Genomic DNA, 115,343 nt, shown 5'->3' with positions numbered 1-115,343 from the left:
ATCACCAGCCATAATTGCTCGTTGAATAGGCGCAGCACCACGCCAACGTGGTAAGAGTGAAGCGTGGGCATTAAAACAACCAAAACGCGGCGTTTCGAGAATAGCTTTAGGTAAAAGGAGTCCATAAGCCACGACAATAGCAGCATCAACAGAAAGTGCTGCAAATTGCTCCTGTTGTTCGGCTGTTTTAAGTGTTTGAGGCGTGAAGACAGGAATGGATTTTTCTTGCGCTGCAATTTGAACAGCGGAAGGGATTAATTTAAGCCCTCGACGTCCTGCTGGGCGAGGGGGTTGACTATAAACAGCAACAACATCATGACCAGCATCTAATAAAGCATGTAAAATAGGAACAGAAAAATCTGATGTTCCCATAAAACTTAATCGTAAAGCCATTACAAAACTGCTTCCTGCATGTTTTTTTCTTTTGCGCGTTTTTTAAATTTTCGTATCACCATATCGCGTTTGATCTTTGAAATGTAATCAATAAAAAGGCGCCCATCTAAATGATCAATTTCATGCTGCAAGCAAGTTGCTAAGAGATCGTCTGCTTCAATTTCTGTTTGTTTTCCTTCACGGTTCTGATAGCGAACACGAAGGCGTTTAGGACGTTCAACCTCTGCAAAATAATCAGGAATAGAAAGACAACCTTCTTTGTAAATATTACGCTCATCTGAAAGCCATAAAATTTCAGGGTTGATAATAACAAGTGGTTTTTTCTGCTCATCTTCAGAATTTCCAGAGACATCTATAACCAACATACGTAGCGGTATACCAATTTGAATAGCAGCAAGACCAACGCCCTTAGCATTATACATGGTTTCCAACATGTTATCCGCAAGTTTTTGGAGAGCTGAATCGACCTGCTCAACAGGTTTGGACACTTCCCGTAAAATCGGATCAGGTAAAGTAACTAAAGATCTCATTGGCATAAGTAGAGATTAATCAATGGTTTGTTATTGGTCAATATTGAATAACGGATTCTTGCGTTTTTTTACAATAAGAGCGTTATATTACAATTTATGTTTGATTCGTTTTTTTCCATACTCGCTGGTGATTTTTTTTCTAAACTAATGCTTTTGCTTTTATTTATACTTGTCTGTTTGGCATTTTTTATGTTGATACATTCTCATCGAAAAAAAGCATTTTTGGAAAATGAAATTGCTGAACGCGCACGTGAGGCACAAATGCAGATGGCTACTTTGCTGAAAACACAAGCTGAAATGCAAGGACGAATGCAAACGATGGCGGAAATTTTTGGTCAACGGCAGGCTGAATTGAATAAATCACTCAGTGAGCAACTCAATGGGATGACAACAAGCTTAGGCCAAACACTTCAGGTACAAACCAAATCCACTTATGAAAATTTGAATCGTTTGCAAGAGCGTTTAGCAGTGATTGATGCAGCACAAAATAATATTCAATCGCTTACGGGACAAGTTGTTCAGTTGCAGTCCATTTTAAGCAATAAGCAGACGCGTGGTACTTTCGGTCAAGGGCGGATGGAAGCAATTATTGCCGATGCCTTACCAACAAACGCTTATGCTTTTCAGGCTGTTCTTTCCAATGGAAAGCGCCCAGATTGTCTCATTCATATGCCCAATAAAGCTCCTTCTCTTGTTGTTGATGCTAAATTTCCTCTGGAAGCTTGGAATGCTATGCGTAAGGCAGAATCAGCGCAAGAGCGTCAAGAGGCAGAACGCCAATTTCGTACCGATATGGAAGTTCATATTCGTGATATTGCACAAAAATATTTGATTCCTGGAGAAACCCATGACACTGCTTTCCTTTTTGTGCCATCTGAATCGATTTTCGCAACAATTTATGAGGACTTTGAGGCATTGGTACAAAAATCCAATAGAGCCCATGTGATTATTGTTTCACCATCTTTGTTGATGCTCTCTGTCCAAGTGGTACAAACCATTATGAAAGATGCGCGGATGCGTGAACAAGCGCATTTAATTCAATCAGAAGTAGCAAAATTGATGGAAGATTTTGGACGAATGGATACGCGTGTTCGCGCACTACAGAAGCACTTTCATAAAGCAGGTGAAGATATAGAGGGAATTTTGATATCGTCCTCCAAAATCATGAAACGGGCAAATCGCATTGAAACTGTTGAATTAAAAGAAAATTACTCTGAACCAACAAAAATGACAACATTGGCTCAGTCGCAAACATTGCGTTTTGCTGATGAGGAATAAAGCAAAGCAAGCTTCTTAAATATTACAAGTTAGATCATGTTCTTTATTGATTGGTAATCATTTTTTAGTATCTCTATCTTGTTTTATTTCTTAAACGAGAGGAATAGGAATATGCGACACCTTTTGTTTTTAGGGGCACTGGTGTTTTTGCTAGAGGGATGTGCAACAACCACTCCCATCCACACAAATAATGCTTGTGCTATTTTAGCACAAAAAAATGGTTTTTTTGACAATTGGGGTAAGGTGTCTCAAAGAGCGGAAATGCGCTATGGAATTCCTATGCCTATTATTCTTGCAACCATTAAGATGGAATCGAGCTTTCGTCACAATGCACGTCCTCCACGCAAAAAACTACTTGGTTTTATACCATGGAAGCGTCGGTCGACAGCTTATGGTTATGCTCAAGCGCTTGATAGTACATGGGCAATGTATCTTCGCTCTACAGGAAAGTCTTTTGCATGGCGTACGAATTTCGCAGATGCTGCTGATTTTGTTGCTTGGTATCATCGCCAAAGTGTTCAACGCAATGGGGTGAGGTTTGATGATGCATATAGCCTTTATTTAAATTATCATATGGGGCATGGTGCTTATGCACGTAGTGGTGGGCATGTCAGTGCTGCGCTTTCACAGACAGCACAGCGCATGGCAAGGATATCGAGGCTCTATGAACAGCAATTAAAAAGATGTGGATGGCATTAGGGAAGATTTTTGAAAATCTCAATCAGGGAATTGATGGGATAAAATTATTCGAAAGCAAAACTCCGCATGATATGATAAAATAGTGTCGTTTTTCCGATCGTTCAATGAAATAAATTGTTATTTTTTAGAATAAACTCAAGCAACAGAAAGTTTTTGCAATACACAATATATTTGAAGATACTCTCGACATTTTTACCTCCTTTGTTAAAAGAATTTATAATAGAAACTATCTTCTATTTAGCGCTGGCATTTCGCATTGGGCTAAGTGCCAGAGATTATTGAAGAAAAATTTTAAAATATAATATCATTTTTTATTTTCATTATGCGTATTACTGGCTGATTATTATATGAATATTTTCTTTGTTAAGCGTATAAAATAGCAATTAAAACAAAAGCAGTTCGGGCCTCATAAAAAGGGTAAAATATTCAATATAAAAAAACGAGAAATGCATTAAACGAAAAAACGTTATTTTTTATAAAGAGGGCGCTACAGTCTTCAAAAGAACTAGGTGTATTTAGTATTGTATGAAATAAAACATACTTGTCTATTCAGTCCATCTTAATTGAAAGAAGTTATCTTATTGTATTGTAAAAACACTCCCGTTTATAGGATGATAAAGTATATGCAACTTTACACACAATGAATACTCAGGGTAGGGAGTATTCAGAGAAAGATTTGTAGCGCCTATGAAGTAACAAGTCAGTCTCCAATGTTGTGATAGCTTTTGCATTTGAGAATATTTATGAGAAGCGTTTTTATTCTTTTTCTTAAATGGTTTAAGCATATTGATTTATAAAGATAATATATCGTTATTCATATTAAAGTAAGAATCTCGAATGGCGTAGGGTTTTATCGTTTCAGATCTCTTGAGGTTGAATCAATAAAACCATTGGCTTGCACATAACAAGCACAATGGGTATGTGGATAAAAACTGTGAAAGAAAAGACTAAAAATGTTTTTTTATGAACATACATTCTCAAATGTAAGAATTATCCGTAACATTGGGAATTAGCACATATAATGATGGCACCACTTTGCTCTTACTCCTCGACCTTGTTTATGACGTGCAAGGAAAAAATTAATTGATTCAATATATTATTTAAGTGTTAATATACCTTAGTATTGAGCAGGTATACGCTACTCAAGGTGGATAATTTTTAATTGGCAGAACATCTGATCAGGCTAAAAATACTCGAAAAAAGTTCTGATTCGCAATAATTGAGAAGTATATTTTAATATTTTATTCTCTACTCTTTGTTTAAGTACTTCATATTTTTTAAAAAGATACCGGTAACCAACATATTATGATATTTGTGGAAATATTGTGGTAAAGGAAATTCAAATTTTGTCCTTTAAGACAAGGCGCAGGTTAAACAGCTCATTTTCTATTTCTGTGCAAAGCATAAAAAAATTATCTACTTTCACGGTTGCGACAGTAAATTTTATAATCCAACAAATGATTAAAAATGTATTATAATATCATTAAGATGCAAGGAACAGGCGCTATTGGAATGATAATTAAATAGCACATAAACCTTTTAAATTGATGCACACATCTTTTATTATAATTGATTCCCTTGATAGAACAGTTGGTCCTTTTGGTGGAGCTAAGCGGGATCGAACCGCTGACCTCTTGCATGCCATGCAAGCGCTCTCCCAGCTGAGCTATAGCCCCTATAAAAACAAATTGTCCCAAAAAGACAGTATACAATTCCAGCTTTTCTAGAACGATCAAAATTGAAGATCAAGAAGAATTTACATTCAATGGAAAAGATGTCCTCTTTTACTTCTTTTAAGCATCGTCATCATTAGAAACACCGCCTCCGAGAATATCAGTAACGTCATCATCTTCATCGTCACCATCATGAGACAAAAATGTATCATCATCATCACCAAGATCTACATCACTATCTTCTAAATCAGGAAGATCGTCATCTTTAGAATCCACATCATCATCTTCAAGAAGCATAAAAGCAGATTTTTCAAGTGCTGTATCAAGCTCTTCAGTATCAACTTCTTCCTCATTATTTGCTTCAGCTGCTGCAACTTCAAAGTAAGAACGCGGATAAGAAATTCCTGTATAGGGCGACACAATAGGATCGCGATTTAGATCGTAAAATTTTTTTCCTGTTTCTGGATCAACACGTTTAGTTCCAAGTTCTTGTTTTGCCATAAACCGTGCCTCTTTGATTAACTATTATTCCATTAAAAGATAAATTTTATGGTGCTTAATCGAAAAATAATACCTTTGTCAAAGATAAATACACTGTTCCACAGTGATTTTTTCATGACGTCTTTTAAAGCATGTGCTAAAGGATGCACAATTTGATAAAAGTTAGATAGAATTAAATAGAATTTCCATGCAAAAAGCAATCCCTATAACCACCTATAAATCGAGTAGTCTCTCTGGAAAAATTCAAATACCAGGAGATAAATCAATCTCTCATCGCTCTCTTATATTGGGAGGATTAGCAAGTGGTGAGACATATATTCATGGATTACTTGAAAGCGCTGATGTACTCAATACAGCTGCTGCTATGCAAGCTATGGGTGCCTGTATTATTAAAAAAGAAGACTTCTGGATCATACGAGGGACAGGGAATGGTTGCCTTTTAGCTGCACAAAAACCTTTAGATTTTGGAAACGCTGGAACAGGTGCTCGTTTGGTTATGGGAATGGTTGGTCCGTATCATATGAAAACAACCTTTATTGGTGATGCTTCGCTCTCTAAACGTCCAATGGGACGTATCCTTGATCCACTGCGTCTTATGGGGGTTGAAATTGAGGCAACGCGCGACGATCACCTTCCTTTAACGCTTTATGGTCCGAAAATGGCTAATCCGATTCGTTACCGTGTTCCAATAGCTTCCTCCCAAATTAAATCAGCAATCCTGCTTGCTGGACTCAATACCGCCGGCACTACAACTGTTATTGAACCAGTTCTGACACGAGATCATACGGAAAAAATGTTAAAAGCATTCGGTGCGCAACTTGAAATAGAAAAAGATAACGAAGGTGTGCGTTTGATTCATCTTAATGGTCAACCCCATCTTACTGGACAAACGATTCATATTCCGGGTGATCCTTCTTCTGCTGCTTTTCCAATTATCGCAGCCCTTCTTGTAGAAGACTCTGATATCACCATTGAAAATGTTTTGATAAATAACTCTCGAATAGGACTTATCGAAACATTGTGGGAAATGGGTGCTCAAATTGAATTTTTGAACCGACGTCAAACAGGTGGAGAGGATGTTGCTGATCTACGGATAAAATCATCGGTCCTTAGAGGCGTTACGGTGCCCAAAGAACGTGCTCCATCGATGATAGATGAATATCCTGCTTTGGCAGTAGCAGCAGCCTTTGCAGAAGGCAAAACAGTTATGCTAGGAATTGAAGAATTGCGTGTAAAAGAATCAGATCGATTGTCTGCTGTTGCTCAAGGATTAAAAATTAATTGCGTAGACTGTGAAGAAGGTCAAGATTTTCTTGTTGTTTATGGAAAAGGTTCTGCCAAAGGTTTGGGGGGTGGGTATGTTGCAACACATCTTGATCATCGAATTGCTATGTGTTTTCTCATTTTTGGGCTTGTGTCAGAAAAACCTGTTACCATTGATGATAAACGAATGATCGCTACGAGCTTTCCAGAATTTATTCCTTTTATAAAAAAACTTGGGGGGAAAATCGCTTGAAGCCTTTTGTTATTGCCATTGATGGACCTGCAGCCTCAGGCAAAGGAACCTTAGCACGCAAAATTGCTGCACATTATCGCCTTCGTCATCTCGATACTGGTCTTACTTATCGTAGTGTTGCTCATACGCTTTTACAACAAAATTTAGCTCTTAATGATGAAAAAAATGCTATTATTTATGCTAAAGAACTTGATTTTAATACCTTAAATCCTTCTCTTCTTTCTTCTCATGAACTTGGTGAAGCGGCTTCAAAAATAGCAATTAACCCTGCTGTACGCAAAATTCTTGTCGAAAAACAACGCAACTTTGCTAAAGTTTTGCCCGGCTGTGTGCTTGATGGGCGTGATATCGGAACGATTGTTTGTCCTGATGCCGATATCAAGTTTTATATTCTAGCCAATGTTCAAACACGCGCCAAACGCCGCTACCAAGAGATTTTAAAAAAAGGTGTTCAAGCAAATTATCATGAAATCCTAGCTCAACTTGAACAGCGCGACAGTCGCGATATAACGCGCAAACAAAGTCCACTAAAACCAGCAAAAAACGCCCACTTGCTTGATACGTCAGAATTGAGTATAGAAGCAACATTTGAAGTTGCATGCAGTTTTATTGATCCAATCATAAAAATGCATATAATTGGATAAATTCGTTAAGGTAACTTCCAGCCTAGCGCTAACTTTTTTCCTTTATTCAAGGAAAACGGCTAGGGAGTTACTTATGTTAACACTAACCTAGCGCTCATACCTTATAATACAAGGTATATATTAGGAGTTCTTATGTCACAATACAATCCCACAACAGCGGATTTTGAAGCCCTTTTAACAGAATCTTTTCAAACTAATGATCTTAATGAAGGATCTGTTGTTAAAGGTCGTGTTATTGCAATCGAAAAAGACATGGCCATTATTGATGCTGGTCTTAAAGTCGAAGGACGTATTCCTCTCAAAGAATTTGGAGCTAAAGCAAAAGATGGTTCTTTGCAAGTTGGCGATGAAGTTGAGGTTTACATTGAACGCATTGAAAATGCGATGGGTGAAGCTGTTTTATCGCGTGAAAAAGCACGGCGCGAAGAAAGTTGGGTCCGTTTGGAGGAAAAATTCAATGCTGGTGCACGCGTTGATGGAGTGATCTTTAGCCAAGTAAAAGGTGGTTTTACAGTCGATCTTGATGGTGCCGTTGCTTTCTTGCCTCGCAGCCAAGTTGATATTCGTCCCATTCGTGATGTTTCACCCCTCATGCATAATTCACAGTCCTTTGAAATTTTGAAGATGGATCGTCGTCGTGGCAATATTGTGGTCTCACGCCGCACTGTTTTAGAAGAAAGTCGCGCTGAGCAACGTTCAGAAATCGTACAAAATCTTGAAGAAAACCAAATCGTTGAAGGTGTGGTGAAAAATATTACAGATTATGGTGCCTTTGTTGATCTTGGTGGGATTGATGGTCTCTTGCACGTTACAGATATGGCATGGCGGCGTGTTAATCACCCATCTGAAGTGCTCACAATTGGCCAAACGATTAAAGTTCAGATTATTCGCATTAATCAAGATACGCACCGTATTTCTCTTGGAATGAAACAGCTTGAAAGTGATCCTTGGGAAAGCATCAGTGTCCGGTATCCGATTGGTAAAAAAATTACGGGTGCTGTTACCAACATTACTGATTACGGTGGTTTTGTTGAAATTGAACCAGGAATTGAAGGGCTGATCCATGTTTCTGAAATGAGCTGGACAAAGAAAAATGTTCATCCTGGAAAAATTCTGTCTACATCACAAGAAGTAGAAGTGGTTGTTCTTGAGATTGATCCTTCTAAACGGCGTATTTCTCTTGGCTTAAAGCAAACATTTGAAAATCCATGGGAAGCTTTTGCCAATAAATTTCCTGTCAATTCGCAAATTGAAGGAGAGGTCAAAAATAAAACAGAATTTGGTCTGTTTATTGGGCTTGAAGGCGATGTTGACGGTATGGTTCATTTGTCTGATCTTGATTGGAACCGTCCTGGTGAACAAGTTATTGATACTTATAATAAAGGCGATATCGTTAAGGCTGTGGTCCTTGATGTTGACATTGAAAAAGAGCGCATTTCTCTTGGAATTAAGCAGCTTTCCAGCGATAAAGTTGGAGAAGCAGCTGCTTCTGGCGAATTGCGAAAAGGTGCAGTTGTAACATGCGAAGTGATTGCTGTTAACGACAATGATATTGGTGTGAAATTGATTGACCACAACCTTGAGACAACCATTCGGCGTGCTGATCTTGCGCGTGATCGTGATGAGCAACGTCCTGAGCGTTTCGCAATTGGGCAAAAGGTTGATGCTCGCATCACAGCATTTGATAAAAAAACACGTAAAATTTCAGTATCGATTAAAGCTTTAGAAATTGCAGAAGAAAAAGAAGCTGTTGCACAATATGGTTCTACAGATTCAGGTGCTTCTCTTGGTGATATTTTGGGTGCAGCTTTGAAAAAACAAGAACAAGATTAATCATCGATCATTAAAGTTGGTTTTATTATTAAGGTCACTCATTAGGAGTGACCTTTTTATTTTCTAAAAAAATTGTCTGCTTATTTTTAAATTATTGAAACAAAAATTATAAATGCTTGCAAATAAAAACAAAAAGTTTGTTTTTTGTCTAACAACGGTTCACTATTCAGATAAAATGCTTAAAATTTAAATAAAAAACGATGTAATTGAATAACAATGGGACACTATGACGTGCATAATACCTTTCATAAAGTGCTTTTTTTCTCAAAAAGAGAAAAAAGATCATTTTATTAATACGGATTTTCCTCTTCGTGCAATTTATAAGGTACAGGAAGATCTTTATAACTTAGGGCATGATATAGCTTCTGGTAAAGAAATTTTACTCCCTGAATATGAAGGAGTAGGAGATTTTCGCAAGAGATTGAATGAAAATGCTAAACTTATTCTTCATGCCTTTCATACCAGTGATTTTGCTGCTCGAAATGATGAAACCATCGCACCATCTGCTCAATGGCTCATTGATAATCATTACACCATTGATAAAACCATACAAAAGCTACGTCGTAATCTACCCAAGTCCTTCATAAAGCAACTTCCTCTTTCTACACACAAAGCCGGAATACCACGAATTTTTGCTTTAACTTGGCTTTATATTGCGCATACCGATAGCAGCTTTTCACAAGAAACACTCACTGCTATGACCAACGGATTTCAAGAAGTTTGTGCGCTCACAATTGGTGAATTGTGGGCTCTTCCTTCAGTTATGCAAATGCTGCTTATTGAAAATGTCCGTCGTCTTTCAGTACGTATCGAAAAAGCGCGACATATGCGCCATCTTGCTAGTCAAGTGGCAGATAAAATTTCTCTTGTAAAAAATAAAACAAATCTACACTCTCTTTTTACGCAGTATAAATCATTTATTGTTGATCCAACTTTTTCAGCACATTTATTCTATCGCCTGCGCAGTGCATCTGTCGATTCAACCGTAGCATTAACTTGGCTTGAAAAGCAATTGAAAAGCCAAGGCAGTAGCTTAGAGATTGCAACAGCCGATGAACATACCCGACAAGCAGCAGATGGTGTGACCATGGGTAATATTATCCGTGCTCTTAAAGCTATAGATGATGTTGATTGGACAGCATGGTTTGAAACAGTGAGTTGTGTCGATTCTATTTTGCGTAAAAATAGTGATTTTTCTGAAATTGATGTTCACTCACGCAATATTTATCGACAAGTCATTGAAAAAGTTTCTCGCTTTTCGCCTCTTAGTGAACTGGAAGTTGCACATAAAGTTGTAGAAATGGCAAATTCCACTTCTAAAGATATGCCTCATCATTCTTGTGTGGGGTGGTACCTTGTTGATGATGGTTGTGGTATATTTGAAAAGGCTTGTGGATATATTCCGCCCTTTCTCATAAAATGGACACGCGCTTCCTGTTGCTCAAAATTGAGAGTCATCGCCATTCCTGTCTCTTTTCTGACGCTTGCTCTTTTGCTTGTAATTTACGCCCTTTTACAGCTATCTGGCATGACACAATGGATGTCTTTTTGCTTTACTGTATTGGCGATTTTTCCTGCTATCGATGCTGCTTTTGCTTTATTTAATACTGTTGTTTCGTGGTTTGTCCCATCAAGACAACTCATTGGTTATGAATATAAAGAAGGTATTCCAAAACATGCACGGACAATGGTTGTTGTACCTACTTTTATGACATCACGCGATGATATTGATGAACAAGTGCGCAATCTTGAAGTGCACTATCTTTCCAATCCTAAAGGTGCCATTCATTTTGCACTCATTACAGATTGGGTGGATGCTCCATTGAGAGAAACGCAAGATGATCTTGATTTATTGCACTATGCGCAAAAGAATATTGATAAACTCAATAATCGTTATCATCGTGATGAACTTCCGCTTTTTTTCCTTTTACATCGCCGACGCCTTTATAATACAAGCGAAAAATGTTGGATGGGATGGGAACGAAAGCGAGGAAAACTTCATGAACTTAATCGACTCTTAAGAGGCGATAAAAATACAAGCTTTTATCCTCCCAATCCACGTCTTCCTATGGATTGCCGTTTTGTTATGACGCTGGATTGTGATACACGTCTTACTCCAGAGAGCGTCGCGAAACTTGTTGGAAAGCTTAACCATCCACTCAATCATCCCGTTTTTGATCTACAAAGTGGAAAGGTTGTAAAGGGCTATAGCATTTTACAACCACGCATTATTCCTTCTCTTACAACAGGAAAAAAAACATCAATTCTCCAACGGGTTTTTTCTATAAACCGTGGCATTGATCCTTATGTTTTTGCTGTTTCTGATACTTATCAAGATCTTTTAGGAGAAGGCACCTTTATCGGTAAAGGTCTTTATAATATTGATGCATTTGAACAAGCGCTTGATGGCAAAATTAAAGAAAATACTACTCTTAGTCATGATCTCTTAGAAGGAGGTTATGCTCGTACTGCTCTGGTAAGTAGCATAGAAATCATTGAAGACTATCCAACCGCTTACAATATTGATGTTATGCGTTATCATCGTTGGGTCCGCGGTGATTGGCAGCTTTTGCCTTATCTTTTTTCCCACCGTCAAATAAGTTCCGTGACGCGTTGGAAAATGCAGGATAATTTACGTCGTTCTCTCACTCCACTTATGTGGTTAATCGCAGCATTTGCAGGATGGGCTTTTTTGTCTTTAAAGAGTGCAATCGTCTGGCAACTATTCTTGTTGTTTAGCTCCTTCATTTCACCCATTCTATGTGTATTAAAAACGCTTGTCTCATCCAATATAGATCATTCTTTGCGTGGACATTTTCAATTAATTTGGAACAAAATTGCTCTTACAAGCGCTGATATATTTCTTAAAACGACGTTTCTTGCTCATTCGGCGTATTTTATGACCGATGCGATTATTCGTACACTCTATCGTATGACGATTTCAAAACAGCATCTTCTTGAATGGAAAACTTCTGCCGCAACAAAATCAATGCCCAATAGTTTGCGTGTCTATGTTTTTACAATGGCACCAGCATCGCTTATTGGTATTCTTACTATAGCACTCCCTCTTTTTTCTGATAGTTTTGCAAGCTTGGTTGCTTTGCCTTTTGGGATAGCATGGTTTTTTTCACCCTTTATTGCTTGGATTGTGAGTCAACCTTCAACCTTTCAAGATAGCCTTGATCTTTCTTCAAAAGATGAAAAAAAACTTCGCTCTATTGCACGGCGGACATGGCTTTATTATACAACCTTTGTCAATGCACAAAACAACCATCTGCCTCCCGATAATTTTCAAGAAGATCCTGAACCTCTTGTTGCTCAACGTACATCGCCTACGAATATTGGCGTTTATCTCCTTTCTATTATTGCAGCACGTGATTTTGGCTGGATTGGTTTTGAAGAGACCATCACCCGTATTGAATGTACATTACGCTCTCTTACAAAAATGGAAAAGTTTCGTGGTCATCTCTATAATTGGTATGAAACGGAGACACTCAGGCCTCTTTTGCCTACTTATGTATCAACCGTTGATTCAGGAAATCTTGCCGGTCATTTGGTAACACTCTCTTCTGCTTTAAGTGAATGGGCTGAAAAACCGCCTCTTTTTTTCCAAAGTGATCGAGAAGGCTTATCGGATGTTCTTGCTATTCTTGAAGAAACTGTCAGAGAAGTTCCAGATCATCAACCCAGTTTACGCTCTTTACGCCAAAAAATCGAAGAAAACATCACTCGTTTTCATGACTCTGTCTTCACTTTTTTAGAACAAGAAAATACGGTCCCTTCTCACATCATAGATCTTTCACTTGCAGCCCACGATATTGTGCACTTAGTCGGTGAACTTGACCACAAAATTCAAACGATAGAATCTGCTCGTGCGCTTTCTTGGGCTAAATGCCTTATCGACACCTGTAACGCTCATCATCATGATGCGACTGCTCATTGTGATACTGAAAAATTACGTAAAAACCTAAACAGGCTGGCTATAATAGCACGGCAAATAGCCTTTGATATGAAATTTGACTTTTTAGAACAGCCTAAACGGCATCTCTTATCCATTGGATATCGTGTTCAAGAAAACAAACTCGATGAAAATTGTTATGACCTACTTGCTTCAGAAGCACGTCTTGCAAGCTTTTTTGCCATCGCAAAAGGAGATATAAAACTTAAACATTGGTTTCGTCTTGGTCGACTTCTCGTACCCATAGGTGGGAAAGGTGCACTCCTATCATGGTCTGGATCAATGTTCGAATATCTTATGCCATCTCTCGTAATGCATGAACCTTTAGGGTCTCTCTTAGATCAAACAAATCGATTGATTATTCGTTGTCAAATACAATATGCCCATAAACGGGAATTGCCATGGGGTATTTCAGAAGCCGCATTTAATGCTCGCGATCATTTAATGAATTACCAATACGCTCATTTTGGTGTTCCAAACCTCGGACTCCAACGTGGTCTTTCACGCAATGCTGTCATTGCTCCCTATGCCAGCCTTCTAGCGGCACAATATGCTCCTGCTTGCGCTGTCGCTAATTTAAAACGACTCCGTGATCTTGGAGCTTTAGGAACGTATGGTTATTATGACTCTGTTGATTTTACTCCAACACGCGTGAAAACAGGGGAAAAATACGCCATTGTACGCAATTATTATGCGCACCATCATGGTATGTCTATTCTTGCTCTTAACAATGTTATTTTTCAAGGGCGAATGCGTGATCGTTTTCACCGTGATCCCGTTATTGAAGCAACACAATTGCTCTTACAGGAAAGAGCGCCTCATCTCATTCCTATTATTCATACCAAAGCTGTTAATCGTATGCGCAATAAGTCTCAAGCATTTGACGCAGCCCCTTTGCGCATTATTACAAACCCGTTACTCAAACCACGAGCAACTTTACTTTTGTCTAATGGCTTTTATTCTACCATGTTAACAGCGAATGGTTCTGGTTACAGCCGTTGGCACGATTATGCGATTACGCGCTTTATTCCTGATGCAACAGAAGATCAACAAGGTACTTTATTCTTCTTACGTGATACGCATAGTGGACGGTGGTGGTCTGTTACTGGTGAGCCAACACGTGTTATTGAAGAAGAAGCTGTCAGCATTTTTACAGATGAAAAGGCTGAATATACAAAAATGGTTGATGGTATTAAATCAACACTTGAATGTCTTATTACATCTGAAGGATGTGGCGAAGGGAGACGTATTCAATTGATGAATACGACAAATAAAGACCGACTCATTGAAGTGACTTCTTATGGTGAATTAGCGCTTGCAACGATGGATACAGACCAAGTTCATCCTGTTTTTTCCCGTATGTTTATAGAGACAGAAATTACTGAAGAAGGTAAAACAATTTTTGCCAAAAGGCGCAAACGCTCGCCTAGTGATCCTGAAATCTATGTTGCCCATTTTGTTTCTAGTACAACAGATATTCTCCAAGAGACAGAAGCTGAAACAGATCGCTCTCTGTTTATTGGTCGGGGGCGATCCATTCATCGGCCCACTGCATTTGACCAAAATGCTCGTTTCAGTAATAGTCAAGGTTGTGTTCTTGACCCTGTTATGTCATTGCGATGCCGTATAAAAATTTCAGCCCATGAAAAAGCAGAACTTATTTTTTGGACTTTTGCTGCTCATACAAAAGAAGCGCTAAATAATCATATTAAACATTATCGACAACCTGATATGTTTCAAAAAGAACTTTCAATGGCATGGACGCGCTCACAAGTCGCACTGTATCAGAGCGGAACCCAGCTTAAAGAAGCTATTATCTATCAAAAATATGCAACACCGCTTATTTATCCAGAAAGAACGTGGCGTCTTCCTTCTGAAATATTAGCAAAAACGATAGGAAAACAGTCTAATCTTTGGCCTATGTCTATCTCAGGAGACAATCCACTCTGTCTTCTTAGATTAAATAACGAGGGAAATATAACTGTACTGCGCGAGCTCCTTAAAGCACATGAATATTGGCGTATGCGCGGACTCATTGTTGATTTGGTCATTCTTAATGAACAAACATTTTCCTACATACAAAATACACAACGCGCTCTTGAGTGGGTCTGTGAATCTTATTATCACCACACGCAAAAAGCAGATGAACGCCAACATATTTTCATGCTTCGACGCGATCAAATGAGTGAAAATAGTTTTAAAACGCTTCTTGCATCAGCGCGTATCGTTCTTGATGCCCAAAATGGCTCTTTATCTGAACAACTTAAACGACTTGATGAGAATGATTTTAATCTCACAGTTCGTAAAAATTATCAAGAATCTTATGATCAATTAAACTTGCCAAGATATAACGAAGGACAGCAATTTACAACACAAACTGAACAAAATCTTTTTTCTTCCATTGGTCTTATTAGCCAACAAAAACCATCCTCTTTTCTCCCAAATGGAGAAGATCTAAGATATTGGAATGGTTACGGTGGTTTTAATCAGCACAATCATTATGTAATACGTCTTCATGGACGTACCACTACACCGCATCCGTGGATTAATGTCATTGCTAATCACAGATTTGGTTTTCATGTCTCTGCTGAAGGTGCAATTTTTACTTGGGCTAACAATAGCCGCGATTATCAACTAACTCTTTGGGCGAATGATCCAACGTCTAACCGACCAGGAGAAGCTCTTTATCTGGTTGATCGCCAGTCTTTAAAACGTTTCTCACCCGTTTCTACTGTTGAATGTGACGAAAATATTGTCTATGAGGCTTGTCATGGGTTTGGATTCTCAACTTTTAAATCAACACATTCAGAAATCGCATTAGAACTGACTCATACACTTGATCCCGAAAAACCTATTCGCTTTTCACGTCTTATCCTTACGAATGAAGGGAAAAAACCACGCAGTTTACGCCTTTATAATTATGTTGAATGGGTTTTGGGAAATGTCCGTACAAAATATGCCCCCTTTATTGTTTCCTCTTATGAGGACAGATGGGGTGCACATTTTATTCAAAATCCCTATCACATCGAGAAATCTCAACAAGTTACATTTTTATCAGCATCCGAAATGCCAACCAGCACTACGACCAATCGCGCTGAATTTATTGGTGCAACGGGAACCGTAACACGTCCAAATGCGATCCGTAAAGCCGGTGCTCTTTCGAATACCATTGAAGCAGGATGTGATCCTTGTTCAGCATTCGCTTATGATATTGATCTTCAACCAGGGCAAACAAAAGAAATCATATTCTATCTTGGTAGTGCTGAAAATAGGCAAGAAGCTGAAAAATTACTCAATCAAGTACGTGCAAGTGATTTTGAAATTCAGCTCACAAAACAAAAACAGCAATGGAGTGATTTTGTTTCTCCTTTCCAAGTCAAAACACCTGATGCTTCTTTTAATCTTATGGTCAACCATTGGCTTCCTTATCAAATCTACGCATGCCGCATCATGGCACGCGCAGGCTTTTACCAAGCGAGTGGTGCATTTGGTTTTCGTGACCAGTTACAAGATAGCTTGTCTTTGTTATTGCTGGAACCACAATTAGCACGTGAACAATTGTTAAATGCAGCAGCGCACCAATTTCTTGAAGGTGATGTGCAACATTGGTGGTTGCCTGACACAAATGCTGGTGTTCGTACATACATTTCTGATGATATCGTTTGGCTTGCATATGCAACAGCTCTTTATGTCACTACCACTGGTGATGACGCTTTTCTTGATACGCTCATTCCTTTTATTGAAGGTGATGTTCTCAAAAGTGGGCAACAGGATGCTTATTTTCAACCCACCCAATCCTCAAAGGTTGCAACAGTTTATGAACATTGTGCTTTAGCTTTAGACCTTGCCATTAAACGCTGCGGACCACATGGTCTCCCTCTTATTTTAGGTGGGGATTGGAATGATGGTATGAATTTGGTTGGTGTGGAAGGAAAAGGCGAAAGCATTTGGTTAGGATGGTTTCTTGGGTACACATTACAAGCATTTATCTCTTTAGCCCAAAAACGTGGTGATAATAGCCATATGCAAATATGGAGTACGTACCTTGAACATTTAACAAAATCCCTAGAGAAAAACGGTTGGGATGGTGCTTGGTATCGACGTGGTTATTTTGATGATGGAACACCTCTTGGCTCTAAAATCAATGATGAATGTCAAATTGATACCATTGCTCAATCTTGGGCTGTCATTTCTCAAATGGCATCGCCTGAACGTCAAAAACAAGCGATGAAATCAATGTTGGAACAGCTCTATGATAAAAAAGGCGGACTCATTCGCCTTTTTTGGCCGCCTTTTGATAAAAGTACGCTCGAGCCTGGTTATATAAAAGGTTATCCTCCAGGAATTCGAGAAAATGGTGGTCAATACACGCATGGTGCCATTTGGAGTATTTTTGCGTTGGCTGAAATGGAACAAAACGATAAAGCTTATGCTTTATTTTCTATGATAAACCCAATTACCCATGGACAAGATCCTGAAATTTATCGTGTTGAACCTTATGTGATGGCCGCAGATATTTATGCTGTTGAACCACGATGTGGTCAAGGCGGTTGGACTTGGTATACAGGTTCAGCCGGTTGGTTTTATCGCGCCGCAACACAAGCTATTCTTGGAATACAGCGTCAGGGAGACCTATTGTTTTTGCAGCCACATTTACCCTCTATTTGGCCAAAATATGAAGCAACAATGAAGTTTTATGATGCCGTTTATCGCATTAAAGTAAAATGGGGACCTAAAAATATGCTCTATGTTAATAGCAAAGAATATACCGAAGTTCATATAGGGATAAAGTTACAAAAAACAGGTCAGCATGAAATTATGCGTATTGTCAAATCTTAAAGATGAAAAAAGAGAGCAGGCTTTTTATTCTTGCCCAAAACTGTAGAGTTGTTATATTGCACCGTCTATATTAGCCGTGTTGGTGCATAATATTTTAGATTTTATGAAAATGAAAGAAAAAGGTTATGAATCATCCGGATATTGCTAGACGTGTTTACAATCACACTTGGAAGCTTGATCCCATTATTCGGTCACTTCTTGATACGGATTTTTATAAGCTTCTTATGGTGCAGATGATTTGGGGGTTATACCCTAATGTTAATGTTACTTTTTCCCTCATAAGTCGCTCTAAAACAATACGTCTTGCCGATGATATTGATGAGAGTGAATTACGTGCTCAACTTGATCATGCTCTTAGTTTGCGCTTTACAAAAAAAGAAATGATCTGGCTTGCTGGTAATACATTTTATGGACGCAAACAAATTTTTGAACCGGATTTTCTTCAGTGGCTTGAGAATTTTCAACTCCCAGAATATGAACTCACCCGCAAAGATGGCCAATATATCCTTCATTTTCATGGACCCTGGGCCCATAGTTCCATGTGGGAAATTCCTGCCCTTGCTATTATTAGTGAATTACGTTCACGTGCTGCTCTCAAAAAACTAGATCGTTTTGCTCTTGATGTACTTTATGCGCGTGCTAAAGCAAAAATGTGGAGTAAAGTTGAACGTCTCAAAAAATTGCCTGATATTAAAATATCTGACTTTGGGACAAGGCGCCGCCATTCTTTTTTATGGCAGCGCTGGTGTGTGGAAGCATTAAAAGAAGGCATTGGTCATTCTTTTACTGGAACTTCTAATGTTCTTCTTGCCATGGATACGGATTTAGAAGCTCTTGGAACCAATGCACACGAATTGCCTATGGTTATTGCGGCTCTCAGCAACAACGATGATGAATTACGCAGAGCTCCGTATCAAGTCTTGCAAGATTGGAATCGTTATTATGGTGGAAATCTTCTCATTGTTTTACCTGATACCTTTGGTACAGAAGAATTTTTACGCAATGCACCAGATTGGGTTGCTGATTGGACGGGTTTCAGACCCGATAGTGCGCCCCCTATTGAAGGTGGCGAACGTATTATTCAATGGTGGAAAGAAAAAGGAAAAGATCCACGCAAAAAACTTTTAATTTTTTCTGATGCTCTTGATGTCAATACAATTGAAAAAACCTATCATCATTTCCATGGTAGAGTGCGCATGAGTTTTGGATGGGGCACGGATCTTACCAATGATTTTACAGGCTGTGCACCTCAGGAAATCAAAACTCTTGATGCTCTTTCCCTTGTTTGTAAGGTGACCTATGCCAATGGTCGACCAGCCGTAAAACTTTCAGATAATCCTGAAAAAACGATTGGTGATTCAAAAGAAGTACAACGTTATCTCAATTTTTTTGGTAATAAAAAGCGAATTGCTAGACCTATAAAGACATAGTTTCCGGTTCTTTAAAACAAGTATATTGACTCATCATATTGTTTATAAGATTGATTTTTGTTCTACCCTAAGGATGAGGATTCTTAACCTTTGCTGGTCTGTAAACAGTTCGGCTGTTTTTGAGCAGATTCTACTTGGCCTACCATGCATACGCTTCACTTACATAAGGCGCGATAGATAAGACTTAAAAGTATTTACGACGCATTAAAAAAACACTTAACGTGCCAAGGAAGTTTAGCCAAGGAGATTTTCTCATTTTAACCCTGTTAAATCAAGCACACTCATCTCCTTGCATGTATGAAGGTTTTCAAGTTCTAAGGGTTATTGTTGTAGTTTGACAGTAGGTTTTATACTAAGTAGGAAGAGGTTGGATTAAGTAGGAATACGTGGTAATTTGTTGTTTTTATGTACAATTTTGACCATTAAATGCGCGTTTTATCAAAATAGATTTTGACACCTAAAATTGCAAAAATTACCGAAAATCAGAAAAAAGTGCGTTTCCATAAGTAAAAATGAGAAAAGGCTTTCAAAACCCTTTGAGAACATCTTTAAACTCTTTGAAAAAAATAAATTGGTACAAAATTTAGTGTCAAAATATACAAAACCAGATGACAAGCTATAATTGTAGCATTAGGAATTACTAAGGCAACATTGGAGGATGACAAATAGCATGGTGACTGTCGGTGTGTATTTTGCAAGGCAAGGATGATGGTGCTCAAATAGATTTTATACATGTTACAGGAGATTTTACTTTATCCATGTATAGTCTGCTATTATGAAATGAGTAAAGCGTTGAGAAATGTTTCATTAAAAATAAATGTGTAAATAACATGATTTGGGAGACCTTTTGTTTTACTTGAGGGGCATGACTTCATTAAAAAACAAAGAATGCAATAATATTTTTATTTCGAATAAGCTTTATACAAAGACAGAAAAATTATTTATTCGCATATTATAATAAGAATGCGTGTATATATAAAACCATTTGAAAAACTCTGTTGTTTCTTATGAATTATTCTTAAGTTAATAACAGATGTAACATTAAAGATTGATATAATAGACCGGCTTCTTAACTGTATAAGTATAAAAATGATGGTGTTTAGTAAGCTTTGTATTATATCCTCATTAAGAAATATGAAAAAAACGAAATGTCTTTTAGAAAGAAATGACTATCATATCAATGACTTTTTAATGATGTATATGTAGAGATTCATACAAACATGCTTTACAGAAATAAAGACTCTCTTCCATGAATGTGATTTATCATTGTTTACCAAGAGAGAACATTTTGAGTGTTCATAAACAATTTTCTTTGTTCATAAAAATTATTTCACAAACATATTATTAATTAATTGCGTTCAAAAAGCTTGCTATTTCATATGCATTTTGGAAATGGAGAGCTTATATTCAAAACTTAAAAGTTCTCATAGTTTTTACAAATAAGCCGAAGCTAAAAAGAGTATCCCATAAAGCCTTTTTTATCATTAGGAAGATGGACGTGTTACAATATAAATGGCAATCAGCAATAATATAACCGCAACAAGTAAAGAAATCCACAAAGGAGGGTGTAGCATTACAAAAAAGGATAAAAATCCTCCTGTCATACTCATCATTGCAAAAACTTTAACAAATGGAGAGATTGCTTTTTTTTCTTCCCATCGCTTAATAGGGGGACCCAAAATACGATGATTATTCAACCATTGATGAAAACGTGGAGAAGAACGCGTAAAACACCATGAGGCAACCAATAAAAAAGGCACAGTTGGCATAATAGGTAATACGACACCGATAATACCTAATATAACCATCGCCCACCCTGCTATATAATAGCAGATACGTAAAGGGTGCGATATCTTCAAATCTTTTTTCATTTTCTCGTACTATTTTCCTCTACGCAAAACCCTATACAAAAACATTGTATCTGTTTTTTTCTGTTTACATGTCTGAGTGCACAATTACGCTCTACCCCTTCATGTGTAAGTGTCTTTGCTGTTATAAGTTCCTTGAAAATACCGAATAGCTTACACAATATTATAATCATTTTAAATGATTTCAAGAAAAGAGGAGAGATTTTAGAAAAACAAAAAAATAAAAAGGCTGCAGAAGAAATCAATGCAGCCTCTTAATTAAGAATGCAGTTTTGGGGGGGAGAAAATTTACTGCATTCACCTGCTAGATATTAGGAGGAAAAATAACCTAGCACCCCGGACTCTAATTAAAATAAAAATGAGAAACAATATATAAAAATGCATGGCTGATATGCATGAATTTTAACACTTTCAAGTCTCTTGAACTGTGTTTCGACGAAAGAAAATCATCATGAAAATAGCCATAAAAATCAACGTCAAGATCAACACAATTGTGGAAGCAGAATCAGAGCCGATAAATAAGCTGAGATAAATCCCTAAAAAACCAGAAAAAGCTGCAACAAGTATCGCGATCATTAACATAAAAGAAAACCGCTTTGTGACAAGATAGGCAATTGCTCCTGGTGCTATCAGTAAAGAAATAACGAGTACGATACCTACAGCTTTCAAAGCTGCAACAATTGTAAGAGAAATCATCGTTAGCAGGGTATAGTGGAGTAGAGATATTGGTAACCCCATTGCACGTCCTTGAACTGTGTCAAAAATATACAGCATAAAGTCGCGCCATTTTGCTGCTAAAATAAAAGTGACAACAGCGGAAATGATTGCCGTCTGCGTTATATCAAGCCAGTTAACACCCAAGAGATTACCAAATAGAATATGATTCAAATCTAAGCTACTATAAATAGACGTGGCTAAAACAAGCCCCAAACCAAACATTGAAGAAAAGACCACACCCATCACCGTGTCCTGTTTGATACGGCTATTGCTCCCTAAAAAACCCGTTAATAGTGCACACACCATTCCTGCAACAAAAGCACCGCAAGTAATCAAAGTCATTGTAATATTCTCTGGACGCATATGCTGAAACCAAGCAAATGGCAAAGAAGTTAAAAATGCGATTACCCATGGTGTTGTCATATAACCAACAACAACACCTGGAAAAACTGCATGAGAAATGGCATCGCCTAACAGCGCCCATCCTTTCAAAATAAGAAAACAGGAAAGCATCGCCATGGGAATAGAAAGAATCATGACAATAAGCATACCCTTAAGCATAAAAGAAAACTGAAACGGAAGCAGTAATTGATCAATCATGATAATATTACACCCTTTTTTGCCGCATTTATGCGTAAGCGCGCAGCAATAAACCCATGTTTAGGAGCAAAAATAAAAGCCAAAACAAATAAAGATGCTTGAAAAAGCACTACAACCCCCCCTGTTTGTGCATTCAAAAAATAACTCACATAAACACCCAAGACACTTGTGAAGGTTCCAATTACAACTGCAATAACCAAGATGTTCACGAAACGATCACTTAAAAGATAGGCCGTTGCCCCAGGTGTCACAACAAGACAAATGACTAAGAATGCTCCAACGGTTTGCATCGCAGCAACAGTACAAGCGGCAAGCAATGTGAAAAAGAGAATCTTTAAAAATTTTACGTTTAATCCAATGGCATGCGCATGCGTTTCATCAAATAATGACACAAGAAGATCTTTCCATTTCAAAAGCAATATAAGCAACGAAACAAAGCCGATAAAAGCCAATTGTAGAATATCTGTTGAACTCACTGCTAAAATATTTCCCAAAACAATCGTATCAATATTAACAGCCATTGGTTTTAATGATTTGAGAAACAACCCAAAGGCAAAAAAGGAAGAAAAAATGAGCCCAATAATGGTATCTTCTTTAAGCTTTGTCCGGTGGTTAAAAAAGAGCATTGCTGCTGCTGCAAGACCACCAGAAAAAAAAGCGCCGAGTGAAAAAGGTAACCCTAAAAGGTAAGCTCCTGCTACACCAGGAACAATCGAATGGGAAAGTGCATCACCAATCAATGACCAACCTTTTAACATCAAAAAAGCTGAAAGAAAGGCACAAACACACCCAACTAACCCAGAAACCCACATTGCATTCACCATATATTGATAGCTCAGTGGCTCAAGCAACCAAGAAATCATGCAACGTGCTCCACTCTTTCAATATCTTCACAAACTGCAGACTGCTTTCTTCCCATGAAAACATCATTTTTTTTTGTGGTTTGAAGATCAAAAATATGGTGGTGCAAAGACCCTCCAAAAGTTTTCTCCAGATTTTCCTTTGTAAAGATTTTTTCTGTTAACCCAGAAGCTAAAACAGTACCTTTTATTAAAACTGTATGATCACAAAATTCGCGAACAGAACCCAAATTGTGAGTTGAAACCAAGATCACTGCTCCTTCTTTACGGAGATCTTGTAACAAAGCAATGATTTTATCTTCTGTTGTAACGTCAACCCCTGTAAACGGCTCATCTAATAAAATAGCTTTTGCTTTCTGTGCAAGAGCGCGCGCTAGAAAAACACGCTTTTTCTGTCCACCAGAAAGTTCTCCAATTTGGCGCTTGGCAAAAGCCAACATATCAACGCGTTCTAAGGCAATACGAACGGCTTCATAATCTTGTGTACGGGCATAGCGAAAGAAATTCATATGACCGTACCGCCCCATCAATACAACATCTTCAACCAAGACAGGAAAATTCCAATCAACATCTTCACTTTGAGGAACATAAGCAATAAGATTTTTTTTCAAAGCTATATCAACGGGCAAATCAAACATACGAATTTTTCCCTTTGAGGGGCGTACAAACCCCATAATCGCTTTAAATAACGTTGACTTACCGGATCCATTAACACCAACCAATGCCGTAATAGAACCCTTTGGACTTTCAAAATTCACTTCGCGTAAAGCTGTATGTCCATTACGATATGTTACCGTTACTCCTTGGGCAAAAATTCCACATTCCGTCATTGGTTTTTTACTCCCTCTACTAAAGCATTGCTAATACGTCCACTCGTGACACGTAATAAATCAATATAAGTGGGTACCTCACCATTTTTCTCACTTAAAGAATCAACATAAAGAACACCACCGTATTTAGCCCCTGTTTCTCTGGCAACCTGCTTGGCAGGCGCAGGGGAAATAGTGCTTTCAGAAAAAACTGCATGAATATTGTATTTGCGAACCATATCGATAACATGCTTGACCTGCTGTGGTGTTCCTTGTTGGTCAGCATTGATGGGCCATAAATAAAGTTCTTTTAGATCAAAATCACGCGCCAAATAGCTAAAAGCCCCCTCACTGGTCACAAGCCAACGTTTATCTTGCGGTACAGCTTCTAATTCAGCCCTAATTGGATCAATCGTTGCACGAATTTTCTGTTTATAAATTTCAGCATTCTGTTTATAAATTTCAGCATGTTCAGGATCATATTTTACAAAAGCATCGCGAATATTATCAACGTAAATCAAAGCAGAGGTCGGTGACATCCACGCATGAGGATTGGGTTTACCGCTAAAGGGTCCCTCACCAATTTTAATGGGTATAATACCTTTTGAAACAACAACACTTGGAACATCCTTGATATTTTGAAAAAACTTTTCAAACCAAAGCTCTAACTCTAAACCATTCCACAATACAAGGTTAGCTCCCTGAGCACGCATAAGATCGCGTGGGGTAGGTTGGTATTCATGAATTTCCGCACCTGGTTTTGTAATGGATTCAACATCAGCGGCATCACCTGCTACATTGCGTGCCATATCAGCAATGATAGTGAATGTCGTAACAGCTTTAAATTTACCAGCACACAAAGCAAAATTGGGTGTAAAAAAAATAACACTTCCAAAAACTATGGTGAAAAACGTTCTTACGTTCATTGATTCTCTCTTTCCTTTATATGCCTTCTTTTTATTGCAAATAATTTGCATTATCATTTAGCAATAGCAGTTATCTTTTACATTTGCAATGAAGGATTAAGAGAAAAAATAACTTTTCAAGATGTTTAAAAACAGTTTTTTCATATTGAAAAAATTGATGATTTAAGCAGCTTGTTTTGGTAAGGAGGTTCCCTTTCAAGAAGTTCTATAGCTCTTGAATGCCAAACAAAAAGGGAGCACTCAAAAATGCTCCCACTTCATGTAAAATATCTCATAAAAAATGAGAATACTCAGTAGCGTAAATATGCACCTGTCATTTTGGTAACATTATCCACGATCTTTGAGGCAAGCTTTTCTAAATCTTCATCTGTTAGAGTCCGTTCTATGGGCTGAATAGTTACTTCAATTGCAACAGATTTTTTATCTTCACCAAAGCTTAAATCTTCAAAAATATCAAAAACCTGCACTGAATGAATAAGTTTTTTATCGGCTCCACTTGCCGCCCGAATAATAAGAGAAGAGGCAACAGTTTTATCCGCTATAAAGGCAAAATCACGCCGCACCATTTGAAAAGGTGAGAGTTTCAAAGGAGGGCGGCTTTTGGTCGTTTTTTTCTTTGATTCTGGAATTCGATCTAGAAAAATTTCAAAGCCGCATAAAGGTCCACTGACATCTAACTTTTCTAATGTAGCAGGATGAAAAACACCAAAAAAACCAAGAATAATCTTTGATCCAAGTTTTATGACACCTGAACGACCAGGGTGATACCAATCAGGTGCTCCAACTTCAATCTGCACTTTCCCAACATCCATATCGCATGCTTCTAAAATAGCTAAAGCATCTGCTTTGGCATCAAAAACATCAACGACGGTTGCATTTCCATTCCAAAAACGCCCAGCCCCTTTAAATTGCTCTGTTCCGCGACGAATTCCACTAACAACACGGTGTTGTTTATCAGGGGTGTCGCCCTCATAAATACTTGAAACTTCAAACAAAGCAAGATCGGAAAAACCACGATCAGCATTTCTTTGTGCCGCTATAATCAAACCAGGTAAAAGGGAAGGACGCATCATTGACATATCAGCAGCAATAGGATTAACTAATTTAAGCTCTTCTTGACCTCCTCCAAAAGCAAGAGCTTGATTTTCAGAAATAAAAGACCATGTCACCGCTTCTTTCATACCACGTTGCACTAGAGCCAAACGTGTAGCACGTGAACGAATTTGTGCGCATGTTAAAATTTGATCTTTTCCTTCTGCAAAGTTTTCCAAAGGAATAGGTTTAATTTTATCTAACCCATAAATTCTCATAACCTCTTCCACCAAATCGGCTTTACCCATAATATCAGGGCGCCATGATGGTACTTTTACCGTAATAACATCTCCTTTTCCTTCAACAAAAAATCCAAGTTTTGTTAAAATAGAGATGACTTTTTCAGGCTCTATTTCCAAATTTGTTAAACGTTTAATTTCAGAAAAAGGAAAAGCGATCTGTTTGATTTCTTGTTGCTGATAGCCAACGATCCTCTTTTTAGATACTTCACCACTACAAAGACGTAAGACCAATTCTGTTGCAATCTCAAGTCCTGTTTCTATAAAAGCCGGGTCAACACCTCGTTCAAATCGATAACGTGCATCACTGATAAGACCTAATGCTCTTCCTGTTTGTGCAATGCTTCGCGCATCCCAAAGCGCCGATTCAATAATAACGCGATGTGTTGTTTCATCACAACTTGTTCTTTCACCGCCCATGATACCGGCAATCGAAACAATCCCCTCATCATCTGCAATGACACAATTCTTAGCGCCCAGATGATAGATTTTTCCGTTCAGTGCTTGAAGCTGCTCTCCCTCACGCGCGCAACGTACACACAAATTACCTTTAATTTTATCTGCATCAAAAACATGGAGTGGACGACCAAGGTCAAAACTGATGTAATTGGTCATATCAACAAGCGCATTAATCGGTCTCAAACCAATTGCATTCAAACGCTGTTGCATCCACTGTGGTGATTCGCCATTTTGAACATTGCGTACTTCACGCCAAGCGAAACCTAAACATAATGATGAACCTTGCGAAAAATCTAATGAAACATCGAGAGGTGTTTCAAAAGAAGGCTCAAATTTTGACAAAGATAATTCTTTTAATTTTCCCATTCCAGCGGCAGAAAGATCACGAGCAATACCGCGAACACCTGTACAATCGGAACGATTGGGGGTCAAACCAATATCAATAACCGGATCATCTAAACCAGCATAAGCTGCAAATGAATCTCCAATAGGTGCATCTTCTGGAAGTTCGATAATTCCCTCATGTTCATTTGATAATTCAAGCTCCGCTTGCGAACACATCATCCCAAAACTTTCAACCCCGCGGATTTTTCCTACAGATAATGTCACATCAAGTCCTGGGATATAAGTGCCTGGTAGTGCCAGAACACCTACAAGACCTGCTCGTGCATTTGGTGCTCCACAGACAACTTGAACAGGTGTAGCAGTTCCTGTATCCACTGATAAAATTTGAAGTTTATCGGCATCAGGATGTTTTATTGCTATTAAAACTTTTGCAATCATAAAACCTTTTAAAGAAGACCGATCATCAACGTGATCAACCTCAAGACCGATAGCGGTTAATTTTTCACAAATTTCATTCAAAGATGCATTTGTTTCTAAGTGATCTTTTAACCACGACAATGTAAACTTCATTTTAAAACCTCACATGAAAGCGATGACTAAGATCACACGTTTTTATTAGGAAAAAAAGCAGGCATATCAAAGCAACGAAAGCCATAATGGTCTAACCAACGCAGGTCAGCATCAAAAAAAGCCCGCAAATCAGGCATACCGTATTTCAACATGGCAATACGATCAATGCCCATGCCCCATGCAAAACCTTGATATTCATCGGGATCTAAACCAACATTTTTCAACACCTGGGGATGCACCATTCCGCATCCTAAAATTTCCAACCAATCCTGTCCTTCTCCGAACTTTACTTCTGAACCAGAACGATCACATTGAATATCCACTTCCATAGATGGTTCGGTAAAAGGGAAAAAAGAGGGACGAAAACGCATTTTTACAGAGGGAACTTCAAAAAATTCTTTACAAAAGGTTTCATGTAGCCACATCATATGGGCAATGGTGGAGGTTTTATCGATGACAAGACCTTCTACCTGATGGAACATGGGAGAATGTGTTGCATCCGAATCCATGCGGTAAGTTTTTCCAGGAATAATGATTCGTATCGGTGCTTTTTGTTTTTCTAGTGTACGAATTTGTACGGGTGATGTATGGGTTCGCAATAATTTTCGTTCTCCCATTTTATCAACATCAAAAAAGAAGGTATCATGCATTTCACGCGCTGGATGCCCTTCAGGAAAATTCAATGCCGTAAAATTATAATAATCTGTTTCAATATCAGGTCCCTCTGCAAGAGAAAAACCCAACTTTGTATAAATGGCAATAATTTCCTCAATCACTTGTGAAATAGGATGAATGCGTCCCCGTTCTATAGGTGAAGAGCGAACAGGCAAGGTAACATCAACTGTTTCACGAGAAAGACGGGCATCCATTGCCTGTCTTTTCAGAAGATCACGCTTTTGTGCCCATAATTCTAAAATGCGATTTTTTAATCCATTAAGAACTGGTCCAACTTTATGGCGCTCGCCAGCATCCATTTTTCCTAATTCTTTTAATTTTTCAGAGATACTACCTTTTTTACCCAATGCTGCAATACGCACTTCTTCAAGTGCTTGTTCATCACCTGCTGCCTCTAAGGCTAAACAAATTTCTTGTTCCAGACGCTCAATATCATTCATATTTTTGCCTATTTTTTAATAAAGAAAAACCCGCACTCGCAATAGCCAGCACGGGACCTCGAATAAATGAATGCTTTAAGAGAACACGACTGGCTTATTTGACAGCGCCTTCGAAAGCATTAGGTGTCGTATCTTTTAAATATTCTAAAGCTTTTTTTGCCGAAGCTACTAAAGCAGAAAATGCTTCTGCCTCATGGATTGCTATATCTGAAAGAACCTTACGATCAACCTCAATACCGGCTTTTGATAAGCCATCAATAAAACGTCCATAAGTTAAACCTTCTGCGCGAACAGCCGCATTAATTCTCTGAATCCACAAAGCACGGAAAGTACGTTTCCTATTTTTGCGATCACGATAAGCGTATTGCTTTGAACGATCAACCGCTGCTTTAGCTGCACGAATGGTATTTTTACGACGACCGTAAAAACCTTCAGCCTGTTTAAGAACTTTTTTGTGCTTAGCGTGTGCTGTCACACCTCTTTTCACACGAGCCATATTATAATCTCCTCAAAATCAAAAGCGTAAGGTTTAAATACCATTCGGCAAATAATGCTGAATGACTTTTTTAGCATCTTGTTCACACAAAACCATTGTTCCACGTGCATCGCGAATAAATTTATTCGAACGCTTAATCATGCCGTGGCGCTTACCGGCAGCTGCTACTTTAATTTTGCCTGACGCAGTGATTTTAAACCGCTTTTTAGCGGATGATTTGGTCTTCATCTTGGGCATTTTGCTACTCCGTACATTAATTTATTCAATCAAACATTTTATTCACTCAAGCGGACCAACGCTTGAACAAGCACTTAAACAGCCACGGCATGCCCTGCCGGGCGGCTCTTAAAGACGTTTTCATAAGCTAGTATACACAAAATAGCAAGACCGTATTACAAAAAAATCGGCGCTCCATTGCCTTGAAGCTCAACCAAAGGTGCTGGAATTGCATTTGTTTTGATGGCTGCTTTACATAAATCGGCAATAATGCATTGCGTACATTGTGGTTTACGGGCTTGACAAATATAGCGACCATGTAAAATTAGCCAATGATGCGCATGGCGAATATAATGAACCGGTATAATCTTTAATAATTTTTTCTCAACAATTTCTGGTGTTTTGCCAGGCGCCAAACCAAGACGATTGCTTAAGCGAAAAATATGTGTATCTACTGCCAATGTAGGCTGACCAAAAGCAACATTCAAGACCACATTAGCCGTTTTGCGCCCCACTCCAGGAAGGGCCATGAGTGCTTCACGCGTATCGGGTACTTGACCGCCATAATAATCAATTAAACAGTTGCAAAGCGCATAAACATTACGTGCTTTTGCACGCCAAAGGCCAATTGAACGGATATGATTTGCTATTTCTTCTTCCCCTAATGCAACCATTTTTTCCGGTTGATCAGCAAGGCAAAATAATTCTTTTGTCGCTTTATTAACGCTTACATCTGTCGCTTGAGCCGAAAGCACAACGGCAACTAAAAGTGTAAAAGTATTTATATAGTTAAGATCACTCTTAGGTGTTGGGCGTTGCACAGAAAAACGGCGAAATATTTCCGCAATTTCATCTTTATTATACAATATACTAGATAAATTTCGCACCTTTGATAATTTTATGTTACTTTGAGGCATTGAACTCTCTTAAATCTTCTCTCTTGAAGTTATCATTCACGCTCGCCATATGAGAGGAGTGCAGCGAACACTTTTATAGAGTTTGGTCAAGTAAAGCCGTTTTAAAGAGGATACTCATGAATGACACATGTGACGCCTTTCTCCAATCCTTTTCTTTTAGGGTTTGAAACCGTAGAAAAAATATTGCAACGTATCGGTAAAGCTGATGAGGCTTACCCAGCCTATAATATTGAACGTTTGCATAAAAGTGATGATGCAAATCATATCCGGATAACTTTGGCTGTTGCTGGATTTAAGATTAACCATCTTAATATTTTACTCGATGATAATCAATTGGTTATTCATGGTAAACAAACAGACAACCAAAATCATCAATATTTATATCGCGGTATAGCTGCGCGACAATTCCAGCGAACCTTTGTTCTCGCGGAAGGGATGCATGTTACAAATGCAGAGTTGAAAAATGGTCTTTTATCAATTAATCTGTATCAACCAAAATTAAAAAAAGAAATAAAACAGATTCCAATTAAAGTCAGTAGTGGTGAGTCATAAAAGTTAAGGCGTAAAGGAACAGTGAAATGGGAGAACACAAACAAAACTTGTCGTTTCAGAACACATCCTACTCTGATGCGGGACAGATTGCCTATTTAAAAAAAGTTTGTACAGATGATCTGGCTAAAAACTTTCCAGATCTTCCACCGATGACCCCAGGCATTACGATATGGGCTCTCTTTGGTGAAACAGGTTATCCTATCATTTTATCCGATGAGCGTTCTATCGCTCTTGCTGGAGCCAATGAGCATGAACTACAAATTGTAACTCTGCACTAGATTACCTTACGAGAAAACGCTGTACTCTTTGTGAATTCTATCTGTTTTTTCGTAAAGGGTGTAATGTGAGTTATAATGAGATAAGTATTGGTTTATATTCATAATTAATTTTTTACAACTGGAATGAGAGTCCCGAATATCATAAGGTTCTCTCATTTTAGATCCTCTTGTATTAAAACAATTAAAGTCACTTGCTTGTATGTCACACGCAGGGAAAGCCGTGTAGATAAAAACGCTTGAAGGAAGGAATAAAAATATCTCTTGTTAATTGTCTTAATTACCAAGGATGTTCGCAATATTGGGGATGAGAAAAATGTATGATGGTGTCAGTTATCTTCTTCATAAGTGTGAAGATGTCCCTTATAGATTTATATTATTCACGGGGGCTGTTATACCATTCATAGGCGCTATCGTGAAATGGGCTCGAGTGCATTGAAAGATGTCTCTTTAAAATGAGTACATAAAGGCTATACAAGTGTATTTTGTTTGGTGTGTTTTGTTCTTCCTGAGGGGAGTAGCTCTATTGAAGAGTGTAAAAACAAAAGCATGAGATAATGCGTCATCATTATTTAAAAGATATTTTTATGAATGCGTTTGAAAGGTGTAAAGCTGAATTGTAAGGAGATAATAGATTTTTACCACGATTTCTTTATATTCTTTCCAATTCCAGAGATTACGCAAACAGATAGATGCAATATACTAACCAAATCTGGCATACAAAAATCTGGAACTGTTCATGTCACACTGAAGCGTTTTGATATTTGTCTCAAACGTGGACTTGCACAAGGATTAGATGTTGATTAACAGGTAATAAAAAACAAAGGCTTTATGAAAAAGTTTATGCAGAGCTTTTAATTTTGTGCTTCAAATGCCGCAGTACAAGGTATTTTTCTCTTTTGAATATTAAAGCTCTTGTTTTTATAATGAAGTTACAGCACAAAAAGCAAAATGGAATTATTTGAGGGGAAAAAAATAATGCCTTCTTACCGTTCAAGAATATCAACCCACGGGCGTAATATGGCAGGAGCCCGCGGACTTTGGCGTGCAACAGGGATGAAAGATACTGATTTTGGTAAACCCATTATTGCGATTGCGAATTCTTTTACACAATTTGTACCAGGGCATGTCCATTTAAAAGATCTTGGGCAATTAGTCGCGCAACAGATAGCAGTTGCCGGTGGTGTTGCGAAAGAATTTAATACCATTGCTGTAGATGATGGAATTGCAATGGGGCACGATGGAATGCTCTATTCGTTGCCCTCACGTGAAATCATTGCTGATTCTGTAGAGTATATGGTTAATGCACATTGTGCAGATGCACTTGTCTGTATTTCTAATTGTGACAAAATTACGCCTGGTATGTTAATGGCTGCTTTACGGTTGAATATTCCGACAATCTTTGTTTCAGGCGGTCCTATGGAAGCAGGTAAGATTAAATGGAAGGATCAAGATCTAACGGTTGATTTGGTCGATGCCATGGTTGCAGCAGCTTCAGAACAAAATTCAGAAGAAGAAGTGGCTGAAATGGAGCGTGCTGCTTGTCCTACATGTGGTTCTTGTTCAGGAATGTTTACGGCCAATTCTATGAATTGCTTAACGGAAGCATTGGGGCTTTCTCTTCCCGGAAATGGATCAATGTTAGCAACACATGCAGATCGACGAATGCTTTTTGAAGAAGCTGGAAAACAAATTGTTGCATTGGTTAAACGTTATTATGAAAAAGATGATGAAACAGTCTTGCCGCGCTCTATTGCTTCACGCAAGGCTTTTGAAAATGCAATGACCGTTGATATTGCTATGGGGGGATCAACCAATACAGTACTGCATCTTTTAGCCGCGGCGCAAGAAGGTGAGGTGGATTTTACCATGACGGATATTGATCATCTTTCACGTCGTGTTCCTGTTTTATGTAAGGTTGCTCCTGCTGTCGCGAATGTACATATGGAAGATGTTCATCGCGCTGGTGGTATTATGGGGCTTTTAGGTGAACTGGATGCGGCGGGACTCATTGATACGTCAACTTATACGGTTCACGCAAAAACAATGAAAGAAGCTCTTTACCGTTGGGATGTGAAACAAACTAATGAACCAACAGTTCGTACATTTTATCGTGCTGCTCCTGGTGGCATTCCAACACAGACAGCTTTTAGCCAATCTTGTCGCTATGAGAGCCTTGATCTTGATCGTGAAAAAGGTGTGATTCGCAATAGGGAACATGCATATTCACAAGATGGAGGATTGGCAGTTCTTTATGGAAATCTTGCAAAAGATGGCTGCATTGTAAAAACAGCAGGCGTTGATCAATCAATTTTAACTTTTAAAGGTCCGGCAAGAATTTTTGAAAGCCAAGATTCAGCTGTTTCAGCTATATTAACTGATAAGATTAAAATAGGTGAAATTGTTTTAATCCGTTATGAAGGTCCACGTGGTGGACCTGGAATGCAAGAAATGCTTTATCCAACAAGTTATCTCAAATCTAAAGGATTGGGCAAGGTTTGTGCACTTGTTACGGATGGACGTTTTTCAGGGGGAAGTTCAGGGCTCTCGATAGGACATATTTCACCAGAAGCTGCTGAAGGAGGAGAAATTGCGTTGGTGGAGGAGGGGGATATCATAGAAATTGATATTCCAAATCGTAAAATTCATATGTTGGTGGATGACGTTGAGATGAAGCAGCGCCGTGCTAAGATGGAAGCAAAAGGAAAAGGTGCTTGGCAACCGATAGAGAAGCGTCAGCGTAAAGTTTCAAAGGCTCTCAAAGCCTATGCAGCGATGACCACATCTGCTGCAAAGGGTGCAGTACGTAATATTTGATGAGATGAATGACGCGTCTTATAAAAGAGAGATAGTATTCTGATTTTTTGCATCTTTTACACGATATTCTAAGCTAATTATTTTATGAGCTTATCAGAATATTTCGAGTCATGATCAGTATGATTAAAAAGCTATCAATACAACTAAAAGCTGCTGCGGATTGCTTATTTTAGCAGCTATGTAAGACAGATAAAGATAGATATGGTATGATTACGTTTCATATCATATTTCAATTTTATACGAAATTACGATTTCCTGTTCTTATATTTATGAAAGATATTTATTGTACTGGTGGCATTATCTTGTTGTACCGTAAAAACACTGTCATTTAGAGCTGTGATATACGGCATCCTACTTAATATATTTAGTGTGTGGTGAATATTCTTAGACTTGTTTATCAAACTTTGAGTTTAAGTGAATTACATGACTAGGAAGTCAAGGTAAATCCCTTAGAATCTGGACTGTTTGCAGACTTGATTCGAATGAAAATCCTTATCCTTTGAGGTGCGGGAAGGAGTTCAAAGATGTTTATGAAAATAAAGTACTGCTGTGATATATCTGATTATATGTTTCATATGAAAACAGTAAAAGAGCTCTTTATAACTTAAAATGTGAAGCATAACTTAAAATGTGAAGAAAATGCGAGATCCATTATCCATGAATTTATTATGAAAAATGGGGAGGCATCCCAACACCGACAGCTTTAAACTAAAACTGTTGCTATGATAACAATAATATTGATTGTGAAAAAGCATAATTCATTAAATGTTGCGTATTTGCAAGGTGGAGGAGATTTCATGACAATCTTTGCAAAAAACGACTATCTTGTAAAAATAGTCGATATTGACCAATTTTTTGTATACGGGCCAATGTTGATCTAAGGAAATATGAAATATAATGCATAGGATTTTGCTTCTATAGGCAATTACACTTATCAAAATATATTATGTAGAAAAGCGATGGGAATACGGTAAATAACTGTTTGTGCTGTGGTACATCAAAAAGGGTTCTTTATCTCCTATTAAGAAGGTTTTTTAATAAAAAATAACATCTGTTTTCTATAAAGGGTTTCTCTTTTCAAGCTGTTTGAGGTGGTAAATTGTTTCTAAAGCTTGTTTAGGAGAGAGTTCATCGGGATGGATATTTTTTAAAGCTTCGTGAAGTACACAATGTTTGTTTCTTGCTTCATTGACGGGAGATGTTGCTTTAAGAGAAAAGAGTGGTAAATCATCAATGAGTTTATGTCCTTTTCCAGCCATTTCACCTTGTTCTAATTGATGGAGTACATCTGTTGCTCGTGTAATAACGGCTGGGGGAAGTCCAGCAAGCTTTGCGACTTGTACACCATAGGAACGGTCAGCAGCTCCTGGTGTGACCTCATGAAGAAAAACTACATCACCATCCCAATTTTTGACTTTCATGGTTACATTATGCAGTCTGTCAAGTTTTTCGGTAAGTGCGGTCATTTCATGAAAATGGGTAGCGAGAATAGCACGACAATGGTTAACCTCATGGAGATATTCAACGGCAGCCCAAGCAATAGAAAGTCCATCAAAAGTTGATGTCCCACGCCCTATTTCATCAAGAATAACAAGGGAATGGTGGCTAGCATGATTGAGAATCGTTGCTGTTTCAACCATTTCCATCATAAAGGTTGAGCGCCCCCGTGCAAGATCATCGGAAGCCCCGACACGACTAAACAGGCGATCAACGACACCAATATGTGCTGAAGTCGCTGGAACGAAGGACCCCATTTGCGCCATAATAGCAATGAGAGCATTTTGCCGCAAAAAAGTTGATTTTCCTCCCATATTAGGCCCTGTCAACAGCCAGATTGCTGCATATTGCTGATTTTCTTGCACAGAGAGATCACAATTATTGGCAATAAAAGGTTCTGCTGCTTGTTTGCGGAGTGCTTGCTCGACGACAGGATGGCGTCCTGCTGTGATATGAAAGGTAAGTGAAAGATCAATTTTAGGGCGGCAATAGCCTTGTTCTTCAGCAAGATATGCTAAGGCGACAGAGACATCTAAAATAGCAAGTGCTTCAGAGGCTTTACGAATAAAATCAACTTGTTCGGTAATTTCCTGAACGAGAATATCAAAAATCTCTAGTTCAAGTGTCAATGCGTGATTGGCAGCATGGGCAATACGGCTTTCAAGGTCAGCAAGCTCTGTTGTCGTAAAACGCATAGCGTTTGCCATTGTTTGCCGATGAATAAAACGTGCTTTAGCTTGTGGATTATTTGTAAGGGCAGATGCTTGTGTACTGGTTACTTCAATGAAATAACCTAGAATATTATTATGCTTTATTTTAAGAGTCTTAATATCTGTTTCTTGGGCATATTGCGCTTGAAGTTCAGCAATGACACGGCGCGATTCATCACGTAAAGCACGCATTTCATCGAGCTCTTTATGATAATTTGAACGAATAAAACCACCATCACGTTTAAGGAGTGGGAGATCATCAGCTAATGTTTGTTCTAAATGAAAGTACAACGCTGTGGGTAAGTTTGAGAACACCTGTTGTACATCACTTATTTCTTGAGGCAGAAGCTCATTATTAAGAAGTTGATGCAATTCACGAATGATTTCAAAGCCGCGCTGGATTGTCGCCATATCACGGGGACCTCCTCGTCCAAGAGCCAAACGTGAAACGGCGCGGGGCATATCTGGTCCCCCCTTTAAAATAAGTTTTATCGCTTCCGCAAGAGAAGGATTATGTAGAAAAAAATCGATAGAATCCAAACGCGTATCAATAGCTGAAGGAGTTGTGAGGGGAGCAATAAGGCGGTCAATAAGAAGGCGTGATCCTCCTCCTGTTACAGTGCGATCAATAGCTTTTAATAAACTTCCATCCCGTTGACCTGATGTCGTTCGAATAAGTTCAAGGCTTAGTCTGGTTGCAGCATCAATAAAAAGAGTTGCACTTTCATTTTGGCGCTCAGGCTGCATGAGGGGAGGGCGATGCGTGATTTGTGTTTTTTCGATATAACGAATAGCAGCTACAATTGCAGAGAGTTCACAGCGTGAATAATCGGCAACGCCTTCAAGAGTTGAGAGTTTAAAATAATTGCAAATATCGCGTTCAGCGGTGAGTGCATCAAAGAGACAAGCAGGTTGAGGTGAAACGATACGATCAAGAACACTAAAAAGTGACTTGTGAGATTTATCATGAAAAAATGAATCAGAAACAATGATTTCTTGTGGATCCACACGCATAATATCTGCTAAAAGTTTTTCTTGGCGGCTCTCTGTTACACGAAATATGCCTGTTGAGATATCAATCCAAGAAAGAGCAAATTCCTCTCCATCGCTAGTTTTTATACGGGAAAGTGTCATAAAATAATTTGCGCGTGTTGGATCAAGGAGTTTTTCTTCTGTTATCGTTCCAGGGGTTACAAGGCGAACAACATCACGCCGAACAACAGATTTTGAGCCACGTTTTTTTGCTTCAGCAGGATCTTCTATTTGTTCACAAACAGCAACTCGGTAACCACAAGCAATCAGTTTTTGTAAATAATCATCTGCTGCATGAACGGGAACACCGCACATAGGAATATCTTGTCCTAAATGTTTTCCGCGTGCTGTGAGTGTGATTCCTAAAGCCTGAGCAGCTTCAATCGCATCATTAAAAAATAATTCATAAAAATCCCCCATTCGGTAAAAGAGAAGGGAATCATGATGGACGGCTTTGATTTCTATGTACTGCTCCATCATAGGTGTAAGACGTTCTTGAGAGGAAGCAGATGGGGAGGCAGGCTGTGGAATTAAATTATTTTTATGATTGTTTTTTTTATCCATTTGTACGAGGCCTGTTTCCTTTAAGTGAAGTTTTTACTCTTTTTTGTTTACTTCAATATCTATTTATCTCTAAATTGCAACGCATCATCAGATTTGCTAAGGCAAGAATAGCGATTTCTAATATATGAATCAAATTTAATGACTATACGCATTATCAAGCAAAATTTACACTGTTTTTGGAGAAAATAAAGTGAGATGAAAAAGAGCGAGCAGGATCAGAAAATGTCTCAAACTGTTTACAGTGCGAGCGAAAGAGAAGCTCTAGATTTTCATAGTCGTGGTCGACCAGGAAAGCTTGAGATTATTGCAACAAAGTCTATGGCAACACAGCATGATTTAGCACTTGCTTATTCACCAGGTGTTGCAGTTCCAGTTAAGGCAATTGCTCAAAATCCAGCGCTAGCTTATGATTATACAGCAAAAGGTAATCTTGTTGCTGTTATTTCAAATGGAACCGCTATTTTAGGGTTAGGCAACTTAGGGGCACTTGCCTCTAAGCCGGTCATGGAAGGCAAAGCAGTGTTGTTTAAGCGTTTTGCGGATATTGATTCCATTGATTTAGAAATTGATATAAACGATACAGAAAATTTTATCAATTTGGTGCGCCATTTAGAACCTTCTTTTGGTGGAATTAATCTTGAAGACATTAAGGCGCCAGAGTGCTTTATGATTGAAAGCCGCCTACGCGAGGTGATGAATATACCTGTTTTTCACGATGATCAACACGGTACAGCGATTATTGTTGCTGCGGGTGTTCTCAATGCTTTGACTTTAACAGGGCGCGATATGCAAAATACGCGGTTAGTCTGTAATGGTGCTGGTTCTGCAGGGATTGCTTGTATTGAATTGATTAAAGCGATGGGCTTTCGTTCCGAAAATATCATATTATGTGACACAAAGGGTGTGGTCTATGAAGGCCGCAAAGAGGGAATGAATCAGTGGAAATCTGCGCATGCTATTCAAACAGATAAACGTACGCTTATGGAAGCAATGGAAGGTGCAGATATATTTTTTGGGGTTTCTGCTAAAGGTGCTCTTACTCCTGAAATGGTAAGATCCATGGCACCCCAGCCGATCATTTTTGCTATGGCTAATCCCGATCCAGAAATTACGCCGGAAGAGGTTATGCAAGTGCGTCATGATGCCATTGTCGCAACAGGACGTTCCGATTATCCAAATCAGATTAATAATGTTCTTTGTTTTCCTTATATATTTCGTGGTGCGCTTGATGTGCGTGCAAGAGTTATTAATGAAGACATGAAGATTGCTGCGGCAAAGGCTCTTGCTAATTTAGCGCATGAAGAAGTGCCTGACAGCGTTGCAGAAGCTTATCATGGAAAGCGATTAAAGTTTGGTCCTAACTATATCATCCCTGTTCCTTTTGATCCGCGTTTATTTACGGTTGTTTCAATAGCGGTAGCAAAAGCAGCAATGGAAAGCGGTGTTGCGCAAAAGAACATAGATGATTTAGAGGCCTATGAGCGCGATTTGAATGCGAGACGTGATCCTACTTCCTCGATGATGCGTGGGGTTTATAACCATGTTCGTCAAGCGCCAAAACAAATTGTCTTTGCAGAAGGTGAAGAAGAGCAAGTTATGCGGGCAGCCGTTTCCTATGTTCATCAAAAATTGGGACAAGCGATTTTGGTTGGTCGTGAAGAGCAAGTAAGAGAAGCGGCTGTTATCGCTGGAATTGATCTGGAGCGTGAAGGTATTTCTATTATGAATGCTAAGCTTTCTTGCCGTACAGATGCTTATGCGAATTATCTTTATAAAAAAATGCAGCGTCAAGGTTGGCTGTTGCGTGATTGTCATCGTCGTATCAATAATGATCGCAATTATTTTGCTGCGTGTATGGTGGCACTAGGAGATGCTGATGCAATGGTTACAGGGGTGACACGCAATTATGAAACAGCGTTGATCGATATACGTCGTGCAATCGATGAAAAACCAAAAGAACGATTGATTGGTATTTCAATGGCTATTTGCCGTGGACGAATTGTGTTTATTACGGATACAGCCGTTTATGAAAATCCTAATGCTGAAGAACTTGCAGATATAGCGGAACAAGCAGCTTCATTTGTGCGAGGATTTGGATATCAACCACGGGTAGCATTTTTAGCATTTTCTACATTTGGTTATATGAAAGGGAAGACGACGCAGCAAATTCAGGATGCGATTAATATTTTGCATGAACGCAAAGTTGATTTTGAGTTTGATGGAGAAATGAGTGCTGATGTGGCACTCAATTCCAAATTGATGCAGCAATATCCATTTATGGGATTAACGGAGCCTGCTAACATTTTGGTTATGCCTGGATATCACGCATCTTCCATTGCAAGCAAAATGTTACAAGAACTCGGTGAAGCAACCATCATTGGTCCTATTTTAATTGGATTGGAAAAATCTGTCCAAATTGTACCGTTTAGTGGAAGCGATACAGATGTTGTCAATATTGCAATGCTTGCGGCTTATCATGCCGCAAAAGTCGTCTAAAGGAAAAAAGCCCCTAATATACCAATAATATATCAAGGGGCTTTTTGATAGCAAAAAAAATAAATTTTTAAGAGGGCTGTATTTGATTGTCTTTTTGTTCTTCAGAAAGACGCTTTTGGAAGAGTGCTGCAAAATCAATAGGATCAATCCACAAAGGTGGAAAACCACCACTTTGAGTAGCATCAGATATAATTTGGCGAGCAAATGGAAATAAAAGACGGGGACATTCAATAAAGACCAGTGGCATAACATGTTCTTGTGGAATGTTTTTAAGGTGGAAAACACCACCGTAAATAAGTTCTACATGAAACAAGGTTTCAGTTTCATCATTGGCTTTGACGGAGAGAGACAAAACGACATCGTAATTGTCATCACCAATTGGGTTAGCATTGACGTTAATATTGATATCAATTTGTGGTGATTTTTCACGTGCACGCAATGAACGAGGAGCACCAGGGTTTTCGAATGATAAATCTTTTAAATATTGAGTTAATACAGCAAAAACCGGCTCTCCACCACTGTTATTCATTTCACCTTCGTCCATACGACAAACCTCTCTCATTATAATATGTATATTTATTTTAGATCTAAAGACCAGATTGGTTATCACGCCTTGCAAAAGGTTGCAAGAAATGCGCTCTTTATCTTGAATATTTTTTTAGTTTGTTACAGATTTTTTAGGCATTTCAATGGTTATCATCATTTTTGCGCCATGGAGATTCTGTCGTATCATGAATTGTGTAATCTTCTGCTTTAAGATCAATTATTTTTTCAGAGTTATTTTTTCTTCTAGTATTGGGATTCATTTTGTTTTTTAATGATGCAAAGAAATGCCAAGCAACAGAGCGAATTGGTTTAATAAGAAGTAATATTCCCAAGAGATCAGTGACAAAGCCGGGAAGAATAAGTAAAATTGCACTAAACATGATGAAAGCATCATTAATAATATTATTCTCTAATGTACGTCCTTGGATAAGTTCATTTTGTATATTTTTTAAAAGGCTAATCCCTTGAATTCGCAATAAAACAACCCCAGCTATGGTTGTGAGAATAACCAAACTCAAGGTTGCCAAAATACCAATTTCTTGACCAACAAAGATAAAACCAGCAATCTCGATTAAAAGAATGCAAAGAAAGATAACAACAAAAAAACGAGGATTTATAGAATAAAGTTTTATCACATGAAAGTTTCCTTCTGGATGAGTAGGGGGAGAAATTCTTAAGAGAACTCCGTTTAAATACAAAATCTATAAAAATATTTGAATGATAAGATTCCTTATTTTACATATTTATTGATAAATGGTATTGACTGCAATGTTTATTAGAGACTTAAGCTTTGGAGATTGACAGCGCCTATGGAATTTGACGTTATACTTGTCATAGCTCTTGTTGTTATGGTTGTTATTTTTGTGCAACTCCGTAATGTATTAGGGAAACGAATTGGGTTTGAAAAGCCACCCTTTGATCCTTATTCACGACGTTCTAAAAAACAAGTTGAAGCAGAAACGGCTGATAATATTGTTTCGTTCCCTCATCAGAAAAATTCACAAAAAGACGACTTTAGTGAAATTGATAAAATTTCACCGGAGGGGAGTGTTTTGAATAAAAATTTGCGGGAATTGCATAGAATTGATCCTCATTTTTCTCCTCAACTTTTTATAAAAGGTGCACAAATTGCGTATGAAATGATTGTAATAGCTTTTGCCAAAGGTGATCGCAATCAACTTAAAAGCTTGCTTTGTCAGGATGTTTTTGAGAGCTTTTGTACGGCTATTGAGCAACGAGAAAAAAATAAAGAAAGAATAGAATTCACTTTTGTTGGAATTAATAAGATCGAATTTGTTGCGGCGGCAATACAAGAAAAAGATGAACTTTTAACGATACGTATTGTCAGTGAGATGATTTCTGTTACTTATAATGAACAGGGCGAGCGTATAGACGGTGATCCTGATGCTATTGTAGAAATCAGGGATATTTGGACTTTTGTTCGCAATAGTTTATCGTCAGATCCCAACTGGAAGCTTTTTGCTACAGAAAATGAAAATTAAAATACTTTTTGTTTTTCTTCCATAAGCATTCAATGATTTATGAGAAATTAAAATGTCCTCAAGTAAATGGAGACAAAAAATAGATTTATTGGCTCCACAAGATCGTTTTTTATGGGAGATGGTTTGTCGTACGATAACACCGCTTCACGGTAAGATGCTCTCTTCTGCTTCAGAAACTATTGCAAATATTAACGATAAAAAACAGCCTGTAACTCAAATCTCCTCATTGTCTCAGGAAAATCAACAATCCTCGACAATTATTAAAAGAGAAAAGAGGTCAGTTACACAAGCACAAAAGATTCATTTCTTTGATCATGTTGCATATCGTAAAATTTCCCAAGGTCGTTGTCCTCTTGAGGCGCGTCTTGATCTCCATGGTTATATGCAGGAAGAAGCTTATTTTTTATTAAAAAAATTTCTACAGTCCTCTCAGCAGAGAGGATTGCGTTATGTCCTTGTGATTACAGGAAAAGGACGATCCGTTGGGAGCGATGGAGCTTTGTATAGATTTGTTCCGTATTGGTTATCAACACCAGCTTTTCGATATTATGTCCACGCGTTTGAGCAAGCAGCGCGTCAGCATGGCGGAGAAGGTGCGCTTTATGTTTGGTTGCGCCGTTTTGTGTCGGGAGAAGGAAAGTGATGTTATTGTGGTCGCTCTAGATTTTATATTTATTTATACTTATAATTTATTGTTTTTGTATATTTCGTAAGAGCCTTGAATACAATATTCCCTTCTTTATAATTTTTTATAAAAAATTATAAAGATATTATTTTACATTCTACGTATTGCTTCACGCTTTTGTTTTTCGCATTCTTTAACGGGGCACATCCCTCACGCAAAACAGAATGACATTGAATTGCATATATTCACAGGCTTGTTTTAAAGAAACATCTCTCAACGCTCCCAAGCCTATTTTGCGACGGCATTCGTGAAGAGTATAACGATAAATCCATGAAGCACCCCTATCTTTATACTTAATAAAAGAGCAAGCTGGCATCATCATACACTTTGCCATCTCCCAATGTTGCAACAACCCTTTAAGTCCTTGGCACTTGAAAGCATTTATAAGAGGCATGCTTTTCTTTAAGTGTTTTTAACTCTCCACAGTTCTCATCTCGCTCGTGACGCCCAAACGAAAGATTTTGATTGATTCAATATAATAGGACTTAAAATGAGAGAGATATAGATGGATCTCATTCAGGTTGCAAAGCAATAAATTATTTTTATAAACCACAGCATTACTCTATTAAATACACGAAGAATAAAAACATGAGAAATTGAGAAACGATCTTATTCAAAAGATGTCGCTATGGATAGTGTTAAAAGCAGTACAACTAAATTAAAGAAAATTATGAAAATAAACAGTAATATAACTTTACAACACACAGCTGCGCAATAGCACCAAAAGATACAGTTTCGTTGAATAGTTTCATGAAGAAATTTTTTCATTCATTAAAAGCTCCATCAAATTTCTTTCTCATAATAATTCGATAATTAAAATTTAATAACGAAGCGCAGAAGGCGTAGAATATGAGATTCTACCGTGGGTATTATACTCTTATCCGACGTCTTTCAGATATTGGTTGAAATGCTAGCTTAGCATGAAAGGCACAATAGGGGCTATTTTCATCAGAATCTGCACCACAAAAATGAAAATCTGCTGATAATGGATCACCAACCGGCCATCTACATGTATTTTCACTCAATTGTAGAAGATTAAGTTGACGTGATATAGGCACAACGACATTGGATTTTGTGGACATATCAACTTCTTTTACATCTTCCACTACAAATTCTGTCTTTAAAGCTGTTTCTTCAATACTTACAGATGATGTGTTTATTGGCGATACCGTGGATGTGTTACGACGCACACGTGGAGATGATGGACTGCTGCTTCCCACGGGAGTTTTTTGCGCACGCGTGCTTCCTTGTGCTGTCTTACCACGTCCTGGTAACTTTAATCGATGTACTTTGCCGATGACTGCATTTCTACTGACCCCACCTAATTGAGCAGCAATTTGACTTGCACTTAACCCTTCACTCCAAAGCTTTTTAAGAAGCTCAACGCGTTCACATGTCCAACCCATACCAGCACTCCATTCCGATTACGTCACTAAGATGCTCTCCCCCGTTGCATCTTCAAATGTTTAAATAATGTTTCATTACGCTGAATGAAAGAACTTTACACTCTACGTGAGCATAAAAAAATCATCCAACCTGTGGATTTACAAATCAAAACACATCATCTTGCTTATTATATTGTAAATTACAATATGCACTCACTCTATGACAAGAGTCTTTACCTCTTGAAGAGTTTATTTAGAATGTTTTCCCCAACTTGCAAATCAATCATAGGTTAAACTTTCACTTTTGTTTAAGGCTTTTTCCCAAAATGCTTATTTGTAGAACCCTCATTGACTTTTTTTCAATTGGTGTAATGATCTATTCTATAGGTGTAATCACTAATCGTAATGAAATGTTGAAAGCACCGTAACGAAATATACCATGCTGTTTTATTTGTAGTGTTGCTTTGTATATATATTGAAAAGACTAAAATATAAAGGGAATTATGATGGATGTCGTCTCTATACAACCACTTTATGAATGCTTCGCACGACGAAATTTGCATTTTGAACAAGGGCATGGTGTATGGCTTATTTCCGATAAAGGAGAACATTATCTTGATTTCACATCTGGTATTGCTGTTAACGCATTAGGGTATTCACATCCAAAATTAGTTGATACGCTCAAAATACAAGCTGAAAAACTTTGGCATGTTTCTAATATTTTTCAATCTCCTGAACAAGCATCTTTTGCCACGCGGCTTTGTGCAAATAGTTTTGCGGATAAGGTTTTTTTCTGCAATTCAGGTACTGAAGCATTGGAGTGCGCATTCAAAACTGCACGCCATTATTACTATGCTGCTGGTCATTCAGAACGCATTGAAATAATTACTTTTGAAGGGGCATTTCATGGACGTACACTTGCTGCACTTGCTGCGACTGGGTATGAAAAATATCTTGAAGGCTTTGGACCTAAAGCTGGTGGATTTATTCAAGTACCTTTTTGTGATGAAGTCGCTTTGCGTAACACTATTAATAAAAATACCGCCGCTATTCTTATTGAACCTATTCAAGGAGAAGGAGGAATACGAACGGTTCCTCATGAATATTTAAGATTTTTGCGCAAAATATGCGATGATAATGGTCTGTTATTGATTTTAGATGAAGTCCAAACGGGTATAGGACGAACAGGAAAGCTTTTTGCTTATGAATGGAGTGATATCACGCCTGATATTCTTACCCTCGCAAAAGGATTAGGAGGGGGATTTCCATTAGGTGCTTGCCTTGCAACGGATAAAGTTGCAAAAAGCATGACACTTGGGACACATGGCTCAACCTTTGGAGGAAATCTTCTTGGAATGGCTGTAGGAAATAGTATTCTTGATGTTTTGTTAGAGCCAAGTTTTCTCAACCATGTTCAGCGTATGGGGGATAAACTAAAAAGTGGACTTTTGCACATTCTCAATATCTATCCTGATATTATCTGCGCAGTTCAGGGGATGGGGCTTATGTTGGGTATTCAGTGTATTGTACCTTCAAATCTTGTCGTTAATGCTTTGGAAAATGAATATCTCTTAAGCGTTGCAGCCAACAACAACGTTGTGCGCTTATTGCCTCCTCTTATCATTAGGGAAGAAGAAATAGATGAAAGTTTACATCGTATTGAAAAAGCAATAGCTTATCTTTCGCAAGTAAACAAAGAAAGACAAATATTACACACATGACAAATGCTCTTCGTCATTTCACGGACTTATCCATTTTAACGCCAGCAATAGCACGTGCACTGATCGATTATGCAAAGATCCTTAAAGCATCTTTTAAAGCAGGAAAAGATTCAAAACCTTTTATAGGTAAAACACTTGCGATGATTTTTGAAAAACCATCCACACGAACCCGTATTTCATTCGATATCAGTATGCGCCAGCTTGGCGGAGATACAATCATGCTCACGGGTTCAGAGATGCAACTTGGTCATAGTGAAACCATAGCTGATACGGCGCGCGTTTTATCCCGTTTTGTGGATATAGTGATATTACGAACAACGAAACACCAACGTATGCTCGAATTGGCACAATATGCACAAATTCCTGTCATTAATGCTCTTACAGATGATACACATCCTTGCCAAATTCTAGCAGATATCTTAACCTATGAGGAGCATCGGGGGCCTATTTCTGGTAAAATATTTGCGTGGATGGGGGATGGTAATAATGTGCTCCATTCCTTAATTGAAGCCGCAGCTCTTTTTGATTTTCATTTGCGTATTGCTACTCCAAAGGGCAGTGAACCACAGGAGAAATTTATACATTGGGCACGTGAACGAGGAACGCATCTTACACTAACCCATGATCCCCAAAAAGCGGCTCAAGATGCTGATTGTATTATGACCGATACATGGGTCTCCATGGGACAAGAATTTCGTGCTCGCAGTCATTCTATTTTTCAGCCTTATCAAGTCAATGAATCTCTCATGAAATTAGCAAAATCTGATGCTCTTTTTATGCATTGTCTTCCTGCTCATCGTGGTGAAGAAGTGGTTGATTCTGTGATTGATGGACCGCACTCCGTTGTTTTCGATGAGGCTGAAAATCGTCTTCATGCTCAAAAAGCAATTCTTTCTTGGTGTTTACAAGATGCGTTTTTCTCTCCACAATAGCCTCCCTACAACAAATTATATAAAAAAGGCAAAGCTATGAGTGAACAAGCTAAAGATGAAGCTTCTCTCAACAACAACTTCTTGCATGAAGATGATGGTGTTATTCCCTTTCAAGTTGAAGAACTTGATATCCGTGGACGTACCGTACAACTTGGGGAAACTTTAAATTCTATTCTCACAAGACATCAATACCCTGAACCGGTTTCTTATCTTCTAGCAGAAGCTTTACTTTTAACGGTTCTGCTTGGAACTTCTCTAAAACTTACGGGAAAATTTATTTTACAAACTCATTCCGATGGACCAGTTAATATGTTGGTGTGCGATTTTTTGCCTCCTTCCAGTTTACGTGGATACGCTTGTTTTGATAAAGAACAGCTTAAACAAGCCATAGACAATGGTCAAACCTCTTCAGAAACACTTTTAGGAAAAGGCACTTTAGCTTTCACAATTGATCAAGGTCCCCATATGCAACCCTATCAAGGGATAGTTGCATTAGATGGATCAAATTTACAAGAAGCTTCTCGTATTTATTTTGATCAATCAGAACAAATTCCTACCGATATCCGTCTGGCTGTTGCTATATTAATTAATCGTGACCAACAAGGAAAACAGCAGAAAAGCTGGCGAGCTGGAGGTATTTTGATCCAACTTTTACCCCAAGAATCGTCTCATCATAAAATAGATGCCCCTCATCAAAAGCGAGAAGAAACGAAAACTCATACCCAATTGGATAACCAATGGCAGGAAGCTAAAATACTCATGGCAACGATTGAAAGTTCAGAATTAACAGATCCCCAAGTCGGTAGTAAACAGCTCTTGTTCCGTCTTTTTCATGAACAAGGTATTAGAGTTTTTAACCCTTTTTCTCTTGTCGATCAATGTTCTTGTTCACACGAAAAAATTAAAGGAATCCTAGAAGGCTTTTCTATTGATGAACGCAATAAAATGGTTAAAAATAAATATATTTCAGTCACATGTGAATTTTGCTCAAAAACATATTGTTTTACACCGCAAGAATTTTTAGAAGAAAAAACATAATCAAATATTTTTCATAAAAAATGATGATTGCAACAAAAGCCTATTTTATTTGCGTCATAAAAGTTTACGCATAATCTCATATGAACTTCTAGAATATTTCTTGTCTTAGAGTTTTTTTAATGTATACGAGTGATCGTTCTGTTGAGATCAGTAATTACGTCATAGAGTGCTTAAAAAAGAGTTCTCTGTAAAATATATTTTCTCCTCTCGAAAAAGCTTCTTTTGTACTTTTTACATCTCAAAAGTTTATTTCTTACAATGAATTCTTTTATAATGTTCATTGATAAATTGATTATGCACTCATAACTTATCTTCTCTGTTAAATGAGACTTTTTGATTGTAGTCATATTTTCTTACTCGAATTTATCTTATTAAGACTCAATAAAGCTTATTAGTTATAATCATAAGGGAAATTATCGAGAGAATAAGAATTTATAGATTCAATATAGACTTTATGGAGTCTATTACGAACAGATAAGTGTAATGGGAATAAATATAAAAATGACGCTGCAAAAGAGCAGATTTATTATTTTATAAAGATGAGAATAGTGGTGAAGTCCTCTCATAACAATGTGTATTTCAGATAAAAAAGCGGAGAAAAAATACTATATGATTTTGAAAACAATAGTTGGTTGCTGTCACTAAGCTAACGATGGTTCTATAGCAATATTGTTTTGTCCAAATAATCAAAAATAAAGCTCCCAAACAGATATTTAATCGCTAAAGAAAAATGAAAACTACTTAAAATTTTTGTCATATTTTGGAGGTTTGTTCTACAGATATTTCTTTACACATGTTTTTGAATCAACAATGATAATACTCTTGTCAAATCTTTCTAAGAAGAATAAGTGGCCGTATAAATAAAATAGCATACATAGCATGATAAAACGTTATGTTTTTATACACCTGCATTATTTTTCTTCTGTCATAATCGCTTGTTCAATTTTTGGTAGAATTTTTTTTTGATAAATTTGCCATGTTAAGGGACCAACATGTTTGGCAATAATGATGCTCTCTTTATTCAAGAGAAAGGTTTCTGGGGGGCCATATATTCCCCAATCAATGGCTGTATATCCTGAAATATCAAAGCCAATAAATTTAAAAGGATTACCAAAACTGTTTAAAAAGCGCAGGGCGTTTGTTTTATTATCTTTATAATTAATACCAATCAGATCAAAACGTTTATCTTGTGCAATTTGCATAAGAATAGGATGCTCTTCGCGACAGGGCAAACACCAAGAGCCCCAAAAAATGACCAATGTGACACGTCCTTTAAACTGTTTTGAATTGAGATAACTTTCTTTATCAAGAAGAGGAAGATGAATATTGGGAGCAGGTTTTTCAGCCAATGCGTTTGGGAGAAGAGAAGAATCTTGAAGGTGTTTTTTATCCATAAAGTTGAAAAAAAACATCATGAGAAGAAGAAAAAGCACAAATGGTCCCAAAAAAACAAGCAGAACAGGTAAAGATATATTTTTTTTAAGTTTTGGAGGGATGTTTTTCATTATACTTTATCTTTTTGTGACAGCTCTTTTTTGTTTAGATGTTGGAGAATTTTTTTTTGGTATAGGGCTTTGCAAAGAATATATCCAATAAGACATAAGAGGGATATTGCAGAAAGCACATAGCTTAAAACAACAATTTGCTCGTGTTTAAGGGTGCTCAGGAAAAAATCAATTTTCTGAGATAGATTTCCTAAAAGTCCGCCGTGGATGCCATTTAGGTCGAGCATGATGAAGCGTCCTGTTGTTGTACACGACGGGATTTTTTAATCTGAAGTATTCGGATATAATGACTATTGATTTCATTTCGCATAGCCATCAAATAAAGAGCAATAAACATAAAGATAAAACAAAAGAGCATTGTTATAAGGGGCCATAACATAGCATTGTCGATTGTTGATCCTCCAGCACGTAACAATGATGCTGGTTGATGCAATGTATTCCACCAATTAACGGAAAATTTAATAACAGGGATATTAACAAATCCAACAAGTGTAAGAATTGCAGTAGCGCGAGCGGCTTTTACTTGGTTGTCAAAAGCACGCCCAAGCAGGATAATGGAGAGATAGATAAAAAGCAGAATTAAAACTGATGTTAATCGTGCATCCCAAACCCACCATGTTCCCCATGTAGGTCGCCCCCAAAGCGCTCCTGTCATGAGAGCCAAGGCGGTAAAAATTGCCCCAATAGGCGCTCCACATTTAAGTGCTACATCAGCAAGATGATATTTCCAAATCAGATTTCCTAATGCCGCTGCACTCATCGTTACATAGCAGAATGTAGACAACCACGCAAAGGGTACATGAAGGTACATAATCTTAACAGTAATGCCTTGTTGATAGTCATCAGGGGAATGCATCACTAGAATAAGCCCTAAGATAAGGAAACACAATGTTATGCCGGACAACCAAGGTAAGACGACTCTGCTTATTTTCATGAAAAGGGTGAAACTTGCAGGGAGTAACCTGATTTTATATGTACGAGATAGTTTATTCATAAAATTCATAATAGGCAGAGTTTTGCTATGCGGCAATCATCTTTTATTATTCTGATAAAAGTTTAAGCGTTATCGCAGCAACAAAAGAGCTAAAGAGACTCAAAAGAAGTGAAAAAGCGCTGAGAAGAGCTAGAGAAGTGAGAAAAGAGGTATTTGGGTTTATTGGGGCTGTAGCAGCGGAAACACCAAAAATCATAATTGGAATGATCCACGGCAAGATAATGATAAAAATAAGCAAAGTACTGTGCAACAATGAGGTTGCGAGTGCAGCGCCTATAGCACCAATAAAAATAATAGCTGGTGTTCCGCATAAAAGGGTAAGTATTGTTGTAAAAGTTATTGTTATATCTAAATGGAGCATGAGGGCTAAAATAGGTGTGGCAAAAATAAGAGGAAGCATTGTTCCTACCCAATGGGCAAGACATTTTGTAAAGACAATTAGTGTAAAACTTTGTCTTTTTCCTGAAAGGATAAATTGGTCGAGATTACCATCATCACGATCGATTTGGAAAAGTTTGTTCAGATTGAGGAGTCCTGCAAGAAGGGCTCCAAACCACAATATACCTGGTCCTATTTGTGCAAGAATTTTGGGATCTGGTCCAATGGTAAAGGGGGTTATGACAACAACAGCGATAAAAAACAATAATCCTGTTAGTGAAGTGGCTTGTAGCGCTAATAATAGTTTAAGATCACGCCAGAACAGTGCTTTCATTTTATTCTCTCCTAGAGAGGTAAAAATTTTTCCAGAGCGATGTTATGGTTTTCTGGAATGCCTATGGAATTATGAGTTGCAGCGATAATCATACCACCTTGATTGAGATGACGTTGGAAAATACGGGCAAGGAGTTTTTGGGCATGGTTATCAAGCCCAGATATTGGTTCATCTAAAATCCAAAGAGGACGATAGGAGAGCAAAAGGCGAGCAATAGCTACGCGTCTTTGTTGTCCAGTTGATAGAGCGTTAAAGGGTAAATGTTCAAGGTTAGAAAGACCAATATCGGCAAGAGCTTCATGCGCAAAACGTAAATGTTGACCGTAAAAATCTGCCCAAAATTGCAAATTATCAATGACAGATAAGAGAGGTTTCATAGCATTTTGAGGACCAAGATAATGACAAGCAGTTGCAACAGGGTATATTTGATCATGGTCTTTAAGTATTATATGACCTTCAGCAGCTTCAAGAAGACCGACAATGATTCGGAGTAATGTAGACTTTCCGATACCATTAGGACCGGTGATTGTCATAAGTTGCTGTGAAAATAAACAAAAAGAAAGACCTTTAAACAGAATTTCCTCGTTTCTGTAAGCGGCTAAATCTTTGCCTGATAACACCATGTGATTGCCTATTTTGTTTTTATTTTCATATTCTTTATTGCATTATAGAATAAAAAACACATTTTTTATGCAATTGTACCTAGAATAGTTCTAGAAATAGTTCTATAAGGGATACCTTACATCAATATCTGGTGTAAAATGGTTTCTGGCGCTGATTTCCGCATTATGCCTAGAGGGTGGAGGGGGAAATGGATGGCGGAGGTAATTGCGTCTGCGCTCAAGCTGCGACCTTGACTCGTAGTTTGTGTTGTTCATTCCTGGAAATTGGGTGGTTATAGTATGAGGGTGGACAGTCATGACTCAAATTGATAGCTTTAATTGTCGTAGAGTATTAAATGTTGGTGGCAAAGAATATATTTATTATAGCTTGATTGAAGCGGAGAAGAACGGACTTGAAGGTGTTTCTCGTTTACCGTTTTCGATGAAAGTTATTCTCGAAAATTTATTGCGATTCGAAGATGGTCGCACAGTTAAAAAAGAGGATATCTTCAATGTTGCTAAGTGGTTAAACGACAAAGGGAGCGCTGGGGCAGAAATTGCTTACCGTCCTGCACGTGTTCTTATGCAGGATTTTACAGGTGTTCCAGCAGTTGTTGATCTTTCTGCAATGCGTGATGCTATGGTTAAACTTGGCGGTAACGCTGAAAAAATCAATCCTCTCATTCCCGTTGATCTCATCATTGATCACTCAGTTATTGTTGATGCTTTTGGCAATTCCATGGCTTTTAAGGAAAACGTTGAGCATGAATATGAACGCAATGGTGAACGTTATCGTTTCCTTAAATGGGGGCAACAAGCCTTTCAAAATTTTCGCGTTGTTCCTCCAGGAACAGGGATTTGTCATCAGGTTAACTTAGAATATTTAGCACAATGTGTATGGATGAAGAATGAAGAGGGCTGTGAGACGATTTATCCTGACACCTGTGTGGGAACTGATTCGCATACGACTATGGTAAATGGTTTAGGGGTTTTAGGTTGGGGTGTTGGTGGTATTGAAGCAGAAGCAGCAATGTTAGGCCAACCTGTTTCTATGTTGTTACCTGAAGTGATTGGTTTTCGTCTAACAGGTAAACTTAAGGAAGGTGTAACAGCCACCGATCTCGTATTAACGGTGACCCAAATGCTACGTCGGAAGGGTGTTGTCGGTAAATTTGTTGAGTTTTTTGGTCCTGGTTTGGAGCATATGACGCTTGCTGATCGGGCAACGATTGGAAATATGGCACCTGAATATGGAGCAACGTGTGGTTTTTTCCCAATTGATAAGGAGACAGTGCGTTATCTCAATATGACAGGGCGTGATGAAAGTCGGATTGCCTTAGTGGAGGCTTATACCAAAGCACAAGGGATGTGGCATGATGAAATGGTGGCTCATCCCATTTTTAGTGATACAATTGAATTAGATATGGGAACCGTTGTCCCTTCTATGGCTGGTCCTAAACGTCCTGAAGGACGTATTGCGTTGGAAAATGTTGGGCAGGGTTTTGAGAAGGCATTGGTCGAAGACTATAAGAAGACTTCTGGACAAGATAAGCGTTATCAGGTTGAGGGTGAAGAATATACGCTTGGTCACGGTGATGTGGTGATCGCTGCGATTACGTCGTGTACGAATACATCGAATCCAAGTGTTCTTATTGCAGCGGGTCTTTTGGCACGAAATGCTGTGGCAAAGGGTCTTAAGAGTAAACCATGGGTAAAAACTTCTCTTGCACCTGGTTCACAAGTCGTTGAAGCTTACCTTCAAAATTCGGGTCTGCAAAAAGATTTAGATGCATTAGGATTTAACTTAGTAGGATTTGGGTGCACAACATGTATTGGGAATTCTGGTCCTTTGCATCCAGCTATTTCCAAAACGATTAATGACAATGGTATAATTGCATCTGCGGTTCTTTCAGGAAATCGTAATTTTGAAGGGCGTGTTTCCCCTGATGTGCAAGCGAATTATTTAGCTTCACCACCGTTAGTTGTTGCACATGCGCTCATCGGGACGGTGTGTAAAGATTTAACCAAGGAGCCTCTAGGTGAAGATTCAAATGGCCACCCCATTTATTTGAGAGATATTTGGCCAACTTCTCAAGAAATACAGGAGTTTATCGAAAAAAATGTCACGCGGAAGGTTTTTGCCGAAAAGTATGCAGATGTTTTTAAGGGAGATGAAAATTGGCAAAAAGTTCAGATTCCTACGGGTTCTACCTATTCTTGGGATGAGCAATCCACCTATGTACGCAATCCACCTTATTTCGATGATATGCAGAAAACACCTGATATCTTACCAGATATTAAAGATGCACGGATTTTAGGTTTATTTGGTGATAAAATCACGACGGATCATATTTCTCCTGCTGGTTCTATTAAAGCAGCTTCTCCTGCCGGAAAATATTTAATGGATCATGGTGTTAAAGTGGCTGATTTTAATCAGTATGGAACGCGTCGTGGGAATCATGAAGTTATGGTGCGTGGGACCTTTGCCAATATTCGCATTCGTAATTTCATGTTAGGGGAAAATGGTCGAGAAGGAGGTTATACGGTTCATTATCCGTCAGCGGTAGAACAAACCATTTACGATGCAGCAATGGCGTATAAACAAGAAGGTATTCCACTCGTTGTTTTTGCAGGTATTGAATATGGTAATGGATCATCCCGCGATTGGGCTGCCAAGGGGACCAATCTTCTTGGTGTCAAAGCAGTGATTGTGCAGTCTTTTGAAAGGATTCATCGCTCTAATCTTGTTGGTATGGGCATTGTCCCTTTTGTCTTTGAAGAGGGACTAAGTTGGAAATCTTTAGGCTTAAAGGGAGATGAAAAGGTGACAATTGAAGGGATTCATAACTTGAAACCTCGTCAAAAGACTGTAGCGAAAATTACTTTTTCTGATGGTACGGTAAAAACCGTTCCATTATTATGCCGTGTTGATACTGAAGATGAGCTAGATTATTTGCATCATGGTGGAATTTTGCAATATGTCTTGCGTAAGTTAGCCGTTTAAATTCTTTTGTTTGTTAAGGAATATCTATTATTAAGCTATAAAGTTGCGGATCAAAGAGTTTGGCTTCGTTTTTTTATGGCTATCTTTGAAAATCTAATTGACGTTAGCTTTAGGATTGCGCTATAAACCACACAGTTATAGGCAGCTTTATAGTTTTGCTTGGGTTGGATTTATTTATATTGGTAGAGTTGTTATTGAGACTCATTTTACCAAGGTGTTGAAAGAGAGATTATATTTATGGCGAATACACCTTCTGCTCGAAAAGCGGTGCGCAAGGTTGCGGCGCGCACACAGGTTAATAAGGCCCGCCGTTCACGCGTTCGTACTTTTATACGTAAGTTTGATGATGCTTTAGCGGGTGGCGATAAGGCATCTGCAGAGATTGCATTTAAGAATTTTGAGCCTGAAATTATGCGTGCAGTTTCTAAAGGGGTTTTTCATAAAAATGCTGCTGCGAGGAAAGTATCGCGTTTAGCTAAACGTTTGAAGGCTCTCAGCGTTTAAGCTTTTCTCCTTTAATTGAGAACAAAGCCAGTATCCATGAGGATGCTGGCTTTTTGTTTATTATTTCAAAAAGTTTCTATTGAAAATAAGAATCGATAATGATTCTCCACTTGAAAAAGGAGAGAAAGTTTATAGGGGGAGGTATGGTTATCCACAAGCTTTGTGGATTTGTACAGAGTCTTTTTTGTCAAGTATTTTATTTTTTTTTTTAAATCTGAAGAGATTCTTTAATTATTGGTAAATTTAGAGAAAAAAAATGAATTGAATCAATATTTTTTTCAGTCCTCATTAATATAAGCATTTTTTTCGGGTTTTTTGATTTTATTTTGACCTCTTGCATTTTACCTCTGCTGTTTTGTATGGTTCTTATGAAGACTAAGAAGCATGAAGGGGTCACATCAGCGCATTATTCTGTATTTTGTTGAATACAAGATGTTTTGATTTAGGCTTTTCGAAACTTTTGTGTTGGAGAGGTTTTCTGACGGTTTTTTAGTTTTCTTAATGGATATGTTTACCATTTTAGAAGGGTGGGTCATATCATGAGTGCAAGTAAATCTTATTGGTCATCTTTGTTAGTGGGGTTGTGATGAGGCTATCCTAGGGGAGGGTGAGTAATCTTATTTGGGGTAGGGCGTTTTGCCTTCGCTAGATTTATTTTAGTTGTTTGGCAGGACAAAATTTTATTTTTATCAGGATGGAAGATGGTGGATAAATTGAACTCTAAAGCTAGTTCCTTTAAAAGGGTTTCGGTAAATATCCTGTCGGCAGAGAACATAATAAAGAATAGGATGACGGAAAGTGATGAGAACGTTTGTAGAAATGCTTCTATAGGGCATTCTATTGTTTCAGAGGAGGAAAGTGCGGCGGCTTTTATACGTGTTATGGCGCAATTAAAGGTGCAGGTTGGTGTTGAGGCTTATACCAGTTGGTTTGGACGTGTGAAGCTTGCTGAATATAGTCATACTCTTGTAAAGCTTTCTGTTCCTACTGCTTTTTTACGTTCATGGATTAATAATCACTATGGTTCTCTTCTGACACATTTATGGAAACAAGAGAATTCAGCAATTCTTCGTGTTGAAGTTATTGTTCGTGGTATGGAACGCGTTTCAAGAGATGTCGTTTGTAAAAGAAGTGTTCCTCCTGTTGTGCTAGAGGAGCAGGCGACTTCATCTTTTGTTGAAAGTTGCGCAGAGCATTCAGTTAAGAATTCTCAAACGGGAGTTTTTGGATCTCCACTTGATTCTCGCTATACTTTTGAAAGTTTTGTTGAGGGGGCTTCTAATCGTGTTGCTTTAGCAGCAGCGCGTTCCATTGCAGAAGGGCATAAAAGTGCCTTACGTTTTAATCCTCTTTTTATTCACGCATCTGTTGGCTTAGGAAAAACACATTTGCTTCAAGCGATTGCTGCTTCTGCATTGAAGCGTTTAACGTCTGCGCGCGTTATTTATTTAACTGCTGAATATTTTATGTGGCGTTTTGCAACAGCTATTCGTGATAATGATGCTCTTTCTTTTAAAGAACAGCTTCGTGATATCGACCTTTTGATTATTGATGATATGCAGTTTTTGCAGGGTAAGTCGATACAACATGAGTTTTGCCATTTGCTTAATATGTTGCTTGATAGTGCAAAACAGGTTGTTGTCGCTGCAGATCGTCCACCAGCAGAATTAGAATCGCTTGATCTTCGCGTTCGCTCTCGTCTTCAGGGAGGGGTCGCTCTTGAAATTGAAGCACCAGATTATGAAATGCGTTTGCAAATGTTGCGCCAGCGGTTGAAGGTGGCACAACAAGATGATGGCATGGTATCAATTTCTGATGATATCTTGGAATATATTGCGAAAACGGTTTTAGGGTCTGGGCGTGATATTGAAGGTGCATTTAATCAGCTCTTGTTTCGTCAATCTTTTGAGTCTGATTTATCTTTAGAGCGGATTGATGAGTTATTAGGTCACTTGACACGTCCTGGTGAACCTAAGCGTATTCGGATTGAAGAAATTCAGCGTACGGTAGCACGCCATTATAATGTTTCTAAACAAGACTTGTTATCTAATCGTCGAACACGTACGGTTGTGAAGCCACGGCAAGTTGCAATGTATTTAGCAAAAGTATTAACTCCTCGCTCATTGCCAGAAATTGGGCGCCGTTTTGGTGGGCGTGATCATACAACAGTTTTACACGCTGTGCGTAAAATTGAAGATTTGGTTTGTGGTGATCAGACCTTGGCTAAGGAACTTGAGTTGCTTAAGCGGTTGATTGGAGAACAGGCTGTATAGTGTTTATCGTTTCTTTCTTTGGAGAGACTTTAAAGAATTTAATGAAAAGATTTATTTTTTCTTATGCAGGAGTGACTTGCCATTTTAAGAGAGGTTTAATAAACTCTAGCAGGCGATTCTCTAAAGGGATCTATTCTTTAATTCTAAGGAATTCTTATAGTTTTTAGTAAATCATACGGGGCTTTTATGCGTATTACAGTTGATCGCAGTCAATTTCTCAAGTCTCTTGGTCGGGTTCACCGTGTGGTAGAGCGCCGTAATACTGTTCCTATTTTATCGAATGTGTTGATTGATGCAGAAAATGGCCGTGTACAGTTAAAAGCAACAGACCTTGATTTAGAGGTTATGGAATCTTTTGCAGTTAATGTTAAACAAGCTGGAGCAACAACTGTTCCGGCACATTTGCTTTATGATATCATTCGAAAACTTCCTGATAGCAATGAAGTTGTATTATCCCTCGATGAGAATCAAGAAGGTACAATGTCCGTTGTTTCGGGTTGTGCACATTTTCAGCTTCAATGTCTTCCGAAGGCAGACTTTCCAGAGTCGCTTCCTGGGCAATTTGGTTATCGTTTTTCTCTATCGGCATCAGGCTTAAAACATTTACTTGATTGTACACAATTTGCTATTTCTACTGAAGAAACCCGTTATTATCTTAATGGTATTTATTTCCATATTATTAATGATGGTGTTTTGAAATTGCGTTTGGTTGCAACTGATGGTCATCGTTTGGCACAAGTTGAGATGGAAGCTCCTTCGGGAGTTGAGGGAATGCCTGGTGTTATTGTTCCCCGTAAAGCTGTAGGAGAATTGCAAAAACTTCTTTCAGAAGAAAATGATAGCGATGTATGTATAGAGCTTTCGGAGACAAAAATTCGTTTTTCTATAGGCTCTGTGATTTTTACATCAAAATTAATTGATGGAACATTTCCAGATTATCAACGTGTTATCCCTCTTGGAAATGATAAAGAATTAATTGTTAATAGGCAGGACTTTTCTTCTGCAGTTGATCGTGTTTCAACGATTTCAAGTGATCGGGGGCGTGCAGTTAAATTAACGATTGAGCATGGACAGTTAAGGCTTGTTGTTAATAGCCCAGATTCGGGCAGTGCAGAAGATCAATTATCAGTAACTTATGCATCTGAACCGCTTGAGATAGGATTTAATTCACGTTATCTTTTGGATATTGCTGGGCAGCTTTCAAGTGATGAGATGGTTTTTATGTTGGCTGAGGCTGGAGCACCAGCTCTGATTCGTGATAATGATGATGCAGATGTGCTCTATGTACTGATGCCTATTCGCGTTTAGGGGCAGTTGTTTTGCAATGCATGACCAGTCATGTGCACAAAGTGGCAGTGAGGCAGCTGAAGCTTTTACGTTATCGCAATTATTCTTTTTTCAATATTCATTTTTCTGGTCAGCATGTGGTTTTTACTGGCCATAATGGTGCTGGTAAGACGAATCTTTTAGAGGCGTTATCTTTTCTTTCTCCTGGTCGTGGTTTGCGGCGTGCTGTTTATTCTGACGTTAGCTTTGTAGATGGTGGTGGTGGAGGATTTGTTGTATTTGCGCGTCTTGAATGCGCTCTTTATGGTGAAGTAAAGATTGGTACAGCTTTTGAGGTTAGCGATAACAGTCGAAAGGTCCATATTAATGGTGTGAATGAGTCGAGTGATTGCCTAACAGATTATTGTCATATTAGTGTCCTAACACCGTCTATGGATGGTCTTTTTACAGGTCCTTCACTTGAGCGCCGTAATTTTTTGGACCGTATGGTTTTGGCGATTGATCCCTTGCATAGGCGCCGCATAGCCGATTATGATAGAGCTATGCGCGCACGTAATCGTTTGTTTTTAGATGGAAATGAAGATTGTGCTTGGTTTGATGCTTTAGAAAAGCAAATGGCAGAATTGGCGACAGCTATTTCTGCGGCGCGTGTTGATGTTATTCGTCTTTTAAATGACATGTTTACACAAATGCCCTCACAGATACCTTTTCCACGAGCTTTTTTGCAAATTGATGGTTTTTTAGAAACAGCTCTTAGTGAAATATCAGCAACTGAAGTTGAAGAACAATTTTGTGATCGATTGCGGCATAATCGCGCAATGGATCGTGCTGCTGGTCGGACGTTAGAAGGACCACATCGTGCAGATTTGCAGGTTTTTTATGCTGATAAAAATAGAGCAGCAACATCTTGTTCAACAGGTGAACAAAAAGCGCTGCTAACAGGTTTAGTTTTGTGTCATGCACGTCTAACAGGTATGATGTCGGAAAGATCTCCCATTCTTCTTCTTGATGAAATGGCTGCCCATCTTGATTCGCATCGACGTGCTGCTCTATTTGATATTCTTGATGATTTAGCTGTACAAACATTTATGACAGGAACAGATCGTCTTTTATTTGATGACTTAAAAGGACGCGCAGAATTCTTTGAGATTAAGGATGGCGCTTTATTGCCGTAAAAACATGCTAAATATTTTTTTAATAAGTGATAGATCTGAAAGAAAAGGCTTGCTATGTCAGAGATAATAACGATTTTAAATGGTCCTAATTTAAATTTTCTAGGTCAACGTGAGCCAGAAATTTATGGAACTGAAACTCTAGAAGATATTGAAAAAAGATGCAGAGAATGGGCAAAAAAAAATGATATCATAATAAATTTTTATCAAAGTAATTGTGAAGGGCAATTAGTAGCATGGATACAAGAAGCAATAGAGGCAAGTTCTGGATTGATCATTAACCCAGCGGCTTACAGTCATACATCTGTTGCACTTCTTGATGCCCTAAAAATGTTTTCAGGGCCGAAAGTAGAAGTTCATTTATCTCATATTTATCAGCGTGAAGCTTTTCGTCACCATTCTTATACATCTGCAGGTGTAGACGCTATCATAACTGGGTGTGGAGGTGATGGATATCGGTTTGCACTTGAGTATATTGCAAAACAATTAAGCAAAACAATTAAATTGTGATAGGTAAAGAGTAAGCGTTTAATAAGAGTAATATAGGCATTTAATTCTCTTGATAATTATTTTCAAATCTGTACAATGTGAGGTATATATTTATGACAGTTTTTAGTGCGTATGACGGGGGTAAATAGAGATGAAAAGCTTTGTTAGACAATTAGAAATGCTTGTGATTTTAGGGGGAGCACTGCTTTTGTCTGGTTGTAAAATTGATGTTATGCAGCCATCAGGTTATGTTGCACGTCAACAGCTCATTTTGATCGTTGTTTGTGTGGTGGTGATGCTTTGTATTGTTATCCCAGTTATGGTGAGTGTGGTATTTTTAGCTATAAAATATCGTGCATCGAATATGAAAGCGGACTATTCTCCTGATTGGGCACATTCAAATAAAATTGAAGCATTGATGTGGGGTATTCCAGTTGTAATTGTAATGGTTTTAGGTTCATTAACAGCTTATTATACCTATAAGCTTGAACCTACAAATCCTCTTCCAGTGGAAGTTGTAGGTGAAGGAAAGCCATTACAGATTGATGCTGTTGCTCTTGATTGGAAATGGCTTTTTATTTATCCTGAATACGGTGTTGCATCGATTAATGAGATTTATGCGCCTGAAGGACGTCAAGTTTTATTGCAATTGACGTCAGAGAATTCTGTCAATGCTTTTTGGGTTCCCAAATTGGGTACTGTTCTTTACGCTATGCCGCAGATGAATGCTAAGTTGCATTTGGTCGCTGAAGAGCAAGGAGTATTCAAAGGAGCCTCAGCAAATTATAGTGGTGATGGTTTTTCGGGTATGCGGTTTAAGTGGCATTCTGTGTCTTTGCAGGATTTTGAGGATTGGATTGTAAAAGCTCGGGCTAATGGTCGAGTACTTGATCGTTCATCTTATCGTCAACTTTCTATTGCGCCTCGTATGGGTGATATTGCTGCGAAGGAAAAAGATGCTGAAGTTCGTTATTTTGCACCTGTTGAGAAGCGGCTTTACTATCGTGTTGTTAATCGATGTGTCGATGAAAAGACGGTATGTAATGAAGATTTAATGAAACGTGCTGCTGTTCAGACGCTATGGGGTGCACTATGTTCAGTATTTGATCCTGATGTTATTTAACAGAGTCAATAAAGTAAAGAGCCCTTTTAACAAAGGTTTCTTTTAAACTTGAATTTCATTTGAAATGGGTTGAGAAATGTTTGGAAGACTTACAGATCCTACGGCAGGTGCTTTTCATGCGCTTGCACATGAACCGATCGTTTTGTATACATGTATTGCGATTGTTTTGGTTGGTTTAATTGCTGTTATTGCTCTAACAGTACTTGGGTGGTGGGGGATTCTATGGCGAAATTGGATTACAACGGTTGACCATAAACGCATAGGTATTATGTACATCGTTCTTGGAATTATTATGCTTGTTCGCGGTTTTGCGGACGCACTTATGATGCGAACGCATCAAGCTTTAGCTCTTGGGAGTGAAACAGCAGGTTATTTGCCCCCTGAGCATTTTGATCAAATTTTTTCGGCGCATGGTACGATCATGATTTTTTTCATGGCCACGCCTATTTTATTTGGTCTTTTTAATTATCTTATACCACTTCAAATTGGTGCGCGTGATGTTGCTTTTCCCTTTGCAAATAATCTAGGTTTTTGGATTACGGCTGCAGGGGCGATATTGATTAACATATCCCTAGGTGTTGGGAATTTTGGTCGTGGTGGTTGGTTGATGTATCCACCTTTTACAGAATTGCAAACGAGTCCAGATACAGGGGTAGATTATTATTTATGGTCACTTCAGCTTTCTGGTATTGCAACAACAATGGGATCAGTGAATTTCATTGCAACGATGATTAAAATGCGTGCTCCTGGAATGACAATGATGAGAATGCCTATTTTTTGTTGGAGTGCTTTTGTCAGCAATGTTCTTATTGTAGTCATTTATCCTGTTTTGGCTGTAGCATTTGCACTCTTGGCATGTGATCGTTATTTGAACATGAATTTCTTTACCAATGTTGGTGGCGGAAATCCGATGGTATGGATTAACTATGTTTGGGTTTTTGGTCATCCTGAGGTTTATGTTTTGGTTGTTCCTGCTTTTGGAATTGTTTCTGAAGTTGTATCAACTTTTTCTTCAAAACGCCTCTTTGGTTATACTTCAATGATATGGGCCATGTTGGTTATTTTGATTCTTTCGCTTCTTGTTTGGGGACATCATTTCTTCACAATGGGTGGGGGTGAAGCTGTAAATACCTTCTTTAGTATTGCTACGATGATTATTGCAGTTCCAACCGGTGTAAAAGTTTTTAATTGGCTGCTTACGATGTATAGAGGTCGGATTCGCTTTGAGCCTCCTATGCTTTGGTGCATGGGTATGATCTTTACATTTGTTGGTGGTGGATTAACAGGTGTTTTATTATCTATTGTTCCTGCTGATTGGCAGTTTCATAATTCGCTCTTTTTGATAGCACATTTCCATCATACAATTATTGGAGGTGTGGTTTTTGCGTACTTAGCGGGGATTGCATTTTGGTTTCCAAAAGTTTTTGGTTATAAACCAAATCGCATACTAGGTATTACATCTTTTTGGTGTTGGTTTATTGGTTTTTACCTTGCCTTTTTTCCCGTTTATGCGCTTGGTTTAATGGGGGCGACGCGTCGTCTTCAGCATTACATGGAACCTAGTTGGCAGCCGATGTTTATTATTGCTGCATTGGGTGCTTGTATTATCTTACTTGGTATCCTTTGTTTCGTGCTACAGGTTGTTTTGGCGATTTGGTACGGTATTAAGCATAAAGGGCACTTACCGGTAACATTAAATGATTCTTGGGGTGATGCACGTACACTTGAATGGTTTACCTCTTCACCGCCTCCTTCCTATAATTTTGCCCTCCTTCCAAAGATACAGTCTGATGATGCTTATTGGAATATGAAGAAAAGTGGTTATCAACGGCCGACAAGTGGATTTACAAAAATTCATATGCCTTCGAATACATCGGCTGGAATTATTGCTGGCTTCTTCTCATTAGTTGTTGGTTTTGCGCTTGTTTGGCATATTTGGTGGCTTGTTGCGGTTGGACTGGTTGGTTTTATCGCAACGCTTGTGTGTCATTCATTAACAGGTGATCATCATGGTTACTATATTCCAGCTGAAGAAGTGCAAAAAACTGAAGATGCCTTTACGGCTGTTCTTAAAGAACGAGGAGTAATAGTATGAGTGCTGTAACAATGAATAACGCGAGCACTATAGATGAACTTCACCACGATAGTAGCTCGGTAATGACGTTTGGTTTTTGGGTCTATATTCTTTCAGACTTAATCCTGTTTTCGACACTGTTTTCAAGTTTTGCTGTATTTTCTGCTTCTTATGGTGGTGGTAAAGCGGGCAGTGAGTTTATAGATTTAAAGTTTGTTTTGGTTGAGACTGCTTTCTTGTTGTTTTCATCCGTCACTTATGGCTTTGCAATGGTACAAGCACATAAAAATAACATCAGTGGTGTGCGTTTATGTATGGCTATTACCTTTGTATTGGGGTGTTGCTTCATTGGTATGGAACTTTACGAATTTCATGAACTTTTGAGTGAGGTTTTTTATTTCGATCCAAATGCTTATGCGGGTATTGATCCTGCAACAGGTTTACAGCTTTTTGGACGGGAAATTCTCTCTGCTTATTGGTCAGCATTTTTTGCTTTGGTTGGCACCCATGGACTTCACGTAAGTGTTGGCCTTCTTTGGATGGTTGTGATGTTTTTTCATCTTCGTCGTAATGGCTTGGATCAGAACAATAAGACACGTTTAGCATGCCTTTCCATTTTTTGGCATTTACTTGATATTGTATGGATTGGTGTTTTCACCATGGTTTATCTATTAGGAGCGTTGTGATGAGCGTGCAAAATGAAACACATGGTCCCAGTACTGGTTCCTATTTGGTTGGTTTTATTCTGGCTGTATTTTTCACTTTGGGTTCTTTTATTCCTGTGATGTATGGAATGATGGAAAGTTGGGCAGTTAGTACAAAGGTTGCGTATCTTATTGGGATGGCGATTATTCAGATTATAGTACAAATTGTTTTCTTTTTGCACTTGAATTCTGGTCCAGACGCCAAGTGGAATTTAAGCGCGTTGTGGTTTGCTGCTATTTGCGTTTTTGTTATTATTGGGGGAACTTGGTGGGCTATTTCTCATTTGAATTATAATATGATGGGTGGTTCAGGACGTGTTATTGAACCGGAAATATCAAGTAGAGATGATTCTTCAGTGTCTGAGCAGTTATCAACCAAAGATATATCCGTAAGAAAACAGCCAGAAAAGATACAGGGCTCAGAGGTTTCGATGGAGCAAGGTGCAAGTACGCAAACTCTTGTAGAACAGGCACCTAGTTCAGAAATGCCTATGGGGCAGGGTCTAGGTACGCAAACTCCTGTAGATCAAGCACCTGGTTCAGAAATGCCCATGGGGCAGGGTCTAGGTACGCAAACTCCTGTAGATCAAGCACCTGGTTCAGAAATGCCCATGGGGCAGGGTCTAGATACGCAAACTCCTGTAGATCAAGCACCTGGTTCAGAAATGCCCATGGGGCAGGGTCTAGGTACGCAAACTCCTGTAGATCAAGCACCTGGTTCAGAAATGCCCATGGGGCAGGGTCTAGGTACGCAAACTCCTGTAGATCAGGCACCTGGTTCAGAAATGCCCATGGGGCAGGGTCTAGGTACGCAAATTCCTGTAGATCAAGCACCTGGTTCAGAAATGCCCATGGAGCAAGATCCAAATACGCAGTTTCCTGTGGAGTAGTTGTTAGAAATATCTACGGAGCTCTGATGCGGCATGTATCAGCTTCGTAGAAGAAATTCGTAGGATATAAAGCAGGAGATAAGTACAAGATATCAGTGGAATGAGTATCATTATTTTGAATATACTTTTAATTTAAAAGAGAAAGTCCGTGGGGTATTTAGTCAATCTTTAATTTTTGAGACAAATAGCTATTTGTAGAATATACAAAAAGTTATGTTTGTAAAATTTACTACAAAGAAAGAGAATGTGCGAAACAAGTTTTTATATTGTGTGAGATAAAAAAGCTACGAAGCAGTAATATTTTTAGATTTAAAGAATTTATATTAAAGATAGCATTAAAATTATTTGTAATAATAATATGTAATTGAAATCAAAAATTTAGAGAATAATCAGAAAATTTAATGAAAACCGTTGCAATGACAGTTATAGGTGCTGGTTCTTTTGGTACTGCATTAGCGATAGCTCTTGCCCGTAATGGTCATAATGTTTTACTTTGGGGATATAGTCCTCAACATATCAAAGAATTACAGGAACAACGTTGTAATCAAGTATATTTACCCGATATTCGATTTCCTGACAATTTATTACTTGAAGCTTCGCTTGAAACTGCTATAACAGCAAGTCACAATATATTAATCGCTGTTCCAAGCCATGTATTTCATCAAGTTTTGTATAATATTCAGCCTTATTTAGATCAGCATTCACGCGTTATTTGGGCGACAAAAGGTTTAGAACATGGTACCGGACGTTTCTTACAAGAGGTTGCTCGTGAGATTTTAGGTGAAAAAATTCCTTTAGCTGTTTTTTCTGGACCAACTTTTGCTCAAGAACTAGCTATTGGTTGGCCTACTGCAATGACGATAGCAGCTTCTGATGTTGAGTTTGGTAAAGAATTGCAGCAACTTTTTCATTGTGACAAAAATTTTAGAGTTTATAAAAGTTCAGATATGATTGGTGTTCAATTAGGGGGAGCAGTCAAAAATGTTATTGCTATTGGTGCAGGAATATCAGATGGCATAGGTTTTGGGGCAAATGCACGAATAGCTCTTATCACACGAGGACTAGCTGAAATCAGTCGTTTAGGGGGGGCTATGGGTGCTGAGCTTTCCACATTTATGGGAATGACAGGCTTAGGTGATCTGGTTTTGACATGTACTGATAATCAGTCACGTAATCGTCGTTTTGGAATACTTCTTGGTAAAGGAATAGATATAAAAGAAGCGGAAAAACAAATTGGTCAGGTTGTGGAAGGATACTTGAATACCAAGGAAGTACATACGTTGGCGCAGCGTATTGGGGTAGAAATGCCCATTGTAGAACAAATTTATCAAATTCTCTATTGTGGTAAAAACATAACTGAAGCAGCAAACACATTATTAAGCCGCGCCCTCAAGGACGAAATACAATAATATCCTGTTTTTTAATAATTCAAATCATAAAAAATAGAAACATGCTATGATAGACATATAAAATAGATTGTATTGATGGTTGTATAAGGCAGTCATATTCCAGCAAATTATAGATTCATATCATTCGATTCTTTATGAAACATGGCTGAAATATAAAAGTTTTTGCTTTTGTCTAAGAGCTATCTCTTTGAAGATAAATTATCCGTTTCCACTTACACATGTTTGTGTAATGTAATGAACAAGATATTTTTATTGTCTCTTAAATTCATCTCACAATGATATTTGCAAACAGAATAATACAAGACTCATTAGGTAGAAGCATCTTATTTATATAACGTATAAGCTAAGAATATCGGGGCAGGGATATTGTGTATCTCTGTTTTTGTAATTCTTTAAAACAAGAAGACAATCTGTTTTGGGAAGAAGATGAAATTTTAAAGATGAAAACTAGTTCCCATTTCTACAATCATTTTTAAATTCAGTTTTACGCTATCTAAAGCAATATCTTTTAAATAATGGAGATTATCTCACACCTTTATTTTTCTCATTTTCTAATGAAAGCATTTCCCTGATGTGTCAGGTAAAATAGAACGCCCAAAAAAACACGATTGCTGTTATATATTCACGCGCTTGTTTTAAAGAGATCTCTCTTAAAACTCCCAAGTCTAATTCGCGACGGTGACCGTAAATAGTGTAACGATAAAGCCATTGTGCACATCCCCATTTTTACGTTTATGAAGGAGGAAGCCGATCATCATTACACCCCCCAATGTTGAGACAGCTCTAGGTACTTGAAGCTGTTCAGTAGAGATATTTAAGCCTTTTATTTTCTCACATATCAATTCTGTTTTTTATATGCAAGAAATGATTTTTGGAATTATAACTTTGAAAGTCTAAGATTGAAAAAAATGTTATTGTACTTGTTTGTGGCTATCATTTAAACTGAAAGAATAATCTGATTATAAAGATAATAAATTGGTTTATATGAATAATTTATTTTTGTATTGAATTAATTAAAAATATGCGTTTACGTGTCACAAGTAGATTAATATGTGGATAAAAATTATTAAAGATACTTCTAATGAATCATCTCAAGTGTCAAGGGTTGTTTCAATATGAGAACATGGCAAGTAAAATGACGGTGTCGGTTTGTCATCTGTATAAACATTAAAATGGTGGTGAAAAAAGGATTTTATGTACTTCACAGGGATTTTTATACGTTTTACAGGTACCATTGTGAAATGGAATGGCGTGCATTGAGCGATATCTTTAAAAAAATGCATGAAAGAGCAACAGCTATAGTATTTTTGGGCGTTCTATTTTACCTGATACATTAGAAGAAATGCTTTCATTAAAGAATATAGTAAGATTAATGATTGATTTCTTTACGCCTTCATATTCATCCTAAATTAGATTGTATTTGCGTTTCAAGAATAAATCAAACGGTAGGAATATTTTTTTCAATTTTCTACACAAAAGCTGAAACTAAGGATTTTAATAATTCTCTAATCTCTTTTTCAAAATACGGTGGCATGAGGGCTGAGGATTGATTTATAAGCAACGACAAAAGCGTATGCTTTAGTAAGGTAAATAACGTCATAAAATACAAAATTTATCAACCATGGATTGAAGAAATATTCCGGATTTTTATAAAATATTTTGCGAAACAGGGCATCGTACATCTGGTTTTGTATTGACTTATTCTTACAAATATTTGCACATATTCCTTACGTCATATTATTATAAGTCAATACACTATTATATAGCTGAGAAAGTACTCAATACCCGATTAAAGCACTATGCACATGATTGATTTTATTTTTTAGTGCAATGAAATAAAATTTATCCTTCTTGGGAATCGTCACTTTTTTTCAGTTCTTCAAGTATTGGCATAGACATGATGTTATATCCTGAATCAACATAATGAATTTCACCTGTAACACCTGATGATAAGTCAGAGAGTAGATAAAGAGCAGATTTTCCAATTTCATGAATATTTACGGTACGCCGTAATGGGGCATTACGCCGTTGATGTGAAAATATTGCACGTGCAGCTGCAATACCATTACCTGCTAAAGTTCTAACAGGACCAGCGGAAATCGCATTGACACGGATATTTTGAGGACCAAAGTCCGCAGCTAAATAACGTACCATAGCTTCTAAAGCTGCTTTAGCAACACCCATGATGTTATAATTAGGCACAACTTGCTGTGAAGCACCATAGGTAAGAGTTAAAAGTGTTCCTCCATTGGGCATAAGCTTACCGGCGCGCTGGGCAATTTCAGTAAAGGAATAAGCTGAAATAACCATCGTGCGTTGAAAGTTTTCACGTGTTGTAACATCAACGTAACGCCCTTTTAGCTGAGTTTTATCTGAAAAACCAATGGCATGGACAATAAAATCAATTGTTTTCCATTCTTTTTCAAGTTGCTTAAAGACGTAATCAATATTTTCACTTTTTTCAACGTCACACTCTAGCACTAATTTGCAGCCAAGTTTATCTGCTAGGGGATGAACACGTTTTCCAAAAGCATTTCCTTGATAAGTCAACGCTAATTCCGCTCCTGCTTGTGCGAGCTGACAGGCAATGCCCCAAGCAATTGAATGGTCATTCGCAATTCCCATAATAAGGCCGCGTTTGCCCTCCATCAAACCTTTCATATTATTCTCCGTAAGACCGTACTTTTTTCAATTACTAAGAGCTTTTGTTTATACATAACGTTGGAAAACAAGCGTTGCATTGGTACCGCCAAAGCCAAAAGTATTTGACAATACGGTATTCAGTTGTTGATGATCACGTCGTTCACGAACGATAGGCATATCAGCAAAAGCTGGATCAAGTTCTTCAATATGGGCACTTTCACAAATAAAATTATGATTCATCATTAACAATGTATAGATTGCTTCGTGAACACCTGCTGCTCCTAAGGAATGTCCTGTTAGAGATTTGGTAGCGGAAATGGGGGGGCATTGATCGCCTGTTCCAAAGACACAACGGATAGCTTCTATCTCAGGAGGATCACCAACAGGAGTTGCTGTTGCATGGGGATTGATATAATCAATTTTATTATTGACTGTTGCAAGGGCCATGCGCATGCATCGTTCTGCTCCCTCTCCTGATGGGGCAACCATATCATGTCCATCGGATGTCGCACCGTATCCAACGATTTCTCCGTAGATTTTTGCACCACGTGCTTTAGCAAGTTCTAAATCTTCAAGGACTAAAACGCCAGCCCCTCCAGCAATGACAAAACCATCACGATTAACATCATAAGCACGTGAAGCTTTGTGAGGGGTGTCATTATATCTGCTGGACATAGCGCCCATGGCATCGAATAAAACAGATAGTGTCCAATCCAAATCTTCGCAGCCACCGGCAAAGATGCGCTTCTGTTTACCATATTGAATCATTTCGTAAGCATTACCAATACAATGATTGGAGGTAGCACAAGCTGAAGAGATTGAATAATTGATCCCCTTTATTTTAAAGAAAGTTGCTAATGTTGCAGATGCTGTGGAACTCATCGCTTTAGGGACAACAAAAGGTCCAACACGTTTTGGACCTTTTTGGCGTGTAATGTCAGCAGCTTCTACGATTGAATGTGTTGAAGCACCTCCAGAACCCATAATAATACCCGTGTGTTCGTTCGATACTTCATGCGGTTCTAGACCCGCATCAGCAATTGCTTGATCCATGGCGATGTGATTCCATGCTGTTCCACGCCCATGAAAACGTAGAGCACGTCGATCTACGAGTTCTTCTATATTAATATCGGGCTTGCCATAAACTCTGCTACGAAAGCCTAATTCAGCATATTGAGGTGCGTAAGAAATTCCGGATTTTGCTTCACGTAAACTGGTTAAAACAGCTCCAGGGTTATTTCCAATTGCGGAGACAATTCCCATTCCGGTTACAACAACTCGACGCATTCATACCTCCTCGTTCCATACAGAATAGTGAAAAGTTCTTTCTGACGGAAATAACGTTCAATCTTCTTTGAATAAAGCAACGCGTAAATCGTTCGCCTTATAAATAGTCTCTCCATCTGCTTTTAGCCACCCATCAGCTATTCCTAAGACTAAATTTCCACGTCGAATACGCTTAAAATCTATTTCATATTCAAGAATTTTGGTTTGTGGAGTTACCATCCCTGATAACTTTACTTCACCTGTTGATATTGCTCTTCCTTTGCCTGGTTCGCCTAGCCAACCAAGAAAAAAGCCTGTTAATTGCCACATACCATCCAGTCCGAGACATCCTGGCATGACGGGATCGCCTATAAAGTGACAATTAAAGAACCACATGTCTGGTGTAATGTCAAATTCGGCGCGAACCATTCCTTTATCGTATTTACCATCAGTTTCACTAATTTGAGTGATTCGATGAATCATTAACATTGGCGGTGCTGGCAATTGCGCATTACCTCTACCAAACATTTCGCCGCGAGCGCAGCTTAGAAGCTCTTCATAAGTGTAGCGAGACTTTTGTTCAGCCATTGTTACTCCATTTATTTGCATATATCTTTATTTCTGCGCTTTTCCCAACCTACTTTTAGAGCAAATTTTAAAGAGAGGGAAATGATTTTATATCATTTTTAATGACAAAAGCCTTTTTTTATGTATTCTACATAGGTAATTATTTAAAAATGGAATACAAGATTACACCATACTATTCCCATTTTTTTGTATTTTGATCTTATTTAGCAGGAATATATTTGGGTTTATAATATGTCAGTGAGTGCAGACAATTTAGATATGAATGAAGAGCAGCAGTTCACAAAAGAGTGTGGAAAAATTGTGCAATATTATTCCATTTCTATGTTAGAAAAACGTTTGCGTCAAAATGGTCTGCGTCCAACACGTCAGCGGTTGGAACTTGCACATATGATTTTTTCTCAAGGAAATCGTCATATTACTGCTGAAGAGCTCTATGAGGAAGCGGTGAGGGCAGGTGTACCTGTATCTTTAGCAACGGTTTATAATACGCTTCATCAATTTACGGAAGCGGGATTATTACGGATTATTGCCGTAGAAGGCTCAAAAACTTGGTTTGATACCAATACCTCTGATCACTACCATTTTTATATAGAAGGCGAAAATCGTATTCTTGATATTCCTTATAATTTGGAAGAAGCTCCCATTATTAGAAATTTGCCTAAGCCACCAGAAGGTATGGAAATTTCACATGTTGATTTAATCGTGCGATTGAAACCAAAAAATCAATCTTGTGATAGGCAGTGAGGATATTCAATGAGGAATAAAAATTAAACTTGTTGAGTTTGAGTATTCACCAACCTTTTACTTTTTCATCAGGATAGATTCCCCATAACTGGGGTTGCTGAAGCCATCCGCGCGTATTATTAATGTTTAGTTCGCACCATTGTCCATCACATTGGCGGATGTTACCAATGACGTTAGGTTCTACTTCCGCCACAAGTTCTGCGTTGTCGGTGGGGTTTTTTCGTAGCATCAGCCTTTTTGTTTTATCTTTTTGCCATGGAATAGTTATAGCAGTTCGCTTTCCCGATAAAAGCGATTGATACACCCATCCCTCATCGCCTTCTGCATCACGAATTTTGCGCCATTGATCATATTCTTGAATGATTTCAATAGGTAAGCCCTTCTTTTTGTAGGTGAAAATGATAGAATAGTTGCTTCCTGGTCCGACGCGTACATTAACGCTGGTGGGTTTAATCGAAGCAAATCGCGGAAGTGGTAAACCACTGGGCCCTAAATTTTGATTAAATGTTTGTGCATGCAACAAATGAGGTGAACCCAATACAATGACTATTGCTATTAAGATACATGATATGAGTATTGAAACGCGAAACCAACGAGAATTTTGCACACCGAACTCCTTTATTTCGTCATATATTGGAAATTTAAAATCTGAAAGATAAGACTGGAAACTGATAAAAAGTATGACACATTGCTCGTTAAAGAGATCTAAACGATGAAAAAATTGCTACAAAAATATCAAAATAAGGAAAACAAAAGGTTTGTATTTCTTAGTGCTTATCTTGTTTATGAGGGGGTAGATATAAATAAACATGAGATTTTTATGTAGCTGTAGGCGTGATAAAACAGTAAAGTATACTGGAGCCTTAGCAGTTTTTGTACAGGAAATTAGGGCTAAAGTATTGCATCTCTTTTCTGAGTTTGTTTCTCAAAGTAAAAGTGCATGTATGCATATTATGAACAAAGAGCTGTTCAGTAAAGGGATTATTGTGTGGCTTGAAAAGAAGTTTTGAATGAACAAAATAATACGATAAATAAAACATTTAAGCGTAAAAATATGAGCAACATTTATAGAGTAGATTGATATATGAAGGGCTAACAGGATACTTTTTCGTGATAATTCATTTATAAAATTTGCTACACTCTAATCTTATGCCATGATAATGCTTATCCGTATGGTAGATAAGCTGGCTTCATCGTTCTATTTACCAGCTTTCAATGTTATGCTATTCCTATTATTTATGGTATTCATAAGAAGCCTTTTTGTTTTTTCTTAAATAGCTTTTATTCTATTTGCGGATGAATCCCGCTTATGATGTACAAGAAAATAATCTTCATTGATTCAATATGAGAAAGTGTTGAGAAACTTTAACTCGTTATTTAAATTTTAAAAACATTTCCATCAAAAATGGTAATAAAAGGCACATTCATCCATATTAAAACACAGTGTTTTCTCTGTTTATTGTCAATTTTCTTTTTCTCTAACTCAGTATAGAAGAAAGTTGAATGAAATAGAAAGGCTTATTCGATACACTGATGAGGGTAATTACATAAGTGATGAATAGAAGAAATTTATCAAGAAAAAAGAATCTATAGTGCAGTGGTTGAAATTCGTCATCCTTTAGAGAGACAGAATCAAGAGATATAAAAAGTTATGGAATTACATCGTTTCGTTACATAACTGAAGGGAAAGAGGATTATGAATTTGATATTATATTTTACACACAATCGCATATTGCGATAGTTATTTTTGTTTTGTAATCAGACCTAGGATGATCGAAAGATGTAGAATATTTAATGACAAAAAAGAAATTCATCATGAAACTGTACATAAGAAGCAGTGATGTAAGAGATATCCAGAAGGAAAAAATTATAGCGAAAAGTGATAATAAAACACCCCGCACTCAATTTACATAGGAAAAAGTCGCTTAAATACCTCAAGTGTAGTTTGTTATCTATTTTTTGAAATATAAGAGTGAAATAAAAACCACCTCTATGATAGAAATCTTATTATTTTCAAATAACTAACATGTTAGATAACATTGTACACAAAAACCTACACACAAGCAATTTATTGCAATCAACTATGAAGATAAAATTTTCTAGTAGTTTACTATCTATTGCTTATGCAATTATATAATATTATAAAGTATATTACTTTACCGCAACAGTTCGTCCGTTACTAATAAAACCTTCTCTTTGTGCACGCTTACGAGCAAGCTTACGTGTACGACGAATAGCTTCAGCTTTTTCACGAGCACGCTTCTCAGATGGCTTCTCATAATAAGTACGCATTTTCATTTCACGGAAGATACCTTCACGCTGCATCTTTTTTTTCAACGCACGGAGCGCTTGGTCAACATTATTATCACGAACGAGTACTTGCACTATCTATCCTGCTTTTTTCAGTGTCATAAATGATAGGAAAAAACCTACGTCCTTTTAAAGGCATATCCAAAAGGACAAACGCTTATATCATATAAATAAGACATTTGTCTATATCGCTTTTTAAAATTCTATTTTTTTTATAATAAAACGCTTTTTATAATGAATGATAGAATTTACGGTTATAAATTTATGAAAGTCCTTGTATTTGATCATTTTCGTCAAGATGAATTTTTTCAGCCGTGGGATAATGGGGTAGTCCCGGCATGGTCATAACATCTCCACAAATGACAACAATAAAACCGGCTCCCGCACAGAGACGAACTTCTCGTATGGGAATTTCAAAATCAACAGGAGCGCCGTATTGCTTGGGATCAGAAGAAAAAGAATAAGGTGTTTTTGCCATACAAATAGGGTAGACGCCAAAACCTTCTTTTTCCCAAGTTTCAAGTTGTTTGAGAATAGGGGCTGGGATGATGGCGCCACGTCCACCGTATAGCTTTGTTATAATACAATTAATTTTTTGAACGAGTGGAATATCATCTTGATAGAGAACTTTAAAATCAGAATCGTGCTTTTCAATCAAGGTAACGAGTTCTTGTGCAAGTTCTATAGCGCCTTTTCCACCTTGTTCCCAATGCTTACAGATAATAGCTTTGTGTCCAGTTGTTGCAACTATTTTTTGTAATGTTTTTATTTCAGCATCGCTATCGCTGTCAAAATGATTGATAGCCACAACACAAGGAATACCGTAGTGCTTCATATTTTCTATGTGTCGTAAAAGATTGGCAGCTCCTTTTTCTAAAGCGGTAATATTTTCTTCTGTCAGGTTATTTTTATCCAGACCACCGTTCATTTTTAATGCACGAATAGTTGCGACGATCACTGTAGCATTTGGTACAATACCTGCTTGCCTACATTTGATATTGAAGAACTTTTCTGCTCCAAGATCTGCTCCAAACCCTGCTTCTGTGACAACATAATCAGCAAGTTTTAAAGCAGTTTTTGTTGCTATAACTGAATTGCAACCATGAGCAATGTTGGCAAAAGGTCCTCCATGAACGAGAACAGGATTATTTTCAATTGTCTGTACGAGATTGGGTTGTATAGCATCTTTGAGAAGAACTGCCATTGCACCTTCCGCATTGAGATCAGCAACGGTGATGGGCGTTTTATCATAACGATAAGCAACAATAATTTTCTTGAGTCTTTGTGTGAGGTTTTCTAAATTTTCAGAGAGACAAAGAAGCGCCATAATTTCTGATGCAACAGTAATATCAAAACCTGTTTGGCGTGGAAAACCATTTGTTATGCCCCCCAATGAAATGACAATATCGCGCAATGCACGATCATTCATATCAAGAACGCGTTTCCAAACAATGCGACGTGGATCAATGTTTAGAGTGTTTCCCCAATAAAGATGATTATCTATCATTGCGGCAAGAAGATTATGAGCAGCTGTAATAGCATGAAAATCACCGGTAAAATGTAAATTAAGGTCATCCATTGGAATGACTTGCGCATAACCACCACCAGCAGCACCACCTTTTACACCAAAACAGGGACCTAAAGATGGTTCTCTCAAGGTAGCTATTGTTTTTTTACCAATAAGATTAAGAGCATCACTTAGTCCAACTGTTGTTGTTGTTTTGCCTTCTCCGGCAGGTGTGGGATTGATAGCTGTGACAAGGATAAGTTTACCATCTGGATTTTTATTAAGCGATTTTATGTATTCAGAAGAAATTTTAGCTTTATCATGACCATAGGGAATGAGATTTTCATGTGAGATACCAATTTTTTGTGCAATTTCAATAATATGTTGCTTTTTAGCAGTGCGAGCAATTTCAATATCAGTTTTAGGCATGGAAAAATTCTTTAAACTTAGCTTTTATTAACGTTTGGGATTTGTACCCCATGGATTAATTAGAAAAATTCATAGAGAACAGAAAAATACTAAGATATCATAGAAATCGATGATATGCCATGCAAGAGATAATGCTAAAGAAGCACAAGAAGAGTTTTATTGTTTTTTAGGAAAAAGAATCTTTGGTTTGCAACAAATGCTGATGATATTAATGGATACCATAAGTGTTTCATAGTAGTACGTTTGAGAAGTAGTTTATTTATTCTTTCCAACAACACACTGAAAAAGTTTCACATGGTGGTAAACCGGAATTTATGGCGGCACATCTGAAGTCCCTCTTAAGATGGGACTGCTAGGAATAAAATATCCAGAAGCATCCAGTTATGGAATAATTAGAAATAAGCACGTAAAAAATTACCTAACTGAGTAGAGAGTATAATCCGGAAGAGACCAAAAACAAGCGCATAGATTGAAAAAAGAAAACAACAACACACGCTACTCATGCAATCGCTACGATTATAAGCTAATAAAAGCACCTTAGAGCTGAATTGAAGAACTCATAACATCTTATTTTAGCAAAATGGCTAAAGAAACGACTCACAACAAAATGAAATGACAAAATACAAAATAACAAATCACAAAATAAAGAATTTAAAAAGTCTGATTTTATAAGAATTGTTGATGATGGCGCACCCGAAGAGATTCGAACTCCTGACCCCCAGATTCGTAGTCTGGTGCTCTATCCAGCTGAGCTACGGGTGCATACATTTCAATTTTTTACATTGTCTAAGACAAAGGGTTCCTAATCGTTTCATTAAAGAAATGCAAGTGAAACTTGGATAGTAATAAAAAAATTTCTCTTTTTTATGAGATATTTTAAAAAAGGATATAATATATTATGGCTTCAGTTGGTTTTGATATGAACATTTTTTTGTCATGACCATACAAAGCAATATGAACGATAGTTAACTTGACGTTTTAATCTATGAAAGATAGTCAAGCAGAGATGAGATGTGTTTTTTGCGGTGGGGGTAAGATATATACACCCGCTGTTGGGTTTTTGTGTAAAACGCCGATATTACTGTTGAAAACTATTTCAGATGAAGATGGCACAGCAAGGGCGGATGTATGGCGTTATTAAAAAAGAGCTTTCCATTGGTGTTTTTAATCGTTGTTTTAACGGTTACCTATTGGGCTGGAAAAAAGAGTGCGGACCAACCCATTTCTATGGTGGATAAAACAAGAGTATCGGATAAAGCTTCAAATGAAAAAATGGGAAGGCCACCGGTAAATGTTGTCGTTGATCTTGTAAAAGTTCAAGATTTTTATGAACAACTTAACGTTCTTGGGAGTGGAAAAGCTCTTGCAGAAGTCGAGCTTACCCCTTTATCCTCAGGTGTTATTGATAATCTTTTTGTATCAGCGGGTACAAAAGTACAAGCCGATGATGTGATTGCAAAGCTTGATTCTAAAAAAGAAGAAATAGCGGCTGCAAAAGCAAAAGTGCAACGTGATAACAATGCGTTAACGCTTTCGCGCATTCTTAAATTACGCGCCAGCAATACAGCAACGGAAGTTCAAGAAATTATGGCACGCTTAGAGTTGGATAACGCAAATTTAGTTTTGCGTAATGCTGAATTAGATCTCGATCGGCGAACAATTCGAGCACCGATTCCTGGAGTTGTTGGTATTTTGCCCGTTGATGCGGGGAATAACGTGGACCTTAATACTGTAATAGGCCGTATTGAGAATAGAGAACGTATTTTGGTCGATATATGGGCCCCTGAACGATATGTGTCGCGCATCCATAAAGGAGATGAGGTAACGGCAACGTTAATCGCGCAGCCAGATAGATCTTTTGTTGGTCATATTTATGCGATTGATAATATCGTTGATTCAGAAAGTCGCACACTTCATGTTCAGGTTGAAATCAATAATGAAAAAGATACGCTCATGTCTGGTATGTCCTTTTCTGTTTCCTTGCAGTTTCATGGTGGTTCTTTTCCTGTCGTTAATCCTCTTGCAGTTCAATGGAATAGTAAAGGATCATTCGTTTGGCGTGTGAGAGAAGGAAAAGTAGAGTCTATTCCTGTAACAATTATTCAGCATAAAGCGGATCAGGTTTTCGTGAAAGCTCTCCTAGAAAATGGTGATCAAGTTGTCATTCAAGGGGTGCAAATGCTTTATCCAGGAAGTAAAGTAACTATTGATGATCCAAAGTCTCTTCAACAGCAATTATCAGTAGGTTATGGAACGGATATACAATGAGCCAAGAATTGAGCACAAAACAGCCTGCGTCAAAGGTGGAGCAAGGTGGTCTCATTACCTTATTTATTCGCAGACCGGTTTTTACTCTTGTTTTGAATGCTATGATCATCATTGCAGGATTTGCAGCATGGTTAAATGTTGATGTAAGAGAATTACCCGATGTTGATACTCCCGTAACAACGATTGTGACGATGTTTTCTGGTGCATCGGCGGAAACAATTGATCGTGAAGTTACAAAAATTATAGAAGATGCTGTTTCTCGTGTTTCAGGTGTTAAGGCGATTTCTTCAACGTCTTCTTTTGGACGCTCCCGTGTGAAGATTAACTTTAATGTCGGTGTTGATTTGAATGTTGCTGCATCTGATATTCGTGATGCTCTCTCTCGTGTTACCTATTCTTTACCGAAAGATGCGGATTTGCCTTTGATTATTAAAGCAGATTCGAATGCTGCTGCCATGATGTATTTGGTTGTAACGTCACCAACAATGAGTGTTGATGATTTAACCACGATTGTAAACGATCAGATTGTTGATGCTATTTCTGCTGTTGATGGTGTTGGTGATGTACAGGTCGATAGTGCTCGCACAAAGATTTTTCAGATTGATATAGATCAAGCAAAACTTGCAAGTTATGGATTAACTGTAGCAGATATTTCACGTGTTCTTGCTGATATGACAACAGATGTGCCAGTAGGGTCATTACGCAATTCTAAGCAAACTTTAGTTGTACGTGCTACTGCACGTTTAACAACACCAGAATCTTTTGAACAAGTTGTTTTAAAGCCTCATGTGCATCTTGGTGATGTTGCGCATGTTACTTTATCGCCGGATATAGAAACAGTTATTCTTCGTATCAATGGAAAGACAGGTATTGGATTAGGTATCGTGCGTAAAGCACAATCCAACACTCTTAATATTTCTGAAGGTGTGAGAGCCGTTGTTGATAATCTCAAAAGTATTGTTCCTTCTTCTGTAAATATAGACGTTATTAATGACGATGCAATTTTTATTAAAAGCGCTCTTCATGAGGTTGAAGTTGCTTTGGTCATTGCTATTTTGAGCGTTATCTTGGTCATTTTTCTTTTTCTCAGAGACATTCGTGTAACGCTGATACCTGCTTTATCTCTTCCTGTCGCTTTGATTGGTACCATTGCAGCTATTTATCTTGTAGGGTTTTCATTGAATATTCTCACATTTTTAGGACTTGTTTTAGCAACAGGGCTTGTTGTGGATGATGCCATTGTTGTTCTTGAGAATATTGTTCGGTGGCGCAACATGGGATTAGGTTCCAGAGCAGCAGCGGTGATAGGAACACGTGAAGTATTTTTTGCTGTTTTAGCAACAACATTGACATTAGTGGCTGTGTTTGTTCCTATTTCCTTTCTTCCTGGGCAAGTTGGAGGACTTTTTAGAGAATTCGGTTTTGTTTTGGCAATTTCTATTTTGCTTTCTTCAATTGTTGCTTTAACGCTTTGTCCCATGTTGGCTTCACGTTTTCTCAAAGAACATATTGAGGAGAAAGAGGAAAAGTCCCATCATTATTTTACTTTTTTATATAAATTAGGTACTTTTTTTCATAAGGCATATACGTACAGTTTGCATAAGTGTTTAGAAAAACCTTGGGCTGTTGTTTTTGCTTCACTTATTTTTGGGGGGCTTTGTATTGGGGGCTATATGAAACTGCAACAGGAATTAACGCCAGCAGAAGATAGAGCTCTTATCTTTTTGGTTATTAATGGACCACAAGGTATTTCGACACAATATTTGAACGAGCAGGTAGAGCAAATTGAAGCAAGTCTACAGCCATTACGTGATGCAGGGGAGATTGCTAACAGTTACTCTATCGCGGGTATTGGAGGTTCACCCAATACTGCTTTTTTGATTTTATTGCTTTCATCTTGGAATAAACGTTTACGTAGTCAGCAAGAAATCGTGAAAGATGTTAATGCAAAGGTTAAACAGTTTCCCGCAGTTTTTGTGTTTGCTGCGCAGGGAAATTCTCTAGGTGTGAGTGGAACTGGGCAAGGGTTGCAATTTGCAATTCTTGGCAATGATTATGCAACATTACAACCCATTGCTGATAAGCTGGTTAGTGCTTTACAAGATGATCCGCGTTTTATTCGCCCACGCCTTACTGTTGATGCAACACAACCGCAATTTTTTATTGAAATCAATCGAAAAAAAGCCTCCGATTTAGGGATTGATATCACGAATTTGGGCGATACATTACAAGCAATGTTGGATGGTAAAAAGATTGGTTCCATTAACGTGGATGATCATTCTTACGATGTTAAATTGATATCGCGTACAAATTCTATGAAGAGTCCTAGCGATTTAGAAAATATTTTTTTTAAAACCAAAGACAATCGATATGTTCCTTTATCGGTTATTGCGCGTTTACATGAAAAAGCTATTGCTCCCCAACTAAAACGGGAAAAACGCATGAGTGCTGTTATTTTAAGCGCAAATCTTGCTCCAGATATTGCTTTAGGGGAAGCTTACCAAACTGTACAGAAAATTGCTTCTCCTTTGTTATTGAAAGGAACCTACTTGGTTCCTTTAGGGGAAGCCGAAACGCTTAATGAAACATCTTCCAATTTTATGATTGTTTTTGGCATTGCCTTTTTGATTATTTTATTGATTTTGGCTGCTCAGTTTGAAAGCTTTATTTCAGGATTCATTATCATGGCCACTGTCCCATTAGGGATTGGTTGTGCTGTAATTGCTATGCTATTAAGTGGTGTAAGTCTTAATATTTACAGCCAAATTGGATTAATTTTGTTAATTGGTGTTATGGCAAAAAATGGTATTCTCATTGTTGAATTTGCAGATCAATTACGCGATCAGGGAAGAAGCGTGCGTGAAGCCGTAGAAGAAGCAGCAAACATTCGCCTTCGTCCAGTTTGTATGACAATGATTTGTGCCATTTTAGGAGGTATTCCTTTGGTTTTGGCCAAAGGTGCTGGCGCAGAAGCTCGTATAGCTTTAGGTTGGGTTATCGTTGGTGGCTTAGGTTTAGCAACTATTTTTACGCTTTATGTTACACCGGTTGTTTATCTTTTTTTAGGGCGTTTTATAAGACCAAAAGCAGAAGAAAATTTACGTTTAACAAAAGAACTCAATCAAGTTAAATGATGTATATGATAGAAAAGATTTGAAAGTTTATTCTTGTAAAAATATCATTTTCGGATCTTATCCTTTATATTTTGTATATTCCTTCATTTTTATGTGAGCAGTGAAAATAGCGATCAATAAAGGAGATGCTTTCTGCTTTGTTATTGTTTGGGCATAGATTTCATTATCAATAACCGTATAGGATAAGCTTATGGGAGATAGCTTTTCGATTCGAAATGAAATGGCTTTTGAAGCCACATTAAAAGCTTTAAGAAACCATGCCGCAAAGGATGGGGTCTATGATATTCGTCGGCATTTTGTAGAAGATGAACAGCGTTTTTCCCATTTTTCCCTCAGACTTGATGATCTTCTTTTCGATTTTTCAAAATGTGGTGTGACATTTAAAACATTGCAACTTCTAGATGATTTAGCGGTCGCAGCAGATGTGTTAGGCCGGCGTGATGCAATGTTTTCTGGTAAGGCGATTAATACAACTGAAAAACGCTCAGTTCTTCATATTGCATTACGTTTACCTGCTGATGAAATTTTCATGTTGGATGGTCATAATCTTATTCGCGATATTCAAGACGTCCTTGAAGATATGGAAAGATTTTCTGAAAAGGTGCGTGATGGAAGCTATAAGGGAAGCAGTGGCGAGAGAATAAGTGATATTGTCAATATTGGTATTGGTGGTTCTGATCTTGGTCCTGCAATGGTCACATATGCTTTAAAACCTTATCATGATGGTCCACAGTGTCATTTTGTTTCGAATGCTGACAGTGCCCATATTTCTGATACTCTCTCTATTTTGAATCCAGCAACAACGCTGTTTGTCATTGCTTCTAAAACTTTTACAACGGCTGAAACAATGGTCAATGCTCAAGTTGCACGTCAGTGGATTTGTTCACATTTAGGAGAAGAAGCCGTTTGTACGCATTTTGTTGCTGTTTCAAGTGCGCTTGATAAAGTAGCAGAATTTGGCATAGATTCCACAAGAGTTTTTAAATTTTGGAATTGGGTTGGAGGACGTTATTCAATTTGGTCAGCCATTGGACTTGTTGTTATGTTTGCAATAGGTGGTGGAAATTTTCGCCAATTTCTCAATGGTGCTTTGCAAATGGACCAACATTTTAAAACTATGCCTTTGCATAAAAATATTCCTATTCGTTTTGCTCTTTTAGGATTCTGGCATCGTGTTATTTGTGGTTATTCATCACGTTCGATCATTCCTTATGCACAGCGTTTAATACATTTTCCAGCTTATTTACAACAGCTTGATATGGAATCAAATGGTAAGCAAGTCTCGCTGGATGGAAAACCATTAAGTTTTTCAAGTGGTCCAATTGTTTGGGGGGATTCAGGAACAAATAGTCAACATGCTTTTTTTCAGCTTCTGCATCAAGGAACAGATATTATTCCTGTAGAATTTATTTTATTTATAAAAGGGCATGAGAAAAAATTACATTCTATGTATGAGATGTTGCTAGCAAACGGTTTAGCACAATCAAAAGCCTTGATGAAGGGGCGTAGTATTGAAGATGCTCGGCATATCTTGATAAAAAATGGAGTTGATGAGGGTGAAGCAGACCATTTAGCACGTCATAGAAGTTTTAAAGGAAACCGTCCCAGCATTACGCTGGTTCAAGATTCATTAACACCTTTTGCACTCGGTCGTCTTATTGCGCTTTATGAACATCGCACTTTTGTTGAAGGGATTTTAATGAATATTAATTCATTTGATCAATGGGGTGTTGAACTTGGTAAAGAATTAGCAAACGAGTTACTACCAATTCTTCGTGGAGAAAGTAAAGCGGATAATCGTGATAGTTCAACATTAGGGTTGCTAGCACATATTCAAGCAAGACGTGCAAAATAAATATAATTTTACAGTAGTTTTTGTACTAACTAAGCAAAAGTAGAATGAGAGAGAAATATGAGATAATTCTTTAATTTTACTATACGTTCTCTTATTATCTGGATTAGATTTATGTAACAGAAAATCAAAAAAGTGCAAAAATTGTAAAAATGAGAATTTATTCGCAAAAACGATAAAGACCTTTGAGAGGTTCTTTGAAGACCCTTTGAGACCCCCCTTAAAATCCTTCGAAAAAAATAAATTGGTACAAAACCTAGTGGCAAAATATACAAAACCCGCTGGCAAGCTACACAAAACCTGCTGTCAAGCTACACAAGCTACAATATCGCTTTATAAACTGTGGCGGAGAGAGAGGGATTTGAACCCCCGATAGAGTTGCCCCTATGCCGCATTTCGAGTGCGGTGCTTTCAACCACTCAGCCATCTCTCCATAATAAAGTGAAACAAAAATTGGCACTATTTGAGTGTATAAGGGGTAGATAACCTTCAATTGTTTTTGGTACAACCTTTATTTTCTTTTTTATGGGACTTTATTGACAGAGAATAGAAATTCCTTCATATATACAAAATATAAGCGCGGGGAAATCTGCGCATATTTGTGTTAAAGAAGGTTTTATCCTTCTTTGAGATCTATTACGACTGATAAAAAGCAGCCTATTTCCCCTTATTTCAAGGCAGAAATTAAATAAGAGCTGGAGTGAACGGAAGGATAAAAAATGTTCGCAGTCATTAAAACTGGTGGTAAGCAATACCGCATTGTTGCTAATCAAGTGGTAAAAGTTGAAAAAGTTAGTGGAAATGCGGGTGATGTGGTTGAATTCAATGATATATTAATGGTTGGGCAAGAAGGTAATGCGGTTATTGGTACCCCTGTCGTTGCTGATGCATTGGTGACAGCTGAGATTTTAGAACAGGCACGTGGGCGCAAGGTTATCGCATTTAAGAAGCGCCGTCGCCAAAATTCTAAACGCACGCGTGGCCATCGTCAAGAATTTACGAGGCTTCGTGTTTTAGAAATTTTAATGGGTGGTTCAAAACCTAAAAAAGTTGCTGCGAAACCTATAAAAGAAGAAGAAACTACACCAAAAGAAACAAAAGCTGCTGCTTCTGTTGAGAAGACGGCTAAAAAAACGGTTGAAAAAAAGACTGCGCCGCAGAAGAAAGCATCTGTAGCATCAAAGAGTAAGAAAGATTAAAGGAGAGCGTCTATGGCACATAAAAAAGCTGGTGGTTCCTCGCGTAATGGTCGTGATTCAGAATCGAAACGTCTAGGCGTTAAAAAATTTGGTGGTGAAACCGTTATTGCCGGAAATATTATTATTCGCCAGCGTGGTACACGTTGGCATCCTGGAAACAATGTCGGCATTGGAAAAGACCATACGCTTTTTGCATTATCAAATGGAAAGGTTTCTTTTCAACGCAAAGCGGGTAATCGTTCCTATGTTTCAGTCATTCCTATGGTGGAGGCAGCAGAGTAATCTGTAACACTCTCTAGCCATCAACGGGATTTCATTGAATTGTAGTTGTGGTTTTATAAGTATTCAAAGGGAAAGATGAATCTCATCTTTCCCTTTTTGCGTTGGTACTATAATAAATGTAGAAGATAAAAAGGTAGAATTCGGGAAATGGCTTTTCTCAATGAGGGAAAAAGTTTGTGCGCTGTTATGTTAGTATTTAAATACTGAACATATTGATATTATGATAGAGTTTGTTGATAAGTTTCTGTATAATAATCAGTGAGGAGAGACTTTCTTTTTATGTATGAAGAAGCGTTGAGTAGTTTCTTATAAGAGAAGCAGTTTGTTTTCAGAAAATTATGAGAAATTTAATGAGAGCATTATTGATGTAATCATTTTGATAAAGATGGGTCTTTTTATCGGCATTGTGGTATTGATGAGTTGTCATACTGTTTTTAGGTGGTAGTGTGGATAGGTGGGGCTATTCATTTAAAAAGACATAGGGATAAAAATCCATAAGAAGGTAGTCAAAACTACTTTGAAAGTGACGTGCATTAAGGAATTTTCGGTAAATCGAGAGTGAAATTATATTTTAAGGAGTACGGTGTTTAAAGATATAAAAATAACCAACGTGCAATCAGCGCCCTTCAAGAATATTTTTTCTGATTTCACTATTATTGTGTATTGTTGAAAATAAACAAGCATAAGAGCTAGGGTTAAGGCAATAATTGCTTTTCATTTTTTACTTTATTTATCTTATTTGTAGAGTTTTTCTTGATTTTAGTAGTTGGTGATGGTGCTTGGGGGGGATGTCGTACTTTGCAAATGTGCGACAGAGGGCATTGTGTATTTGCGATATTGATTGAAGTAAAGGTGTAGCTTAAAATATATAAATATTATATATCGAGAGTTTGATATCATAAGAGATGGGTAGCACGGAATAAAGATGATAAGTTGCATGGAGCAATTTGTAATTATGTAATGAATTTATAAAGAGGGATAATAGGTTAAATAAACTTTGAGGAATCAATTAAAATATTAGCTGAAGTTACGGATGATTAGGAAGGATGCTTTCTTGTAGGGAGAATAATGAAAAGTTATGTTGGATAACTTAGGATCAACTTAGGATAATGAGAGCATTTTGAAAGCATAGTTTTTCAGGTGATTGGTGCTGTAAAAAACGGGGTTTTGTCTTTGTAAAGTAAAAGAGTAAGAGGCAGACTTGTTTATGATGGTTTTAAGCACTTAGGTGGATAATAATATCTAATTGTTTTATCGGTTATATTGAGGTATTTAAGCACCTCACTTAGCTATATTCTGTAGAATATAAAGAGAGCTGTGGTGGTATTTATAGCTTGTATTTTGGGAAATGCAGCTTTGAAAAGGAATGTATCAGAGATATTGGTGTTCAAATGTGAGGCAATTTGAATTCATGATGAGATATGAGAAAGCAGAAGCAATGAATGTAGATTTTACTGATGGTGAAATCTTGTCTATAAGATCTGTACAACTTGCAGCTGCTTTTGATCATAAAAATGATGCAATTTATGCTGCTGCTGAATTGCTTGTGCAGGTTGGTGCAGTTGATAAGTGTTATCTGGCAAGTATGCTTGCACGTGAAGAAACAACCAATACTTGGCTTGGAAATGGTATAGCCATTCCTCATGGTATGGCTGAAAATCGTGATTTAATTATCAAGGATGCTGTTGCTGTTATACAGGTGCCTGCTGGTGTTGAGTGGCAGGATGGCAAGAAAGCATATTTGGTTATTGCCATTGCAGCGTGTCCAGATCGCTATAGAGAAATTTGTAAAAAATTGACGTCTCTTTTATTTGATAAAAAACAGCTTGAAGTACTTGCAACAACTATGGACAAACAGCAAATTGTTACAACTTTGTTTGACCAAGAGATGAAGATAGAAAAAACTTTTATTGGTGACCTTTCGGTGTGTCAGGAATGGACTTTAGATTATCCAAGTGGTCTTCATGCACGACCAGCTTCTCTATGGGTTGATTTTGCGAAAAAGGCTCAAAACTCTATCAGAGTTCGCCATGGTCAATATACCGTTGAAATGAAAAATTTGGTTGGTTTATTGCAATTAGGAGCAAAAAATGGTGATGTTCTGATTTTTTCTACAGATGCTGCAGAAGGAGCACAACTTCTCAATGATGCCATTGCTATTGCAAAAAAAGTGAGTATTAGTGAAAAATGTCTGATGAGAGCAATGGAATCTCAAACAAAGGCTTTTCATGGTTGGTATCCACGCTCTATGCAAAAAGGCATTTCTGGTGTTGGAGCGAGTTCAGGATTAGCATTTGGTAAGATTTTTGTTTTAAGGCAAAATGATATTTCCATAATAGATCAGCCAATTGATTTTGCAGCTGGTGCAGCATGTCTTGAAAATGCTCTTACAAAAACAAAACATAAAATGGCATCTGTGATTTCTGATATTACAGTGCGTATGGGAGCAGATTCTGCTGCGATTTTTTCTGCGCAAATGGTTTTGCTTGAAGATGAAAATTTAATAGCTCAAGCTTGTCGTTTTATAGCGGAAGGTCATGGTGTCGCTTGGTCTTGGGATAGAGCGGTTCGTCAATTTTCAGATATGTTTTTTAAGGTAGATAATCCTTTGTTAGCAGCACGTGCTGTTAATTTAGTTGATGTTGGTCGACGTGTTTTAGGTGAAATCAATCCATCCTATAGATCGTTCTTTTTAAATGATATTCCACATGGTGTAATTCTGGTTACAAATGACCTTTCTCCTTCTGATGTAGCACAACTTGATTGTACAAGGGTAAAAGGATTAGCAACAGCATGGGGAGGTCCATTATCTCATACAGCTATTTTGGCGCGTACTCTTGGTATTCCAATGGTTGTTGCTACAGGTGATGATATTTTAGCAATTCAGTCTGATATTCAGGCTATTATTGATGGCGATAACGGGTTTATTTACCTTGATCCTACGCTTGAAGACGTTGAAGATGCTCAAAGGCATATTGATACTGTTGCGCAAAAACGTGTCAGTGAAATAAATGCATGTAGATTACCAGCGCAAACGACAGATGGTCAAAGAATTCGTATCATGGCTAATGTCAACTACGCAAATCAGGTTCCTGTTGCGCTTGATTTAGGGGCTGAAGGTGTTGGACTCATGCGCACGGAATTTTTGTTTTTAGAGAATCCATATATTCCGGATGAAGAGCTACAATTTAATATATATCGGGCGATGATTACAGCTGTAGGAGATAAGCCATTAATTATTCGTGCACTTGATATTGGTGGAGATAAACAGGTTACGCATTTACATTTATCTAAAGAGGACAATCCTTTTTTAGGTGTTCGAGGAACGCGGCTTTTGTTACGTCGACGTGATCTTTTTGTGCCTCAATTACGTGCTTTATATCGAGCGGCAAAAGAGGGTGGAGATCTATGGATTGTGTTTCCGATGGTCATGTCTGTTTCAGAGATTGTCGCTATAAAAAAGATTGCAGAAGAAATCCGCAACGATATTAATGCACCAAAATTAAAACTTGGTATTATGATCGAAGTTCCAGCAGCGGCCATTATGGCAGATGTATTGAGCGCCCATGTTGATTTTTTTTCAATTGGAACCAATGACCTAACACAGTATACAATGGCTGTTGATCGGCAAAATCCGTACCTTGTGTCTGAAGCTGATAGCCTTGATCCAGCAGTTTTGCGTATGATTTATCAGACTATTCAGGGAGCTGCACAACATAAGTGTTGGGTTAGTGTATGTGGTGGTATGGCTGGAGATCCTTTTGGTGCAATGATTTTGACTGGATTGGGAATTAATGAGCTTTCTATGATATCTTGCGATATTTCTCCAGTAAAGGCGTGTTTACAGACTCATAGTTTTGAAGATATGAAAATTTTAGCACAAAAAGCATTACAATGTGAAACTGCACGAGCTGTACGTGCTCTAAGCAAGAATATAAGGTGATAAAGAACATTAAGGGGAAAGAACGAGCTCATTTTGCAGACTAATCAGATTTTTAGTGCTGTAAAACATTAATACAGTATATTAATTTATAATGGTAATTTATCGTTTTACATAATGAGAACCCTGAATATTGTAGGTTTTTTTCGTTTTAAAGTTCTCTATATTTAATTAATAAAAATTACTCTTTTATACATTACAAGGAGGAGTAATGTATGGATAAAAACACTCTAAGAAAGAATAAATTCCTTTTATGCATTCTCTCAAATAGCAATAGATATTTTAACATTAGGCGACAAATAGCTTGATAGTACTTGGCTTTTACTTTTTATTTAAGGAAAGATGATGCTATCCAATAGATTTTATACCATTCATAGATACCGTATGAGGTAGATGTGGCAAGCTTTAAGAGATGTTTTTTTACAAACGTGTGGATGAGAAAGAAAATAGTATTTTTAGAGTATTCTGTTTTGTGATGAGACCATATCACGTTTAAAGAATGCGATAATCAAAAGTATGAAGTAATACGTAATTTCTTTTAAATAATGAGATTACTTTAGATATTTTGAAAACTGTAAAGCTGAATTTAAAAGTATATGGTAAAAATGAAAACAGGTTTGCATTTTTATTATTTTGTATTTGATCAAAATGAGACTATTTTTTCATTTCAGAAAATAAAATATATTCATACATATTAAATTAAAAATGCAAAGTTTTTTTCTGAATTTTATTTTCTTTAGTATCAACTAAATATAGAAGTGTGAAATTGAATAGAGGATTTAGAGTAGGGCTTATTATATAATCCTATGAAAGAGAAAACTGACACCATCACACTATTTTACAGCTCTCAATTTTGCAAAAATTCGTGCTATTTAAGAAAATGCATAAGAGCCACTTATCCTCTCTTAAAATGTTCTTCCCCCACATACCATCCCTTCCTATGACGTATAAGTAAGTGATTTTAATTATTTGGTTGTGTAAAACTATGGACTGTATGCCAATTTTAAGAGAAGTATTTTTTTGTGAAGCAGAAAGTGCGTAAATGAGCATGAAAGTTTATAACTGGTGACAATCTTTTTATTCTCATTATTGTATTCTACAAACCTATCCACGAAAAAAGTTTTTTCTTAAAAAGAAGGGATGTGCTTGTTATTCAACAGATAAAAGCTCTTACTTTAATAAATGAATTTGTTTTTTGGGTTTTGAATGTATAGTTTAGACTTGCACGTTATTTCTTTCTGGGTATAGTGCAAACTTCTGGAGAGGTGGCCGAGTGGTTGAAGGCGCACGCCTGGAACGCGTGTATATGGGAAACCATATCGAGGGTTCGAATCCCTCTCTCTCCGCCATTAATTTAAAACGAACTTTCATATGCTTGATATGACATAGTTTAAAAAGCTCAGCATTTGCAGGATTTTTTATTGTTTGAATTTGACCAGTTTGCGTCGATCTATGCCTATCATTATGTACACCTAGAAATTGCTGTTGAATTTCCATGAATTTTATACTTTTTAAGCTCCTCTCCTCTCGATCTTTAGATAACCTGATCTAGCATAAACGATCTCTTCAAATATCATTAAAGGATTTTTGCCATTATCACTAACTTCTGGTAGAGCTTTTAGAATTAATGGTGATCATAGTGCTATTTGCAATTTCGTTGCTTAACGGGCTAAATGCGTTTTATCCACATGAGAGGTAACGAACACCTCAGCTTTTCTCACGCAATGTGCTTATTTAAAATTAATGTCATGAATATTTGTACAACATTTTTATCTATACGATAATCAAAAAAAGGCTGACGTAATATAATAATTGAATATCATTCATGCGGCGCTTTCTTTTATCTTTAAGCTTTGTATGTAAATAGATAGTCCGTGCAAAATAAATAAAGGAGCGCAAAAGCCTATAAATACACATAGGACGTATAATATAGAAAATGAAAAAAATTTTCCTGCATATAAAAGCACAATAGAGAATAAAGCTGTTATGATGCGTACACTGGCATCGCCTGCCAAAATCACCTCGGCTAAATTTTCACTAGGTGTGATAGCTTGTCCAATTGTTATTCCCGATATCCTAAAATAAAATTGCCCAATACCTAATAAAAACCCCATAATATAAAGGGAATATTGAGTAAAATTTAAATATAGAACAAAAGAGATTGCGATCACGGCAAAAGCCGGTGCTCCCCATACAAAAAAACGAATTAAAGATGGAAATTTCCGTAAATAATAAGATGAGATAAGACCATTGATCACAAAACCCAGTGCTGAAAAAGCAAAAATAGAATTTTGAATAGCTGTAAATTTTATATTATCTGATGTTATAGAAGCAAGAACAAGTGGCAATAAAACAATAGTCCCCGTATAGAGAGAATTATTCAAAATACGATTAATCGTTAAAAAACGCAACGCAGAAATCCGCCAAAGGCACCTGAACCCAACTCCATAAGCTTTTTGAGATGGCTTTTTTAATAGCTCTTTTGCTCTGTTTAGTTGTTGTATAGACTTTATACGAAACCATAAGCAGGCATTCAAAAGATAGATAAATACAATAAAGGCTATGGCTATTTTGTGCCCCAAATGCGCAATTATAAAATATATAAGCAATGGGGATATAATAACAAAAAACTGACAGCAACTAGTGTAAAATGCAAAAACTCCAGCTTTTTGTTTGGGAGCTGGAACCAGCTGATTCAAGGCACTATTGTTATTTGGGTTATCAGCCCCCATCAAGAGAGCAAGTAAAAAAAATACAAATAAAATAAGCACTGGATTGTTCATAAATAATAAGAAAGACAATAAACAAGCGCAAATAATTTGACTATAAAACCCAATTATAAAGCCTTGATAGTGCGCCAACACGTTTCCCAAACATAAGCCAGCAATTCCAATTGCGATTAAATTAACGACATTTAAAGTAGCAGAAGTTTCTCCCGTTGTATCTTGGAATTGTAACAAAGAAAGGCCAATAGATAATACACCACTAGCACAAAAACTCGTCAAACAACCAATCACAATCATAAGAAAAACAGAATTACGCAATAACCTCCTCCCTCTTAAACAGAGACTCAAGCCATTTTATGATTTTCTCCATTGTCGAATATGGTTCGGTACTAAATTCCAGTTTTTCATAAAAGTTTAGTTCAAATGCGTTATAGGCACTTATTTTTTGAAAGTCATCTGTCAGCATGAATTCTATACTTGGCAACGTTGTGCCCATAGATTGAGACAAATAATAGGAAATTACTTTCCAATACATATAGGTACGCTCTCTTGCCAAATAATTTTCCAAGGCATATTTCAAGTGACAACCACTTAAAATATATTTCGGACAATGGTGCAACGGATAATAAATACAAATAGCACCGGCTTCATGTCCCGGACAAGAAGAAATATTAATATTTTTATCATTTCATAATATTATAAAAACGCTCAGTGAGCAGATCTTCCAAATTTAGTCTAGTCACAACAAGATTGGTTGCTAATTTTTGAGAAACATGAGACCAAGCCAATCTTACTACTAAAGTTCCAATAACCTTTAAGTCAGATTCTGGATAAGCTTTTTTTAAATTTTCCATCCATATGTCTCTATGACATATAATAATTGGCTCATCTCGTCTGAATGAACAAGATGTAATTCTAAACCAATATTATCACAAAGTTTTGAGCTCTTGAATTCTCCGTATCCTAACCTGGTATTCTTAAATCATAATAGAAACTAAAGAATTTTTAAGTATTCCAACTTTTATTAAACTTTGTAACAATCTATTGGAAGCTTCCCTTCACTGACTTCGACAATTATTTTCTCACCACTATAAGAACAAAAAATTAGCTTTGAAGTTGCTTACTTTTAGAAAAAAAATGAGCAACACTCTTTCTTAACTAAAAGAAACACGCTCTATACCTTTTTCTTTATGATTATCAAAAAACTATCCCGTTACAATTAACCATCAATTATTAGGATAAATATTCTGCGTTTAGCTTAATAAGCTGTTATAATCAATGTTTCTCTCTGTTTTAAAAATCAGAGTTTTTTCTCCTAGAGATACTCATAATTTCTTTACAATTTTTCCAAAAAAAGCCCCCCTTTAACATTGCTATTAATACGATCATCCTGAGAAGTTTTATACATACACACTTCATTATACGGAATTCTATGTATTTTTTTAACTTACTCAACTAACAAACATCTTTTAATGGACAAAATAAATCATGAAATTTGTGTGCTGTCACAATTCGAAAAACAATCATATATCTCCCTCCAATGATAGACGATGTCATTAGAAGAAAGCTTTAATGATATTGGTAGAATAAATTAACCAGAAAAAATTGCAGCGCTGATGGAATAAATTCTATTTTATACCTTGTAATTCTATCTAAATTTTAATCATTTTTGTTAAAGGTTCTTATGCAATTTTTTCTACATTCAGCATCATTTTTCCACTTGTTGGCAACAAAAGATTAATAGCTAAATTCACTTATGTCATAATAGTTCTTTTTTGGGTAAAATAGGACATCTTCAATTTCGATATATAAATATTTTAATTCTTTAATATATTCTCTTCACATGCTTTAGATTAACAACACAACAAAACCCAAAATAAAAATATTTATTTTACTTAAGTTATTGAATATTATTTAAAAAGTATGAAAATAAAGTGATGCAATAGTTAAAAATTATTTAAAAATTCAAATCCATCTACATTTTAGAGCCATCACGCATGGTAATAGCAGTTTTCATTAGGTATACTAAATATGCTTGATAACTTTTCTGCTTCATGCTTGTAGGGAGTTTCAGATAGAGATAATACCAGAATCCATTCGTGAATGCTCGACAATAAAGCTGTAAACAAAATTATTTCCTTTTTGTTTCATCCGTTAAGCTTGATTCATTTTTTTCCTAAAGAATAATGTTCTATTTTGTGCTGTAAAATGCCGTTTCTGAAAAGCTTCTACGTTGATTTGGGTAGAGGACGTAAACTTCATAGCCTTATTTTCCGCAGAATCTATGGGCGCATTATGGGAAGCAGGAGTAAAAGAATAAAATCCTGTATGAGAAAGAATCCATTAAAGAGCGTGCGGTTACCCATCTCTAATATCTCCAATAGTGAGATTTTCTGTAGCAATTGCATATATGCATCCTACATCTGCCGCAATTGATTTGTGCCTTGTATTGGCAGGTAGATGTATAATATCTCCTGGTGTACAGGTTATATGTTTTTCGCTATAGAAAAAATCTAACTCTCCCTCTATAATTAAGAGAGTTTCATCGACCTGGTGAATATGCCAATCGTGTATTTTTTTTGGAAAATCTCTTTGTATCTCTATTGATCCTTGCTCTGGAAGCATCATTTTGAATATATCATAGATATTTTTATTTAATTTAATTTTAGAAAATTTAGTCATTATCGTGCTCCATTATATGATATGGGCAAGGTGGGGATTCAATATTATTATCTTGCAGGAAGTATTGCGTCCATTCTCTATTTTGGGGTTCGCCATATTTTCCTAAAAAAGGAGATTTTGTTATAATATCAAAAGGTTCAAGTCTTTTTGTTACAGCGGAGAATGCATTTTTTGCTTTTTGTTCTGTATCGAGCAGATCAGAAAAAACCCACCTAGGCTGGAAAGTTAACATAAATGTAGAACTTCTCCTACTTATTCTGTTTATATGGGATGGGGTATTGCAAACTATAAACATAGGCTCGCCATGAAAGCAGAACTACCATAGAGGATTGTCCATATTTTTTGGTATATGCTTAGGCTATTCTTGGTCATCAAGAGTTCGCAAATCTTTAAGTATAGACCAGAATTTTTCTCTATAAACTTCGATACTTTGTACGGGGGCAGGCTTCTCGAATGCAACAAAAGATGTGTTCTTTCCAAAACTTTTATAATTATCGCAATAAGTTATCAGGTCTTCCATCATATTTTTTGCGGTCAACTTATTGTAGAACCCAAATCTAAGCATATTTTTTGAGTATCCATTTACACCGAATAGACAGGGAAAAGGTCTAATTGTGTTATTCATGGTTGCATCGAATTCTTTAAAAACGACCTGCTTCCATTTTTCATATTTGTCTATATTTTCAATTATTTGCGCTGCTGAATCCATGTTTTCCTCCCAATTGTTGTATTTTATAAGAAATTGCTACGAATGACCCTCTCCAAAGCTGATAATTCATCATCACTGTGTCCCCAAATTGCTATAATGGCAGGGCAGGTATTTAAATCGATGGTTAGGGGGAGGGGCTCGTTTTCTTTAAAAAAGAGCGTAAAATGAACCACATTTTCCCAAGAATGAAGCTTTTGCCGCCATACGTTAACATCTTTTATAATATGACCGTCGATCTCGTTGATAAGGAAGATAATACGCCCTTTTTTCTTAAAGCGACTTGGGGTTTGCGAAAACACGCCTGCAATAAGGTTAACGGAGCTTTCAAGTAAACCATCTTCATAGCAATGCGCGAACAAGGTGGGTGCAATTCCTCCGTGGAGGCGGGCTCCTACTTCGATCATTACTGGACCACGAGCTGTTTGCATGATTTCCATATGCGCAGGTCCATATTCAATCCCCAGTGCGCGAATGCATTGTTTTGCATAAGAGATAAGAGGGGCATAAGAGGGATCTTGAGCATCAAGCACATCAAGCGATTCATAAACAAAAGCACTTCCATTATGAATACCTTTTTTATATCGCGATAAAGCACATATCTTTATAGCCTCTCCATTTACAACGGCGTCGACGATGTATTCTTCTCCCTCCAATCTTTCTTGGAGCAAATAAGCATCGTTAGGTGCGCCAAAAATATTTTTTTGTGTCCAGTCGATTCTAGAGGACCATGCCGCCACTTTCTCACGGCTGGAGAAAAACAAAACACCATCGCTTCCACCAGAATCATTCGGCTTTACCACATAGCCGCTGTGGCTTTCAAAATCATCGAGAGTACAATCATTTTTTGTAAGAATCTTTGATCGGATGTAAGATAAATCATTTTCACAAAGGCGTTTTTGCATCGCTGCTTTTTTCCGTCGCCAATCGGTAGTCAAGGGGTTATTCCCAAGACAACCATAATAAGCCGCCAATTGATCTGCACAATAAATACCCCCTTCGGCGCCTGCGACCACGGACTCTATCGCGCCGATAGGAAAGCGTTTCTTTATCTCATCTACACTATGAAGCTTCGCTTCTGCCATGCCCTCTCCCTGATAAGAAAGCATATAGTGTGAAAAAGGAGCTTGTTGAGAGACAACACCATAGCAAGCATAGCCTAATTTTTGCAAAGCAGGGGCATAGAGGGCACCCGTGGAGAAAGGGTCGACAATAAGAATAGGTTTTCTCATACTTTGTTCCGCTGCAATAAAAGGAAAAGAATATAAATAAAGATTATTAGCCCTATAAGGGGGAGAAGATAAACAGCTGCTTGAGGACCCATAAGGGCAGAGCTTGTAAGAAGACCAAGGATAACATAACCTGCCGATTGGGAGAGAGTATAAAGCATACCGCTATAGCTTCCCACCAGCTCTGCTTGAGCCTCTGTTTTGGTCGCTTCAATCGTATGTTTGCGGGCATTAATTCGCATGGTATTCATTGAAAAGCCAATAAAAAAGCAAAAGACCACAGCCAAATAGGGCGATTGTGTGGTGCTAAAAATAAGATCAGCCACGCTCAACATAAGGGCTGGGAGAATAAATTCAAAGCGAGGGATTTTGATAAAAGCAGCCAAAAAAGCGCCCATGCCCGCAACCGCACTGCAAAGTCCATAATATTCAGAGCCAAAATTTTTCACACTCTGAAAAAGAATGGTTGCCAGCGTATTATAAGCGCAAATATGAAAGCCAATAAGTCCTATGCAGACGCATAAAAGTTTAAGCTCACGGGAGAGTCCATCCGCTTGCGGTATAGGTGCTGTCTTCTTATCGGTTGCAGGTGCTGTGGTATCTGTAGCGTTGTATTCATCGCAAAAGATAATATATCCGGCTATAAGGCTTATAATGATGTCAAACACACAAAGTGTCACAATCAAACCATTATAACCGATTTCAGCTGCTGCCCCTCGAGGGCTGGTCGCTTCTAAGAGATAACCACTTAGTGCTGCTCCCAAAAAGGCGCCAATTTGCACCACTGTTTGCATAATGCGGGAAGCCTTTTGGGCGCTAATATAACCACTAAGTGCTAGTTTAGTATTATAAGTCTCGAGTGTGCTTAAGGTAATCAAAGAGAGATAGCCGATAGAGATAGAGACAGCGATAAAACCAAAGGGGGAATCAGCGTAATGGAAAAGTGCAATCAATAAAAGAAGGCTATAGATAATGATCCGCCTTTTGTATAAATCGACCAACCGCAGTGAGGCTTTAATGCGCACAAGACCGCTTTTTTTCAAAAGATAGGGCATAAGGGTGCCCAAAGCCATGGTTACGCCCAGGAAAACCGATGAGGATGTTATGCGATAAGCATTCCAAAGATTACTTAAGAATAGAACCATATCAGAAAGATACAGCAGGACAACAAGCCCATAAAACCGAAAAATCAGTTGTTTATGCACATTATCCCCCCATGTTAAATACACATGCTGTACATTATACATTTTTACAAAAAGCTAATATATGTGTTGTTAGGCATGTCAAGTTTTTTCGATAGAAGCATGATACAGATTTGAACGATAACGTTTATCATAGTGATAGCTAATTTGGGAGAAACTAAGAGCGGAGGCGGTTGGTGTTTTTGCTGTATCTCTTGTGAGATGCTTTGCCAATGAGGAGTTTCTTCGCTAAATGATCAGTATAGCTATGTTTTTGGGAGGGCTGTGTTTGCACTCTTAAGATTTCCTCCATTTATACTCAAGGTTTAGGTTTTTCTATTGACCGTTGTTAGATGTTTTTGTGACAATAAACTTCGTTATCTATCAGAAACATTTATGGCATTAGCGCTAAGGTATTGTATTAAAACCTTTACATAGTAGTCTTTTTATAGAGAGAAGGTATTATTGGTTCAGTTTTAGGAGGCTTTATTACGGCTGATTTGGGCGTCGTCGTTGTTTGAGGGCTTATTATAATATTCTTAGTTTCAGTTTATGAATATACCGAAAAATATAGTGAAACATTTGATTCAAACGCTTTTGCTAGGCATATTTCAATATCTCAGCGATGTTTTCCAAGAATTGCTCTGCTACTTTTTGACGGAATCGGATATCAAATGCTTATAGCGAGGGCAGTGGTTTGAGAAAAGATAGAGTTGATTTCATTAGATTCCTATGTAGCGGAATCCAGTACCAGCTCTTAGGAACAATAAATACTGAGATCGAACTCATTTCGCTACACTTACACGACGCTATAGGAGTAATCCTCAAAATTTCGCTAGAATTCGTTAAAAAAATGGCTGGGTATGGAGTGTGATCAAAAAATATATTTTTTACAAATACTTAATCTCATTTTAAGTTGTCTAAAATATAACCTTATCTTAAAACTAAGTCTATATACCGCCATTTATCATAAAGTTAATAAGTTATACAAAATGCGGGAGTATTGTGTTTTTTTATTTAGAGACGAGTAAAAAACACCTTATTAAACATTAAAAGATTTTAGACAAAAAAATTTAACTTATGGAGAGTATATAGACAAAATGTATCTTGATAAAAAAGTTTATAACTCCATGTGGTCTTCAAAGAAATTTTCTGGTTCTTTTATTGTCTTATGCGGGTTTGATGGGAGTGGAAAGACAACACAAACAAAAGAAATTGCTCGCCATTACTCAACAGAAAACATATAATACAAACTTTTAACACAGTTCTTAGTATAGAAATAATCCATAAATTAGAGATATGTAGATAATGGAAAAGCAATTGATCCGTTGCTTTTAGCACTCTTATCAGCGACAAATAGACGCGAATATACGCTTGAAATTATTGAACCTTCCTTAACGTCATCGCAAAATTTATTAATTAGCGATCGATATGTTTATTCTAGTCTTGCTTATTTTTATGCTCGAGAGCTTTCTGTTGAAAGTGTCGTTAAATTAAATCAATCTATTCTAAGACCTCATATTACATTTTATCTTCATTTACCGCCCATTACTATACTGGAACGGTTGCAGAAAAGGGATGATTTAAACTTAAAATACGAAGAAAAACTCTCTTTTATTGAAAAAGTTTACAAAGTGTTATCGGAAATAGATGAGCAGTTTATAACAATTGATGGAACTGCTCCTATTTCTTTAATTCATCATCAAATACGACATCATATAAATAAGGTTTGTTTTGATTATGAATAAAATCATTTATTAATCAAGTTATCCACGATAAATCCTCCTTTATGTATCTGTACTCTAAATCTGAAACTTTAGAGATATGATTGCAATAATTTAACTGCTCAGGAAGATATTACGTTATATATTTTAATTGGAAAACTAACTGTAATTGGCTTATTTTAAAAGATTTAGAGAAGGGGAGTAGAAAAGTTAGCAGTATTTATCGTGAAGATAATAGTATGTTTATTCTTTTAGAGCCAAAGTGTGGTGATAGAAGAACGACATGGAAGGATATACTCGAACATATTTTAGTGCACGGAATAATAAGGACAATAATGTGAGTGAAGCTTCCATACCGTAAAATTGTTTCACATATGTATAAAGGTGTAGCTTCTGAATAAAACGCACATAAAATATTAAATTTGTTTTTGTCCATAAATGTTCCGTTTTCATAGAAGAATTAATCATAAAACAGCACAAAGATTGTAAAAGCCTCAAAAAAGAAATTTTGCTTTCTTAAATTTAATGATCTAAAATGAAAATTGTAAGAATGCCTGTTTTTAAACAGGATGTATTATGCATATCGACTGGTATTCATTTTAGAGGATAATTTATGTTCACTTCAAATTTGAAGGAACGCATTGCTTTATTTGAAAATAGAACTTTTCTCTATTTTACTTTGAGCGGCTTATTTGCTACATTTGGAAGTGGACTAAATTATATTACATTGTCATGGATCGCTTACAATCAGACGGGCTCAATCCGTGGTGTAGCGTTGATGATGCTTTTTCTTTGGACGCCTGGCATTATTTTTGCGCCTATTTTTGGCATATTGGCAGATAAATATAACCGTAAAACGCAGATTATTATTTCAAATCTTGTGAGAGGTTTGGTAATCGTGGGCTGGGTAATGCTTTGGCGTTTTGGTATAGAAATTGAATTGATGGTCTTATCTGCTCTTTTGGGTATTTTTATTCCTTTTTATATGCCATCAGCTATTTCTTTAATTCAAAGTATTGTGCTGAAGGAACAGCTCATCAATGCAAATGCGACCATCGATATGGTTTATGAACTTGGCACTATCGTAGGTATGGGCTTAAGTGGATTTATACTATCCTATGCAGGAACAAAAGGAACTCTTCTAATAGGTGGTATATTCTTTATTATTGCTGGTTTATTTAATTTTGCAATGAAGGTACCTAAAAACCGAAGATCTAAAAATCAAAACCAGCAAAATTGGTGGGAAAATTATACAGCATCTCTTCATTATTTTAAGCAGAATCCGGCTCTTTTTGTACCTTATATAAGCCAGATGATTATTATGACTCTTTTGATGACCATTCCTGTTATTCTCGTTCCTTATATACAAGAGGTTTTACATGCGGATAGCAGGATCTTTGCAATATTGGAGGTGCTTTATTCTATGGGTGTATTGACAGGTGCGTTTTTTTCACCACTTCTTTGTAAAGTTTTATCCATAAGAAAAACATTAGCCATTTTATTAGCTTTTATGGCTATTGGCCTCGCTATTTTATCTGTTAATACACACAATTTTGTTGTTTTTCCTGTTTACTTTATGATTGGATTTGGACTTTCAAGTTGGGCTCTTTCGATTTCTTTATCACAACTCTCTTGTGATCCTGAATACCAAGGAAGATTGCAGGCAAGTTTTAATGGTATCTCTGGATGCTTGATCCTCGGAGTCTATCTCATTATGGCAAGCGATAACAGTAGCATATCACCTCAATCGATATATTTTTTTCAAAGTATTGTTGCGTTTGTTGGAATACTCATAGTGCTGTTTTATAAACATGAAAAACAATAAATTACATTTAAGTATGGTCAATATACGCTATTTTATAAATATCTACGCTGCGGCATATTTCATATTTTGCTTTTAAAGGAGAGTTGAGAAAATGTAAAAGTTGGTGCTTAATGAACAAAGCATAAATTGATGTATGCTAGAGAATACTCTCTATTTTTTGATAATGATCTAAAAGAATTGATGCGTTTCTTTAATTCATCTCACTGTTGTTAAGAAGACGAAAACGTAACACTTTAAATCTTCTTGAAAGTTTTTTGTCTAAGCGTAGCAGAAAGTAAAGCGATGAGGGAATATCGTATTATACGGGGAGAGTATTGCATTATTTTTGTTTTTCAAAATCCATATGAAAAATTGTATCAATTTCATCTTCATTGGAATGAGTATTTCTACGACGATGCAAGGTTTGCACAATCTCTTTTTTTAAAACAGCATCTGTTTCACTTAAACGGTGAATACTGAGTTCCAATTCAAGAGATAACGCCAAATCCACGCACAGTTTAAGCTCTTCTCCAATGTCGAAACCGCGTTGATAGTCGTCATAAAGACCAACCAGTGTATCAGATAATTCTTTATCGCATAAAGAGGTCATGCTTAATTCCTCAACGTTGCGGGTTTCCATGCAGCTTTTTTAAGTATCACTCCACTATCATCACTTAAAATTGCCATGTATACGAACCTCATGGTTTTGTCAATTTTCTGCAAAATACGCGCTTTTAAATCAAAGCCTATTAAAGATTTTATTATTCCAAGATTTTGAAGCACCCAATTGTAAATATGGATGGCAATGTGTTCACTATAAAATTTATAGCATTTGAAATACATTGCCAAAAGGCTTTTAATATGCGTAGAGGAAGAGTATTCTGACGATAAACCAAACACCCTGAAATCTCTATTACCAGTTACAGCTAAATCAGTGCCATTAATATATAAAATAAGCAAACAGGGTTTGTAAACGTCTAACTTTTTAATAACGAGTGATAATCTCGTTTTTTGTAGAATACCAATTATTTTGCCTATTTTATATTGATTTTTAGACATTGATAAACTTTTTACCTTATAAAAACCTATGGGAAATGCATTAGCATATTTTTGTAATAAGATTTCAGTGGTATATTGCACAGCATGAAATGAAGAGAATCGTATTAGGCTTTTTGCTTTTGAAAGAATATGACTGCAACTTTTGAGAAAGCAGTTGGCAAGAATTGGCTTGGCATGCAAACTGATAGAGTTGGCAGTGGCGCATTTAGTTTTTTCATTGGCCTGTGTCCAAATGTTTTTGACTCTGGAAAATAGCCTCTGATAGGCTTGAGTTTTTCCAAGGTTATATTACAGGGGCGCAGCTCAGAAAAGTACCACGGCGATTGCATTTTTTTGTAATTGTCATAATTTTCGCTCCTGCTTAAATGGATGCTGTGACATCCGTTTTTGTGGGGTTATGTATGTGATAACTGCTCTTCTTAAGGGGCAGTAACAATATAAATCAATATAATTATTTAATCAACAATTATATTGATTTTGGAGTATTTTTTTTGGCTCGTCCGGAAGCAAAACCTAAAACTGAGTTGGCAAAACGTTTTCGTGAAGTGCGTTACGCTCTTGGTTTTACAGAGCGTAAGCAGTTTGCTGAACATCTTGGGATCACTGCTGGTTCTATAGGAACTTATGAAACTGGTATAAGTGAGCCTACAGCCTCTGCGCTCTCCAAATATCAAGAAATTTGTGGTGTTTCATTAGATTGGCTAGTAACGGGAAATGGCGAGATGTTTTCAGATGTGGCAAAGGCGAAAGCAGCTGGTTTTAAACCGCAGGCGATTCCTACTGGGCTGATGAAAAAGCTGGGACATTTAGTTTATACGACCTATCATGATGCAAAAATAACACTTTCTCCTGAAGATGTTGCGGAATTAGCAGCAGAGCTTTATGGAAGATTGCAAGAGCTTATTCAAAACCTCAATGATATAGAAGAAGTCGAAGCCACTTTGCCACTTTTAAAATTACATTTAAAGCGTAAAATCGCAACTGAAAAACACATCTAGAAATTTCATAAGATACGAATGAACAGCCTTTTAAAAAATAAAACTTTTTTGATTTTCTGCTGTATAACCAAGTTTGGAATGTGAGAATCTCACGATTTTCGAGTCTCTTATTCGATCTGAAAAACGAGAAACTATCATTATAAATCAATATATTTCTCTGATTAAAGATAAAACGGTTCATAAAAAGAACGACGGGTAGCAATACAAACAAAATTGATTCAAAAGGAAGCGAGTATAGCATCATTCCTGAAATATTTGTTGGTTGAAGAAAAGATACGGACAACAGTGAAAATACAGTGGATTATGTGAGAGGAAAGAGTTTAGAAAACAGCTTTTTTCGGTTTGTAATATTAAAAATTTATACAATAGTGAAAATACAAGGACGGTTTTGATGACTATAGAGGGGGAACAGACATGAAAGAGAGAAGAACGAAAGATTTTTATAGCGCGCTTTTATCTTTTTATGAAGACGATGAGATGAGTACGTTAAAACTTTTAATAGGAAGTTTCTCATTATATTGGATATAAAAAAATTCTTTCAAAGGTGTGCATCATATATTGAAACAGATTACTTCCCAGCAAAGAGTGATGTTATCATGATAATCGTCATTATTACATTATGCTATAAGTTAAAAAATCATAAATTTGTGCTTATAAGAACAGCTATTTTATTGAGAAGTATTTTTATAAATTTATAAAAAATTATTTTTACACTCTTGCCATTCTTCTGATGCGCTTTATTTGAAGAGTAGAATTGCTCTTTAGTGAAACTATTTTGTTAAGAGATAAATCACAGTATTTTTGAATGGAGATAACGATATATTTTCAAAGTTTTGTGTTTTTATTTATTTTTTAGCTTGAATCCCTCTAGCTAAAAGGGTTGGGGACTTTTCTAGATTCGATGTTGTTGCAAAGATTTTAGAGCGATGCCGTAAAAAATAGCGGTATCGAAGGGGGGAGGGTTTTGCCTTGATTTATTGGTTTTTGAAGTGCGCAAACTAAGGGTTTTGCCATGAGTGTTTCTGCGCGTTGTAATGATGTTGAACTCTGTTGGAGGAGGTTCTTATGAAAAAAAAATATTCCACACCAAATTTAATTAAAGTTGTCTCTCTTAGTACGGTAATGGCGACACTCTTATCGAGTGTTTCTCCCGTTTTTGCGGCGAACCTTGCGATAATAGGACAAACTAATCAGAGTTCGAATGCTCCCCAAGTGATGTATCCGTATGGGAGTCATGGGAGTGTTGTTTTTGCTGGTGATGATAATTATTGTGGTGCAGACAACGTTGTTGGTCGTGGCGGCAAACAACAACAAGGAATTGCTGATAGTCAACGAATAACCGCAGAGCAACAATATAATAGATTTATTACTAATCAAGAGTTTAACGGTCGTCGTCCTTATGGTACGACCACTGAACAGGTTATTTGGACGGGTGATGGATACACGGCTAGGGTTGATGGTAAAGTTTTGGGTGGTTATATGGGGACATTTTCCACCAGTGGTTTTGCTAGCGCTATGCCTGAGGCTTATGGTGTTTATTCTTTTGCTACGGGGTGTGGGTCTGCAGCGACGGGTAATTATTCAACCGTATTTGGTGCAGGCGCGACAGCAAAGGCAGGGGGTGCACAAGCTTTTGGTGTTTCCGCACTTGCAAGTGGTATAGCAAGTGTTGCTATGGGTGTAGGCTCAGAAGCATCGGGCAAATCTGCTGTTTCTTTTGGTGGTCTCGCAACCGCTTCTGGTAAAAATAGCATTTCTATAGGTGAGAGTTCCAAAGCTACGCAGGACGATGCGATTGCGGTTGGTTCAAATGCAGAAGGGAACGGTATAAATAGTGTTGCTATTGGTAAGTTTGCATCTGCATCTGGTTACGATAGTATTGCATTAGGATTAAAGACCAAAGCAACTGACGAGTACGCGGTTGCTATAGGCACGAAGGCTGAAGCTCAAGCTCTTGGTTCTATTGCAATAGGTGGTGGAGAACCTGCAGACAACGGGGAAGAAAGAAAAGTAATAGCTAAAGGTAAAAATTCGATTGCCATAGGTTCCCATACTTATGCTGAGACGGCTCATTCAGTTGCAATTGGTATAAACGCACAAGTACGTGTTATAGATGGTGTTGCTGTGGGGGGAGGATCTGTCTCTCGTGTTGAGAGTGGTGTTTTTGGTTATGATCCTGTAACAAATACTACAACAACAAAGAGTGATCTTGCATGGAAAAGCACTGCAGGTGATTTTAGTGTTGGTAATACTAACCAGAATTTAACGCGACAGATTACAAATGTTGCAGCAGGGAGTAATGACACTGATGCAGTGAATGTTGCACAGTTGAAAGCTATGAGAGATTTGGCATCAGGAGTTTGGAAACTTTCTGCTAACGATACCGATCCTACAGACGTGAATCCAGGTAGTACAATAGATTTTTCAGTGAAAGATACAAAAGTAGGAAAAGATAACTTAAAGATTGAAAGAAACACTGTAGATAATAAGCATAAAATTGAATTTACTTTGAGTGATACTCTTAAATTGACAAAAGTCACTACAGGACAAAGCTCTATGAGTGATGATGGCTTTATTATTGAAAATGGGCCAAAAATGATTCTAGATGGTATTGATGCTGGCGATAAACAGATTACAAATGTGGCAGATGGTGAAGAAGACGCCGATGCTGTAAATTATAAACAGCTGAAAGAGGTAAAAACAGTTGTAGAAAAAGGCTGGAAGCTTTCTGTTGATGGTAACAATGCTACAGATGTTGGAGCAGGTAGTACAGTAGATCTCGTTACAGGTGCTGATGATAACAATAACAAAAACATCAAAATTGTTAAAAGTAATGGAAATAAAGTTACATTTACTTTGAATAGTAACCTTAGTTTGACAAGTGTCACTGCAGGTAACAGCATTATGAATGGTGATGGCTTTAAGTTTGTTAATGGGGGGCCAAGCATAACCGTGAATGGTATTGATGCTGGAAATCAAAAGATTATAAACGTAGCAGAGGGAACTCAAGATACCGATGCAGTGAATTATAAACAACTGAAAGAGATAAAAGAAGCTGCTACAACGCATTGGCAACTTTCTGTTAATGGTGGAAATGGTGTATCTATTGGACAAAATGATACAGTAAATTTACAATCAGCTGGTAAGGAAGGTAGTCAGAATATCAAGATTGTAGGAGATAATAACCGCAATGTTACGTTTGATTTAGCTGATGATATTAATGTAATGACTGTCACAGCAGGAGACAGCATTATGGATGCTGCTGGCTTTAGATTTGACGGTGATGAGGGGCCGAGCATAACTGTTAAAGGCATTCATGCTGGTAATAAAACGATCAAAGGAGTAGCAGATGGGGAAGACGATACTGATGCTGTAAATTTTTCACAGTTGCAAGATGTAAAAGCAATTGCAGAAAAAGGCTGGAAGCTTTCTGTTGATGGGAACGATGCTACAGATGTTAAAGCTGGGAGTACAGTGAATTTTGTTGCAGTTAAGCAGAAAGACTATGATGATAATGAGAGTGAGAACACAAATATAAAAATTGTCAAAAACGAGGACAATCAAGTATCCTTTGATTTAAGTGAATATATTAAAGTTGGTCGTGTAGAAACAGGGGATAGCAGAATGAGTAATGCCGGTTTCATGATCAAGGATGGTCCAAACATGACCAAGGGTGGCATTAATGCTGCAAAGACACAAATTAAAGGAGTCGCAGATGGTAGCGATGAGCATGATGCTGTTAATCTTTCACAATTATATAAAATGAAGTTTGAGATAGAAGATAATAGTCTTGTTAAATGGAGTAAAAGTAAAAATTTAATTACCATTGGTGCTGAAAAAGAAGGTATTGAAATCAAAGTCGCGAACTCTGAAGGTAGGGATCGAATTATTTCTGGCGTTGCAGTTGGAAAAGTCAGTTCCGATTCAACAGAAGCAATAAATGGCCATCAGCTTTTCAATTATGCTGATAATATATCAAAATATTTTGGTGGTGAGACAGATGTGATTGATGGTTTCAAGCCAACTTTTACTGTTCAGGATAAAGAACACCATAATGTAACGGATGCTTTTAAAGATGTCGATAATTCTATAACAGATATTTATACACGGATTAACAATGTAACAGCAAATAGTCTTGTTAAATGGGACGAAGGGCAGAAGCTCATTACAATTGGTGCGCAAAAAGATGGTACCAAAATCAATGTTGCCAATTCTAATAGTGAAAATCGAGTTATCTCTGGTATTGCAGATGGAAACCTCGGAAAGGCTTCGAAAGAAGCTATAAATGGTAGCCAGATTAATACAATTTCTGGAGATGTTGCAAAATTCTTTGGTGGGGAAGCAGCATTTCAGGATGGTGCTTTTGTAGGTCCACAATATAACGTATCTACAGTTTCTACAGATGGTGAAGTAGTTCAGTATATAGCTGAAAATGTTGGTGATGCTTTAACAAAGCTTGATGCGAATGTTAAAAATGTGAATAGTCGTATAAAATATGTAGATAATAAATTTGATAAATTCTCTCAAGATGCTTTATTATGGGATGATGGTAAACAAGCATTTGCTGCACGTCATGAAAAAGATGGACGTAAAACAGATAGTAAGATTACCCACCTTTTAAATGGTGATATTTCTGAAGATTCAACAGATGCGGTAAATGGTAGCCAGATTAATAAAATATCTAAAGATATTGCAAAATATTTTGGTGGTGGTACAGAATTTAATAACGGAGTTTTTTCAGGTCCACAATATAATTTATCTACAGTTTCTACAGATGGTAAAGTAGAACAGAAAACCTTTGAAGATGTTGGCTCGGCTTTGACAGGGCTCGATGCAAATGTCAAAAATGTGAATAAACATATACAGCATGTAACCAATGAGTTTGATAAATTGTCTCAAGATGCTTTACTGTGGAGTGAAAAGGATCAAGCATTTGTTGCGCGTCATGGAATAGATGGACAGAAAACAAATAGTAAGCTAACGTATCTTTTAGATGGCAATGTTTCAGAAGATTCAACAGATGCAATAAATGGTTCCCAACTTTATGCGATGGGTGATCAGATTGCGAATTATTTTGGTGGTGGCGCTAGTTATGAAGATGGAGAGTGGATAGATCCTGCTTTCATAATTTCTCGACGTAATGAAAACGGTGATATTGTTGAGAAAAAATACAATAATGTCGCTGAGGCTTTCGGCGGTGTCGATAATTCTATCACGGATATCTATAATCGGATTAACAATGTGACAGAAAACAGTCTTGTGAAGCAAGAAAGCGGGTCAGGACTTATCACGATCGGTAAGGCAACAGGTGGTACTGAAATTAATATTGCAAACAAAAGTGCTATGGAACGTACACTTTCCGGTGTGAAAGACGGAAAACTCTCTCAAACATCAACGGAAGCGGTAAATGGTTCACAGCTTTTTAAGACGAATGAAAATGTCAAAACTGTTACTGATAATCTTGAAAAAGTAGCTAAAAATACGTCGAAATATTTTGGTGGTAGTACAGATGTATTGAACGGTATCGAGCCAGCTTTCCTTATTCAGGATACAACATATCATAATGTTACGGATGCGTTTACGGGCGTGAATACTTCTATTACAAATATTGATAATAAGATTTCCGATGTGGTAAAAAATAGTCTTGTTAAACAAGATGAAATTTCAGCTCCTATCACGATTGGTAAGGATACAGCTGGGACTGAAATCAATATTGCAGGATATGCTGGTGTAGCACGTAAGATTTCTGGTGTGCAGGCAGCAGAGAAGGGTGATGAAGCTGTTAACAAAGACCAACTTGATAAAAGCATAAAGGATATTACGAAAGATATTGAGACAGTAACTGCTGCTGCGGTTCTCTATGATAAGAATGACGATAATAGTGTTAATTATGGTAGTGTAACTTTGGGCGGCGATAAGAACAACGGACCAGTTGCTCTTCGTAACGTGAAAGATGGTAGCATTTCTGAAAATTCCAACGATGCAATCAATGGTAGTCAGATTAATAAAATATCAGCAGATATTGCAAAGTTTTTTGGCGGTGGTGCAAAGTTCATTAACGGTGCTTTTGAAGGGCTGAAATATACTTTATCCGCTATTGTAGGTGGTGAAGTAGGGAAGGCTAATTTTTACAATGTTGGTGATGCTTTAACAGGTCTTGATAATAATGTTCAAGATGTGAATCAACGCTTAACGAATGTATCCAATGAGTTTAATCAGAAAATTGAAGGTATCTCAAAAGATGCTTTATTGTGGGATGATGATGAAGGTGCATTCGTTGCACGTCATGAAAAAGATGGCAAGAAAACAAACAGCAAATTGAAGTATCTTTTAGATGGTGAGATTGCGGATGGTTCAACAGATGCTATTACGGGTAACCAGCTTTATTTCATGAGCAACCAGCTTGCTAATTATTTCGGTGGCGGTGCCAAATATGAGAATGGCAAATGGACAGATCCTACTTTTAAGATTGTTCAAGTCAATGCTGATGGTACAACTGTTGAGAAAGAGCACCATAATGTTGCTGAGGCGATTGGTGGTGTTAATGGCGGTATGGTAAACATAAATAACCGTATTAATGATGTTATCAACAAGGTCGATTCAGATGTTTTAAAGTGGAATGATAAAGAAAAAGCCTATGATGCCGGTCGCGATGGAAAGCCGAATAAAATTATCAATGTAGCTGATGGTAAAGTTGAAAAAGGTTCGAAAGATGCGGTTAATGGTGGACAACTTTGGGAAACCAATGAACGTATCACTGGTGTTGAAAAAGATGTTAAGCATCTTACCAACAGAGTTGATACCATTTCCAATACGATTGCTGATATTGGTGATACAGTTATCAATATTGATGCCAAAGTTGATAACATCAATAATAGAGTTGACGGCATTGAAGAGGATGCTGTTCGTTATGATAGAGATGAAAACGGCAAAAAAACCAATAAAATCACATTAGCGGGGGGGGATGCCAGTGAACCTGTTCTGATTGATAATGTAGCTGATGGTAAAATTGAAAAAGGTTCGAAAGAGGCTGTAAATGGTGGTCAACTTCATGATTATACTAAAGAACAGATGAAGATTATTCTTGATGAATCCAAGCAGTATACAGATCAACGGGTTAATAATATTGTGATTGATGCGATTGATGATGCTGTTGATCGGGCTAAGCAATATACAGATATGAAGTTTGATGTTTTAAACTATAGTATTGAGAGTGTGAAAAAAGAGGCAAGACAAGCAGCGGCTATTGGTCTTGCGGTGTCTAACTTACGCTACAATGATACACCTGGAAAATTAAGCGTTGGATTTGGTACTGGTTTATGGCGTAGTCAGTCTGCATTTGCCTTTGGTGCAGGTTACACCTCAGAAAATGGAAAATACCGCTCTAACATATCTGCAACAACTTCTGGAGGTCACTGGGGTGTAGGTGCGGGATTCAATATGACATTGAATTGATAATAAACAAAATACATAAAAAATTCCTTTTCACCCCTGTCTCATGAGGCAGGGGTGAATTGTTATTACGTATGTAAAAATACATATATATATATAAATTGATAAGCGCTATAACGATAAATACAGGTTTAAAAAACAGAAAAACCGGACGATTTCAACAAAATGAACTTCTTATTTCAAAATAAGATAATGAGTTTTTTCATAAATTATAAGTCCATTATTTTCTGCTTTAACTTTTAAATCTAAAAAATCTTCCACTCTCTAAAAATCTATTAAAAAACTTTCTAGTAATACAAAGGTATATATTTAAATGTATTTCAATTTTACTGGAGGAAGTTATAAAAACAATATACTAAACCAATTCTACCCCTTGCAAAAAACAACCAACAGGTTTAAAGATTAAAAAAACCAACCACCACAAGAAAACTTACCTTTTTAGGAAAGGTAAGAGAACAAAGCACGTTAACTACAAAACATCAACTTCTCTATCTTTTCAATCAGTCATTAAGCTTTTGAATATATTTAGAAAAACCAATTTCAGAGAACTTTGTAGCGTTTAAATGTGTTTTTTTTGTGGTTATAGTTATTTTTTCATTGGGGAGTTCATTATGAAAAAATTATATACAAAATTAGTAGGGAGCGATTTAAAATTTTCTCGTTTTTCTTTTGTTAAAGTTCTTTCATTGGCTACAGCGGCTACATTTTTATCGAATGTTACACCTGTTTTTTCAGCAAATCCTGATTTTAGAAACACCTTTCTCGAAGGTGTTAACAGTGCTGGTGTCTCTTATCCGCAAAGCATTATCTCTGTTGCTGGTTTGAATGCTTCTTCTGTTTCAAAAGACAATTATTTAACAGCACTCAATCAAGCGGGATTAGAAAAGATTAATGCTGTCGATGACTATGCAAATTTTTTAACTAAAACCCTCTCTGGTGTAAGTGATTATAGTCCTGTCGTGAATGTTTTGATGGCGGATAGCAAAAATGTATTGGCAAGAACCCTAGATGCAGGAGGGCAATATAAAAAGTCTCTCGTCAGTCCACGGTCATTTGTGGTTGATAGCTCTTTAAACCAACAGCTTGTACAGGATGATGAAAATACAGATATTATTAATGTGTCTAATATCTTACGGAGTGGTTCAACAGAGGGAATGCAACGTGGTGTATCGGGAAGTAATGTCATCTTTGGTGAAAATGTTAATGCGAAAACCGTGGACAGTGTTGTTATTGGTTATAAAGCGAAGGCGGTATTAGCTGAAGGAGATAAAAATCTAGCGGCATCTGTTATCATAGGTTCTAAATCTGAGATCCATAGAGGTGGATCCGTTGCTGTTGGTGCAGATATAGTGGCACTAAAGAATGACGCGGTTGCTGTTGGTCGTTTTGTACGGGTGGAGGTGGACAGCGGTACAGCTTTAGGCTTTAAATCGCAAGTGAAGGTAGTAGGGGGTGTTGCTATAGGAAGCAATTCTGTAGCCAATAGGGCTGCTGGTGTTTCAGGATATACTTCTATGCTGCAGGGGACTGCAACGAATGAGGTATCTTATTGGAAATCTACATTAGGTGCTGTCAGTGTTGGTGATGCTGATGGTGGCCAAACACGACAAATTACAGGTGTAGCGGCTGGTAGTGAAGATGCAGACGCAGTGAATCTAAGACAATTGCAAGACTTAGAAGATGTCGTAAGAAAAAATGGTTGGAAACTGTCTGTTGACGGTAAAAATGCTAAAACAGTCATTATGGATAGCGGAGTAGATTTTTCCACTGGAAGTACAAATCTTAACATTACAAAAGGTGATAAAGACAATAATGTAAAATTTGATTTAGCTCAAGATGTTACATTAACGAGCTTAAAGGCAGGGACGAATACCCTAGATGCAACAGGCTTAGTGATTTCTGGAGGCCCCAAAATAACGACCGCGGGTATTGATGCTGGAGGTAAAGAGATAAAGAAAGTTAAGGCTGCAGCACTCACTGAGACTTCACAACAAGCGGTGAATGGTTCACAGTTATTTGCAACAAATAATGAAATTGCTGATGTAAGAGACAGTATCCTTGTTAAGCAAGAAGAAGAAAAAGAGGAGAAATTAGCGCGTAGTCTCCGTGCGGGGGGTACAGGTCTCATCACCATTGGGAAAGGAACTGGTGGTACTGAAATCAGCATTCTGAATAAAGATAATGGGAAACGGAAAATTTCCGGTTTATTAGGTGGCGATCTCAGTGCAAATTCAGATGAAGCGGTTAATGGCTCACAGCTGTTTACTACAAATCAAAATGTTACAATTGTAGCCACGAATATAGCTAAGTATTTAGGTGGTGGCGCTAAATATGAAAATGGCGCTTGGACTGCTCCTAAATTTACTGTTAAGTCCGTTAAGGATGATGGCAAAACAGAAAACAAAGAATATCCTGATGTAGCATCTGCCTTTGAAGGTGTAGGTACTTCTATCACGAATGTTCAGAATAAATTGACTGAACAGGTTAATAATGTGATTAACAAAGTAGAAAGCGAAAGCTTTGTTCAGCAAGACAAAACAACGCATCGTCTCACTATTGGAGCTGCAGTAGAAGGCAGTGAAATCAATATAGCCAACAAGGCTGGTGCGGATCGGATAATTTCAGGTGTTGGTGAAGCAACAAAGGATAATGAAGCTGTTAACAAAGGTCAGCTTGATAAAAGTCTGAAGGATCTTTCTACCAGCCTTCAGTCTGATGATTCAGCCGTTGTTCATTACGATAAAAAAGATGGTGATAATGGCGGCATTAATTACACGAGTGTGACTTTAGGTGGTAAAGATAAGACAGCTGTAGGTCTCCATAATGTTGCTGATGGTAAGATTGCCAAGGATTCACATGATGCAATCACGGGTGGACAGGTTAATACCATAGCTTCGGATTTATCAAAGATTTTAGGTGGCGCTGTATCCTTTGATGGCAAAAACTTTACAGGACCAACGTATGACTTATCGACAGTTTCTAAAGAGGGTAATGTAACAAATAAATCGTATGAAGGTGTTGAAACAGCCTTTAAAGGACTTGATGAGAATATCAAAACCGTTAACGATCGTATTAAGGAAGTCTCAGAAGGAGTTTCACAGGATTCTTTATCATGGAGTAATCAGAGTAATGCTTTTGTAGCCTTGCATGGAAAAGAAGGTGAAAAGACAAACAGCAAGGTCACATCGCTGGCTGATGGTTCTCTAGTGGCGGGTTCGAGCGATGCGGTTACGGGTGGACAGATTAATACCATAGCTGCGAGTTTAGCAAAAATTTTAGGAGGCAAAGCATCGTTTAGTGCTGATGGCACTTTTACAGCTCCCAGCTATGACTTATCGACAGTTTCTAAAGAGGGTGATGTAACAAATAAATCATATGAAGGTGTTGGAACCGCTTTTTCAGCTCTTGATGCAAATATCAAGAATGTGAATGCACGGATTAAAGAGGTTTCACAAGGAGTTGCACAGGATTCTTTGGTATGGAGCAAGGATGTAAATGCCTTTAGTGCGCAGCATGGAGAAAAAGAGGATAAAAAAAATAGCAAAATTACCTCTCTTGAAAATGGTAAACTTTCAGAGGAATCAACCGATGCCGTGAATGGTTCACAGCTCCATTCTACGAACACAGCCCTTGCAGAATATTTCGGTGGTAATACCAAGTATGAGGAAGGCAAATGGACAGAACCTGATTTCAAAGTTGCGCAATTCGATGCTGATGGCACAGAAGGTGACGAGAAGACTTATCATAATGTTGCTGCTGCTTTTGAAGGTGTTAACAGTGCTTTCACCACTCTGAATGAAGAGATTGTCGATGTAAGAGACAGTATCCTTGTTAAGCAAGAAGAAGAGGTGACGTTAAGTCGTAGTCTTCGTGCGGGGGGATCGGGTGTTATCACTATAGGTAAGGCAGCAGGCGGTACGGAAGTAAGTATTCTCAACAATGAAGGTAAGGAACGGACAATTACCGGTGTGAGTACTGGTGAACTTTCAGAAAGTTCAACGGATGCGGTTAATGGCTCACAGCTTTTTACAACCAATAAAAATGTTACTAAGGTTGCTGAGCATACAGCGAAATATTTTGGCGGAGGCGCCAAGTATGAGAGTGAAACGTGGACAGATCCAAGTTTCAAGGTTAAGACCGTTAAGGAAGATGGTAGTGATGTTGAAGAGCAGAGCTATGCAAGTGTTGCGGAAGCCTTTGAGGGTGTAGGTAATTCTTTCCAGAACATTCATAAAGAGATTACACAAAGCAATACGGCGGTTACTGAAAACATTAAGCAGAATGCGTTGATGTGGGGTGAGAAAGAGGGAGCTTTTGTAGCCTTGCATGGAGAAGAAAATAGCAAAAGCAACAGCAAGATTAAGTATCTTGCGAATGGAGATATTTCTAAAGACTCAAGCGAAGCGGTTAATGGCTCGCAACTCTATTCCATGAATAAGATGTTTGCGGAGTATTTTGGTGGAGGAGCTGGATATAATGAGAATGGTGAATGGACCGCTCCCACTTTCAAGGTTAAGACTGTTAAGGAAGATGGCAAGGATGAAGAGAAGAGCTATGATAATGTTGCGGATGCGTTAGCAGGAGTAGGGACGTCTTTCACGAA

At 37.4% G+C, this 115,343-nt stretch carries 73 protein-coding genes, 4 tRNA genes and 4 pseudogenes (1 of these 81 running past the window's edge); 41 read left to right on the top strand and 40 right to left on the bottom strand.

Annotated elements, in window-relative coordinates; genetic code table 11:
- Both fmt and def read right to left on the bottom strand, forming a co-directional pair.
- Positions 1-393, bottom strand: the beginning of a protein-coding gene (gene fmt / locus ACFINO_RS00405; RefSeq protein WP_375654753.1) for a methionyl-tRNA formyltransferase. The gene continues 537 nt to the left of window position 1, outside the view; only the first 393 of its 930 coding nucleotides appear in the window; its start codon is at positions 391-393; the stop codon falls past the left edge of the window.
- Entirely contained in the window at positions 393-929 is a 537-nt protein-coding gene (gene def / locus ACFINO_RS00400) for a peptide deformylase (RefSeq protein WP_375654751.1), read from the bottom strand. Before def ends, fmt begins: the two co-directional genes overlap by 1 nt.
- A gap of 90 nt (positions 930-1,019) precedes the next feature.
- On the opposite strand from def, the gene ACFINO_RS00395 reads away from it, so the two are divergent.
- Both ACFINO_RS00395 and ACFINO_RS00390 read left to right on the top strand, forming a co-directional pair.
- Complete coding sequence (locus ACFINO_RS00395; protein ID WP_375612812.1) at positions 1,020-2,201, top strand: DNA recombination protein RmuC; 1,182 nt, start codon at positions 1,020-1,022, stop codon at positions 2,199-2,201.
- Positions 2,202-2,312: 111 nt separating this feature from the next.
- Positions 2,313-2,900, top strand: coding sequence for a hypothetical protein (locus tag ACFINO_RS00390; RefSeq protein WP_375611399.1), 588 nt, complete (start codon positions 2,313-2,315; stop codon positions 2,898-2,900).
- Between the two features lie 1,600 nt (positions 2,901-4,500).
- Here ACFINO_RS00390 and ACFINO_RS00385 read toward each other — a convergent pair.
- Positions 4,501-4,576, bottom strand: a tRNA-Ala gene (locus ACFINO_RS00385).
- 117 nt (positions 4,577-4,693) lie between these two features.
- A complete protein-coding gene (locus ACFINO_RS00380; protein ID WP_375611400.1) occupies positions 4,694-5,074 on the bottom strand; it encodes a TIGR02300 family protein in 381 nt (126 codons plus the stop codon).
- Positions 5,075-5,261: 187 nt separating this feature from the next.
- Between ACFINO_RS00380 and aroA the strand changes: the two genes are divergently transcribed.
- The 5 genes from aroA (at position 5,262) to pncB (ending at position 19,294) form a co-directional block, all read left to right on the top strand.
- A complete protein-coding gene (aroA, locus tag ACFINO_RS00375; RefSeq protein ID WP_375654749.1) occupies positions 5,262-6,590 on the top strand; it encodes a 3-phosphoshikimate 1-carboxyvinyltransferase in 1,329 nt (442 codons plus the stop codon).
- Positions 6,587-7,234 carry a (d)CMP kinase gene (gene cmk, locus ACFINO_RS00370; protein WP_375617510.1) on the top strand — a complete coding sequence of 216 codons (648 nt, stop codon included), beginning with the start codon at positions 6,587-6,589 and terminating at the stop codon, positions 7,232-7,234. Before aroA ends, cmk begins: the two co-directional genes overlap by 4 nt.
- 132 nt (positions 7,235-7,366) lie before the next feature.
- On the top strand, positions 7,367-9,067 hold the full coding sequence (gene rpsA, locus ACFINO_RS00365) for a 30S ribosomal protein S1 (protein ID WP_026500132.1): 1,701 nt from the start codon (positions 7,367-7,369) through the stop codon (positions 9,065-9,067).
- 226 nt (positions 9,068-9,293) lie between these two features.
- Entirely contained in the window at positions 9,294-17,864 is an 8,571-nt protein-coding gene (locus ACFINO_RS00360) for a GH36-type glycosyl hydrolase domain-containing protein (protein ID WP_375654747.1), read from the top strand.
- A 125-nt stretch (positions 17,865-17,989) separates the two neighbouring features.
- Complete coding sequence (pncB, locus tag ACFINO_RS00355; RefSeq protein WP_375633685.1) at positions 17,990-19,294, top strand: nicotinate phosphoribosyltransferase; 1,305 nt, start codon at positions 17,990-17,992, stop codon at positions 19,292-19,294.
- Between the two features lie 1,484 nt (positions 19,295-20,778).
- Here the strand turns inward: pncB and ACFINO_RS00350 are convergent.
- From ACFINO_RS00350 to nth, 10 genes are all read right to left on the bottom strand, one after another.
- Positions 20,779-21,165 carry a YbaN family protein gene (locus ACFINO_RS00350; protein WP_375633686.1) on the bottom strand — a complete coding sequence of 129 codons (387 nt, stop codon included), beginning with the start codon at positions 21,163-21,165 and terminating at the stop codon, positions 20,779-20,781.
- Positions 21,166-21,573: 408 nt separating this feature from the next.
- On the bottom strand, positions 21,574-22,479 hold the full coding sequence (locus ACFINO_RS00345) for a metal ABC transporter permease (RefSeq protein WP_273790250.1): 906 nt from the start codon (positions 22,477-22,479) through the stop codon (positions 21,574-21,576).
- Positions 22,476-23,342, bottom strand: a complete 867-nt coding sequence (locus ACFINO_RS00340) for a metal ABC transporter permease (protein ID WP_375611406.1) — start codon at positions 23,340-23,342, stop codon at positions 22,476-22,478. Before ACFINO_RS00340 ends, ACFINO_RS00345 begins: the two co-directional genes overlap by 4 nt.
- Entirely contained in the window at positions 23,339-24,169 is an 831-nt protein-coding gene (locus tag ACFINO_RS00335; RefSeq protein WP_273790252.1) for a manganese/iron ABC transporter ATP-binding protein, read from the bottom strand. The genes ACFINO_RS00340 and ACFINO_RS00335 overlap by 4 nt, the downstream gene beginning before the upstream one ends.
- The gene (locus ACFINO_RS00330; RefSeq protein ID WP_375620851.1) at positions 24,166-25,074 is read right to left on the bottom strand and encodes a metal ABC transporter substrate-binding protein; all 909 of its coding nucleotides are present in this window, start codon (positions 25,072-25,074) and stop codon (positions 24,166-24,168) included. Before ACFINO_RS00330 ends, ACFINO_RS00335 begins: the two co-directional genes overlap by 4 nt.
- A 290-nt stretch (positions 25,075-25,364) precedes the next feature.
- Entirely contained in the window at positions 25,365-27,779 is a 2,415-nt protein-coding gene (pheT, locus tag ACFINO_RS00325; protein ID WP_375654744.1) for a phenylalanine--tRNA ligase subunit beta, read from the bottom strand.
- 32 nt (positions 27,780-27,811) lie between these two features.
- Positions 27,812-28,894, bottom strand: coding sequence for a phenylalanine--tRNA ligase subunit alpha (gene pheS / locus ACFINO_RS00320; RefSeq protein ID WP_375639516.1), 1,083 nt, complete (start codon positions 28,892-28,894; stop codon positions 27,812-27,814).
- Positions 28,895-28,988: 94 nt separating this feature from the next.
- Positions 28,989-29,390 (bottom strand): 50S ribosomal protein L20, encoded by a 402-nt coding sequence (rplT, locus tag ACFINO_RS00315; RefSeq protein ID WP_012754515.1) that lies wholly within the window; start codon positions 29,388-29,390, stop codon positions 28,989-28,991.
- Between the two features lie 33 nt (positions 29,391-29,423).
- Positions 29,424-29,627 (bottom strand): 50S ribosomal protein L35, encoded by a 204-nt coding sequence (gene rpmI / locus ACFINO_RS00310; RefSeq protein WP_183193590.1) that lies wholly within the window; start codon positions 29,625-29,627, stop codon positions 29,424-29,426.
- 155 nt (positions 29,628-29,782) lie between these two features.
- Positions 29,783-30,523, bottom strand: a complete 741-nt coding sequence (nth, locus tag ACFINO_RS00305) for an endonuclease III (RefSeq protein ID WP_375612818.1) — start codon at positions 30,521-30,523, stop codon at positions 29,783-29,785.
- Positions 30,524-30,643: 120 nt separating this feature from the next.
- Here nth and ACFINO_RS00300 point away from each other — a divergent pair, with 120 nt between their 5' ends.
- The 3 genes from ACFINO_RS00300 to ilvD all read left to right on the top strand — a co-directional run bounded on the left by ACFINO_RS00300 (position 30,644) and on the right by ilvD (position 34,167).
- Positions 30,644-31,075 (top strand): Hsp20 family protein, encoded by a 432-nt coding sequence (locus tag ACFINO_RS00300; RefSeq protein WP_375612819.1) that lies wholly within the window; start codon positions 30,644-30,646, stop codon positions 31,073-31,075.
- 26 nt (positions 31,076-31,101) lie between these two features.
- Positions 31,102-31,353 (top strand): DUF1150 domain-containing protein, encoded by a 252-nt coding sequence (locus ACFINO_RS00295; protein WP_012754519.1) that lies wholly within the window; start codon positions 31,102-31,104, stop codon positions 31,351-31,353.
- Between the two features lie 975 nt (positions 31,354-32,328).
- Positions 32,329-34,167 carry a dihydroxy-acid dehydratase gene (gene ilvD, locus ACFINO_RS00290; protein ID WP_375633691.1) on the top strand — a complete coding sequence of 613 codons (1,839 nt, stop codon included), beginning with the start codon at positions 32,329-32,331 and terminating at the stop codon, positions 34,165-34,167.
- A 1,058-nt stretch (positions 34,168-35,225) separates the two neighbouring features.
- On the opposite strand, the gene mutS is transcribed toward ilvD, so the two are convergent.
- Positions 35,226-37,970, bottom strand: a complete 2,745-nt coding sequence (gene mutS / locus ACFINO_RS00285; protein ID WP_375654741.1) for a DNA mismatch repair protein MutS — start codon at positions 37,968-37,970, stop codon at positions 35,226-35,228.
- A gap of 195 nt (positions 37,971-38,165) precedes the next feature.
- On the opposite strand from mutS, the gene ACFINO_RS00280 reads away from it, so the two are divergent.
- Positions 38,166-40,466, top strand: a complete 2,301-nt coding sequence (locus ACFINO_RS00280) for an NADP-dependent malic enzyme (RefSeq protein WP_375654739.1) — start codon at positions 38,166-38,168, stop codon at positions 40,464-40,466.
- Between the two features lie 67 nt (positions 40,467-40,533).
- On the opposite strand, the gene secB is transcribed toward ACFINO_RS00280, so the two are convergent.
- Together secB and ACFINO_RS00270 are read right to left on the bottom strand one after the other, a co-directional pair.
- A complete protein-coding gene (secB, locus tag ACFINO_RS00275) occupies positions 40,534-41,010 on the bottom strand; it encodes a protein-export chaperone SecB (protein ID WP_375654737.1) in 477 nt (158 codons plus the stop codon).
- Positions 41,011-41,152: 142 nt separating this feature from the next.
- Entirely contained in the window at positions 41,153-41,647 is a 495-nt protein-coding gene (locus tag ACFINO_RS00270) for an FxsA family protein (protein WP_375633695.1), read from the bottom strand.
- A 174-nt stretch (positions 41,648-41,821) separates the two neighbouring features.
- Here ACFINO_RS00270 and ACFINO_RS00265 point away from each other — a divergent pair, with 174 nt between their 5' ends.
- Together ACFINO_RS00265 and ACFINO_RS00260 are read left to right on the top strand one after the other, a co-directional pair.
- Positions 41,822-42,514, top strand: a complete 693-nt coding sequence (locus ACFINO_RS00265; RefSeq protein WP_375617567.1) for a Tim44/TimA family putative adaptor protein — start codon at positions 41,822-41,824, stop codon at positions 42,512-42,514.
- A 52-nt stretch (positions 42,515-42,566) separates the two neighbouring features.
- Positions 42,567-43,157: a Smr/MutS family protein gene (locus ACFINO_RS00260; protein ID WP_375617529.1), complete on the top strand. Its 591-nt coding sequence runs from the start codon at positions 42,567-42,569 to the stop codon at positions 43,155-43,157.
- 135 nt (positions 43,158-43,292) lie between these two features.
- On the opposite strand, the pseudogene ACFINO_RS00255 reads toward ACFINO_RS00260, so the two are convergent.
- Both ACFINO_RS00255 and ACFINO_RS00250 read right to left on the bottom strand, forming a co-directional pair.
- Positions 43,293-43,540 (bottom strand): annotated as a pseudogene (locus ACFINO_RS00255) (Arm DNA-binding domain-containing protein); the annotation flags it as partial.
- Positions 43,541-44,068: 528 nt separating this feature from the next.
- Positions 44,069-44,605: a GcrA family cell cycle regulator gene (locus tag ACFINO_RS00250; RefSeq protein WP_375617530.1), complete on the bottom strand. Its 537-nt coding sequence runs from the start codon at positions 44,603-44,605 to the stop codon at positions 44,069-44,071.
- Positions 44,606-45,090: 485 nt separating this feature from the next.
- On the opposite strand from ACFINO_RS00250, the gene ACFINO_RS00245 reads away from it, so the two are divergent.
- The 3 genes from ACFINO_RS00245 to ACFINO_RS00235 are packed head-to-tail and all read left to right on the top strand — an operon-like array spanning position 45,091 to position 48,275.
- Positions 45,091-46,305 carry an aspartate aminotransferase family protein gene (locus tag ACFINO_RS00245; RefSeq protein WP_375654869.1) on the top strand — a complete coding sequence of 405 codons (1,215 nt, stop codon included), beginning with the start codon at positions 45,091-45,093 and terminating at the stop codon, positions 46,303-46,305.
- The gene (argF, locus tag ACFINO_RS00240) at positions 46,302-47,237 is read left to right on the top strand and encodes an ornithine carbamoyltransferase (protein ID WP_375654735.1); all 936 of its coding nucleotides are present in this window, start codon (positions 46,302-46,304) and stop codon (positions 47,235-47,237) included. Before ACFINO_RS00245 ends, argF begins: the two co-directional genes overlap by 4 nt.
- A gap of 36 nt (positions 47,238-47,273) precedes the next feature.
- Positions 47,274-48,275, top strand: a complete 1,002-nt coding sequence (locus ACFINO_RS00235; protein WP_375617532.1) for an Hsp33 family molecular chaperone — start codon at positions 47,274-47,276, stop codon at positions 48,273-48,275.
- Between the two features lie 911 nt (positions 48,276-49,186).
- Here ACFINO_RS00235 and ACFINO_RS00230 read toward each other — a convergent pair.
- From ACFINO_RS00230 to ccmA, 5 genes and pseudogenes are all read right to left on the bottom strand, one after another.
- Positions 49,187-49,780 carry a DsbE family thiol:disulfide interchange protein gene (locus ACFINO_RS00230; RefSeq protein ID WP_375654733.1) on the bottom strand — a complete coding sequence of 198 codons (594 nt, stop codon included), beginning with the start codon at positions 49,778-49,780 and terminating at the stop codon, positions 49,187-49,189.
- Positions 49,755-50,007: pseudogene (locus ACFINO_RS00225) on the bottom strand (hypothetical protein). Before ACFINO_RS00225 ends, ACFINO_RS00230 begins: the two are co-directional and overlap by 26 nt.
- Positions 49,995-50,774 (bottom strand): heme ABC transporter permease, encoded by a 780-nt coding sequence (locus ACFINO_RS00220; RefSeq protein WP_375654731.1) that lies wholly within the window; start codon positions 50,772-50,774, stop codon positions 49,995-49,997. The pseudogene ACFINO_RS00225 and the gene ACFINO_RS00220 overlap by 13 nt, the downstream one beginning before the upstream one ends.
- A 46-nt stretch (positions 50,775-50,820) precedes the next feature.
- The gene (gene ccmB / locus ACFINO_RS00215; protein ID WP_375617534.1) at positions 50,821-51,486 is read right to left on the bottom strand and encodes a heme exporter protein CcmB; all 666 of its coding nucleotides are present in this window, start codon (positions 51,484-51,486) and stop codon (positions 50,821-50,823) included.
- Positions 51,487-51,497: 11 nt separating this feature from the next.
- Positions 51,498-52,109: a heme ABC exporter ATP-binding protein CcmA gene (ccmA, locus tag ACFINO_RS00210; RefSeq protein ID WP_375617535.1), complete on the bottom strand. Its 612-nt coding sequence runs from the start codon at positions 52,107-52,109 to the stop codon at positions 51,498-51,500.
- Positions 52,110-52,404: 295 nt separating this feature from the next.
- Between ccmA and acnA the strand changes: the two genes are divergently transcribed.
- From acnA to gpsA, 11 genes are all read left to right on the top strand, one after another.
- Positions 52,405-55,092, top strand: a complete 2,688-nt coding sequence (gene acnA, locus ACFINO_RS00205; RefSeq protein ID WP_375636339.1) for an aconitate hydratase AcnA — start codon at positions 52,405-52,407, stop codon at positions 55,090-55,092.
- A 237-nt stretch (positions 55,093-55,329) separates the two neighbouring features.
- On the top strand, positions 55,330-55,596 hold the full coding sequence (rpsT, locus tag ACFINO_RS00200; protein ID WP_273790272.1) for a 30S ribosomal protein S20: 267 nt from the start codon (positions 55,330-55,332) through the stop codon (positions 55,594-55,596).
- 701 nt (positions 55,597-56,297) lie between these two features.
- Positions 56,298-57,869: a chromosomal replication initiator protein DnaA gene (dnaA, locus tag ACFINO_RS00195; RefSeq protein WP_375611430.1), complete on the top strand. Its 1,572-nt coding sequence runs from the start codon at positions 56,298-56,300 to the stop codon at positions 57,867-57,869.
- A 186-nt stretch (positions 57,870-58,055) separates the two neighbouring features.
- A complete protein-coding gene (gene dnaN / locus ACFINO_RS00190) occupies positions 58,056-59,177 on the top strand; it encodes a DNA polymerase III subunit beta (protein WP_375654728.1) in 1,122 nt (373 codons plus the stop codon).
- 20 nt (positions 59,178-59,197) lie between these two features.
- Positions 59,198-60,331 carry a DNA replication/repair protein RecF gene (recF, locus tag ACFINO_RS00185; RefSeq protein ID WP_375654726.1) on the top strand — a complete coding sequence of 378 codons (1,134 nt, stop codon included), beginning with the start codon at positions 59,198-59,200 and terminating at the stop codon, positions 60,329-60,331.
- Positions 60,332-60,385: 54 nt separating this feature from the next.
- A complete protein-coding gene (aroQ, locus tag ACFINO_RS00180; RefSeq protein WP_375632160.1) occupies positions 60,386-60,838 on the top strand; it encodes a type II 3-dehydroquinate dehydratase in 453 nt (150 codons plus the stop codon).
- Positions 60,839-60,968: 130 nt separating this feature from the next.
- Positions 60,969-61,940, top strand: a complete 972-nt coding sequence (gene cyoA, locus ACFINO_RS00175) for a ubiquinol oxidase subunit II (RefSeq protein WP_375634015.1) — start codon at positions 60,969-60,971, stop codon at positions 61,938-61,940.
- 76 nt (positions 61,941-62,016) lie between these two features.
- Positions 62,017-64,035, top strand: a complete 2,019-nt coding sequence (cyoB, locus tag ACFINO_RS00170) for a cytochrome o ubiquinol oxidase subunit I (RefSeq protein WP_375617542.1) — start codon at positions 62,017-62,019, stop codon at positions 64,033-64,035.
- Positions 64,032-64,700 (top strand): cytochrome (ubi)quinol oxidase subunit III, encoded by a 669-nt coding sequence (locus ACFINO_RS00165; protein WP_375654724.1) that lies wholly within the window; start codon positions 64,032-64,034, stop codon positions 64,698-64,700. The genes cyoB and ACFINO_RS00165 overlap by 4 nt, the downstream gene beginning before the upstream one ends.
- Positions 64,700-65,608 carry a cytochrome o ubiquinol oxidase subunit IV gene (cyoD, locus tag ACFINO_RS00160; protein ID WP_375634017.1) on the top strand — a complete coding sequence of 303 codons (909 nt, stop codon included), beginning with the start codon at positions 64,700-64,702 and terminating at the stop codon, positions 65,606-65,608. The genes ACFINO_RS00165 and cyoD overlap by 1 nt, the downstream gene beginning before the upstream one ends.
- Before the next feature lie 401 nt (positions 65,609-66,009).
- Positions 66,010-67,017, top strand: a complete 1,008-nt coding sequence (gpsA, locus tag ACFINO_RS00155) for an NAD(P)H-dependent glycerol-3-phosphate dehydrogenase (protein WP_375654722.1) — start codon at positions 66,010-66,012, stop codon at positions 67,015-67,017.
- Positions 67,018-68,859: 1,842 nt separating this feature from the next.
- Here gpsA and fabI read toward each other — a convergent pair.
- The 3 genes from fabI to fabA are packed head-to-tail and all read right to left on the bottom strand — an operon-like array spanning position 68,860 to position 71,514.
- Positions 68,860-69,678, bottom strand: a complete 819-nt coding sequence (gene fabI / locus ACFINO_RS00150; RefSeq protein WP_375654720.1) for an enoyl-ACP reductase FabI — start codon at positions 69,676-69,678, stop codon at positions 68,860-68,862.
- Positions 69,679-69,726: 48 nt separating this feature from the next.
- Positions 69,727-70,947, bottom strand: a complete 1,221-nt coding sequence (gene fabB / locus ACFINO_RS00145; protein WP_375654718.1) for a beta-ketoacyl-ACP synthase I — start codon at positions 70,945-70,947, stop codon at positions 69,727-69,729.
- A gap of 57 nt (positions 70,948-71,004) precedes the next feature.
- Positions 71,005-71,514 (bottom strand): 3-hydroxyacyl-[acyl-carrier-protein] dehydratase FabA, encoded by a 510-nt coding sequence (fabA, locus tag ACFINO_RS00140; RefSeq protein ID WP_273722474.1) that lies wholly within the window; start codon positions 71,512-71,514, stop codon positions 71,005-71,007.
- Between the two features lie 231 nt (positions 71,515-71,745).
- On the opposite strand from fabA, the gene irrA reads away from it, so the two are divergent.
- Positions 71,746-72,258, top strand: coding sequence for an iron response transcriptional regulator IrrA (gene irrA / locus ACFINO_RS00135; protein ID WP_375610040.1), 513 nt, complete (start codon positions 71,746-71,748; stop codon positions 72,256-72,258).
- A gap of 46 nt (positions 72,259-72,304) precedes the next feature.
- Here irrA and ACFINO_RS00130 read toward each other — a convergent pair whose 3' ends face one another.
- From ACFINO_RS00130 to ACFINO_RS00115, 4 genes are all read right to left on the bottom strand, one after another.
- Positions 72,305-72,865: an SH3 domain-containing protein gene (locus tag ACFINO_RS00130; RefSeq protein ID WP_375633705.1), complete on the bottom strand. Its 561-nt coding sequence runs from the start codon at positions 72,863-72,865 to the stop codon at positions 72,305-72,307.
- A 1,544-nt stretch (positions 72,866-74,409) separates the two neighbouring features.
- Entirely contained in the window at positions 74,410-74,643 is a 234-nt protein-coding gene (gene rpsU / locus ACFINO_RS00125) for a 30S ribosomal protein S21 (RefSeq protein ID WP_375633706.1), read from the bottom strand.
- A gap of 187 nt (positions 74,644-74,830) precedes the next feature.
- Positions 74,831-76,504, bottom strand: coding sequence for a formate--tetrahydrofolate ligase (locus ACFINO_RS00120; protein WP_375654714.1), 1,674 nt, complete (start codon positions 76,502-76,504; stop codon positions 74,831-74,833).
- 685 nt (positions 76,505-77,189) lie between these two features.
- Positions 77,190-77,266, bottom strand: a tRNA-Arg gene (locus ACFINO_RS00115).
- Positions 77,267-77,632: 366 nt separating this feature from the next.
- Between ACFINO_RS00115 and ACFINO_RS00110 the strand changes: the two genes are divergently transcribed.
- From ACFINO_RS00110 to pgi, 3 genes are all read left to right on the top strand, one after another.
- Complete coding sequence (locus ACFINO_RS00110; protein ID WP_375654712.1) at positions 77,633-78,772, top strand: efflux RND transporter periplasmic adaptor subunit; 1,140 nt, start codon at positions 77,633-77,635, stop codon at positions 78,770-78,772.
- Complete coding sequence (locus tag ACFINO_RS00105; protein WP_375654710.1) at positions 78,769-81,906, top strand: efflux RND transporter permease subunit; 3,138 nt, start codon at positions 78,769-78,771, stop codon at positions 81,904-81,906. The genes ACFINO_RS00110 and ACFINO_RS00105 overlap by 4 nt, the downstream gene beginning before the upstream one ends.
- A gap of 190 nt (positions 81,907-82,096) precedes the next feature.
- Complete coding sequence (gene pgi / locus ACFINO_RS00100; RefSeq protein WP_375654708.1) at positions 82,097-83,761, top strand: glucose-6-phosphate isomerase; 1,665 nt, start codon at positions 82,097-82,099, stop codon at positions 83,759-83,761.
- A 340-nt stretch (positions 83,762-84,101) separates the two neighbouring features.
- Here the strand turns inward: pgi and ACFINO_RS00095 are convergent.
- Positions 84,102-84,191, bottom strand: a tRNA-Ser gene (locus tag ACFINO_RS00095).
- Between the two features lie 286 nt (positions 84,192-84,477).
- Here ACFINO_RS00095 and rplU point away from each other — a divergent pair.
- The 4 genes from rplU to ACFINO_RS00075 all read left to right on the top strand — a co-directional run bounded on the left by rplU (position 84,478) and on the right by ACFINO_RS00075 (position 90,528).
- Positions 84,478-84,957: a 50S ribosomal protein L21 gene (rplU, locus tag ACFINO_RS00090; RefSeq protein WP_375633223.1), complete on the top strand. Its 480-nt coding sequence runs from the start codon at positions 84,478-84,480 to the stop codon at positions 84,955-84,957.
- A 12-nt stretch (positions 84,958-84,969) separates the two neighbouring features.
- Complete coding sequence (gene rpmA, locus ACFINO_RS00085; protein ID WP_273723965.1) at positions 84,970-85,239, top strand: 50S ribosomal protein L27; 270 nt, start codon at positions 84,970-84,972, stop codon at positions 85,237-85,239.
- Between the two features lie 1,411 nt (positions 85,240-86,650).
- Positions 86,651-89,182, top strand: a complete 2,532-nt coding sequence (ptsP, locus tag ACFINO_RS00080; protein ID WP_375654705.1) for a phosphoenolpyruvate--protein phosphotransferase — start codon at positions 86,651-86,653, stop codon at positions 89,180-89,182.
- 1,256 nt (positions 89,183-90,438) lie between these two features.
- Positions 90,439-90,528: transfer RNA gene (locus tag ACFINO_RS00075), tRNA-Ser, on the top strand.
- A 474-nt stretch (positions 90,529-91,002) separates the two neighbouring features.
- Here ACFINO_RS00075 and ACFINO_RS00070 read toward each other — a convergent pair.
- The 6 genes and pseudogenes from ACFINO_RS00070 to ACFINO_RS00045 form a co-directional block, all read right to left on the bottom strand.
- Positions 91,003-92,223 carry an MFS transporter gene (locus tag ACFINO_RS00070; protein ID WP_375654703.1) on the bottom strand — a complete coding sequence of 407 codons (1,221 nt, stop codon included), beginning with the start codon at positions 92,221-92,223 and terminating at the stop codon, positions 91,003-91,005.
- A 365-nt stretch (positions 92,224-92,588) separates the two neighbouring features.
- A complete protein-coding gene (locus ACFINO_RS00065; protein ID WP_375611449.1) occupies positions 92,589-92,759 on the bottom strand; it encodes a hypothetical protein in 171 nt (56 codons plus the stop codon).
- A 1,504-nt stretch (positions 92,760-94,263) separates the two neighbouring features.
- On the bottom strand, positions 94,264-94,587 hold the full coding sequence (locus ACFINO_RS00060; RefSeq protein ID WP_375654701.1) for a cupin domain-containing protein: 324 nt from the start codon (positions 94,585-94,587) through the stop codon (positions 94,264-94,266).
- Positions 94,580-95,212: pseudogene (locus ACFINO_RS00055) on the bottom strand (YqcI/YcgG family protein). Before ACFINO_RS00055 ends, ACFINO_RS00060 begins: the two are co-directional and overlap by 8 nt.
- A gap of 107 nt (positions 95,213-95,319) precedes the next feature.
- The gene (locus ACFINO_RS00050) at positions 95,320-96,525 is read right to left on the bottom strand and encodes an ATP-grasp domain-containing protein (protein WP_375654699.1); all 1,206 of its coding nucleotides are present in this window, start codon (positions 96,523-96,525) and stop codon (positions 95,320-95,322) included.
- The gene (locus tag ACFINO_RS00045) at positions 96,522-97,727 is read right to left on the bottom strand and encodes an MFS transporter (protein ID WP_375654697.1); all 1,206 of its coding nucleotides are present in this window, start codon (positions 97,725-97,727) and stop codon (positions 96,522-96,524) included. The genes ACFINO_RS00050 and ACFINO_RS00045 overlap by 4 nt, the downstream gene beginning before the upstream one ends.
- Before the next feature lie 1,076 nt (positions 97,728-98,803).
- Here ACFINO_RS00045 and ACFINO_RS00040 point away from each other — a divergent pair.
- The 3 genes from ACFINO_RS00040 (at position 98,804) to ACFINO_RS00030 (ending at position 101,252) form a co-directional block, all read left to right on the top strand.
- The gene (locus ACFINO_RS00040; RefSeq protein ID WP_375639608.1) at positions 98,804-98,950 is read left to right on the top strand and encodes a hypothetical protein; all 147 of its coding nucleotides are present in this window, start codon (positions 98,804-98,806) and stop codon (positions 98,948-98,950) included.
- A gap of 72 nt (positions 98,951-99,022) precedes the next feature.
- A complete protein-coding gene (locus ACFINO_RS00035) occupies positions 99,023-99,451 on the top strand; it encodes a dTMP kinase (protein ID WP_375654867.1) in 429 nt (142 codons plus the stop codon).
- 589 nt (positions 99,452-100,040) lie between these two features.
- Positions 100,041-101,252, top strand: coding sequence for an MFS transporter (locus tag ACFINO_RS00030; protein WP_375654694.1), 1,212 nt, complete (start codon positions 100,041-100,043; stop codon positions 101,250-101,252).
- A 319-nt stretch (positions 101,253-101,571) separates the two neighbouring features.
- Here ACFINO_RS00030 and ACFINO_RS00025 read toward each other — a convergent pair whose 3' ends face one another.
- Both ACFINO_RS00025 and ACFINO_RS00020 read right to left on the bottom strand, forming a co-directional pair.
- Positions 101,572-101,841, bottom strand: coding sequence for a hypothetical protein (locus ACFINO_RS00025; RefSeq protein WP_012754562.1), 270 nt, complete (start codon positions 101,839-101,841; stop codon positions 101,572-101,574).
- A 2-nt stretch (positions 101,842-101,843) separates the two neighbouring features.
- Positions 101,844-102,290, bottom strand: a complete 447-nt coding sequence (locus tag ACFINO_RS00020; RefSeq protein WP_375654692.1) for a hypothetical protein — start codon at positions 102,288-102,290, stop codon at positions 101,844-101,846.
- A 491-nt stretch (positions 102,291-102,781) separates the two neighbouring features.
- Between ACFINO_RS00020 and ACFINO_RS00015 the strand changes: the two genes are divergently transcribed.
- From ACFINO_RS00015 to ACFINO_RS00005, 3 genes and pseudogenes are all read left to right on the top strand, one after another.
- Positions 102,782-103,288, top strand: coding sequence for a helix-turn-helix domain-containing protein (locus ACFINO_RS00015; RefSeq protein ID WP_375618686.1), 507 nt, complete (start codon positions 102,782-102,784; stop codon positions 103,286-103,288).
- A 1,065-nt stretch (positions 103,289-104,353) separates the two neighbouring features.
- On the top strand, positions 104,354-110,743 hold the full coding sequence (locus ACFINO_RS00010) for a Vomp family autotransporter (RefSeq protein WP_375654690.1): 6,390 nt from the start codon (positions 104,354-104,356) through the stop codon (positions 110,741-110,743).
- Positions 110,744-111,351: 608 nt separating this feature from the next.
- Positions 111,352-115,343, top strand: a pseudogene (locus ACFINO_RS00005) (hypothetical protein); the annotation flags it as partial.

The organism is Bartonella sp. AA83SXKL (assembly GCF_042196965.1).
GTDB lineage: Bacteria > Pseudomonadota > Alphaproteobacteria > Rhizobiales > Rhizobiaceae > Bartonella.
The sequence above is the reverse complement of the archived record's forward strand: the minus strand, read 5'-3'. Positions and strand labels throughout refer to the sequence as shown.

What these genes read in the sequence shown, in the direction of transcription:
- def (WP_375654751.1), bottom strand. Translation starts at nt 929, where the DNA reads ATGCCAATGAGATCTTTAGTTACTTTACCTGATCCGATTTTACGGGAA.
- ACFINO_RS00395 (WP_375612812.1), top strand. Translation starts at nt 1,020, where the DNA reads ATGTTTGATTCGTTTTTTTCCATACTCGCTGGTGATTTTTTTTCTAAA.
- ACFINO_RS00390 (WP_375611399.1), top strand. Translation starts at nt 2,313, where the DNA reads ATGCGACACCTTTTGTTTTTAGGGGCACTGGTGTTTTTGCTAGAGGGA.
- ACFINO_RS00380 (WP_375611400.1), bottom strand. Translation starts at nt 5,074, where the DNA reads ATGGCAAAACAAGAACTTGGAACTAAACGTGTTGATCCAGAAACAGGA.
- aroA (WP_375654749.1), top strand. Translation starts at nt 5,262, where the DNA reads ATGCAAAAAGCAATCCCTATAACCACCTATAAATCGAGTAGTCTCTCT.
- rpsA (WP_026500132.1), top strand. Translation starts at nt 7,367, where the DNA reads ATGTCACAATACAATCCCACAACAGCGGATTTTGAAGCCCTTTTAACA.
- ACFINO_RS00360 (WP_375654747.1), top strand. Translation starts at nt 9,294, where the DNA reads ATGACGTGCATAATACCTTTCATAAAGTGCTTTTTTTCTCAAAAAGAG.
- pncB (WP_375633685.1), top strand. Translation starts at nt 17,990, where the DNA reads ATGAATCATCCGGATATTGCTAGACGTGTTTACAATCACACTTGGAAG.
- ACFINO_RS00350 (WP_375633686.1), bottom strand. Translation starts at nt 21,165, where the DNA reads ATGAAAAAAGATTTGAAGATATCGCACCCTTTACGTATCTGCTATTAT.
- ACFINO_RS00345 (WP_273790250.1), bottom strand. Translation starts at nt 22,479, where the DNA reads ATGATTGATCAATTACTGCTTCCGTTTCAGTTTTCTTTTATGCTTAAG.
- ACFINO_RS00340 (WP_375611406.1), bottom strand. Translation starts at nt 23,342, where the DNA reads ATGATTTCTTGGTTGCTTGAGCCACTGAGCTATCAATATATGGTGAAT.
- ACFINO_RS00335 (WP_273790252.1), bottom strand. Translation starts at nt 24,169, where the DNA reads ATGACGGAATGTGGAATTTTTGCCCAAGGAGTAACGGTAACATATCGT.
- ACFINO_RS00330 (WP_375620851.1), bottom strand. Translation starts at nt 25,074, where the DNA reads ATGAACGTAAGAACGTTTTTCACCATAGTTTTTGGAAGTGTTATTTTT.
- pheT (WP_375654744.1), bottom strand. Translation starts at nt 27,779, where the DNA reads ATGAAGTTTACATTGTCGTGGTTAAAAGATCACTTAGAAACAAATGCA.
- pheS (WP_375639516.1), bottom strand. Translation starts at nt 28,894, where the DNA reads ATGAATGATATTGAGCGTCTGGAACAAGAAATTTGTTTAGCCTTAGAG.
- rplT (WP_012754515.1), bottom strand. Translation starts at nt 29,390, where the DNA reads ATGGCTCGTGTGAAAAGAGGTGTGACAGCACACGCTAAGCACAAAAAA.
- rpmI (WP_183193590.1), bottom strand. Translation starts at nt 29,627, where the DNA reads ATGCCCAAGATGAAGACCAAATCATCCGCTAAAAAGCGGTTTAAAATC.
- nth (WP_375612818.1), bottom strand. Translation starts at nt 30,523, where the DNA reads ATGCCTCAAAGTAACATAAAATTATCAAAGGTGCGAAATTTATCTAGT.
- ACFINO_RS00300 (WP_375612819.1), top strand. Translation starts at nt 30,644, where the DNA reads ATGACACATGTGACGCCTTTCTCCAATCCTTTTCTTTTAGGGTTTGAA.
- ACFINO_RS00295 (WP_012754519.1), top strand. Translation starts at nt 31,102, where the DNA reads ATGGGAGAACACAAACAAAACTTGTCGTTTCAGAACACATCCTACTCT.
- ilvD (WP_375633691.1), top strand. Translation starts at nt 32,329, where the DNA reads ATGCCTTCTTACCGTTCAAGAATATCAACCCACGGGCGTAATATGGCA.
- mutS (WP_375654741.1), bottom strand. Translation starts at nt 37,970, where the DNA reads ATGGATAAAAAAAACAATCATAAAAATAATTTAATTCCACAGCCTGCC.
- ACFINO_RS00280 (WP_375654739.1), top strand. Translation starts at nt 38,166, where the DNA reads ATGAAAAAGAGCGAGCAGGATCAGAAAATGTCTCAAACTGTTTACAGT.
- secB (WP_375654737.1), bottom strand. Translation starts at nt 41,010, where the DNA reads ATGGACGAAGGTGAAATGAATAACAGTGGTGGAGAGCCGGTTTTTGCT.
- ACFINO_RS00265 (WP_375617567.1), top strand. Translation starts at nt 41,822, where the DNA reads ATGGAATTTGACGTTATACTTGTCATAGCTCTTGTTGTTATGGTTGTT.
- ACFINO_RS00260 (WP_375617529.1), top strand. Translation starts at nt 42,567, where the DNA reads ATGTCCTCAAGTAAATGGAGACAAAAAATAGATTTATTGGCTCCACAA.
- ACFINO_RS00250 (WP_375617530.1), bottom strand. Translation starts at nt 44,605, where the DNA reads ATGGGTTGGACATGTGAACGCGTTGAGCTTCTTAAAAAGCTTTGGAGT.
- ACFINO_RS00245 (WP_375654869.1), top strand. Translation starts at nt 45,091, where the DNA reads ATGGATGTCGTCTCTATACAACCACTTTATGAATGCTTCGCACGACGA.
- argF (WP_375654735.1), top strand. Translation starts at nt 46,302, where the DNA reads ATGACAAATGCTCTTCGTCATTTCACGGACTTATCCATTTTAACGCCA.
- ACFINO_RS00235 (WP_375617532.1), top strand. Translation starts at nt 47,274, where the DNA reads ATGAGTGAACAAGCTAAAGATGAAGCTTCTCTCAACAACAACTTCTTG.
- ACFINO_RS00230 (WP_375654733.1), bottom strand. Translation starts at nt 49,780, where the DNA reads ATGAAAAACATCCCTCCAAAACTTAAAAAAAATATATCTTTACCTGTT.
- ACFINO_RS00220 (WP_375654731.1), bottom strand. Translation starts at nt 50,774, where the DNA reads ATGAATAAACTATCTCGTACATATAAAATCAGGTTACTCCCTGCAAGT.
- ccmB (WP_375617534.1), bottom strand. Translation starts at nt 51,486, where the DNA reads ATGAAAGCACTGTTCTGGCGTGATCTTAAACTATTATTAGCGCTACAA.
- ccmA (WP_375617535.1), bottom strand. Translation starts at nt 52,109, where the DNA reads ATGGTGTTATCAGGCAAAGATTTAGCCGCTTACAGAAACGAGGAAATT.
- acnA (WP_375636339.1), top strand. Translation starts at nt 52,405, where the DNA reads ATGACTCAAATTGATAGCTTTAATTGTCGTAGAGTATTAAATGTTGGT.
- rpsT (WP_273790272.1), top strand. Translation starts at nt 55,330, where the DNA reads ATGGCGAATACACCTTCTGCTCGAAAAGCGGTGCGCAAGGTTGCGGCG.
- dnaA (WP_375611430.1), top strand. Translation starts at nt 56,298, where the DNA reads ATGGTGGATAAATTGAACTCTAAAGCTAGTTCCTTTAAAAGGGTTTCG.
- dnaN (WP_375654728.1), top strand. Translation starts at nt 58,056, where the DNA reads ATGCGTATTACAGTTGATCGCAGTCAATTTCTCAAGTCTCTTGGTCGG.
- recF (WP_375654726.1), top strand. Translation starts at nt 59,198, where the DNA reads ATGACCAGTCATGTGCACAAAGTGGCAGTGAGGCAGCTGAAGCTTTTA.
- aroQ (WP_375632160.1), top strand. Translation starts at nt 60,386, where the DNA reads ATGTCAGAGATAATAACGATTTTAAATGGTCCTAATTTAAATTTTCTA.
- cyoA (WP_375634015.1), top strand. Translation starts at nt 60,969, where the DNA reads ATGAAAAGCTTTGTTAGACAATTAGAAATGCTTGTGATTTTAGGGGGA.
- cyoB (WP_375617542.1), top strand. Translation starts at nt 62,017, where the DNA reads ATGTTTGGAAGACTTACAGATCCTACGGCAGGTGCTTTTCATGCGCTT.
- ACFINO_RS00165 (WP_375654724.1), top strand. Translation starts at nt 64,032, where the DNA reads ATGAGTGCTGTAACAATGAATAACGCGAGCACTATAGATGAACTTCAC.
- cyoD (WP_375634017.1), top strand. Translation starts at nt 64,700, where the DNA reads ATGAGCGTGCAAAATGAAACACATGGTCCCAGTACTGGTTCCTATTTG.
- gpsA (WP_375654722.1), top strand. Translation starts at nt 66,010, where the DNA reads ATGAAAACCGTTGCAATGACAGTTATAGGTGCTGGTTCTTTTGGTACT.
- fabI (WP_375654720.1), bottom strand. Translation starts at nt 69,678, where the DNA reads ATGAAAGGTTTGATGGAGGGCAAACGCGGCCTTATTATGGGAATTGCG.
- fabB (WP_375654718.1), bottom strand. Translation starts at nt 70,947, where the DNA reads ATGCGTCGAGTTGTTGTAACCGGAATGGGAATTGTCTCCGCAATTGGA.
- fabA (WP_273722474.1), bottom strand. Translation starts at nt 71,514, where the DNA reads ATGGCTGAACAAAAGTCTCGCTACACTTATGAAGAGCTTCTAAGCTGC.
- irrA (WP_375610040.1), top strand. Translation starts at nt 71,746, where the DNA reads ATGTCAGTGAGTGCAGACAATTTAGATATGAATGAAGAGCAGCAGTTC.
- ACFINO_RS00120 (WP_375654714.1), bottom strand. Translation starts at nt 76,504, where the DNA reads ATGCCTAAAACTGATATTGAAATTGCTCGCACTGCTAAAAAGCAACAT.
- ACFINO_RS00110 (WP_375654712.1), top strand. Translation starts at nt 77,633, where the DNA reads ATGGCGTTATTAAAAAAGAGCTTTCCATTGGTGTTTTTAATCGTTGTT.
- ACFINO_RS00105 (WP_375654710.1), top strand. Translation starts at nt 78,769, where the DNA reads ATGAGCCAAGAATTGAGCACAAAACAGCCTGCGTCAAAGGTGGAGCAA.
- pgi (WP_375654708.1), top strand. Translation starts at nt 82,097, where the DNA reads ATGGGAGATAGCTTTTCGATTCGAAATGAAATGGCTTTTGAAGCCACA.
- rplU (WP_375633223.1), top strand. Translation starts at nt 84,478, where the DNA reads ATGTTCGCAGTCATTAAAACTGGTGGTAAGCAATACCGCATTGTTGCT.
- rpmA (WP_273723965.1), top strand. Translation starts at nt 84,970, where the DNA reads ATGGCACATAAAAAAGCTGGTGGTTCCTCGCGTAATGGTCGTGATTCA.
- ptsP (WP_375654705.1), top strand. Translation starts at nt 86,651, where the DNA reads ATGATGAGATATGAGAAAGCAGAAGCAATGAATGTAGATTTTACTGAT.
- ACFINO_RS00065 (WP_375611449.1), bottom strand. Translation starts at nt 92,759, where the DNA reads ATGGAAAATTTAAAAAAAGCTTATCCAGAATCTGACTTAAAGGTTATT.
- ACFINO_RS00060 (WP_375654701.1), bottom strand. Translation starts at nt 94,587, where the DNA reads ATGACTAAATTTTCTAAAATTAAATTAAATAAAAATATCTATGATATA.
- ACFINO_RS00050 (WP_375654699.1), bottom strand. Translation starts at nt 96,525, where the DNA reads ATGAGAAAACCTATTCTTATTGTCGACCCTTTCTCCACGGGTGCCCTC.
- ACFINO_RS00040 (WP_375639608.1), top strand. Translation starts at nt 98,804, where the DNA reads ATGTATCTTGATAAAAAAGTTTATAACTCCATGTGGTCTTCAAAGAAA.
- ACFINO_RS00030 (WP_375654694.1), top strand. Translation starts at nt 100,041, where the DNA reads ATGTTCACTTCAAATTTGAAGGAACGCATTGCTTTATTTGAAAATAGA.
- ACFINO_RS00025 (WP_012754562.1), bottom strand. Translation starts at nt 101,841, where the DNA reads ATGACCTCTTTATGCGATAAAGAATTATCTGATACACTGGTTGGTCTT.
- ACFINO_RS00020 (WP_375654692.1), bottom strand. Translation starts at nt 102,290, where the DNA reads ATGTCTAAAAATCAATATAAAATAGGCAAAATAATTGGTATTCTACAA.
- ACFINO_RS00010 (WP_375654690.1), top strand. Translation starts at nt 104,354, where the DNA reads ATGAAAAAAAAATATTCCACACCAAATTTAATTAAAGTTGTCTCTCTT.